At 69.3% G+C, this 111,182-nt stretch carries 112 protein-coding genes (2 of these 112 cut by a window edge); 53 read left to right on the forward strand and 59 right to left on the reverse strand.

From position 1 onward, the window contains the following. Positions 1 to 99: the 3' portion of a permease prefix domain 1-containing protein gene (locus tag AC1XX3_RS09435; RefSeq protein WP_483320831.1), read on the forward strand. Its footprint begins 852 nt before the window's first position; only the last 99 of its 951 coding nucleotides appear in the window; the start codon falls outside the window, past its left edge; the stop codon is at positions 97 to 99. A 26-nt stretch (positions 100 to 125) separates the two neighbouring features. Here AC1XX3_RS09435 and AC1XX3_RS09440 read toward each other — a convergent pair whose 3' ends face one another. From AC1XX3_RS09440 to AC1XX3_RS09450, 3 genes are all read right to left on the reverse strand, one after another. Beyond that, on the reverse strand, positions 126 to 1,532 hold the full coding sequence (locus AC1XX3_RS09440; RefSeq protein WP_483320832.1) for an HNH endonuclease signature motif containing protein: 1,407 nt from the start codon (positions 1,530 to 1,532) through the stop codon (positions 126 to 128). A gap of 130 nt (positions 1,533 to 1,662) precedes the next feature. Then, positions 1,663 to 2,319, reverse strand: a complete 657-nt coding sequence (locus tag AC1XX3_RS09445; RefSeq protein WP_483320833.1) for a histidine phosphatase family protein — start codon at positions 2,317 to 2,319, stop codon at positions 1,663 to 1,665. Further along, positions 2,226 to 4,577, reverse strand: coding sequence for a family 43 glycosylhydrolase (locus tag AC1XX3_RS09450; RefSeq protein ID WP_483320834.1), 2,352 nt, complete (start codon positions 4,575 to 4,577; stop codon positions 2,226 to 2,228). Before AC1XX3_RS09450 ends, AC1XX3_RS09445 begins: the two co-directional genes overlap by 94 nt. Before the next feature lie 169 nt (positions 4,578 to 4,746). Between AC1XX3_RS09450 and AC1XX3_RS09455 the strand changes: the two genes are divergently transcribed. Continuing rightward, positions 4,747 to 5,688 (forward strand): aminoglycoside 6-adenylyltransferase, encoded by a 942-nt coding sequence (locus AC1XX3_RS09455; RefSeq protein WP_483320835.1) that lies wholly within the window; start codon positions 4,747 to 4,749, stop codon positions 5,686 to 5,688. Between the two features lie 24 nt (positions 5,689 to 5,712). Here AC1XX3_RS09455 and AC1XX3_RS09460 read toward each other — a convergent pair whose 3' ends face one another. The 3 genes from AC1XX3_RS09460 to AC1XX3_RS09470 all read right to left on the reverse strand — a co-directional run bounded on the left by AC1XX3_RS09460 (position 5,713) and on the right by AC1XX3_RS09470 (position 8,408). Next, positions 5,713 to 6,279 (reverse strand): GNAT family N-acetyltransferase, encoded by a 567-nt coding sequence (locus AC1XX3_RS09460; RefSeq protein WP_483320836.1) that lies wholly within the window; start codon positions 6,277 to 6,279, stop codon positions 5,713 to 5,715. A gap of 95 nt (positions 6,280 to 6,374) precedes the next feature. After that, entirely contained in the window at positions 6,375 to 7,274 is a 900-nt protein-coding gene (locus AC1XX3_RS09465) for a phosphotransferase (RefSeq protein WP_483320837.1), read from the reverse strand. Beyond that, positions 7,275 to 8,408, reverse strand: coding sequence for a GTPase family protein (locus tag AC1XX3_RS09470; RefSeq protein ID WP_483320838.1), 1,134 nt, complete (start codon positions 8,406 to 8,408; stop codon positions 7,275 to 7,277). It lies immediately after the preceding gene. A 198-nt stretch (positions 8,409 to 8,606) separates the two neighbouring features. Between AC1XX3_RS09470 and AC1XX3_RS09475 the strand changes: the two genes are divergently transcribed. The 4 genes from AC1XX3_RS09475 (at position 8,607) to AC1XX3_RS09490 (ending at position 13,522) form a co-directional block, all read left to right on the forward strand. Continuing rightward, complete coding sequence (locus tag AC1XX3_RS09475) at positions 8,607 to 9,608, forward strand: SMP-30/gluconolactonase/LRE family protein (protein ID WP_483320839.1); 1,002 nt, start codon at positions 8,607 to 8,609, stop codon at positions 9,606 to 9,608. 166 nt (positions 9,609 to 9,774) lie between these two features. After that, on the forward strand, positions 9,775 to 10,263 hold the full coding sequence (locus AC1XX3_RS09480) for a hypothetical protein (RefSeq protein ID WP_483320840.1): 489 nt from the start codon (positions 9,775 to 9,777) through the stop codon (positions 10,261 to 10,263). A 194-nt stretch (positions 10,264 to 10,457) separates the two neighbouring features. Next, entirely contained in the window at positions 10,458 to 12,320 is a 1,863-nt protein-coding gene (typA, locus tag AC1XX3_RS09485; protein WP_483320841.1) for a translational GTPase TypA, read from the forward strand. 215 nt (positions 12,321 to 12,535) lie between these two features. Next, positions 12,536 to 13,522, forward strand: coding sequence for a L,D-transpeptidase family protein (locus tag AC1XX3_RS09490; protein WP_483320842.1), 987 nt, complete (start codon positions 12,536 to 12,538; stop codon positions 13,520 to 13,522). Between the two features lie 84 nt (positions 13,523 to 13,606). Here the strand turns inward: AC1XX3_RS09490 and AC1XX3_RS09495 are convergent, their stop codons facing one another. Together AC1XX3_RS09495 and AC1XX3_RS09500 are read right to left on the reverse strand one after the other, a co-directional pair. Next, complete coding sequence (locus tag AC1XX3_RS09495; RefSeq protein ID WP_483320843.1) at positions 13,607 to 14,410, reverse strand: hypothetical protein; 804 nt, start codon at positions 14,408 to 14,410, stop codon at positions 13,607 to 13,609. A gap of 10 nt (positions 14,411 to 14,420) precedes the next feature. Then, a complete protein-coding gene (locus AC1XX3_RS09500) occupies positions 14,421 to 14,972 on the reverse strand; it encodes a helix-turn-helix domain-containing protein (protein ID WP_483320844.1) in 552 nt (183 codons plus the stop codon). A gap of 157 nt (positions 14,973 to 15,129) precedes the next feature. Here AC1XX3_RS09500 and AC1XX3_RS09505 point away from each other — a divergent pair, with 157 nt between their 5' ends. Further along, positions 15,130 to 16,563 (forward strand): APC family permease, encoded by a 1,434-nt coding sequence (locus AC1XX3_RS09505; RefSeq protein WP_483320845.1) that lies wholly within the window; start codon positions 15,130 to 15,132, stop codon positions 16,561 to 16,563. An 80-nt stretch (positions 16,564 to 16,643) separates the two neighbouring features. Here the strand turns inward: AC1XX3_RS09505 and AC1XX3_RS09510 are convergent, their stop codons facing one another. The 9 genes from AC1XX3_RS09510 to AC1XX3_RS09550 form a co-directional block, all read right to left on the reverse strand. Next, positions 16,644 to 17,231 carry a GNAT family N-acetyltransferase gene (locus AC1XX3_RS09510; protein ID WP_483320846.1) on the reverse strand — a complete coding sequence of 196 codons (588 nt, stop codon included), beginning with the start codon at positions 17,229 to 17,231 and terminating at the stop codon, positions 16,644 to 16,646. Between the two features lie 55 nt (positions 17,232 to 17,286). Further along, complete coding sequence (locus tag AC1XX3_RS09515) at positions 17,287 to 17,994, reverse strand: DUF6882 domain-containing protein (protein ID WP_483320847.1); 708 nt, start codon at positions 17,992 to 17,994, stop codon at positions 17,287 to 17,289. A 103-nt stretch (positions 17,995 to 18,097) separates the two neighbouring features. Continuing rightward, a complete protein-coding gene (locus AC1XX3_RS09520) occupies positions 18,098 to 20,587 on the reverse strand; it encodes a glycoside hydrolase family 65 protein (RefSeq protein WP_483320848.1) in 2,490 nt (829 codons plus the stop codon). Further along, positions 20,587 to 21,300: an HAD family hydrolase gene (locus AC1XX3_RS09525; RefSeq protein ID WP_483320849.1), complete on the reverse strand. Its 714-nt coding sequence runs from the start codon at positions 21,298 to 21,300 to the stop codon at positions 20,587 to 20,589. The genes AC1XX3_RS09520 and AC1XX3_RS09525 overlap by 1 nt, the downstream gene beginning before the upstream one ends. 67 nt (positions 21,301 to 21,367) lie before the next feature. Continuing rightward, positions 21,368 to 22,345: an asparaginase gene (locus AC1XX3_RS09530; protein ID WP_483320850.1), complete on the reverse strand. Its 978-nt coding sequence runs from the start codon at positions 22,343 to 22,345 to the stop codon at positions 21,368 to 21,370. 22 nt (positions 22,346 to 22,367) lie between these two features. Then, a complete protein-coding gene (gene ygfZ, locus AC1XX3_RS09535) occupies positions 22,368 to 23,336 on the reverse strand; it encodes a CAF17-like 4Fe-4S cluster assembly/insertion protein YgfZ (protein ID WP_483320851.1) in 969 nt (322 codons plus the stop codon). 116 nt (positions 23,337 to 23,452) lie between these two features. After that, entirely contained in the window at positions 23,453 to 23,947 is a 495-nt protein-coding gene (locus AC1XX3_RS09540; protein WP_483320852.1) for a heme-binding beta-barrel domain-containing protein, read from the reverse strand. Positions 23,948 to 24,077: 130 nt separating this feature from the next. Continuing rightward, positions 24,078 to 24,629: a GNAT family N-acetyltransferase gene (locus AC1XX3_RS09545; protein WP_483320853.1), complete on the reverse strand. Its 552-nt coding sequence runs from the start codon at positions 24,627 to 24,629 to the stop codon at positions 24,078 to 24,080. A gap of 70 nt (positions 24,630 to 24,699) precedes the next feature. Continuing rightward, complete coding sequence (locus AC1XX3_RS09550) at positions 24,700 to 25,440, reverse strand: aldolase/citrate lyase family protein (protein WP_483320854.1); 741 nt, start codon at positions 25,438 to 25,440, stop codon at positions 24,700 to 24,702. A gap of 73 nt (positions 25,441 to 25,513) precedes the next feature. Between AC1XX3_RS09550 and AC1XX3_RS09555 the strand changes: the two genes are divergently transcribed. Beyond that, positions 25,514 to 26,542 (forward strand): ketopantoate reductase family protein, encoded by a 1,029-nt coding sequence (locus tag AC1XX3_RS09555; protein WP_483320855.1) that lies wholly within the window; start codon positions 25,514 to 25,516, stop codon positions 26,540 to 26,542. 19 nt (positions 26,543 to 26,561) lie between these two features. Here AC1XX3_RS09555 and AC1XX3_RS09560 read toward each other — a convergent pair whose 3' ends face one another. Continuing rightward, complete coding sequence (locus tag AC1XX3_RS09560; RefSeq protein WP_483320856.1) at positions 26,562 to 27,491, reverse strand: helix-turn-helix transcriptional regulator; 930 nt, start codon at positions 27,489 to 27,491, stop codon at positions 26,562 to 26,564. Positions 27,492 to 27,588: 97 nt separating this feature from the next. On the opposite strand from AC1XX3_RS09560, the gene AC1XX3_RS09565 reads away from it, so the two are divergent. Then, the gene (locus tag AC1XX3_RS09565; RefSeq protein WP_483320857.1) at positions 27,589 to 28,524 is read left to right on the forward strand and encodes a phytanoyl-CoA dioxygenase family protein; all 936 of its coding nucleotides are present in this window, start codon (positions 27,589 to 27,591) and stop codon (positions 28,522 to 28,524) included. Between the two features lie 76 nt (positions 28,525 to 28,600). On the opposite strand, the gene AC1XX3_RS09570 is transcribed toward AC1XX3_RS09565, so the two are convergent. After that, positions 28,601 to 28,963, reverse strand: coding sequence for a DsrE family protein (locus tag AC1XX3_RS09570; RefSeq protein WP_483320858.1), 363 nt, complete (start codon positions 28,961 to 28,963; stop codon positions 28,601 to 28,603). A gap of 101 nt (positions 28,964 to 29,064) precedes the next feature. Here AC1XX3_RS09570 and AC1XX3_RS09575 point away from each other — a divergent pair, with 101 nt between their 5' ends. Beyond that, positions 29,065 to 29,421 carry a VOC family protein gene (locus tag AC1XX3_RS09575; RefSeq protein ID WP_483320859.1) on the forward strand — a complete coding sequence of 119 codons (357 nt, stop codon included), beginning with the start codon at positions 29,065 to 29,067 and terminating at the stop codon, positions 29,419 to 29,421. Positions 29,422 to 29,469: 48 nt separating this feature from the next. Continuing rightward, positions 29,470 to 29,904: a D-aminoacyl-tRNA deacylase gene (dtd, locus tag AC1XX3_RS09580; RefSeq protein WP_483320860.1), complete on the forward strand. Its 435-nt coding sequence runs from the start codon at positions 29,470 to 29,472 to the stop codon at positions 29,902 to 29,904. A 20-nt stretch (positions 29,905 to 29,924) separates the two neighbouring features. On the opposite strand, the gene AC1XX3_RS09585 is transcribed toward dtd, so the two are convergent. After that, complete coding sequence (locus tag AC1XX3_RS09585; protein ID WP_483320861.1) at positions 29,925 to 30,422, reverse strand: hypothetical protein; 498 nt, start codon at positions 30,420 to 30,422, stop codon at positions 29,925 to 29,927. 223 nt (positions 30,423 to 30,645) lie between these two features. Between AC1XX3_RS09585 and AC1XX3_RS09590 the strand changes: the two genes are divergently transcribed. After that, positions 30,646 to 31,314: a PepSY domain-containing protein gene (locus AC1XX3_RS09590; protein WP_483320862.1), complete on the forward strand. Its 669-nt coding sequence runs from the start codon at positions 30,646 to 30,648 to the stop codon at positions 31,312 to 31,314. 36 nt (positions 31,315 to 31,350) lie between these two features. On the opposite strand, the gene AC1XX3_RS09595 is transcribed toward AC1XX3_RS09590, so the two are convergent. The 3 genes from AC1XX3_RS09595 to AC1XX3_RS09605 all read right to left on the reverse strand — a co-directional run bounded on the left by AC1XX3_RS09595 (position 31,351) and on the right by AC1XX3_RS09605 (position 33,133). Then, positions 31,351 to 31,653, reverse strand: a complete 303-nt coding sequence (locus AC1XX3_RS09595; RefSeq protein ID WP_483320863.1) for a DUF1416 domain-containing protein — start codon at positions 31,651 to 31,653, stop codon at positions 31,351 to 31,353. Between the two features lie 26 nt (positions 31,654 to 31,679). Next, entirely contained in the window at positions 31,680 to 32,528 is an 849-nt protein-coding gene (locus AC1XX3_RS09600; protein ID WP_483320864.1) for a sulfurtransferase, read from the reverse strand. A 350-nt stretch (positions 32,529 to 32,878) separates the two neighbouring features. Beyond that, positions 32,879 to 33,133: a MoaD/ThiS family protein gene (locus AC1XX3_RS09605; RefSeq protein ID WP_483320865.1), complete on the reverse strand. Its 255-nt coding sequence runs from the start codon at positions 33,131 to 33,133 to the stop codon at positions 32,879 to 32,881. Between the two features lie 109 nt (positions 33,134 to 33,242). Between AC1XX3_RS09605 and AC1XX3_RS09610 the strand changes: the two genes are divergently transcribed. Continuing rightward, positions 33,243 to 33,935 carry a winged helix-turn-helix transcriptional regulator gene (locus AC1XX3_RS09610; protein WP_483320866.1) on the forward strand — a complete coding sequence of 231 codons (693 nt, stop codon included), beginning with the start codon at positions 33,243 to 33,245 and terminating at the stop codon, positions 33,933 to 33,935. 21 nt (positions 33,936 to 33,956) lie between these two features. On the opposite strand, the gene AC1XX3_RS09615 is transcribed toward AC1XX3_RS09610, so the two are convergent. Further along, positions 33,957 to 34,535, reverse strand: coding sequence for a hypothetical protein (locus tag AC1XX3_RS09615; protein ID WP_483320867.1), 579 nt, complete (start codon positions 34,533 to 34,535; stop codon positions 33,957 to 33,959). Between the two features lie 110 nt (positions 34,536 to 34,645). Between AC1XX3_RS09615 and mshD the strand changes: the two genes are divergently transcribed. The 8 genes from mshD (at position 34,646) to AC1XX3_RS09655 (ending at position 43,941) form a co-directional block, all read left to right on the forward strand. Further along, positions 34,646 to 35,602, forward strand: coding sequence for a mycothiol synthase (mshD, locus tag AC1XX3_RS09620; RefSeq protein ID WP_483320868.1), 957 nt, complete (start codon positions 34,646 to 34,648; stop codon positions 35,600 to 35,602). Beyond that, the gene (locus AC1XX3_RS09625; protein ID WP_483320869.1) at positions 35,602 to 37,740 is read left to right on the forward strand and encodes an RNA degradosome polyphosphate kinase; all 2,139 of its coding nucleotides are present in this window, start codon (positions 35,602 to 35,604) and stop codon (positions 37,738 to 37,740) included. The genes mshD and AC1XX3_RS09625 overlap by 1 nt, the downstream gene beginning before the upstream one ends. A gap of 37 nt (positions 37,741 to 37,777) precedes the next feature. After that, positions 37,778 to 38,653, forward strand: coding sequence for an NUDIX hydrolase (locus tag AC1XX3_RS09630; RefSeq protein ID WP_483320870.1), 876 nt, complete (start codon positions 37,778 to 37,780; stop codon positions 38,651 to 38,653). 192 nt (positions 38,654 to 38,845) lie between these two features. After that, positions 38,846 to 39,985, forward strand: coding sequence for a phosphate ABC transporter substrate-binding protein PstS (pstS, locus tag AC1XX3_RS09635; protein WP_483320871.1), 1,140 nt, complete (start codon positions 38,846 to 38,848; stop codon positions 39,983 to 39,985). 197 nt (positions 39,986 to 40,182) lie between these two features. Continuing rightward, on the forward strand, positions 40,183 to 41,169 hold the full coding sequence (gene pstC, locus AC1XX3_RS09640; protein WP_483321176.1) for a phosphate ABC transporter permease subunit PstC: 987 nt from the start codon (positions 40,183 to 40,185) through the stop codon (positions 41,167 to 41,169). Then, positions 41,166 to 42,065: a phosphate ABC transporter permease PstA gene (gene pstA / locus AC1XX3_RS09645; protein WP_483320872.1), complete on the forward strand. Its 900-nt coding sequence runs from the start codon at positions 41,166 to 41,168 to the stop codon at positions 42,063 to 42,065. Before pstC ends, pstA begins: the two co-directional genes overlap by 4 nt. Before the next feature lie 54 nt (positions 42,066 to 42,119). Further along, positions 42,120 to 42,896, forward strand: coding sequence for a phosphate ABC transporter ATP-binding protein PstB (gene pstB / locus AC1XX3_RS09650; protein ID WP_483320873.1), 777 nt, complete (start codon positions 42,120 to 42,122; stop codon positions 42,894 to 42,896). A gap of 58 nt (positions 42,897 to 42,954) precedes the next feature. Further along, positions 42,955 to 43,941 (forward strand): DUF2510 domain-containing protein, encoded by a 987-nt coding sequence (locus tag AC1XX3_RS09655; protein WP_483320874.1) that lies wholly within the window; start codon positions 42,955 to 42,957, stop codon positions 43,939 to 43,941. Positions 43,942 to 43,980: 39 nt separating this feature from the next. Here AC1XX3_RS09655 and AC1XX3_RS09660 read toward each other — a convergent pair whose 3' ends face one another. Beyond that, entirely contained in the window at positions 43,981 to 45,261 is a 1,281-nt protein-coding gene (locus tag AC1XX3_RS09660; protein WP_483320875.1) for a glycoside hydrolase family 3 N-terminal domain-containing protein, read from the reverse strand. 139 nt (positions 45,262 to 45,400) lie between these two features. On the opposite strand from AC1XX3_RS09660, the gene AC1XX3_RS09665 reads away from it, so the two are divergent. The 8 genes from AC1XX3_RS09665 (at position 45,401) to AC1XX3_RS09700 (ending at position 56,638) form a co-directional block, all read left to right on the forward strand. Beyond that, on the forward strand, positions 45,401 to 45,979 hold the full coding sequence (locus tag AC1XX3_RS09665; RefSeq protein WP_483320876.1) for a biotin transporter BioY: 579 nt from the start codon (positions 45,401 to 45,403) through the stop codon (positions 45,977 to 45,979). A gap of 232 nt (positions 45,980 to 46,211) precedes the next feature. Next, the gene (locus AC1XX3_RS09670) at positions 46,212 to 48,011 is read left to right on the forward strand and encodes an ABC transporter substrate-binding protein (RefSeq protein ID WP_483320877.1); all 1,800 of its coding nucleotides are present in this window, start codon (positions 46,212 to 46,214) and stop codon (positions 48,009 to 48,011) included. Positions 48,012 to 48,042: 31 nt separating this feature from the next. Next, the gene (locus tag AC1XX3_RS09675) at positions 48,043 to 49,101 is read left to right on the forward strand and encodes an ABC transporter permease (RefSeq protein ID WP_483320878.1); all 1,059 of its coding nucleotides are present in this window, start codon (positions 48,043 to 48,045) and stop codon (positions 49,099 to 49,101) included. Beyond that, positions 49,098 to 49,991, forward strand: a complete 894-nt coding sequence (locus AC1XX3_RS09680; RefSeq protein ID WP_483320879.1) for an ABC transporter permease — start codon at positions 49,098 to 49,100, stop codon at positions 49,989 to 49,991. The genes AC1XX3_RS09675 and AC1XX3_RS09680 overlap by 4 nt, the downstream gene beginning before the upstream one ends. After that, a complete protein-coding gene (locus AC1XX3_RS09685) occupies positions 49,988 to 51,007 on the forward strand; it encodes an ABC transporter ATP-binding protein (RefSeq protein WP_483320880.1) in 1,020 nt (339 codons plus the stop codon). Before AC1XX3_RS09680 ends, AC1XX3_RS09685 begins: the two co-directional genes overlap by 4 nt. Continuing rightward, positions 51,004 to 52,035 (forward strand): ABC transporter ATP-binding protein, encoded by a 1,032-nt coding sequence (locus tag AC1XX3_RS09690; protein ID WP_483320881.1) that lies wholly within the window; start codon positions 51,004 to 51,006, stop codon positions 52,033 to 52,035. The genes AC1XX3_RS09685 and AC1XX3_RS09690 overlap by 4 nt, the downstream gene beginning before the upstream one ends. 84 nt (positions 52,036 to 52,119) lie before the next feature. Continuing rightward, positions 52,120 to 54,225, forward strand: a complete 2,106-nt coding sequence (locus AC1XX3_RS09695; RefSeq protein ID WP_483320882.1) for an ATP-binding protein — start codon at positions 52,120 to 52,122, stop codon at positions 54,223 to 54,225. Between the two features lie 535 nt (positions 54,226 to 54,760). Next, positions 54,761 to 56,638, forward strand: a complete 1,878-nt coding sequence (locus tag AC1XX3_RS09700; RefSeq protein ID WP_483320883.1) for a family 10 glycosylhydrolase — start codon at positions 54,761 to 54,763, stop codon at positions 56,636 to 56,638. A gap of 104 nt (positions 56,639 to 56,742) precedes the next feature. On the opposite strand, the gene AC1XX3_RS09705 is transcribed toward AC1XX3_RS09700, so the two are convergent. From AC1XX3_RS09705 to AC1XX3_RS09775, 15 genes are all read right to left on the reverse strand, one after another. Next, on the reverse strand, positions 56,743 to 58,122 hold the full coding sequence (locus tag AC1XX3_RS09705) for a mycothione reductase (RefSeq protein WP_483320884.1): 1,380 nt from the start codon (positions 58,120 to 58,122) through the stop codon (positions 56,743 to 56,745). Between the two features lie 52 nt (positions 58,123 to 58,174). Further along, positions 58,175 to 59,149 carry a c-type cytochrome biogenesis protein CcsB gene (gene ccsB / locus AC1XX3_RS09710; protein WP_483320885.1) on the reverse strand — a complete coding sequence of 325 codons (975 nt, stop codon included), beginning with the start codon at positions 59,147 to 59,149 and terminating at the stop codon, positions 58,175 to 58,177. A 55-nt stretch (positions 59,150 to 59,204) separates the two neighbouring features. After that, complete coding sequence (gene resB, locus AC1XX3_RS09715) at positions 59,205 to 60,692, reverse strand: cytochrome c biogenesis protein ResB (protein WP_483321177.1); 1,488 nt, start codon at positions 60,690 to 60,692, stop codon at positions 59,205 to 59,207. 139 nt (positions 60,693 to 60,831) lie between these two features. Then, a complete protein-coding gene (locus AC1XX3_RS09720) occupies positions 60,832 to 61,545 on the reverse strand; it encodes a cytochrome c biogenesis CcdA family protein (RefSeq protein ID WP_483321178.1) in 714 nt (237 codons plus the stop codon). 62 nt (positions 61,546 to 61,607) lie between these two features. After that, a complete protein-coding gene (locus AC1XX3_RS09725) occupies positions 61,608 to 62,219 on the reverse strand; it encodes a TlpA family protein disulfide reductase (protein WP_483320886.1) in 612 nt (203 codons plus the stop codon). Beyond that, a complete protein-coding gene (locus AC1XX3_RS09730) occupies positions 62,212 to 62,862 on the reverse strand; it encodes a histidine phosphatase family protein (RefSeq protein WP_483320887.1) in 651 nt (216 codons plus the stop codon). The genes AC1XX3_RS09725 and AC1XX3_RS09730 overlap by 8 nt, the downstream gene beginning before the upstream one ends. 1 nt (position 62,863) lies before the next feature. Then, positions 62,864 to 64,264, reverse strand: a complete 1,401-nt coding sequence (gene hemL, locus AC1XX3_RS09735) for a glutamate-1-semialdehyde 2,1-aminomutase (RefSeq protein WP_483320888.1) — start codon at positions 64,262 to 64,264, stop codon at positions 62,864 to 62,866. Then, complete coding sequence (gene hemB / locus AC1XX3_RS09740; RefSeq protein WP_483320889.1) at positions 64,261 to 65,253, reverse strand: porphobilinogen synthase; 993 nt, start codon at positions 65,251 to 65,253, stop codon at positions 64,261 to 64,263. Before hemB ends, hemL begins: the two co-directional genes overlap by 4 nt. After that, positions 65,250 to 66,908, reverse strand: a complete 1,659-nt coding sequence (locus AC1XX3_RS09745; RefSeq protein WP_483320890.1) for a bifunctional uroporphyrinogen-III C-methyltransferase/uroporphyrinogen-III synthase — start codon at positions 66,906 to 66,908, stop codon at positions 65,250 to 65,252. Before AC1XX3_RS09745 ends, hemB begins: the two co-directional genes overlap by 4 nt. Before the next feature lie 36 nt (positions 66,909 to 66,944). Next, a complete protein-coding gene (hemC, locus tag AC1XX3_RS09750) occupies positions 66,945 to 67,958 on the reverse strand; it encodes a hydroxymethylbilane synthase (protein WP_483320891.1) in 1,014 nt (337 codons plus the stop codon). 13 nt (positions 67,959 to 67,971) lie between these two features. Next, positions 67,972 to 69,246, reverse strand: a complete 1,275-nt coding sequence (locus tag AC1XX3_RS09755) for a glutamyl-tRNA reductase (protein ID WP_483320892.1) — start codon at positions 69,244 to 69,246, stop codon at positions 67,972 to 67,974. Next, entirely contained in the window at positions 69,243 to 70,001 is a 759-nt protein-coding gene (locus tag AC1XX3_RS09760; RefSeq protein ID WP_483320893.1) for a redox-sensing transcriptional repressor Rex, read from the reverse strand. The genes AC1XX3_RS09755 and AC1XX3_RS09760 overlap by 4 nt, the downstream gene beginning before the upstream one ends. 109 nt (positions 70,002 to 70,110) lie before the next feature. Next, a complete protein-coding gene (locus AC1XX3_RS09765) occupies positions 70,111 to 70,440 on the reverse strand; it encodes an L-rhamnose mutarotase (RefSeq protein WP_483320894.1) in 330 nt (109 codons plus the stop codon). Between the two features lie 153 nt (positions 70,441 to 70,593). Further along, positions 70,594 to 70,860, reverse strand: coding sequence for a glutaredoxin family protein (locus AC1XX3_RS09770; RefSeq protein ID WP_483320895.1), 267 nt, complete (start codon positions 70,858 to 70,860; stop codon positions 70,594 to 70,596). Further along, positions 70,857 to 72,410, reverse strand: coding sequence for a class I adenylate-forming enzyme family protein (locus AC1XX3_RS09775; RefSeq protein ID WP_483320896.1), 1,554 nt, complete (start codon positions 72,408 to 72,410; stop codon positions 70,857 to 70,859). Before AC1XX3_RS09775 ends, AC1XX3_RS09770 begins: the two co-directional genes overlap by 4 nt. A gap of 59 nt (positions 72,411 to 72,469) precedes the next feature. Between AC1XX3_RS09775 and AC1XX3_RS09780 the strand changes: the two genes are divergently transcribed. After that, positions 72,470 to 73,402 carry an HAD family hydrolase gene (locus tag AC1XX3_RS09780; RefSeq protein ID WP_483320897.1) on the forward strand — a complete coding sequence of 311 codons (933 nt, stop codon included), beginning with the start codon at positions 72,470 to 72,472 and terminating at the stop codon, positions 73,400 to 73,402. Here AC1XX3_RS09780 and AC1XX3_RS09785 read toward each other — a convergent pair. The 4 genes from AC1XX3_RS09785 to AC1XX3_RS09800 are packed head-to-tail and all read right to left on the reverse strand — an operon-like array spanning position 73,322 to position 76,297. Next, positions 73,322 to 73,711, reverse strand: a complete 390-nt coding sequence (locus AC1XX3_RS09785; protein ID WP_483320898.1) for a hypothetical protein — start codon at positions 73,709 to 73,711, stop codon at positions 73,322 to 73,324. The genes AC1XX3_RS09780 and AC1XX3_RS09785 overlap by 81 nt on opposite strands. 5 nt (positions 73,712 to 73,716) lie before the next feature. Continuing rightward, positions 73,717 to 75,135, reverse strand: coding sequence for a lysophospholipid acyltransferase family protein (locus tag AC1XX3_RS09790; protein WP_483320899.1), 1,419 nt, complete (start codon positions 75,133 to 75,135; stop codon positions 73,717 to 73,719). Continuing rightward, positions 75,128 to 76,156: an NAD-dependent epimerase/dehydratase family protein gene (locus AC1XX3_RS09795; RefSeq protein ID WP_483320900.1), complete on the reverse strand. Its 1,029-nt coding sequence runs from the start codon at positions 76,154 to 76,156 to the stop codon at positions 75,128 to 75,130. Before AC1XX3_RS09795 ends, AC1XX3_RS09790 begins: the two co-directional genes overlap by 8 nt. 39 nt (positions 76,157 to 76,195) lie before the next feature. Beyond that, entirely contained in the window at positions 76,196 to 76,297 is a 102-nt protein-coding gene (locus AC1XX3_RS09800) for a 30S ribosomal protein bS22 (protein ID WP_002550589.1), read from the reverse strand. Positions 76,298 to 76,510: 213 nt separating this feature from the next. On the opposite strand from AC1XX3_RS09800, the gene AC1XX3_RS09805 reads away from it, so the two are divergent. After that, on the forward strand, positions 76,511 to 76,669 hold the full coding sequence (locus AC1XX3_RS09805) for a hypothetical protein (RefSeq protein WP_483320901.1): 159 nt from the start codon (positions 76,511 to 76,513) through the stop codon (positions 76,667 to 76,669). A gap of 59 nt (positions 76,670 to 76,728) precedes the next feature. Here AC1XX3_RS09805 and AC1XX3_RS09810 read toward each other — a convergent pair whose 3' ends face one another. Beyond that, a complete protein-coding gene (locus tag AC1XX3_RS09810; protein WP_483320902.1) occupies positions 76,729 to 78,408 on the reverse strand; it encodes a long-chain-fatty-acid--CoA ligase in 1,680 nt (559 codons plus the stop codon). Positions 78,409 to 78,783: 375 nt separating this feature from the next. Here AC1XX3_RS09810 and AC1XX3_RS09815 point away from each other — a divergent pair, with 375 nt between their 5' ends. The 4 genes from AC1XX3_RS09815 to AC1XX3_RS09830 all read left to right on the forward strand — a co-directional run bounded on the left by AC1XX3_RS09815 (position 78,784) and on the right by AC1XX3_RS09830 (position 81,738). Next, a complete protein-coding gene (locus AC1XX3_RS09815) occupies positions 78,784 to 79,359 on the forward strand; it encodes a TetR/AcrR family transcriptional regulator (RefSeq protein ID WP_483320903.1) in 576 nt (191 codons plus the stop codon). Positions 79,360 to 79,467: 108 nt separating this feature from the next. Then, on the forward strand, positions 79,468 to 80,610 hold the full coding sequence (locus tag AC1XX3_RS09820; protein WP_483320904.1) for an ABC transporter permease: 1,143 nt from the start codon (positions 79,468 to 79,470) through the stop codon (positions 80,608 to 80,610). After that, on the forward strand, positions 80,607 to 81,299 hold the full coding sequence (locus tag AC1XX3_RS09825) for an ABC transporter ATP-binding protein (RefSeq protein WP_483320905.1): 693 nt from the start codon (positions 80,607 to 80,609) through the stop codon (positions 81,297 to 81,299). Before AC1XX3_RS09820 ends, AC1XX3_RS09825 begins: the two co-directional genes overlap by 4 nt. A 67-nt stretch (positions 81,300 to 81,366) precedes the next feature. Beyond that, on the forward strand, positions 81,367 to 81,738 hold the full coding sequence (locus AC1XX3_RS09830; protein WP_483320906.1) for a hypothetical protein: 372 nt from the start codon (positions 81,367 to 81,369) through the stop codon (positions 81,736 to 81,738). A 111-nt stretch (positions 81,739 to 81,849) separates the two neighbouring features. Here the strand turns inward: AC1XX3_RS09830 and AC1XX3_RS09835 are convergent, their stop codons facing one another. Then, positions 81,850 to 82,704 (reverse strand): PHP domain-containing protein, encoded by an 855-nt coding sequence (locus AC1XX3_RS09835; protein ID WP_483320907.1) that lies wholly within the window; start codon positions 82,702 to 82,704, stop codon positions 81,850 to 81,852. 181 nt (positions 82,705 to 82,885) lie between these two features. Then, a complete protein-coding gene (locus AC1XX3_RS09840; RefSeq protein ID WP_483320908.1) occupies positions 82,886 to 83,206 on the reverse strand; it encodes an NIPSNAP family protein in 321 nt (106 codons plus the stop codon). 278 nt (positions 83,207 to 83,484) lie between these two features. On the opposite strand from AC1XX3_RS09840, the gene AC1XX3_RS09845 reads away from it, so the two are divergent. Continuing rightward, positions 83,485 to 83,943, forward strand: a complete 459-nt coding sequence (locus AC1XX3_RS09845; RefSeq protein WP_483320909.1) for a hypothetical protein — start codon at positions 83,485 to 83,487, stop codon at positions 83,941 to 83,943. A gap of 98 nt (positions 83,944 to 84,041) precedes the next feature. On the opposite strand, the gene AC1XX3_RS09850 is transcribed toward AC1XX3_RS09845, so the two are convergent. Beyond that, entirely contained in the window at positions 84,042 to 84,674 is a 633-nt protein-coding gene (locus AC1XX3_RS09850) for a winged helix-turn-helix transcriptional regulator (RefSeq protein WP_483321179.1), read from the reverse strand. 73 nt (positions 84,675 to 84,747) lie between these two features. On the opposite strand from AC1XX3_RS09850, the gene AC1XX3_RS09855 reads away from it, so the two are divergent. Together AC1XX3_RS09855 and AC1XX3_RS09860 are read left to right on the forward strand one after the other, a co-directional pair. Continuing rightward, positions 84,748 to 85,134, forward strand: coding sequence for a hypothetical protein (locus tag AC1XX3_RS09855; RefSeq protein ID WP_483320910.1), 387 nt, complete (start codon positions 84,748 to 84,750; stop codon positions 85,132 to 85,134). Next, positions 85,131 to 85,475, forward strand: a complete 345-nt coding sequence (locus AC1XX3_RS09860) for a TfoX/Sxy family protein (RefSeq protein ID WP_483320911.1) — start codon at positions 85,131 to 85,133, stop codon at positions 85,473 to 85,475. Before AC1XX3_RS09855 ends, AC1XX3_RS09860 begins: the two co-directional genes overlap by 4 nt. On the opposite strand, the gene AC1XX3_RS09865 is transcribed toward AC1XX3_RS09860, so the two are convergent. Then, entirely contained in the window at positions 85,472 to 85,927 is a 456-nt protein-coding gene (locus AC1XX3_RS09865) for an SDR family NAD(P)-dependent oxidoreductase (protein ID WP_483321180.1), read from the reverse strand. The genes AC1XX3_RS09860 and AC1XX3_RS09865 overlap by 4 nt on opposite strands. Before the next feature lie 251 nt (positions 85,928 to 86,178). Between AC1XX3_RS09865 and AC1XX3_RS09870 the strand changes: the two genes are divergently transcribed. Then, positions 86,179 to 86,754, forward strand: a complete 576-nt coding sequence (locus AC1XX3_RS09870) for a hypothetical protein (RefSeq protein ID WP_483320912.1) — start codon at positions 86,179 to 86,181, stop codon at positions 86,752 to 86,754. A gap of 988 nt (positions 86,755 to 87,742) precedes the next feature. Further along, the gene (locus AC1XX3_RS09875; RefSeq protein WP_483320913.1) at positions 87,743 to 88,111 is read left to right on the forward strand and encodes a hypothetical protein; all 369 of its coding nucleotides are present in this window, start codon (positions 87,743 to 87,745) and stop codon (positions 88,109 to 88,111) included. 302 nt (positions 88,112 to 88,413) lie between these two features. Here the strand turns inward: AC1XX3_RS09875 and AC1XX3_RS09880 are convergent, their stop codons facing one another. Genes AC1XX3_RS09880 through AC1XX3_RS09890 form a run of 3 tightly spaced genes read right to left on the reverse strand, consistent with a single transcriptional unit; the run spans position 88,414 to position 91,225 of the window. Continuing rightward, on the reverse strand, positions 88,414 to 89,853 hold the full coding sequence (locus AC1XX3_RS09880; RefSeq protein ID WP_483320914.1) for a dihydrolipoyl dehydrogenase family protein: 1,440 nt from the start codon (positions 89,851 to 89,853) through the stop codon (positions 88,414 to 88,416). Then, positions 89,850 to 90,422, reverse strand: a complete 573-nt coding sequence (locus AC1XX3_RS09885) for a hypothetical protein (RefSeq protein WP_483320915.1) — start codon at positions 90,420 to 90,422, stop codon at positions 89,850 to 89,852. Before AC1XX3_RS09885 ends, AC1XX3_RS09880 begins: the two co-directional genes overlap by 4 nt. Positions 90,423 to 90,463: 41 nt before the next feature. Next, positions 90,464 to 91,225, reverse strand: a complete 762-nt coding sequence (locus AC1XX3_RS09890) for an alpha/beta fold hydrolase (RefSeq protein WP_483320916.1) — start codon at positions 91,223 to 91,225, stop codon at positions 90,464 to 90,466. 164 nt (positions 91,226 to 91,389) lie between these two features. On the opposite strand from AC1XX3_RS09890, the gene AC1XX3_RS09895 reads away from it, so the two are divergent. Both AC1XX3_RS09895 and AC1XX3_RS09900 read left to right on the forward strand, forming a co-directional pair. Then, positions 91,390 to 91,968, forward strand: coding sequence for a TetR/AcrR family transcriptional regulator (locus AC1XX3_RS09895; protein ID WP_483320917.1), 579 nt, complete (start codon positions 91,390 to 91,392; stop codon positions 91,966 to 91,968). Positions 91,969 to 92,334: 366 nt separating this feature from the next. Beyond that, positions 92,335 to 95,394, forward strand: a complete 3,060-nt coding sequence (locus AC1XX3_RS09900) for a glycoside hydrolase family 2 TIM barrel-domain containing protein (RefSeq protein WP_483320918.1) — start codon at positions 92,335 to 92,337, stop codon at positions 95,392 to 95,394. An 88-nt stretch (positions 95,395 to 95,482) separates the two neighbouring features. Here the strand turns inward: AC1XX3_RS09900 and AC1XX3_RS09905 are convergent, their stop codons facing one another. The 4 genes from AC1XX3_RS09905 to AC1XX3_RS09920 all read right to left on the reverse strand — a co-directional run bounded on the left by AC1XX3_RS09905 (position 95,483) and on the right by AC1XX3_RS09920 (position 98,977). Continuing rightward, positions 95,483 to 95,710, reverse strand: coding sequence for a helix-turn-helix domain-containing protein (locus AC1XX3_RS09905; protein WP_483320919.1), 228 nt, complete (start codon positions 95,708 to 95,710; stop codon positions 95,483 to 95,485). A 184-nt stretch (positions 95,711 to 95,894) separates the two neighbouring features. Next, on the reverse strand, positions 95,895 to 97,040 hold the full coding sequence (locus AC1XX3_RS09910) for an acetoin utilization protein AcuC (RefSeq protein WP_483320920.1): 1,146 nt from the start codon (positions 97,038 to 97,040) through the stop codon (positions 95,895 to 95,897). Continuing rightward, positions 97,037 to 97,927: a pyrroline-5-carboxylate reductase gene (gene proC, locus AC1XX3_RS09915; RefSeq protein ID WP_483320921.1), complete on the reverse strand. Its 891-nt coding sequence runs from the start codon at positions 97,925 to 97,927 to the stop codon at positions 97,037 to 97,039. Before proC ends, AC1XX3_RS09910 begins: the two co-directional genes overlap by 4 nt. A gap of 6 nt (positions 97,928 to 97,933) precedes the next feature. Continuing rightward, complete coding sequence (locus tag AC1XX3_RS09920; protein ID WP_483320922.1) at positions 97,934 to 98,977, reverse strand: aspartate-semialdehyde dehydrogenase; 1,044 nt, start codon at positions 98,975 to 98,977, stop codon at positions 97,934 to 97,936. A gap of 104 nt (positions 98,978 to 99,081) precedes the next feature. Between AC1XX3_RS09920 and AC1XX3_RS09925 the strand changes: the two genes are divergently transcribed. Then, positions 99,082 to 99,858, forward strand: coding sequence for a CPBP family intramembrane glutamic endopeptidase (locus AC1XX3_RS09925; protein ID WP_483320923.1), 777 nt, complete (start codon positions 99,082 to 99,084; stop codon positions 99,856 to 99,858). A gap of 8 nt (positions 99,859 to 99,866) precedes the next feature. Here AC1XX3_RS09925 and AC1XX3_RS09930 read toward each other — a convergent pair whose 3' ends face one another. Beyond that, positions 99,867 to 100,796, reverse strand: a complete 930-nt coding sequence (locus AC1XX3_RS09930) for a proline dehydrogenase family protein (RefSeq protein ID WP_483320924.1) — start codon at positions 100,794 to 100,796, stop codon at positions 99,867 to 99,869. A 72-nt stretch (positions 100,797 to 100,868) separates the two neighbouring features. Next, complete coding sequence (locus AC1XX3_RS09935; RefSeq protein WP_483321181.1) at positions 100,869 to 101,702, reverse strand: sugar phosphate isomerase/epimerase family protein; 834 nt, start codon at positions 101,700 to 101,702, stop codon at positions 100,869 to 100,871. 128 nt (positions 101,703 to 101,830) lie between these two features. On the opposite strand from AC1XX3_RS09935, the gene AC1XX3_RS09940 reads away from it, so the two are divergent. The 6 genes from AC1XX3_RS09940 (at position 101,831) to disA (ending at position 107,998) form a co-directional block, all read left to right on the forward strand. Continuing rightward, positions 101,831 to 102,598 (forward strand): DUF3109 family protein, encoded by a 768-nt coding sequence (locus tag AC1XX3_RS09940; protein WP_483320925.1) that lies wholly within the window; start codon positions 101,831 to 101,833, stop codon positions 102,596 to 102,598. 117 nt (positions 102,599 to 102,715) lie between these two features. Continuing rightward, entirely contained in the window at positions 102,716 to 103,351 is a 636-nt protein-coding gene (locus tag AC1XX3_RS09945; protein WP_483320926.1) for a VOC family protein, read from the forward strand. 50 nt (positions 103,352 to 103,401) lie between these two features. Next, the gene (locus tag AC1XX3_RS09950) at positions 103,402 to 104,112 is read left to right on the forward strand and encodes a class I SAM-dependent methyltransferase (RefSeq protein ID WP_483320927.1); all 711 of its coding nucleotides are present in this window, start codon (positions 103,402 to 103,404) and stop codon (positions 104,110 to 104,112) included. Between the two features lie 67 nt (positions 104,113 to 104,179). Next, on the forward strand, positions 104,180 to 105,268 hold the full coding sequence (gene hisC, locus AC1XX3_RS09955) for a histidinol-phosphate transaminase (protein ID WP_483320928.1): 1,089 nt from the start codon (positions 104,180 to 104,182) through the stop codon (positions 105,266 to 105,268). Positions 105,269 to 105,356: 88 nt separating this feature from the next. Then, positions 105,357 to 106,793, forward strand: a complete 1,437-nt coding sequence (radA, locus tag AC1XX3_RS09960; RefSeq protein ID WP_483320929.1) for a DNA repair protein RadA — start codon at positions 105,357 to 105,359, stop codon at positions 106,791 to 106,793. A 134-nt stretch (positions 106,794 to 106,927) separates the two neighbouring features. Then, entirely contained in the window at positions 106,928 to 107,998 is a 1,071-nt protein-coding gene (gene disA, locus AC1XX3_RS09965) for a DNA integrity scanning diadenylate cyclase DisA (RefSeq protein WP_483320930.1), read from the forward strand. Positions 107,999 to 108,020: 22 nt separating this feature from the next. On the opposite strand, the gene AC1XX3_RS09970 is transcribed toward disA, so the two are convergent. Further along, positions 108,021 to 108,404, reverse strand: coding sequence for a hypothetical protein (locus AC1XX3_RS09970; protein ID WP_483320931.1), 384 nt, complete (start codon positions 108,402 to 108,404; stop codon positions 108,021 to 108,023). On the opposite strand from AC1XX3_RS09970, the gene AC1XX3_RS09975 reads away from it, so the two are divergent. From AC1XX3_RS09975 to AC1XX3_RS09990, 4 genes are all read left to right on the forward strand, one after another. Next, a complete protein-coding gene (locus AC1XX3_RS09975) occupies positions 108,391 to 108,825 on the forward strand; it encodes a hypothetical protein (protein ID WP_483320932.1) in 435 nt (144 codons plus the stop codon). The genes AC1XX3_RS09970 and AC1XX3_RS09975 overlap by 14 nt on opposite strands. 120 nt (positions 108,826 to 108,945) lie before the next feature. Continuing rightward, positions 108,946 to 109,818 carry an HhH-GPD family protein gene (locus AC1XX3_RS09980; RefSeq protein WP_483320933.1) on the forward strand — a complete coding sequence of 291 codons (873 nt, stop codon included), beginning with the start codon at positions 108,946 to 108,948 and terminating at the stop codon, positions 109,816 to 109,818. A 116-nt stretch (positions 109,819 to 109,934) separates the two neighbouring features. After that, a complete protein-coding gene (locus AC1XX3_RS09985; protein WP_483320934.1) occupies positions 109,935 to 110,327 on the forward strand; it encodes a GntR family transcriptional regulator in 393 nt (130 codons plus the stop codon). Then, positions 110,324 to 111,182 carry the 5' portion of an aldo/keto reductase gene (locus tag AC1XX3_RS09990; protein ID WP_483320935.1) on the forward strand. The gene runs 2 nt beyond the window's last position, so the window shows 859 of its 861 coding nt (coding positions 1-859); the start codon lies at positions 110,324 to 110,326; only part of the stop codon is in view: it crosses the right edge, with 1 base visible at position 111,182. Before AC1XX3_RS09985 ends, AC1XX3_RS09990 begins: the two co-directional genes overlap by 4 nt.

A 111,182-nucleotide genomic window follows, 5' to 3' on the forward strand; every position in this document is an offset into this window, starting at 1 on the left:
CTGCGCGTTATGGCGATCCTGATCGGCTTCGGAGCCACCGGAATCACGGCATGGGCCATCATCGACAGCTGGCTCAAGACGCGGCGCGACGCTCGCTGACGGCTGCCAGCGTGCTGGACCTGTCCTCAGCACAGCGCCGGCTCGGCTGTTCGGACGGACAGATCTCTTGTCTGGTTGAGGTGTCGTCGTCGGATGCGGTTGTTGATCATGGGGATCTGGCTGGAGTCGGCCCACCGTGGTGGGGTCCAGGCGGGGAGCCCGTCGGGGTTGAGGGTGCAGGTCCAGCCACGTTGTTCGAAGTGGGTGTGGTGATAGCGACACAGCAACGTCAGGTTGGCCACATCAGTCGGCCCACCGTCGATCCACGGAATCAAATGGTGCCGGTCGCACCATTCCGGTGGGTGGTCACACCCGGGGAAGGAGCAGCCGCCGTCACGGGTGATCAACGCATAGGTCTGGCTGCGGGTGGCGATCCGTCGGGTCCGACCCAACGCCAACGGTTCACCGGTCGCGGACAACAGAGTGGGGATGATCTCGGCCTCCCCGGCCAACCTGAGCAGTTGGGTGGGGGTGAGGAGGGTGGTGGTGCTGGTCTCCGCGTGGCCGGTGCGGTGCAGCAGATCCTCGGCGCTGATGGTGACGATGACTGTGGCCGGGGTGCCGCCGGTGTCGGGCAGCCCACCGGCCGGCAGGGCTCGGCCGGTGAGGTCGGCCAGGGCGTCATGCAGCCGCTGCCCATTGGTGCGGCCGTCCGCCGTCGGGTTCGCTGCCCCGGTGGCGTCCACTCGTGGTTTGGCCAGTGGTGACAGGACCGCCCACAACGCTGCTCCGGTGTCGCCGGTCAACCGGCCCTCCAGCATCCAGCTGCCGTCGCGGGCGGCGACCAGGCGCAGATGCCGCCGGTCGGCCTGGAGCTGTTCGTCGGGGATGGACCCGTCGGGGTCGTAGGCCCCGACCAGCTTGGTCGCGATCAGCCGCAGATCCCGGGGGGCGAACGTGCGCGCGTACTCGGTCAGCTCCGCCTCAGCCTCCGCCACCACCGATGGGTCATAGGCGGGGTGGTCCAGCTGCTCCAACGCCCGTTCGATCACGTCGACCTGCTCCGGGCTGACTTCACCCCCGTCCTGCGCGGCGGCCAGGACCGGATGCGAAGGTTCCACCTCCAGACCCTGCATGGTGCGGTGCGTCCCCAGTGACCGGGCGGCGCGGACCCGCCGTCCCGCCTCAGCCTCGGACACCCGCAGCAGCTGCACCAGCAGTGCTTTGGTGCTGCGGGCGTTGAGATGGTCGGCGATCTGTCGGTCGTCCAGGTCGGACACCACCCGGTGGTCCACCACCGACAACCGCTTCCGCAGCCGTTCGAAGTCCACGGCGAACCGCAGCAGATCCGGATCATCCAGATGATCCAAACCGCCATCGCCGACCGCAGCGATCAGCCGGTCCAGCGCCGCGGCCAGCTCGGCCAGGGCATGGACGGCGGGAGTCGTGTCCGACTCGACAGTTGACCCCCGATCACGTCCATACTTCATCATAATCGAACACTTGTTCTATGACAATACACTGTTCGGACTTTTCGAGGAGTGCCCCGCCGTAGTTAACCGGCGATTGCCTACCGGCGCCGAGCACTGCCTACGGAGGCCGGGGCAGGCCGCAGGACAGGATTCACCCCGCCCACTCACCCCAGCCCGAGACGACGGCACGCCGGGCTGGATCGAGGGCGCAGTGATCAGGGAACCGCATGGCGCGCCACGCCTCAACGTCCACGTCCGCGCCGGTCAAAGCGGCGACCAGCAATGTCCACGCAGTCCCGTGCCCGACCAGGACCACGTCCTGCCCGCCCGCCGCGCTGACCAGCTCCACCGCACGCCCGACCACACGCGTTCGCGTGCTGGCCAACGGCTCCCAGCCGTCCGCAGCCGACTCGTTCGGGTGCTGGAACGCATCAAGGACTGCGCGGTGAAAGTCCGACGCCTCGGCGAAGAAGGTGCTCGCCCGACGGGCCTCCCCCAGGCCCGGGTCGACGTTCAGCTCGCGGTCCGTGAGGAGACGCGCCGTACTCAGCGCCTTCGGCTCTGCAGAGCTGGCCCAGCGAGCCCCGACGGGAAGCACGCCGGATTCCCTCAGTCTGGCGACCTCACGTTCGGCGTCGGGACCGAGCCTCCACTGGCCCGGCGGGCTGGCCACGGAGATGACCGGCCGCGCATGCCGGACCAGATGGAGATGACTCACCGTTCCGCCAGCGCCGCCACCTGCTCCGTCGTCAGCGCTGCGTTGTAGATCCGGACATCGTCCAGCTGACCACGGTACGGCGCGTCCCACCAGTTGACGCCGAGGCTGAAGACTCCGGTGGTCGTGGTGAACACATCAGGGAAGCCCGTACGGTTGACGACCTCACGCCCGTTGAGCCAGACGACGAGATGACCGTCGTCATTGCTCACCGCGACGTGGGTCCACTCCCCCGGCTGCATCTTCGTGCCGGTGTCTGCGTCGAACCAGCTTGTCCCCGACCACACCATCGTGTTGCCACCGACGCCGTCATGGCCGCGCGGCAGCACGCTCACCCAGTTGTTCTCGTCCCTGGCCCCGAAGAACGTCGGCGTGAACGCTGTCAGCTGCTCGGGGTTCAACCACATCGACACCGCATAGCTGCTGCCGCTGACCAGACCGTCGGGCAGCCGGACGCCGCTGTCTCCGTCGAAGGTGGCCGCCTGGCCGTGGACACCAGGGCCGAACGTGATCGTCCCACCGGACTGGCCGATCCGATTGCCCGACACCACGCCAGCTGCCGCCTCACCCTCGGACGCGAGCGACCCGTCGAAGGCGTAGTGCGCCACCAGGCCACCGAGCGCCTTAGCCGGGACGATGATCACAAAGGTCTTCGATCGTGTGACCCGACCGCTGCTGACGGTGGCGGTGAGGGTGACCCGGGCATCTTCCTCGCCCGCCGCCGGGCGGGTCACATCGCCGGTTGCGCTGATCACTGCCGGGTTGCTCGTGGTCCAGCGGATCCGGCTGCCCTGGGTGCCGACGCCCGGCAGGGTGAGATCGGCGATAGTGGTCGGCGGGACCGTCAGGTCGGCCAGCACCCGCTGGACCACGTTCCGGTCACTGACCAACCTCCGCTGCGACCCCCAGACCGCCACTCCCGACCTGGACAGCCCGCTGAACGTGACGACCCAGCGACGCTCCGTCGGCTCCCACTGGCGGGAGAACACCGTCGCGTACGCCTTGCCGCCGATGACGAGCTGAGCAGCGTCACGGCCGGTCGTACGCCACGTCCCCGTGACGGCTCCACCGAGGGTGCCGTTGCGGTTGAGCCGGATGGTGCTGGCGCGGGTGATGTCGGCCGAGATCGCCTTGCCGTGGTTGAGGTAGGCGTACGTTCCCACCATGTCGTGGCGCTTGACCGTGGTCGGCGACCCACCGGCGTAACGCGACGGTGCCGCGACCGGCCAGCCGTCGGCGTTGGTGTACATCTGGTGCACGCGGATCTCGTGCTGCTCGCCGCGTCCGGGGAATCTGGTGTGGAAGGCGAGGAACTGGCGCCCGGTGGCCTGATCGTAGACGGGGGACGTGCCGCCCGGTGAGACATATCCGGTGCCGATCCCGGAACCCGGATCACCGACCTCGCGCTGGAACAGGTGGTTGCCCATCAGCTTGGTGCCGTACGGCTCGATGGACGCATCGTCGAACAGCGGCTTCGCCGGATCGGCCTTGACGTTGGCCATGTCGTTACCGGCGGAGTCCCGGTACGGCCCGTCGGGCTGTCGTGATCGTGCCACTCGAATGTTGTAGCCGCCGTTGGCGTCGAGTCCACCGAACGTCATGAACAGGTAGTAGTACTTCGTCTTCGGGTTGTACATCACCGCCGGACCCTCGATCCGGGCATGGTTGCCGCCCATCAGGTGCTTGCCGTAGCCCTGGTTCGGGTATGGCTTGCCGGTCGTCGGGTCGAGACTGAGGATGAAGATCCCGCCGGAGAACGACCCGTAGACCATCCACAGCTTGCCGTCGGCGTCGAAGAACACGTCAGGATCCACCGTGTTGGGGTGCTTGGTGGCGTCGTAGATCGTGCCGTCCTCGCTCGGCTGATCCCACATTCCTGACTTGAGCAGGATGCCGAGATCCTGGTACGGCCCGGTGACCTTGTCGGCCACGGCGACGCCGAGCGCGGAGCGCGGGGAGTCGCCCTTGCAGGCGTCGTAGTACATGTAGAACCTGCCGTCGGCGAGCTTGATCACGTCCGGCGCCCACAGCGTGTCCGACTGGGCCCAGTCCAACGTCTCCTTGAGCTCGGTGGTGACGTCGTCGAACAACGGGTTGGCCGGGTTCACGCCGTTGGCGATCTCCGTCCAGCGCATCAGGTCGGGGCTGGACGCAGCGGCGAGGTGCGAGCCGAAGGCGTAGTAGCGACCATCAACGCGAATCAGGTCGGGGTCGTGCACCGAGGCGTCGGTGAACACCGGCGCCTTGACCGGTGGCCGGTGCGCCTCGGCCGTAGGGCTGGCCAGCAGGCCGGCGACCACCAGTGACAGGGCGGACGCCAAGATCCAAGGCTTGCGGTGGAGAAGCTTCATCGATTGCTCCAGGGGGCTGTGGAAACCATGGACCTCGCGGCTGGCCGTCCGTCGAAACGTATGCGCAGCAACACGTCGTTGTAAAGAGCCGATGACACACCCGTACGAGGCTCGCCTCGGTGCTCTCCATCGAGAAGCCGCTCCCCCGACGATCTGCCAGGATGACGCCATGGACAACGGCGACCGCGGCACGGCGACTAGCTCCGATTCACCGCGGTCAGCGGAGCCGGACCGCACCATTGCCGCGGTGGTGCGCTGGGCGGAGTCCCGTGACGACGTGGCCGCCGTGCTGGTCACCAGCACCCGGGCCATCCCCAACGGCCACCTCGATGCCTACTCCGACTACGACGTCGTCGTGGTGGTCGACGACGTCGCAACCTTGGCTCTGCACCAGGAATGGCTTGCCACCTTCGGCGACGTGCTGGTCGCCTATTGGGACGCACTTCCAGAGGTTCCCAGCAACGGCGTGATCAGCACCGGCAACGTGACCCAGTACGCGAACGGATTGAAGATCGACTTCAGTCTGTGGTCGATCCCTTACCTCCAACAGCTCATCGCCGCCCCGGTCCCCGACGACGAGCTGGACGCCGGCTATCGGGTGCTGCTGGACAAGCGAGATCTGACCGCCGGCCTGCCCGCACCGACGTACTCGGCGTACATCCCACGGCCACCGGACGAGCAGACGTACGTCCGGCTGATCACCGACTTCTTCGTCGGTCCGCCGTACGTCGCCAAGAGCCTGCTCCGCGGTGAGCTGCTACCGGCGAAATGGGTGCTCGACTTCGACATGCGGTTCAACTATTTCGTTCCGCTGCTGGAATGGCGGGTGGAATGCGACCACGACTGGTCATGGAAACCCGGCAGCCTGGGCAAAGGCTTGCGAGCCAAGCTGTCGCGCGACGTGTGGGCGGACTTCGAGGCCACCTTCTCCGGCGCAGCTGCGGACAGCAACTGGCAGGCGTTGTTCGACATGATGGCGCTGTTCGGTCAGGTTGCCCGCGAGGTCGCCGCCGCACTCGGCTTCACCTACCCCCAGAACCTTGAGGACCGCGTGGTCGAGCACGTACGTCAGATGCGAGCCGGCGTGTTCGCCGCCGGGCCGGTCGACTGAACGACAGTCGACGCGGCATCATGATCAACTGGCGCCGACCACCCGGTTCACGATCCAGGCATGCCTGCCCACCTGACGAACGCGGCTGAACCCGTACTGCTCGAACAGCTCCGCCGTGGCACTGAACAAGAACCTGCCCTGCGCCTCCCGCCCGGCGGTCACCTCCGAGATGGCCTCCACCAGACCACCCCCGGCGCCGGCGATCTGGTCAAGTGCTCCCTCCAGCGCTGCCCGCGCCACTCCCTGCCCCCGGTGTCTGCGGTCGACGTAGATGCAGGTGATCCGCCAGTCGGGCAGCGGCGGCGGATCCTTGACGTACTCCCGTCGATGCTTGATGTTGGGCAGCTCGTCTGGGCTGCCGTACTGGCACCAGCCCTGCGCGGCCCCGTCTGCGTCGAAGACCAGCGCGGCATGGGCGCGATCGGTGAACACCCGGTCCTGCTTCACCGCACGGTGGTCGATCCCGCGCTCACCGCACTCGGGGTGGAAGCCGATGCACCAACAGCCGCCGAAGATGCCGTTGTTGCGCTCAACCAGGTCGGCGAAGGCGTCCCAGGTGGTGCCATCCAAGGTTGTGCTCGTGTACGGCATCGTTCGCTCCTCCGCCAGTTCGCGGCTCAGGGATAGCCACCGTTCTTGATCGTAAGGCGCCCGATCCTCCGGCGGGCGCACTCCGACCGGGAACGTCACCGACGGAGCACCGCAAGGTCGGCAACGAGGCGACCCCGATAGACGTCGAACCAGTCGCCGCCCGCCCGGTGCTCGTACTGCAGAGCAGTGACGTTCCACAGCACGCGATAGCCGGCCAGCCGTCGGTGATCGGCGGCGTCCAGCTCGACCTGGTAGCCCTCGGACAGGACGGTCATCAACGTCGGGTCAGCCATCGAGAACCGAGCCAGGTCGAACATCGGGTCGCCCACCGAGACCCCGCCCCAGTCGATCAGCCCGGCGAACTCGCCGGTATGGGCCAAGATGTGGTCTGGCTTGAGGTCACCGTGCAGCAACACACCGGGCTGGTCGTAGGCCAGGTCGTCCGCGGCATCGATCAGCGTGACAACGACGTCGTCGGCCAGCTCGGCGCTGATCACCCGGGCGCGCACCAGCTCCGGCAGAGCCTCGACAGTTCGGCGCGGCCCGTCGGACCAGCATGGCCACGGTCCGGCCGGTTCGGCGGTCGGCCACCGGGCCTCCGGCAGCGGCCCGTACCCAGGCAGCCGGATCTGGTGCACCAGCCGCAGCTGACGACCTGCCTCGAGCAGCGCCGACCGGTCCGATCCTGCCCGGACGGCAGACCCCGGCAATCGACGCAGCAGCAGATACGCCGAGACCTCATCGTCGGGTCGACCCACCGCGACGATCTCCGGCACCCGTATCCCCGCTCGCGCTACTCGCTCCAGCGCCCAGGCCTCAGCCGCCAACTCGTCGGCCGGTCCCGACTTCAGCACCAGCGCACCGGCCGTCGTGTCGAGCGAGAAGTTGGCGTTGGCCACGGATCCCGCCACCGGGCGCGCGGCGGTCACCACCAGCCCGTTCCGTCGGCGAAGCAGCTCGGGTACTGCCTCGGAGCTCAACCGCACAGGGGTCATTCAGACGTTGGTCTTGTTTCGGCCGCGGATGGTCAGCCTCTTCTTGAACTCGGCTGTGAACATCTCGCGGAGGTCGTCGTTGTCGATCACCCGGCCCATGCTGTCGAGCTTGCCGCCGCGGACGACGCGCTGGCAGACCACGAGCCAGGCCTGGCCCATCGCGAAGGTGAAGCTGGACGCCACACCGGCACCGATCACCCCGCCGGCGATCGTGCCCGCCCCGGGCACCATCTTGAGCAACCCTGCGAAGGTGGCCCGGCCGGCCTGGGTAGCGGCCGTGGTCGAGGCGATCGCCAGCAGGGCGGCGCGGTCGAACTTGATCTTGTAGATCTGGGCGATCCGCGCCATCATCGCCAGCTGGATCGGCACCAGCATGGCCGCATCCGAGAACGGGATCGGGCTGGCGGCGGCCGCCGCCGCGCTGGACGCCGCCACTGCTATCTGTTTCTGCGCATCCTGGGCCTTGCGGGAATGATCGATCTCCTGCGCCGCGGTGAGGGCTTCGTGAACTCCGTCGGGCGCAACGCGAAAGGTGGCATCGAGGACCTCTCGCAGACCGTGGGCCGGCTGACCCGTGAACGGGTCGGGCTTGGCGTAGGTGAGGAACGGCCGGCCGCCGGCGATCGGCAAGCCACGCGCGGCGATCTGCTCGGCCAGCTGCACCGCGTCCGGGTGATACCGCCCGTCGCGCATCGGCACCTGGGTCAGCACGATCAGCACCGGCAGCCCCATCTCCGACAGCCGCCGGACGAACTCGGCCTCGGTGTCCTCGAACCGCCGGTCCATGCCGCGTACGCAGTACCAGGCGACGTGCAGCTGGTCGGACAACGGCAGCTTGCGCATGTCTTTGAGCACCGAGGCGAGGTCGGACATGATCTGCTTGTCGTCCTTGCCCACCTCGACCCCTTGGGTGTCGACGATGCCGAGATGGCCGACCTTGTCGAGGTAGAGATGGCTGCCGCGGGTGACCGGCTCGCCGATCCCCGTCCGTGCCACGTCCTCACCGAAGATGGCGTTGATCAGCGTGGACTTGCCCACCCCGGTCTTGCCGAAGATGGCCAGGTTGAACCGGCCGATCGCCGCCGACTGCTTGTCGAACTCCTGCCGGAAGGAGTCCTGGAACCAATCCGCCACTGTGCGCCTTCCACGATCGCCCGGGCGACCTGATCTCGTCGATGCCCCACCTGCCATCCACTGTACGGGGACGGCCCGGGGCCAGATCGACACCGCACCGTCGGCGCCGACAGCACCCGCGACGACGTACGTCCGGCGCGCCCGTGGTGGGGCGATGCAATCTCTGGCGGAATGCAGCTCCAGCGCGCAGAATGGCACATGGCCACCTCCTCACCGCAGCTGTCCCGCCGTACCCTGCTTGGCTCCGCCGCAGCGCTCGCCACCGTGTCCGCCGGTGCCGGTACGGCCGAAGCGGCCGGCCGCCGTCGTCCGCCGTTGCCCGAGACGGTGGCCCTGCCCGTCGGGCTGCGGCCCGAGGGCATCACCTCCGGCCCGGGCGACACCTTCTACGTCGGTTCGCTCGCGGACGGCCGCATCGTCGTCGGCAGCTTCTCCCGCTCGGGCACCCGGGTGCTGCTGCCGGGAGCAGCCGGTCGGCAGATCCGTGGTCTGCAGTACGACCGCCGCAGCGGCTTGGTGTGGGCGGTCGGCAACCTCGGCACCGAGGCACACGTGTGGGCGGTCGACTCACGCCGCGGCACGGTGGCCTTCGACGCCGTGGTGGCGGGAGGCGTGTTCCTCAACGATCTGGTGGTCGCCCGCGACACCGTGTGGGTGACCGACTCCCGGGTCGACCGGCTGACCCGGATCAGGCTGACGCGGTCTGGCCGTCCGGCGACCGCGGCGCCCGGCTTCCTCGCCCTGCGCGGCGCCTGGCCCACCGGCGACGGCGTGGCCAACAACGCCAACGGCATCCGGCAGCTGCCCGATAGCTCCCTGGTGGTCAATAACAGCCGGGTCGGCGGCCTGTGGCGGGTCGACCCGCGCAGCGGCGCGACCCAGCAGATCCCGGTCATCGGCGGACCGGGCATCACCGGCGGCGACGGTCTGGAGCTTGCCGGGACGACCCTGTTCAACGTCCGCGGCAGCGGCCAGCGCGAGGTGTCAGTCCTGCGGCTGGCCCGCGGCCACCACGGCCGCCGTCGCCCGGCCGGCACCTGGTCGGCCCGCTGGGTCACGGCGCTGACCGACGACACTCTCGACATCCCCTCGACCGCGACGCTGTCGCGCGGGTCGCTGTGGGTGGTCAACGCCCGCTTCGGGGTGGCGGACCCGGGGTCGGCGACGTACTGGATCAGCCGGTTGCCGCTGCGCCGCTGACCTGTTTGGTCCTCCTCCCGCCCGGACGATCGGAAGAATCTGCGCCGCTCGGGTATCAGCAGCCGCCGCCTCGTCTCTTTCCCGGAACGCGGCGGCCATGCCCTGGTCGCCGGATCCGAGGAGACGCTGTGCCTGCCGCCCCGCCCACCCGTCCCAGCGGCACCGCATGATGGCACCGGACGAGCAGCGGTCCGCGGCCGCTGACCGTGCACTGCCGCGGCTGGTCGCGGCGGCGTTCGACGGTATCGGTGTGGTGCCGGCGGGGCTGGTGAGGCGGCTGCAGGAAGCCATCACCGCACCGAAACTCTTAGCGGACCTGACACTGATCCAGACCCCGGACCGCGCAACCCCGCGGGTGACCAGCGGGCAGCCTTGGGCGCTCAGCTTCGCCGGACACGAGCTGGCCCTGCTCGTCACGCTGACCGCGACGAAGCCGTCGCGTCTCGGCCTGGACGGGTGGGTCTGGCCCGGACCTGGTTGGCACGTGCTGTCGATCCCCACGACCCCGGGTGTGGGGAGCACGGCGGAGGTCAGCGGTCCGGACGGCCGCTTCCGCTTCCCCGACCTGCCGGCGGAACCGTTCCGGCTGATCCTGACCGCGGCCGACCCACACCGCGGGGTGGCCACGCCGGTCATCGACCCCGAATCCCGCTAGGCCGCCTGACTGTCCGTGGGGCCGTCCACCCCCGTACGGGCATCTCCTGCTGCCTCCGCAGGAGCCAGTCCCGCGCGATCCTAGCGCGGCTGCGTTTCGCCGATTCCCGGCGGGCCGGTAGACTTGGTCTGCTGTCTTAACGGCCAGTTCCCTGCCGAGGACGGCAGCCCCCAAAAACGTACGGAGTTCCACCCATGCCCACACGCTCTGATCTGCGCAACGTCGCGATCGTCGCCCACGTCGACCACGGCAAGACCACCTTGGTGGACGCCATGCTGTGGCAGTCCGGCGCCTTCCGCGCCAACCAGGACGTGAACAACCGGGTGATGGACTCGATGGACCTGGAGCGCGAGAAGGGCATCACCATCCTCGCCAAGAACACCGCGGTGCTGCACCATGCGCCCGGCGGCGAGAACGTCATCATCAACATCATCGACACCCCCGGTCACGCGGACTTCGGCGGCGAGGTCGAGCGCGGCCTGGAGATGGTCGACGGTGTGCTGCTGCTGGTCGACGCCTCCGAGGGCCCGCTGCCCCAGACCCGGTTCGTGCTGCGCAAGGCACTGGCCAAGAACCTGCCGATCGTGGTCGTGGTGAACAAGGTCGACCGTCCCGACGCCCGGATCAAGGAGGTCGTCGAGGAGACCTACGAGCTCTTCATGGACCTCGTCGACGACAACGACGTCGACGTCCTCAACTTCCCCGTCGTCTACGCCTCGGCCAAGGCCGGCCGCGCGTCGCTGACCGCGCCGGAGAACGGCGAGATGCCGGACGCCGAGGATCTCGGTCCGCTGTTCGCCACCATCCTCAACGACATCCCCGCCCCGGAGTACGAGGAAGGTGCGGTGCTGCAGGCCCACGTCACCAACCTCGACGCCTCCCCGTACCTCGGCCGGCTGGCGCTGTGCCGCGTGATGGCCGGCGAGATGCGTCGCAACCAGGTGGTGGCCTGGTGCAAGCAGGACGGCACCATCACCAACATCAAGCTCTCCGAGATGCTCATCACCGAGGCGCTGGACCGGGTCCCGGCCGAGATCGCCCGCCCGGGTGACATCGTCGCCATCGCCGGCATCCCCGACATCACCATCGGTGAGACCCTGTCGGACCCGGAGAACCCGAAGCCGCTGCCGCTGATCACGGTGGACGAGCCGTCGATCTCCATGACCATCGGTATCAACACCTCGCCGCTGGCCGGCAAGTCCGGCAAGAACCTGACCGCACGCCTGGTCAAGAACCGGCTGGACGCCGAGCTGGTCGGCAACGTCTCCATCCGGGTGATACCGACCGAGCGTCCCGACACCTGGGAGGTCCAGGGCCGCGGCGAGCTGCAGCTGGCCATCCTGGTCGAGATGATGCGCCGCGAGGGCTTCGAGCTCACCGTGGGCAAGCCGCAGGTCGTCACCCGCGAGATCGACGGCAAGATCCACGAGCCGGTCGAGCGGCTCACCATCGATGCACCCGAGGATTTCGTCGGCGTGGTGACCCAGCTGATGGGTCTGCGGCGCGGCCGGCTCGAGCAGATGGTCAACCACGGCACCGGATGGGTCCGGATGGAATACCTGGTCCCGGCCCGTGGCCTGATCGGCTTCCGTACGGAGTTCCTGACCGAGACCCGCGGCACCGGCATGATGCACCACGTCTTCGAGTCTTACGAGCCCTGGCACGGCGAGCTGCGGACCCGCTCGAACGGCTCCCTGGTCGCCGACCGCAGTGGTGTGGTGACGGCGTACGCGTCGTTCAACCTGCAGGAGCGCGGCACGCTCTTCGTGGGTCCGACCACCGAGGTCTACGAGGGGATGATCGTCGGCGAGAACGCCAGGTCCGACGACATGGACGTCAACATCACCAAGGAGAAGAAGCTCACCAACGTGCGCTCCTCCACCGGTGACGAGCTGGAGCGGTTGATCCCGCCGCGGCTGATGAGCATGGAGCAGGCGCTGGAGTTCTGCCGCGGTGACGAGTGCATCGAGGTCACTCCCGCCGCCGTCCGGATCCGCAAGGTTGTGCTGTCCGGCAACGAGCGGTCCCGGACCCGGTCGCGCGCCAAGAACGCCTGACCTTCGGTTCCCGTAACCCAAACGTGACCTTGGCGCGGCGGGATCCGAGTCGCGGCCTGTCGGCTGCATAGGACAAGATGTCTGGTGCCCCTCGATTCGATCCGAGGGGTATCTGGGCAGCGACTTCGCCCTCTTGTGCAACCATCGGCCCTTCCCCGCCGTAGACAAAGCACGACACCACGCTGGTTCGCAGCACAACGACGGGAAATAAGCAGATGAGTAGGTTCGCTCGGGTTCTGGTCGGCCTTGTCATGGCCGTCGCCCTGATCGGCGCTGCCGGCGCCACCACCGAGATGGCTACCCCGGCCGCTGCGGCGACGTATGTCTCCTCGACGTACACCTCGCCGAAGAAGGGTGAGACGAACAAGGGCGTCACCGCCTTGCAGCAGCGCCTGGTCAAGGCCAAGGCGCTGCAGTCGAAGTACGTCACCGGCTATTTCGGCCCGGTGACCGAGGCCTCGGTGAAGAAGTTCCAGCGCAAGTACGACCTCAAGGCCACCGGCAAGGTCGACGCCAAGACCTGGAAGAAGCTCGTCGCCAAGACCGGCAAGATCAAGGTGTCGTCGTCCAACAGCAAGTCCACCAGCGCCAAGTATCCGAAGAAGGGCCAGCGCACCGACGCCGTCTATGAGTTGCAGCAGCGGCTCGTCAAGGCCAAGTCGCTGAGCAAGAAGTCGCTCACCGGCTACTTCGGCTCGGCGACCGAGAAGGGCGTCAAGCGGTTCCAGAAGAAGTACGACCTCAAGGCCACCGGCAAGGTCGACGCTAAGACCTGGAAGAAGCTGGTCGCCAAGACCGGCAAGATCAAGGCTCCCCGGATCAAGGGGATCGACAGCCGCTGCATGGTCAGCGGCCGGGCGCTGTGCGTGGACAAGACCCGCGACAAGCTCTATTACATGGAGAACCGCAAGGTCGTCCGGACGCTGGATGCCCGGTTCGGCTGTGCCGCCACCCGGACCCGCGAGGGCAAGTTCTCGGTGCTGTGGAAGAGCCGGAACCACGTGTCGTCGATCTATCACACCCCGATGCCGCTGGCCATGTTCTTCAGCGGTGGCCAGGCGGTGCACTATTCGCCCGACTTCGCCGCCCGGGGCTACAACGGCTGCAGCCACGGCTGTGTGAACATCCGCGACAAGTCCACCCTGCGCTGGATCTTCAACAAGGTCCGCACCGGCGACCGGGTCGTCGTCTACCGCAGCTGAGCGACCCAGGCCCGACCAACGCAACGGCCCCGCCACCGAGATCACTCTCGGCGGCGGGGCCGCTGGCGTTCTGACCCGCGTGGCTCAGGCCATGCTGCCGCCGGTCTTGGCGGCGGCAGTCTTGGCGCCTCGGGGCTTGGCGGCTGCAGTCTTGGTGCCTGCAGTCTTGGTGGCCGCAGTCTTGGTGGCCGCAGTTTTGGTACCTGCGGCCTTGGTGGCAGCGGTCTTGGTGCTTGAGGCCCGGGTGGCAGAGCTCTTGGCAGCCGCCGTCCGAGTGCGGGTCTTGCGGGCCGCAGCGGCTGCGCTCTTGCGGGTGGCCGAGGCCTTGGCGGCGGAGCGCGGCGTAAGCGTCTCGGTGGCGCTGCGCCCCGTGGTCGCCCGACGGACGGTGGTCACCGTCTCCTGCAGCTGCTCCAGCGCTGGGTCGACCACCTCGACGAGGTCGGCCTTGAGGTCATCCGCGCGCTGCTCGGCCAAGCCGGACAGCTTGCGCGCCGACTGCATCGCGCCGTCGACGGCACGCTTGCCGCGACCGGCCAGCTCGGCGTACGCGTTGCCGGCGTCAGCCAGGTAGGCCTCGGCCTGCTTCTGCACCTCGTCCAGCCGGGCCCGGGTCTGCTCCGGGAACGCCTTGACCTGCACCGGGAGCGTCTTGAGCTGCTCGGGCAGGGTGGTCAGGAAGCGGCCGAGCTGGTCGGCCTGCTCGGCCGGAATGGCGCGCAGGTCGGTCGCGCGCTGCGCGGCCCGCTCCTGGGTGGCGGTGACGGTGCTGCGCACGGTGCTGACGGCGACGTCGGTGAGGCCGGCGACGACGTACAGCGGGGTGAGGTCGGTCGACAGGGCTGACTTGCGTGCCTGCGCCGGGTTCTGCTTGCGGGTGGTGGCCATGATGGCTCCTCTACGGCGTGGATTCGGACGTGGATGTGGGGGTGGGGTTACGCCGGGCTCGCGGTCTGCGTGGCGGCGGGGCGTCCGCCGCTTCCGCGGCAGGGCTGGATCGTTCAGGGCTGGATGGTTCGGGGCTGAATGGTTCGGGGCTGAATGGTTCGGGGCTGGACGGTTCGGGGGTGGCCGAGCCGGGCTGGTCGCCGTTCTCCTTGACGAAGGAGAGATAGACGTCGATCAGCACTCGCTTCTGGCGTTCGGTCAGGGCGGGGTCGCCCAGCACGGCCAGCTCGACAGTCGTGGTGGGGTGGGTGTCGGGATCGAGGATCCCGGCGCGGACGTACAAGGTCTCGGCGGAGACCCGGAGCGCCTTGGATAGCTGCTGCAACACCTCGGCCGAGGGACGGCGCAGACCCCGTTCGATCTGGCTCAGATAGGGATTCGAGATCCCGGTCTGCTCGGCGAGCTGACGCAGCGACAGCTCAGCGGACCGCCGCTGGGCGGCGATGAACTCCCCGACGGTCCCGAGCTGATCGCTGAGGTGGGGGGTGATCCGCTTCGTCATGAATCCATAGTGCTTGCAATTGCAAGCAGATGCAAACTTTCTGCAAGCGCGAGCGGCGTCAGGTAGCGAGATGCGACCGGTGACAAGACTCTTGTGGGGGTCCGCCGACTAGGCCAGAGTTGACCAGACCAAGCGGAGACGACCCGAGGGGAAGCCCATGACGCAGACCGGAGCCAGCAGCGCGGCCGTGGAGCAGACCGGCGAGCCCGAGCTCAAGCGGGTGATGGGGCCGAAGCTGCTACTGCTGTTCATCGTCGGCGACATCCTGGGCACCGGCATCTACGCCGTCACCGGCGACGTCGCCGCCGAGGTCGGCGGGGTGGTCTGGCTGCCCTTTCTGGTCGCCTTCGTGGTGGCCACCCTGACCGCGTTCTCCTACCTCGAGCTGGTCACGAAGTATCCACAGGCCGCCGGCGCAGCGCTCTACGCCCACAAGGCCTTCGGACTGCACTTCGTCACGTTTCTGATCGCCTTCACGGTGATGTGCTCGGGCATCACCTCCGCCGCCACGGCGTCGCGGGCCTTCGCTGCCAACTTCGAGGCCATGGTCAACGTGGTGCGCTCCGACTGGGCCGGCGGCGCTGAGGTGGAGGTGTCGGACGGTTTGACCACCATCATCGCCGTCTTGTTCATGGCGTTGGTCGCGCTGATCAACCTGCGCGGGGTGGCGGAGAGCGTGTATGCCAACATCGTCCTCACCTGTGTGGAGATCACCGGTCTGCTGATCGTGATCTTCGTGGGGGTGCTGGCCATGACCGAGGGGCGCGCCGACTTCTCCCGCGTGGTCATTTTCGACACCCCGGAGGACAAGAGCGTGTTCTTGGCCGTCACTGCGGGAACCTCGCTGGCGTTCTTCGCCATGGTCGGCTTCGAGGACTCGGTCAACATGGCCGAGGAGGTGAAGGAGCCCGAGACCGTGTTCCCCAAGATCATGCTGACCGGCCTCACCATCACCGGCATCATCTACATCCTGGTGTCGATCTCGGCCATCGCGCTCGTTCCGGCTGGTGAGCTCGGTGAGGGTGCGCCGCTGCTGAAGGTGGTCTCGGTCGGCGCCCCCAACCTGCCGTTCGACCAGATCTTCCCGCTGATCAGCATGTTCGCCGTGGCCAACTCGGCGTTGATCAACATGCTGATGGCCAGCCGACTGCTCTACGGCATGGCCCGCCAGGGGGTGCTGCCGCCGGCGTTCGGCCGAGTGCTGGAAGGACGGCGTACGCCGTGGTTGGCCATCTTGTTCACCACCGCACTGGCGGTTGCGCTGATCACCGTCGTCGGCAAGATCAGCCAGCTGGGCGGGACGACCGCATTGCTCCTGCTGGCCGTCTTCACGGTGACCAACATCTCCTGCCTGGTGTTGCGGCGCGACCCGAAGGAGCACAAGCACTTCGTCGCTCCGACGGTGATTCCGGTCCTCGGCGCGCTCTGCTGCGCGTATCTGGTCGGTCCCTGGACCGGGCGCAACTCCGACCAGTACGCGATCGCCGGCGTGCTGCTCGGCATCGGGATCGTGCTCTGGGCGGTGACCTGGGCGATCAACCGGGCGATGTACAGCCGCAAGACCTACGTCCACGACCCCTCAGACCTCTAGTCGCCGGGCGGCACAGCGAGCTCTGCTTCGGCCTTCGCCCCCCGACTCCACCAGTTGGCCTCGGGCGCGGTCGGTGAGGATCAACCGGTCATGGTGAGCTGATAGCGCACCTCGTCCAGACCGACGTCGCCCTGCCGTTCCACCCTGCTGTGCCCGTCCGGCTGCCAGCCTTGCCTCTGATAGAACCGGCGGGCTCGTTCGTTGCTGGTCAGCACCCACAGGGTGGCCCGCGAGAAACCCAGCGCTCGCAGCTCGCTCGTCGCCGAGTCGAGAAGGGCGGCCCCCACGCCCTGCCCCCAGGCGTCGGGGTGGGCGTAGAGGGCCCAGAGCTCCCCCGTCCCCGGCGTCGCGTCGTCATCACGGCTCCGCCCCACGGTGGCGAAGCCGTGGACGAGGTCGTCGTTCTGACCGGTCGCGACGAAGGTCCTGCCTTGAGCGCCGACGTCGAGGTGGCTCGTCCACGCCGCCGTCCGCTCGGTCACCGACAGGTTCGCCAGCAGCGTGTCGGGAAGCAGACCGGCGTACGCGGCGCGCCACGAGGCGACTTGCGCGAGCGCTACGCCGTCGGCGTCGCCGGGCGTACCCCTGCGGATGCGCACACCCGGGGGCAGCGTCGTCTGGTCGCCGGAGCCCGGACCCCCGTCCGGGTGCTGCCGCCGGATCTCCATGACGCCATCATGCCGCGGTGTCCAGCCACCGTCGAGATGCGGCTCTCCGGCGAACTCAGCGCCCGCCGAGCTCCGACGACAGCTGGGTGACTCTGCCCAGGTCGTCCATCGTGACTCGGAGCCAGCCGTCCGGGCCGGTCAGCCGCAGGGCACCGTCGGGGAGCGTCTCGAGGTTCAGACCACGCAGCCGAGCGTACGAGCCGATCGCCCGGCGCCAGTCGGTGACCTCCCCGGAAGTCAACGCCGTGGTGATGGTGGTTGACGCCTGCAGCACCCCGGCCGGTGGCATCGGGAACCGGTCCGACTCGAGCAGCAGGGCCGCGATCGTGCCGCCGCCGGCCTCGAAGGTGTAATGCGGCAGCTGGCCACAGATCAGGCTCGCGGCGCAGGCGTAGCGGGCCGCCTGCCACCGGGGCTCGGTATGCAGGGGGATCTCCGCCGTGGTGAGCTCGCTCAGTGCGAACTGCTCCCCGAACTCGCGGACCCGGTTCGCGGCGCGGACCACGCTGTCAGGAAAACCGTTGACGTTGTGCCATCCCCACAGCCAGGACCCGGGGCCCGGGGCGGCCGAGCCGAGGAACTGCGCCCGTACCTCGAGCGTCTCGCTGCCGATGAACGAGAAGACGCCGGTCTGCAGGTCGAGGTCCCACCGCTCGCCGTACGGGGTGCCCTCCCCCACCAGCTCCAACACCACCCGCTGCTGTTCCAGTGTGAACAGATAGGCGTCGTTGACGACGTCGTCCAGGGAAGAGATGGCAACCATGCCGAACAGCCTAGCGGCGGGAGCGGGTCAGACCCGAGTGCGCTATTCGCGCCCATCGGCGTGACAGCGGTGGGCTCGAAGCGCGCACTCGACGCTTACGGAGTCAGAGCCCGGGTACGGTGGCGGTGATCAGGCTGCCGTCGGCCCGACGCCCCCCTCGTTGCGCCGACAGCGAGATGTCGGCGCTGATCCGCGGCCCTTGTCCGGTCAGCGGTACGGTGACCGGCGCGTCGGCGGTGACCAGAACCGCCTTGCCGCGCACCTCCACCTCGGCCGCGGTGCCGTCTTCCACCGTCAGGTCCATGGCGTCGGCGCGAAGGTCCACCCGGATCCGGGTCCCACGCAGCAGCACCCGGAAGGACAGGAAGTCCCAAGACTCCGGCAGCCGCGGATCGAAGGTGATGCGGCCGTCGTAGTCGCGCATCCCCCCGAACCCGTACGCGAGCATGTTCCACACCCCACCGGCCGAGGCGACATGCACGCCGTCGGAGGTGTTGCCGTGCAGGTTGGCGAGGTCGACGAAGAGGGCACTGTGGAAATAACGCAGCGCGATCTCGTGATAGCCGACCTCGGCCGCGATGATCGACTGCACCACCCCGGACAGCGTCGAGTCGCCGGTGGTGATGGCGTCGTAGTACTGGAAGTCGGCGCGCTTCTGCTCCTCGCTGAAGTGCTGTCCCTGCAGGAAAAGCGCCAGCACGACGTCAGCCTGCTTCAGCACCTGGAAGCGATAGATCACCAGCGGGTGGTAGTAGAGCATCAGTGGACGCTTCTCCGCCGGGGTGCGCTCCAGGTCCCAGACTTCGCGATCGAGGAACAACGAGTCCTGCGGGTGGATGCCGATCGCCTCGTCGAACGGGATGGCCATCGCGTCAGCGGCGGCGGCCCACTCGCCGACCTCCTCCTCGGTCAACCGCAGCCGGGTCACCATCCGCTCGTACGCGTCGGGGGCCTCTTCGCGCAGCTCGCGCACGACGCGGGCCGCCATCCGTAGGTTGAACCGGGCCATCACGTTGGTGAACAGGTTGTCGTTCACCACGGTGGTGTACTCGTCCGGCCCGGTGACACCGTGGATGTGAAAGATCCGGTGGCCGTCAATGCGCCAGAAGCCGAGGTCAACCCACATCCGAGCCGTCTCGACCAGGATGTCGACGCCCTCGCGGCGCAGGAACTCCTCGTCGCCGGTGGCGGCGACGTACTTGCAGAGCGCATAGCTGATGTCGGCGTCGATGTGGTACTGCGCGGTGCCGGCGGCGTAGTAGGCCGAGGCTTCCTCGCCGTTGATGGTGCGCCACGGGAACAGTGCCCCCCGCTGGGTCAGGTCCCGGGCCCGGCGGCGGGCGGCGTCGAGCATGTTGTAGCGGAACCGCAGCGCGCTACGGGCCATCCCGGGCGAGGTGTAGGTGAGGAAGGGCAGGACGTAGATCTCGGTGTCCCAGAAGTAGTGCCCGCCGTAGCCGGAGCCGGTGACGCCCTTGGCCGGGACACCTGACTGCTCGGCCCGGGCGGCCGCCTGGGCGACCTGGAACAGGTTCCATCGAATGGCCTGCTGGATGGCCGGGTCGGCGCCGACCTGCACGTCGGATCGCGCCCAGTACGCGTCCAGCCAGGCCCGCTGGTCAGCGAACTGCGCGTCGACGCCCTGCTCGCGTACTCGGTCCAGGGTGCGGTGGCAGCGGTCAGCCAGCTCACGCACCGGCACCCCGCGGGAGGTGTGGTACGCCACCACCTTGGTGATCTTGACCGGCACGCCGGGGTGCGCCTCGACCTCGAAGACCATCTTGCCGGTGTCCTCTTCGGCGTGGATGCTCGTGCTGTAAGCGTTCTCGGTCTCGATCAGGTGGTCGGCGGCCACCGCCAGGGTCATCTTCGAGTTGGCGCAGCGATAGCCGAGCATGATCCGGCCGTCGCTGACACTGTGCGACTTCGGCTCGAGAACGCGCTCGTCGAAGGAGTCTGCTTTCCGTGGGTCGGCGCCCTCCCCCATCGCCGCCGCGCGGACGTGATATTCGTCCTTGCCGTCCTGACGGTTCAGCACCTGTGACGACACCACCACCGGAGCGGTGTGGTCGAGCATGGTGATCTCGATCGACATGACGGCCAGGTGGCGCTGCGGGAACGACACCATCCGCTGTGACAACACCTTGACCCGCTTGCCGCCGGGGGTGCGCCAGATGATCTCTCGGCGCAGCAGACCGTCGCGGAAGTCCAGCGATCGCTCGTATGACTCCAGGTCGGCGACCGACAGCAGCATCGGCTCGTCGTCGACGTAGAGCTTCATCACCTTGTTGTCGGGGACGTTGACGATGGTCTGGCCCACCCGGGCGAAGCCGAACGCCTCCTCCGCGTGCCGGATCGGCCAGGTCTCGTGGAAGCCGTTGATGTAGGTCCCGTGGCTGTGGGTCTCCCGCCCCTCCTCCACGTTGCCGCGCATCCCGAGATAGCCGTTGCCGACGGCGAACAACGTCTCGGTCACCCCGAGGTCGTCGGTGCGATAGATCTGCTCGGTGAACCGCCACGGGTCCACCGGGAACCGCTCGCGGTCGAGGGGGTCGCTGACGTTGATCGGCTGGTCGCCGCTGGAGCCGCGCATCAGCCGACCAGCTCGTCCAGCTCGTGCACGACCAGCTGCGCCCCGGCAGCCCGCAGCCGGTCAGCGCCGGTGCCGCGGTCCACGCCGACGACGAGTCCGAAGCCGCCGTCGCGGCCTGCCTGCACACCCGACAACGCGTCCTCCAGCACGACCGAGCGCGACGGCGTCGCGCCGAGCTGCTCGGCGGCGTAGGTGAAGGTCTCCGGCGACGGTTTGCCGGCCAGCCCGTGGCGCGCCGCCACCTGGCCGTCGACCACCACCTCGAAGCGGTCGGCGAGACCAGCGGCGGCCAGCACGGCCGGGGCGTTGCGGGACGAGGAGACCACGGCGATCTTGGTGCCGCGGGCGGCGAGATAGTCGAGCAACGTCAACGAGCCGGCGAAGGCCTGCACACCCTCGTCGCGCAGCACAGCGGCGAACGCGTCGTTCTTACGGTTGCCGAGTCCGCACACCGTCTCCGCCGAGGGGTCGTCAGACGGATCGCCGTAGGGCAGCTCGATGCCGCGGGAGGCGAGCAGGTCGCGGACGCCGTCGTAGCGGGGCTTGCCGTCGATGTGGTCGAAGTAGTCAGCCTCGGTGTAGGGAGCCTGCCCTTCTCGGGTGGCGAGGAACGCCGAGAACATCTGTTCCCAGGCGCGCATGTGCACGTCGGCGGTCGGAGTGAGCACCCCGTCCAGATCGAACAGCGCTGCGTCGTAGTCGTTCCAGTTCACCGTCCAAGGTTACGGCGTCCGGCGCCGCCGGCGGGCCAACGCGCTGAGGTGAGCAGCGGCGAATGACTCAGCTGACGAGGCGGTCCAGGGTCGGCGCGTACGGCCGGACGGAGCCGACCGGCTGACCGTGGCCGAGCACCGGCACAGCCGCCTGCTCGGTCAACGTCGCGGAGTCGAGGCCCAGCCGCTGCAGCACGCCGGCCATGGCCACGGCACGCGCCCGACCTGAGCCGTCACTGATCTTGAGCGCGATCCCACGACCGTCGGGCAGACCGACCGCATAGACGGCCTCGGCGCCGCCCTTGGCCACCAGACCGGGCACGGCCCGGTGCAGGGCGCTCTCGTCGCGGCGGGTGCCCGAGGTCCATTGCGGATGGGCCCGGATGGCGTCGGCGACGCGGGCCAGCGGCCCATCGGTGGCGGCGGCGATCCGCCCGAAGGAGCGGGCCAGCGCCGCCAGGCTGATCGCGAACAGCGGAGCTCCACAGCCGTCCACCGCGACCCGCCCCGGCTGCTCGCCGGCGATCTCCTCGATGCTCGCCAAGATGGCTCGCTGGACCGGATGGTCAGGGTCGAGATAGTTCTGGACCGGCCACCCGTTGACGACGGCGGTGGCGATCATCCCAGCGTGTTTGCCCGAGCAGTTCATCAGGATCGGCTTCTTCTGCTCGCCGGCCCGCAGCAGCTCCTCCCGGGCGATGTCGTCCATCGGCCAGTCGGGCGGCGTCTGGAGCACGAACTCGTCCAGGCCCACGCCGGCCAGGATCCGGCGCACGCCGTCGAGATGGAAGGGCTCGCCCGAGTGCGACGCCGACACCAGGGCCAGCAGCTCGGGCTCGAGGTCCAAGCCGGCCCGCACCATCGCGATGGCCTGCATCGGCTTGCTGGCGCTGCGGGGATAGATCGGGGCCAACGGATCTCCGATCGCGTGCTGCACGGCGCCGTCGGGGTCGGTGACGACTACCCGCCCGTGGTGCACGCTCTCGCGATAACCGCTGCGGATGACCTCGACGAGGACGGGATCGGCTTCGAAGTCGCTGGACATCTCGCCAGGTTATCCGGGCAGGTCACAGACGGGCGCGGACGTGCAATCCGATCTCCGGATCCACCAGGACCTCCTGGGCTGCCGCCACCCCATCCACCACCAGCTGCTGCGCCGGGTCGACGTTGCGCTTGATCAGCCCGAGGGCGATCGGTCCCAACTCGAAGTGCCGGGCCGAGCTTCCGACGAAGCCGACACTGCGGCCGTCGGCCAGCAGCTCCGCACCGGGCGCGGGCAACGTGTTGGTCATCCCGTCCAGGTGCAGCCGAACCAGCCGGCGCGGCGGCCGGCCGAGCGTGTGCACCCGGGCGACCGTCTCCTGGCCGCGATAGCAGCCCTTGTCGAGGTGCACCCCGACGCCGAGCAGCCCGATCTCGTTGGGAATGGTGCGGTGGTCGGTGTCGATGCCGATCCGGGGGACGCCGGCGGCGATCCGGCGGGCCTCGTACGCCCAGGTGCCGGCGGGGATCTCGGCGGCCATCACGGCCGCGAGCTCGGCCCTCGGCACGAACGTCTCGTAGCCGTCCAGTGAGTCCAGGCCGGACCGCACCAGATACGCGCCGTCCGCCGCCGCTCGGCGGTCGGGATCGCCGGGCCGGTAGACCACGGCCCAGTCGGCGGTGACGTCGGCGACCTCGACGCGCATCATGAATCGCATCCGGTCCAGCCAGCCGGTCACCGCGGCCGCGGCCCCGGGCTCGGTGTGCGCCCAGAACGTGGTGCCGTCGTCCACGCCGTACAGCGCGTGCTCGATGTGACCCTGCGGCGACAGCACCAAGGTGGTGACGCCCTGACCCGGCAGCAGCCCGCTCAGATGCTGGGTGGTGAGCGAGTGCAGCCACTCCAGCCGGTCGGGGCCGGTGATGGTGACCACGCCCCGGTGGGACAGGTCGACCGCGCCCGTTCCCTGGTCCAGGGTGCGCTGCTCGCGCATCGGGTCACCGTAGTGCCAGGCGACACCCGCGTCGGGACCTTCTTCTGCCAGTACGACCATGCGTTCCTCTTCCGTCGGGTGAGACGTTCGCCCCGAAGGGACAGCAACGCCGGCGCCCGATTTCTTCCGGGCCGTAGCCGCCGGGCGGCGGGCCACTCAGCTGCGCAACTCGGCTGTCAGCTGCGCTGCAACCGGGCCCACAGGTGGGTCTGCAGCGGCTGGCCCTGGGCTGCCTTGTCGAACGTCCAGAGCAGGTCGCTCTCCACGTTTCCGTAGAGGCGCTGCCCGGCGGTGTAGTCGTCCGCGGTGGAGGTGCGGACCACGGCGTCGGTGGCCAGCTCGATCCGGGCGCCGGTGATGCTGCCGTACCAGACCTCGGCGTAGCCGGTGGGGTGGCACATCACGACCTCGATGCTGCCGTCCTCCTGCGGCCGCCAGAAGCCGGTCTCCATCGTCAGCGGCCGCACGGCCTTGCCGTCCTCGTCCACCTCGAAGGTCTGGGACAGGTAGTGCAGATAGTTCTGCCCGTTGTGGGCGAAGTCGATCTGCTGGCCGAAGTCGAAGTCAGGGGTGCCGGGGTACGTACCCTTGCCGCGACCCTCCCAGCGGCCGATCATCCAGGCCACGCCGAGCAGGTGGGGATGCAGGTCGGACGGGATCTCGAACGCCATGGCTCAGACCCCTGCCTTCGGGCTGCCATGCAGCAGCCGGACCAGCACCACAAGGGCATACACACCCATGGCGGCCACACCGACGGCCAGACACAACGCGAAAATCAAGGAGGTGGACACGTTGCGGAGTCTAGCCGTCTGCGGTGAGCGAGTGCTGGAGCACCGTGGTGACCGTGACGTACGTCCGTCCGCCGTGAGTGGGCCAGTGCTCCAGCCGCGAACCGGTCGGCCGGTAGCCCAGCCGCCGATAGAGGGCAAGGGCGCGGGGGTTGTCGTGCTCGACGCTGAGCTGCGCCAGCCGAAGCCCGCGCGCACTCACGCGTTGCTCGAGCGCCGCGATGAGCACGGTGCCGATGCCGCATGACTGCAGTGTCTCGTGCACCGACAGCATCCACAGCTCGCCGCCGTCGGGCACCTTGGTGAAGTCGACAGCCCCCAACCCGACCAGCCGGTGGTTGGGCAGGCTGACGACGAGGGCCTCCACCTGACCCTCCCAGCACCGCTGCAGGACCTCCGCCACCGCGCGCAGATGCTCGGGTCCCCCGGACCAGTCCAGGTCGACGAGATCCTCGGCCTCCAGGTCGCGCACCGTCAGCCCCAGGCTTGCTGTCGGCGAGGCGGCCGCCGAGCTCTCAACGGTGTCGTTGGAGGGCGCGGTCGAGCGGAGGTCCCGGTCGGTCATGGCGAGAAGCCTGCCGTCGCCGCTGCGGTTCGGCAACCCACCGTTCAGCCCGGCGTTCGGCTCGGTGCCGTCACGGGCCGACCGGGCGGTCCGCCGGCGCGGCCAGGCGCTGGCGGACCTGGCTCACCCCCCGCTCCAGCAGGACGACGTCGGTGACCACGGCGATCCACTCGAACCCCATCGCCGCCAGGGCGACGGCCCGCTCCTCACTGCCGGCGAACACACCGGGCAGCACCCCGGCCTCGCGGCAGACGCGCACCAGGGTGGGCAACGCAGCGTCGATGGCGACGTCGGCCACCAGCTCGTCCACGTCGCGACCCAGCGACAAAGCCAGGTCGAACGGTCCGACGAAGACCATGTCCACGCCGGGGGTCGCGGCGATGGCGGCCGCGTCCGCCAGCCCGGCGGCGGACTCGATCATCACCGCACAGAGCGGGTCGCCGGCGCTCGGCTGCTGACCCGGCAGCGGCCCCCAGCTGCGCTGCCCCCGCGGCGGATGGGCCGTCGCGGCCACCACGGCGGCGGCCGCGGCAGCGTCGTCCACCTGCGGCACGATCACCCCGTCGGCGCCGGCGTCGAGCGCCCGCCCGATCGCGACCGCGTCGTTGGCGGCGACCCTGACCAGCATCGGCACGTCCCGGCCGGAACGCAGGGCGAACACGTCGCGCAGGCCGCGGTCGTCGAAGTGGCCGTGCTGGGCGTCCAACCCGACCCAGTCGAGGCCGGAGCGCTGCAGGGCCACGGTGCTCCGTGGGTCGCCCAGCATGGCCCACACGCCGGCCTTGATCGTGGCTGCTCCAGGTTCGGTCACGTCGTCATCCTCCCCCACGCGATCGGAACCGCCCGGTACGGCCGGCTCCCGACCGCTCGCTAGAGTCACGGGCGTGACCCGTTATCTCATCGTCGGTGCCGGCGCGATCGGCGGCGCCATCGGCGGCCGCCTGGCCCACGCCGGCCACTCCACAGTCCTCGTCGCCCGGGGCGAGCACCTCACGGTGCTGCAGCGCGACGGACTGCGGCTGCGGACCCCGACCGAGGACCTGACAGTGGACGTACCCGCCGTCGGCGGACCGGCCGAGGTCGAGCTCGGCCTCGACGACGTGCTGGTGCTGGCGACCAAGACGCATCAGGCACCGGCGGCGCTGCAGGTCTGGGCCGACGCCCCGGTGGTGGCCGACGGAGCCGTGGTCGGCACGGCCGGCGAGCGACTGCCGGTGCTGACCGCCTTGAACGGGGTGGCCAGCGAGGAGATGGCACTGCGCTACTTCGACCGGGTCTACGGGGTCTGCGTCTGGATGCCGGCCGTGCACCTGGTGCCGGGCGAGGTGATCATCCGCGGCGGCCCGGCGTCCGGGATGTTCCACATCGGCCGGGTCCCGGCCCGATCCGATGATCGGGACGCGGCGCTGTTGCGTCAGGTCGAACAGGACTGGTCATCGGCCAACCTGGTGGTGCGGCTGCCCGAGGACGTGATGCCGTGGAAGTACCGCAAGCTGCTCAGCAACCTCGGCAACGTCTTGCAGGCCCTCGTCGGGGCGGGTCAGGACACCGCAGCCCTGTCCGCGGCCGCCGACCGGGAGGCCCGCACGGTGCTGGCGGCAGCCGGGATCACGGTGACCAGCGACGCCGACGAGCGGGAGGCCCGTGCCGCGGGCTTCACCATGCGCCCGGTGGCCGGCGTACCCGACGATGTCGGGGGCTCCACCTGGCAGTCGCTGACCCGCGGCACCGGAAATGTCGAGACCGACTATCTCAACGGTGAGATCGCGCTGATTGCGCGTCGGTGCGGCCTGCCGGCGCCGATCAACATCGCCCTGGCGTCACTGGCCCGCCGGGCCGCCGCCGAGGGTCGTCGTCCCGGCTGGCTCACGCCGGCGCAGCTGGCCGACGAGCTCAGCCTGCCGCAGGCCTGACGAGCAGCCGACAGGCGGCTCACTGCAGCGAGTCGACCGCACCGGGCCCGGTGAGGGCGTGGGCCAGCGCGAGCAGGTCGGCGTCCGCCGGCCCTGACCGGCGCAGTGGCCATTGCGGGTCGACGTCGGCCTGGCTGCGTCGGAAGCTCCCCGGGGGCAGGCCGTAGAGCGCGGAGAACCGCCGGGAGAAGTGGTACGGGTTGGCGTAGCCGGCGAGGTCTGCCACCTCGGCGATGGTGGCATTACTGCGTTGCAGGGCCACCGCGGCCCGGGACAGCCGCACGGTCTCCAGCACCCGCGCCGGGCTGGAGCCGAAGTGCTCGCGGAACAACCGGAAGATGTGGCCCGCCGACACGTGACCGGCACCCTCCATCTCGGCCACGGTGACGATCCGCAGGCCCTGACTCGCCCAGACCCGTCGGACGTGCTGCACCACGGCGGTCAGCGGCGGTGGCCAGCTCGGCATCGCGCCGGCGTCCGGCGTGGTCACGAAGGCGTCCAGCAGCAGGCGTACGGCGGCGTCGCTGCGCCGACGTGCCGCGGCCGAGCCGTCGCCGGCCAGGTCGAGCAGATGGCTGGTGAGGCCCGACAGCACGGCGGCCTGCAGGCTGCGGACCGCCGGCCAGCTCTGCCGCGGCGGTAGGTCGCCCAGCTCGGTCACGCTCAGGTGGACGTAGGCGTGGGTGGAGGGCCGGTGTGGGTCCCACGCGTAGGAATCGACAGTCCCGCTCCGGGCCAGAGCGAGCTGTCCCGGGCCGAGTCGGTGCTGGACCGGGCGCCCACCCGGGGTCGGCGCGTTCTCGTCCTGGACGCTCCAGACCGCCGATCCGCGCAGGATCCAGACGAACTCCTCGTCACCGAGGCGGCGCGGACCGAAGCTGCCACCAGCCGGGTAGTCGGCCAGCTGCACCGGGGTGCGGACCTCGACCTCCGGTGCATGAGATGTCACTTTTGGATAGTAACGGGCCTGCGCCAGGCATTGGCAGGACCGGTCAGGACTGGCAGATTCAGTTCTGCCGCCCCACGACGACGAGAGGCTCACTGCGATGACGTCAGTGCTTCACCCTGCTGCGACCACCGATGCCGGACTGGTGCTCTTCGACCAGGCCGGCCCGGAGCTGGCCGCCCACTTCGCCGAGCACGGCTTCGCGCTGCTCCGCGACGCGCTCAGTCCGGAGGAGGTCGCGGAGATCAACGCTGAGGCGGTCCGGCTGTGCCGCGGCGAGCTGGGCGAGATCCGCGACGGTTGGTCCGCGGACGCACCGGACACCACCACCACGGTGGCCGCCGCCGAGACCGACGAGGAGGTGCTGCGCCGATACCTGTGTGTGCACTACCCGCACAAGGTCTCCCCCGCCGCCCGGCGGGCGCTGTCCGCACCCCGGGTGGTATCGGCGTTGACCGCGGTGATCGGGCCGAACGTCAAGGCCATGCAGTCGATGCTGTTCATCAAGTCCGAGGGGAAGCCCGGCCAGGCCTGGCACCAGGACGAGTTCTTCATCCCCACCCGGGACCGCTCGCTGACCGCAGTCTGGATCGCTCTCGACGACGCGACCATCGAGAACGGCTGCCTGTGGGCACTGCCCGGCTCGCACCGCCGCGGCGTGATCTATCCGGCCCGGACCCAGGACGATCCGCGGTTCGACTGCTCCACCGAGGCGTACGACTTCCCGTACCGCGACGAGGACGCTGTGCCGATCGAGATCCCGGCCGGGACCGCGCTCATCTTCAACGGCTATCTGCTGCACCGCTCGCTGGAGAACTCCGGTCGGCACGGATACCGCCGAGCGCTGGCCAATCACTACATGAGCGCGGAGTCGCTGCTGCCCTGGCGAGCGCCGACGGCCGACGAACACATGGCCGTCGCCGACTACCGCGACATCGTCCTGGTGGCCGGCGAGGACCCGTACGCCTACAAGGGCACTGTCGACCTGGCCAGGCCGCACTCGCGACCTGACAAGGAGGGCGGCTGCGACCGCTGACCGCACTGGTGAGGACCAGCGCGTCCTCGTGCTGCCAGACATAGCGCCGGGCACGACCCGCCCTGCTGCCGCGACGTCAGTAGACGAGTGCCTGGACGCCGTCGGTCAGCGCAGCCTCGACGAAGCTCGCCGCGCCGGCGATGGTGACCCCCGCCAGCAGATCCTCGGCGGTGAGCTCGCGCCGTGCGGCGCATTGGGTGCAGACGTGGATGCTGCCCTGGGCACGGACCGCCTCCACCAGGTCGGTGGTCACGCTGGCATGTGGCAGCGATAGCTCGGGCTGCCGGCCGGCGACGGCGAACCACACCGCCTCACCGGTCAGCCAGACCGACACCTCGGCGCCCGCGGCGAGCGCGGTCGACGCCACGGTCCAGGCCTGATTGGTCCGCTCCGGCGCCTCGACCCCGCAGGTGATCTTCACCAGCAGCGCCCTGCTCACCGGAGCACTCCCGTGCTGAATGGGTGGGTCATGGCGTCATTGTGGCAGGTCACGTCACCGGCACTGTCGGACTGTCAGTGACCAGTGGCACAGTGCTGGTCATGATCGGACGACTCCACGGCATCGTGATCGACAGCGCCGACCCGCAGCGGCTGGCCACGTTCTACCAAGACCTGCTGGGCATGCAGCGGGTCCAAGACGACCCGGAGTGGGTCGTCATCGGCGACGCCCCGGACCGGCCCGGCGTGGCCTTCGCCCGCGTCTCGGGCTTCGTCCCGCCCACCTGGCCCGAGGGCGAGCGGCCGCAGTTCTATCACTTCGACGTCGCCGTCGACGACCTCGACGCGGCCGAGACCGCGGTGCTGGAGCTGGGCGCGACCAGGGTGGCCGGCGGCGGCGAGCGGTTCCGGGTTTTCGCCGACCCGGTGGGTCACCCGTTCTGCCTGGTCAGCCTCTGAGAGCAGCGGCGCCTCGCCCATCGCAGTGACACCGGTACGCTCCCGGGCATGCGGGTGGTGGTGCAGCGGGCGAGTTCTGCGCAGGTGAGCGTGGCGGGTCAGGTGGTCGGAGCGATCGACCGGCCCGGGCTGGTCTTGTTGGTCGGCGTCACCCACGACGACTCGGCCGCGGTCGCCGCCCGGCTGGCGGACAAGATCTGGACGCTCCGGATCCTGCGTGACGAGCAGTCTGCCGCCCAGACCGGGGCGCCGCTGCTGGTCGTCAGCCAGTTCACCCTCTACGCCGACACCCGCAAGGGCCGCCGGCCGTCCTGGAATGCGGCTGCACCGCGGCCGGTGAGTGAACCACTCGTGGAGGCCTTCGTCGCGTCGCTGCGCGGTCTCGGTGCGGAGGTGGCCACCGGCGTCTTCGGCGCGGACATGCAGGTGTCCCTGGTCAACGACGGACCGGTCACGCTGCTGCTCGACTCGGCGCAGACCTGAGACTCAGCCTGCGGCGCTGGTCAGAACTCGGAGATCACGACTGCGGCCGCAGCCAGCAGCAGGAAACAGAGGACAAGCACGAGAACGGTGCGGCTCGAACGGCGCGGCTTGGCCGGCTGTCGCGAGGCCGACGCGGGCTGCTCCGGCCACGGGCTCGGCGAGCGCTGGACGGGTGAGTTCTGAACCGGTGCGTCCGGAACCGGTGAGTTCTGGACCGGTGGTGGGAGCGTCTCGGGGGTCGCCGGGGACGAGGTGCGGCCACGGTAGGGCCGGGGCGGGGTGTCCTCGCTGCGATAGAGCCAGCCGTACGTGTCACCGCTGTCGCGCGGGTTGTCCGGCGGGGTCAGTGCCGGCTCGAAGTGCCGCGGCGTCGGCGATGAGCGACGTCCTGCCCCGTCGACGCGACGGTAGAGCGCCTCATAGTGCGCCTGCGGATCGGTGGTGGGCTCGTGGTCGCCGCGACCAGACCCGGTGGACCGAGGGTCACGGGGCGCGCGGTCACCGGGGAGCGAAGACATAGTCGCTCACTCTAACGCGCTCCCCACCCCGGCAGCTGCGGTGCGGCTGGTGACCGACGGCCGGCCGGGGGTGCTGACCCAGCTGCATCGCCAACCCACCGGACCCGTTTCGCGGCCCGACCTAGGCTCGAATCGAGGGTACGACGATCCGGTCCCGGCCCCGACCACGCCCCCGCGAGCCTGAGGCCACCACCATCAGTCACCGCCTAGGGAAGAGTCCACCATGTTTGCTGCGTCAGCTCGTCGACCGCTCCAGCGCAGTCTCGGCGTCCTTGTCGTCATAGCCGCCCTCGGGGCCGGCTGCGGAAGCGACGACGAGAGCGGCGGCGATGCGCCGCCCGAAGCCCCAGCGACCAGTCCGACCACGGCCGGCGGCATGCCGGCCAGCCCTTCGGCGGCTGCGTCGTCGCCGGCGGCCCCGACCTCAGCGACGACCTCGGCGACCGCCGGTGGCAACCAGCAGATCGCCGTCGCGCTCAAGGCCATCGCCACGGCCCAAAGCGAGGTTCAAGGCGGAAGGCTGTTCGCGCTCGAAGACGAGACAGAGCGGGGCCAGCGGGTGTGGTCGGCCAAGGTCGCCACCTCCGACAGCCGCCAGTTCGACCTCGCCATCACCCAGGACGGTAGCCGCGTGGTCGACAGGGACGAGGACCGGACGCCGGACGATGACATCCGCAAGCTTTCGTCGGCGAAGGTGTCCGCGGAGGACGCCGTCGGCACCGCCGTCGGCCGGGCCCAGGGCAAAGGCGACCTGACGTCGGTGGAGATCGACACCGAGAATCGGACCACCGTCTGGCAGGTCGAGTTCGGCGACGACGACGATGACGGCGTCACTGTCCTTGTCGACGCCGGGTCCGGCAAGGTCCTCAAGGTCGGACCCGACGTCGGCTAGGACGCCGGCTCCATCGACGCCGACGCCGACGCCGTCTCAGGCTGCTTCGAGCTCGACGTCGATCTCCGCCACGTTGCCGCGGCTGGCGACGACCCGACGGTCAGCCGAGGCACCCGGTGCCAGGGTCCGCAACGTCCAGCTGCCGTCACCGGCGAAGAACCGGAAGTGGCCGGTGGCCGAGGTCGGTACCTCGGCGGTGAACTCGCCGCCGGCGTCGAGCAGCCGGACGTACGCACCGGAGACGGGGCTGCCGCCGCGCAGCACGCGGCCCTGGATGACTGCTTCCTTGGTGGTGTCGATGCCGGCGACGCTCAGGCCGCCCGTGGTTGCTCCGCACATGTCTGCTCCTTGGTGGATGGGGACGTTCAGAGCGTTCCGGGCTCGTCGCCCAGGGCGATCGGGACGCCGATCAGCGAGCCGTACTCGGTCCAGGAGCCGTCGTAGTTCTTGACGTTCGGCTGGCCGAGCAGCTCCTGCAGCACGAACCAGGTGTGCGAGCTGCGCTCACCGATGCGGCAGTAGGCAATGATGTCGCCGTCGAAGTTGACGCCGGCCTCGGTGTAGATCTTGCGCAGCTCCTCGTCGGACTTGAAGGTGCCGTCGTCGTTGGCCGCCTTGCTCCACGGGACGTTGACCGCGGTGGGGATGTGCCCCCCGCGCTGCGACTGCTCCTGCGGCAGATGGGCCGGAGCCAACAGCCGGCCGGCGAACTCGTCTGGGCTGCGGACGTCGACCAGGCTCTTGGTGCCGATGGCCTGGACGACCTCGTCGCGGAACGCGCGAATGGCCAGGTTCTGCTCGGACGCGGTATAGCTGGTGGCCGGCCGGGTGACGGTCTCGTCGGTCAGCTCACGGGCGTCGAGCTCCCACTTCTTGCGGCCGCCGTCGAGCAGCCGCACGTCAGTGTGGCCGTAGAGCTTGAAGTACCAGTAGGCGTACGCGGCGAACCAGTTGTTGTTGCCGCCGTAGAGCACCACGATGTCGTCGTTGCTGACACCCTTCTCCGACAGCAGCTTCTCGAACTGGCCCTTGTCGACGAAGTCGCGGCGGACCGGGTCCTGCAGGTCGGTCTTCCAGTCGAGCTTGATCGCGCCGGCGATGTGGCCGCCGTCGTACGCCGTGGTGTCCTCGTCGACCTCGATCAGGACGACGTTGTCATCGGAGGAATGTTCGGCGACCCAGTCTGCGTCGACGAGTACTTGCTGCCTGCTCATGTCTGTGGATCTCCTGGGATTGATGGGCTCTGGGCGTGTGCGTGCGTTCTGCACATCTCGCGATGGCGAGGGCAGGGACGTCGGGGGTGGACGCGCATCGAGCGGGTCCGGTGCAGCTGTCGACGCCGCTACGGCATTCGGCTGGCGCAACACAACGACGAGCGCATCCGGCCGTGGTCCACGGCCAGGCGGCGGGTGAGCGGGGTCGCCCACGGGTTCGTCGCGGTCATGACCCCACAGTAGGGGCACCCCGTGGCAGATCCCGTCGTTCGTATCGTTAGTTGAGACGAAGGACCACTTGCTGAGACTCCGGGGCGGGAAATCCGCCCCAATCGAGCTCGAAAGCCCTCTCAGCCGCCGGCAAACGGCGGCAGGATCTCGACGCGGACGTCCTCGGCCCGGTGCCGTGTCCGCTCCTCGGACGAGATGACCACACCATCGACCATCACCGAGCTCGCCCGCAGGACGCGGTCGAAGTGCGCGTCGCCGCGGGACTGCGACGCCACGGCCAGGGCTTCGCTCACCGAGGCGGCCACGACGTCCTCCGACTGAACGCCTGCCGCCGCCTTGGCCCCGGCCCAATAGTGGATAGTTATCGTCGCCATTGGGATAGTCTCTGGCATGCAGAGAGGCTGCGGCTAGCACTACTCGGCCTCGGCGCTTTCCCCCGGGCGTGATCTGATGTTCACCTCACCGATGCCCAAGGAGACAGTGATGGCCACCTTGTTGCTGTTGACGAATGACATGCACGCGTCCGCCCAGATCCTGCCCGCGCTGGAGCTCCTCTCCCATCAGGTGAAGGTGGCCCAGGCCGAAGCCACCGCACTGCTCGACGCTCCGGCCGCAGACGTGATCCTGCTCGATGCCCGGCGTGACCTGGTCGGCGCTCGGTCGCTGTGCCGGCTGATCGAGACCACCGGCAAGGAGTCACCGCTGCTGGTCATCGTCAGCGAGGGCGGCCTGGCCGCGCTGTCGGCCGACTGGGGGTTCGACGACCTGCTGCTGACCACCGCCGGCCCGGCCGAGGTCGACGTGCGGATCCGACTGGCGATGGCGCCGGCCGCCACCTCCGGTGCCGACCCGCTGATCCAGACCGGCAGCATCGTCATCGACGAAGCCGGCTACTCCGCCAAGCTGAACGGTGAGCAGCTGGACCTCACCTACACCGAGTTCGAGCTGCTGAAGTATCTGGCGCAACACCCCGGTCGGGTCTTCAGCCGCCAGCAGCTGCTCAGCGACGTGTGGGGCTACGACTACTACGGCGGCACCCGGACTGTCGACGTGCACGTCCGGCGGCTGCGGGCCAAGCTCGGCCCCGAGCACGAGTCGGTCATCGGCACCGTCCGCAACGTCGGCTATCGGTTCGTCGCCACCGCGGACGAGACGACGGCCCGCATCACCTCCTGATCGGCCGCGATACCGGCCGGCTCAGCGACCGCGTGCTGCCCGCTGCCGCTCACGCTCGAGGATCCGGCGCAGGTGCGCCGGCACGGTCCCGGGTGGACCGCTGTCGCGTAGGTACTGCACAGCTGCGGTGACCTGGGCGCCGATCATCAGCACCAGTGACAGCGTCAGCAGCGCCGACGCGGCGGCCGAGCGCCCGGCCTCCACCACCGCTGAGGTGGTGGCCCACAGCGCCACCAGGACCACCAGATACGAGATCAGGTGCAGCACCCAGGAGATCGACGCCAGCCGGTTCAGGTTGGAATCGTGGCGACCTGACCACTCCGCCATCGCCTGACGCCAGGCGTAGTGCTGCACGCTGCAGATCGCCAGCAGGACGACGGCGCAGACCGCGGTGCCGACCGCCCAGCCGAAGCCGGCCCCGCCGGGCTCGAAGTCGGGATAGAGCAGGACGCCGATGACCGCCGCCACAACGGCGAGGACCGCTACCGCGTTGCCGATCTGGGTCATCCGCAGGTGCGGTCGCATCCGCGCCACCAGGGCGGGCTGCGCCCGAACGCCGTACTCGCCGACCTCGTCGGCCGGGTATTCCTCGTCGAGCATGGTCGGAGCCTCCAAAGTCGGGTCGCACCTGCGCGCGGCGCTCACCGAAGCAGAACTGATGATCACGAAAGCACAGCTAGGGCATCAGCATAGGCCGCTACGGTGAGTCCATGACCGACCGCCTGATCGTCCGGAGCAGTGTGCTCGAGCCCGGCCAGGCCGACCGGGTCGCAGCCCTGGTGGAGCTCGCCGCGGCCGTCGACCAGACCACGGCCCTGAACGAGGCCGGGTTGCTGGCGCTGCGGCACGGCGACGCCGGCGTCGAGCATCTGCTCGCCCTCGACCCCGACCGCGACCCGAGCGACTCCGCCGCGCTGCTCGGCTACGCGCAGCTGCACCCCGGCGCGCCGACGAGCACCGCCGAGCTGGTGGTGGCACCGGCCGTCCGCCGACAAGGTGTCGGTTCCGCACTGCTGCGGGCCGTGCTGGAGGTGGCCCCGAGCCCGGTGCAGATCTGGGCCATGGGCGACTCCGCTGCGGCCCGCGCGCTGGCCGAGCGCGCCGGCCTGACGCTGTCCCGCGCCCTGCTGATCATGCGCCGACCGCTCTCGGTGCCGGTGGCACCGGCAGCGCTGCCCGAGCGGACCGTGCTGGCCACCTTCCGGCCGGGCGTGGACGAGCAGGCCTGGCTCGAGGTCAACGCCCGCGCCTTCGCCACCCATCCGGAACAGGGCCAGATCACCCGGGCCGACCTGGACGCGCGGATGGCCGAGCCGTGGTTCGACCCGGCCGGCTTCTTCCTCGCCTGGCGCGACGACCGGCTGGTCGGGTTCCACTGGACCAAGCAGCACCCCGACCGGGTGGGCGAGGTGTACGTGCTCGGAGTCGACCCCGCAGCGGGCGGCGGCGGCCTCGGCCGCGCCCTGCTCGCCGCCGGGCTGCAGCATCTCGCCGAGGTCGGCAACACCGAGGTGCTGCTCTATGTCGAGGCCGATTCCGAGCGGGCTGTGCGGCTGTATACGTCGGCTGGCTTCCGTCCGACGACGCGTGATGTGATGTACGCCCAGCCAGCCGACCTGGACCCGCTCCACTACGATTCAACCCTTACGGCTACGCAGGAGATCTGATGGACCTTGTCGACCAGGCGCAGACCGCGGCGGAGCCGCTGGACGGGACCGTCGACCATCGTGGGCCGGTCGAGCTGCCAGCCGACCGGTTCGCCGATCGCGAGCTGTCCTGGCTCGCCTTCAACAACCGGGTGCTCGATCTGGCCAAGGACCGCAACCGCGTGCCGCTGCTGGAGCGGGCCCGCTTCCTGGCCATCTTCGCCAGCAACCTGGACGAGTTCTACATGGTCCGGGTCGCCGGGCTGAAGCGCCGGATCGCCGCCGGGGTCGCGGTCCCGACCGTGAGCGGCATGATGCCCCGCGACGTGCACTCGGCGATTCTCAAGCGCACCCGGGAACTGATGAACGAACAGGCCTCCCTGTTCCAAGATGAGATCCGGCCCGCGCTGATCGAGCAGGGCATCGAGATCCTGCGCTGGGAGGAGCTGACCACCCCGGAGAAGGACCGGATGCGGGAGCTCTTCGCCGAGCGGATCTTCCCGGTCCTGACGCCGTTGGCGGTCGACCCGTCCCACCCGTTCCCGTACATCTCCGGGCTGTCGCTGAACCTCGCGGTGCTGGTGAAGAACCCGGAGACCGGCGCCCGGCAGTTCGCCCGGGTCAAGGTGCCCACCGTGCTGCCGCGGTTCCTGCCGTTGTCCGAGGGTCGCTTCGTCGCGCTGGAGGACGTGATCGCCAGACACCTGGACCAGCTGTTCAGCGGCATGCAGGTGGTTCAGCACCACACCTTCCGGGTCACCCGCAACGAGGACGTGGAGGTGGAGGAGGACGACGCCGAGAACCTGCTGCTGGCGCTCGAGCGGGAGCTGCTGCGGCGCAAGGTGGGCCGGCCACCGGTGCGGCTGGAGGTCGAGGACGACATCGACCCCAAGATGCTCGAGCTGCTGACCACCGAGCTCGACGTCAGTGAGAAGGAGGTCTTCCTGCTGCCGGCCCCGCTGGATCTGCGGGGCTTGTTCTCACTCGCCGACCTGGACCGGGCTGAGCTGAAGTATCCGGCGTTCCTGCCCTCCACCCACCCGCACCTGGCCGAGGTGGAGACGGCCAAGCCGGCCGACATGTTCGCGGCGCTGAAGCATCGTGACGTGTTGCTGCACCACCCGTACGACTCCTTCGCGACCAGCGTTCAGCGCTTCATCGAGCAGGCTGCCGACGACCCGCAGGTCTTGGCGATCAAGCAGACGCTCTATCGCACGTCCGGCGACTCCCCCATCATCGACGCCCTGATCGAGGCCGCCGAGGCGGGCAAGCAGGTGCTCGCCCTGGTCGAGATCAAGGCCCGCTTCGACGAGCAGGCCAACATCGCCTGGGCCCGCCGACTGGAGCAGCACGGCTGCCACGTCGTCTACGGCGTGGTGGGACTGAAGACGCACTGCAAGCTGTCGATGGTGGTGCGCGACGAGCCCGACGGGTTGCGCCGCTATGCCCACGTCGGCACCGGCAACTACAACCCCAAGACGGCTCGGCTGTATGAGGACATGGGTCTGCTGACGGCGAACCCGATCATCACCGAGGACATCGGCCGCCTGTTCAACCACCTGTCCGGGATGGCACAGGAGACCCAGTACCGACGGTTGCTGGTGGCCCCGCACGGGATCCGCAACGGCCTGATCGACCGGATCATGAATGAGATCGCGAACCAGGAGGACGGCAAGCCGTCCGGGATCAAGATCAAGGTCAACTCGCTGGTCGACGAGGCCATCAGCGACGCGCTCTATCGGGCGTCGCAGGCGGGGGTGCCAGTCGATCTGTGGGTCCGCGGCATCTGCACCATCCGACCCGGCATCCCGGGGCTGAGCGAGAACATCCGGGTCCGCAGCATCCTCGGCCGGTTCCTGGAGCACAGCCGGCTGTTCTGGTTCGCCAACGGCGGGAACCCGTCGGTCGGCATCGGCTCGGCCGACCTGATGCACCGCAACCTGGACCGCCGGGTGGAGGTGCTCGCCTCCATCACCCAGCCGGCCCACATCGCCGAGATCAGCTATCTCTTCGACGTGGCCTTCGACCCGCAGACGGTGGCGTGGCTGCTTGACTCCGACGGGGTGTGGACCGCGAAGACCGTCGACGAGGAGGGCAATCCTCTGGTGGACATGCAGGAGTTCCTGATCAACGCCAAGAGCAGGCGTCGCGCCAAGTGAAGAACGTCGCACGCCGAATCCGAGCGGGACTCCCCCGGTGAAGCCGATCCTGGCCGGTGGCGCGGTGGTGACCCGAGAGCACCCCACCCGTGGCACCGAGGTGGTCATCGTGCACCGCAAGGCCTACGACGACTGGACGCTGCCCAAGGGCAAGGTGCGAGCCGGCGAGTCCATCCCGGCCGCGGCGGTGCGCGAGGTCAAGGAGGAGACGGGGGTCACCATCCGCCTCGGGTCCCCGCTCGACACCATCCGCTACCCGACCGCCAAGGGCGACAAGCGGGTCGACTATTGGTCCGCGACGGTTCTCGACGTCACCCGGCGCGCTCCCGACGACGAGGTCGACGTGGTCGCCTGGCTGCCACTGCGAGCGGCGATGAGCCGGCTGACGTACGCCCACGACCACTTCCTGCTCACCCAGTTCCGCGAGCAGCCGCGGACCACACCACTCATCCTGGTCCGCCACGGCAAGGCGATGGACCGCAAGGACTGGTCCGGCAAGGACCCGGCCCGGCCACTGGCCAGCCGTGGGCGGCGGCAGGCCAGGCTGCTGGTGCCGATGCTCGAGGCGTACGGGGTCACCGGTCTGGCCAGCTCCACGTCATCGCGCTGCGTGGCCACCTTCATGCCGTACGCCGACGCCCACGGACTCAAGATCGACCGCTACTCCCGGCTCAGCGAGGAGGACGGCAGCACCCACCCACGGGCGGTGGCCAAGGTGATCTCAGCGATCCGCGACCGCGCGCTGGGCACCGGTGAGCCGCTGGCCATCTGCGTCCACCGACCGGTGCTGCCGCACATCCTCGACACCCTCGGCCTGGCCCCGGCGACCCTGGTCACCGGAGAGCTGCTGGTCGCTCACCTCACCGACAAGGGCGAGGTCCACGCGATCGAGAGGCACCGCCCGCAAGCGTGACGGGCTCGAACGGCACCCGCCCGCAAGCGTGACGGGTCGACCGTGCGGTGCGATGCCCGCCGACGGTTCATCTGCCGTTCACCTTCGTGCGTCCGTTCAGTCACGTCCACTCCGTACCTTCGGCACCGACGGGGGCGTGGTGCTTCCGCCAGTGTCCGGGGCTGCCGCCCCTACAAGCCCTGAAGGAACCGCATGACACTCTCCCGCTCTGCGACAGTGCGGCTGGCGACCTTCGCCGCCGTGTTCGCCGTCGGCACGCTCGGCCTCGCGGCGTGCGGCTCCGACCCCGCCCCGGCCAGCACCGACGGGGCAGCCGCCCCCTCCTCCACCTCCGCCCTGGCCTGCCCCAGCGGCACGCTGAACGCCGAGGGCTCCAGCGCCCAGGCCAACGCGATCAGCGAGGTCATCGCCAACTACAACGCCGAGTGCGGCGACAAGGCGACCATCGAGTACAACCCCACCGGCTCCGGTGCGGGCATCAAGGCGTTCTACAACGGGCTGGTCGACTTCGCCGGCTCCGACTCCGCGCTGAAGAGCGAGGCGAAGGACGGCGTGGTGGAGACCGACAAGGCCGCCGAGCGGTGCCAGGGCAACCCTGCCTGGAACCTGCCGATGGTGGTCGGCCCGATCGCGTTCGCCTACAACGTCGAGGGACTCGACACGCTGGTGCTGACCCCGAAGGTGCTGTCGGAGATCTTCACCGGCAAGGTGAACACCTGGAACGACCCCGCCATCGCCGAGCTCAACTCCGGCGCCACCTTGCCGAGCGAGAAGATCACCGTCTTCTTCCGCTCCGATGAGTCGGGCACCACGGAGAACGTGACGAAGTATCTGGCCGCCGCCGGCGAGGGCGCCTGGACCGAGGAGCCGTCGAAGAGCTGGACCGGCACCGGCGAGGGCAAGAACAAGTCCTCCGGTGTGGCCGAGGGTGTCACCGGGACCAAGAACTCCATCTCCTACATGGAGTGGAGCTATGCCAAGGACAACAACCTCAAGACCGCCCAGGTCGACAACGGCGCCGGGGCTGTCGAGCTGACCGCCGAGACCGTCGGCAAGGCCGTGGCGGAGGCTGAGGTCAAGGGGACCGGCAACGACCTGAGCCTGAGCGTCAAATACACCGACACCGCGGCCGGATCGTACCCGGCACTGCTGGTGACCTACGAGGTCGTCTGCAGCAAGGGTCTGGACCCGGAGAAGACGGCGCTGGTCAAGGACTTCCTCGGCTACTTCACCGCGGCCGAGGTCCAGGCCTCGCTCGAGGAGCTCGGGTACGCCCCGCTGCCCGAGGAACTGCTGACCAAGGTCGACGCCGCGGTCAAGGCGATCGCCTAACCCGTCCGACGCCCAAACGCGAGGCGGCCCTCCCGCGAGTCTGGGAGGGCTGCTGCGCAGTCAGGAAGCAGGAAATGTCTCTCACCAGAGCAGACGGCTCGGGGGCATCGGGCGCCCGGGAAGCCGAGGCAGTTGACCCCGCTCAGTCGCCCGTAGGGGACGATAGGCACGTGCCCACCCGCAGTCTGGTACCTCAGGTGAAGCGGCGACCCACCGCCTCCGGTCCCGCCCGCGAGCCGGAGGGCCGCGGGGTGAAGCTGGCCAAGATCAGCCGCCGCGGCGACCGCGCCTTCGCCGCCATGGCCGGCAGCACCGGCGTGCTGATCGTGCTGCTGGTCGTCTTCGTCGCGGTCTTCCTGCTGGCCCTGGCGCTGCCGAGCCTGCTCAACGATCAGGCCAACTTCCTCACCTCGCGGGAGTGGCGGGTCTCCGGCGCCGAGCTGCGCTTCGGCATCGCGGGCCTGCTGTGGACCACCGTGCTGACCTCGGTGGTCGCGATGGCCATCGCGGTGCCGATCTCGATCGGTGTCGCCCTGTTCATCACCCAATACCTGCCCAGCCGGCTGGCTGGACCGTTCGCGTTCCTGGTCGACCTGCTGGCCGCGGTCCCCTCGATCATCTTCGGCCTGTGGGGCATCACCGTTCTCGCCGGCTGGCTCCGCCCGGTGGCCGACTGGCTGACCGGCAACCTCGGCTGGTTCCCGCTGTTCGCGCCCGGCGTCAGCGGTGGCAGTGTGTTCACCGTCTCGATCGTCCTGGCCATCATGATCCTGCCCATCGTGACCGCCATCTCCCGCGACATCTTCGCCCAGACTCCGCGCGACCAGATGGAAGCAGCACTCGCGCTCGGCGCCACCCGCTGGGAGGTGATCCGGATCACCGTGCTGCCGCACGGCCGTTCCGGCGTGCTCAGCGCCTCGATGCTCGGTCTGGGCCGCGCCCTGGGCGAGACCGTCGCTGTGATGATCATCTTGTCGAAGCCGAGCGACGCCGCCGCCTTCAGCGCCTCGCTGTTCGCCGGTGGTGAGACCTTCGCCAGCAAGATCGCCAACAACGCGGCCGAGTTCGACACCCCGTCCAAGACGGGCGCCTTCATCGCGGCCGGACTGGTGTTGTTCCTCGTCACCTTCGCCGTCAACGCCGTTGCACGGATCATCGCCGACCGGGGGCAGACCAAGGCATGAGCGTCACCGAGACCGACCAGGTCACCTTCACCCGCCCGAGCGGCAGCCGTACCGTCAAGAATTTCGTCGCCCTGGTGGCGGTGACCATCGCCGCCGCGCTGGCTCTGATCCCGCTGGTGTCGATCCTCTACACCGTCATCAGCAAGGGCTACCGGCTGATCTTCTCCGCCAGCTGGTGGCTGGAGAGCCAGCGCGGGATCACCCCGCGCCGCGAGGGTGGCGGTGTCTATCACGCGATCCTTGGCACCGTGGAGATCGCGCTGATCTGCGCAGCGATCGCCGTCCCGCTCGGCGTGCTCGGGGCGATCTACCTGATCGAGTACGCCCGCGGCAAGCGCGCCGCCCGGGTGGTCAGCTTCGCCGTCGACATCCTCAGCGGCATCCCTTCGATCGTGGCGGCGCTGTTCATCTACGCCCTCTTCATCACCGTCTTCGGGCTCGGTCGCTCCGCGATCGCCGCGTCCTGTGCGCTGGTGTTGCTGATGCTGCCGACCGTGCTGCGTTCCACCGAGGAGATGCTCAAGCTCGTTCCGGACAGCCTGCGCGAGGCGTCGTACGCGCTGGGGGTCTCGAAGTGGAAGACGATCGTGAAGGTGGTCATCCCGACCGCTTTCAGTGGGATCAGCACCGGCGTGGTGCTGGGCCTGGCCCGGGTGATGGGCGAGACCGCCCCGCTGCTGATCCTCGTCTCCTACGCCCAGGGCATCAATCGATCGCCGCTGTCGGGCGTGATGGCCTCGCTGCCGACGATGATCAACAGCGGCCGTGACCAGGCGGTCCAGATGCCTGGCTACGAACGGGTCTGGGGTGCGGCGCTGACCCTCATCCTGATCGTCATGGCCCTCAACCTGCTGGCCCGCGGCATCGCCCGGATGAGCCGGCTCAAGGAGAAGTGACATGAGCTTCCCCTCGCACGTACACCACCGAACACACCGAAACGGGAACTGATCATGGCCAAGCGCATCGACGTCAAGGACGTCGACATCTTCTACGGCAGCTTCCACGCCGTCGCCGAGGTCTCGATGACGGTCCAGCCACGCACCGTGACCGCGTTCATCGGTCCCTCCGGCTGTGGCAAGTCGACCTTCCTGCGGACACTGAACCGGATGCACGAAGTGATCCCTGGCGCGCACGTCAAGGGCAGTGTGCAGCTCGACGGCACCGACCTCTACGCCCCCGGGGTCGACCCGGTCGCCGTCCGCCGAGTGGTCGGCATGGTGTTCCAGCGGCCCAACCCGTTCCCATCGATGTCGATCTACGACAACGTCGCCGCCGGACTCCGGCTGAACGGGGTGAAGAACAAGGCGGTGCTCGACGAGGCGGTGGAGCGATCGCTTCAGGCCGCCAACCTCTGGAACGAGGTCAAGGACCGGCTGGGCAAGGCCGGCATCGGCCTCTCCGGCGGTCAGCAGCAGCGGCTCTGCATCGCCCGCGCCATCGCGGTCGAGCCGCAGGTGCTGCTGATGGACGAGCCGTGCTCGGCGCTGGACCCCATCTCCACGCTCGCGATCGAAGACCTGATCGGGGAGCTGAAGGAGCAGTACACCGTCGTGATCGTGACCCACAACATGCAGCAGGCCGCGCGGGTCAGCGACCAGACCGCCTTCTTCAACCTGGCCGCCCAGGGCAAGCCCGGCAAGCTGATCGAGATCGGCTCGACGGAGCACATCTTCTCCAACCCGACCCAGAAGGCGACCGAGGACTACATCACCGGACGGTTCGGGTGATCGGATCCACAGGTGCTGACGGTCTGAATGATCCTCGCGGCGGCATAAACTCGCACCCGTGAGCGCACAAGCAGGGTGGTACCCAGATCCAGGCGGCGGCCAGAACCTCTACCGGTACTGGGACGGTAACGCCTGGTCCGCCGCGACCTCGCCCAACCCGAAGGCACCGCCGCCGGCCCAGGCTCTCGGGTCCGCCCCGGCCAACCCGGGTGTGAACCCCGGCCAGCCCTACGGCGCCCAAGCAGGCTATGGGCAGAGTTACGGCCAGTCCGGCTACAGCCAGTCCGGACAGCCGGGCTACGGCCAGGCCAACCCGAACGCGTACGCCAACTACACCCAGCAGGGCCGGAAGAAGTCCACGATCGGCTGGTGGCTCGGCGCCGCTGCCCTGCTGCTCGTGATCATCGTGGTCGGGGTGGTCGCCGTCCGCGCCATCGGCGGTGGCGGCGGCAGCACCGCCGGCCAGCCCGGTTCGCAGCCGACCGGCGACATCTGCCCGAAGTCGGAGAGCGAGACGCAGGAACCGGCGCCCGACCCCTCGGACGGCCGGGTCCACGGCGGCCCGGTGTCGTATCCCCTGCTCGGTACCCCGTGGGGTCCGCCCACCGGCGACACCCGGGTGCCGTTCGGCCGCGACGTCCTCAGCCAGGTCGTCGATGTCGAGCCCAACTATCAGCCCGGGAGCAACTGGGTGGCGTCGGTGCTGGTCGGCGAGCTGCAGGCCGGTGACGGCTTCTTCACCCCCGAGCAGGGGTCGCAGATCGTGGTGAAGTGCATCCTCGGCGAGTTCTACGGCGACAACCCGGTCACCAGCAACGTGACCGTCAACAAGGCCACCACCATCGACGGGCATGACGGCTGGTTGGTGGAGTCCAAGCTCACTTTCGACATCGAAGGGCTGCAGACCAAGGGTGAGCTGCTGATCGTGGCCATCGTCAGCACCGGCTCCACCGCCGGTCTGTACTACGCCTCGATCCCCGACAGCCGGCCCGAGCTGGTCGCCCCGGCCCGTGACGCACTGAAGAACCTCAAGGTCGACGGCTGACCTCTCGCCCGGACGCCCCACCCCGCGGGGTGGGGCGGCTCAGCAGGACGCCAGCCCGTGGCGGGCCTTCATCCGCAGCACCCGTGTCGTGTGCTCGGTGATCTGCTCGGCCAGCTTCGGGTCGGCCTCGGCCTCAGCCACCACGCCGTTCGCGATGGCCGCCGCCAGGTCGGTGCTGCCCGCAATCATCAGGTCGCCATCGGCGGCCAGGAACCGCAGCGCCCGCTGGCGTGGGCTCACGAAGGTCAACGCGGCGCCGGCCAGGTCGTCGGAGATCACCACCCCGTCGAAGCCGAGGTCGGTGCGCACCATGTCGCGGATGACCACCGGGGAGAAGGCGGCTGGGCGGTCGGGGTCGATCTTGCGGTAGTACGCGGACGAGATCATCACCATGTCGACGTCGGCGGTCACCGCCGCCCGGAACCCGGCCAGGTCCTGATCGCCTCGGGTGGTGACCGTGTCGACCACGTCGGCGGTGAAGTCGGTGTTGCCCCGGACCCGGCCGAGCCCGGGGAAGTGCTTCACGCTCGTCGCCAGCTCGGCGTCCTGCATCCCGCCGACGAACGCCGTCACCTTGTCGGCGACCGTGCCCGGCCGCGGGCCGTAGCCACGGCGCAGCACCCCGACCGGCTGGTTCTTGTCCTCCAGCGCGGTGGGCACGACGTCGGCCACCGGAGCCAGGTCAGCATCGATCCCGGCCGCAGCCAGGTCCCGGCCCCAGGCCGCCGCCCGGCGGCGCAAGGTGTCATCCGACAGCGCGGCCTGCTCGCGCGCGCTGGGCATGGTCTCGAACCCGGGTCCCCGTAACCGCTGCACCTCACCGCCCTCCTGGTCGGCGGCGAGCATCGGCCGCACCCCACCTGGCCGGCCGGCGGCGTCGCGTACCTCGGCGGTCAGCTGCTGCACCGCGTCGCGGCCGGCGTCGGTGTTGCCGAGCAGCACGACACTGCCGATCCGGTGCCGCTTCAGGGCGGCGGCGTCGGCGGCGGTCAGGCCACTGGTGCTGACCCCGGCCATCACCAGCTGCCCGACCTGCTCGGTCAGGCTCAGTGACGCGGCCAGCCGGGCGCAGTCGGTGGGCTCGGCCGATGTCCTGGGCGCGTCCGGGGTCGCGCTGCGCGTCGGACTGGGCGCGCTCGCGGAGGTGCTGTGCTCCGGCTCCGGTGCCGGCGAACGACTGCCCGACGGCGTCGCCGCCGACCGCGCGGGGTTCGGCGCGCCCTGCGGCACAGAACCACAGGCCACCGCAGCGACCAGGACGAGCGCCCCGACGCCCGGCAGCAGTCGTCGGGTGCGCCGGTGCAGCCGCCAGGGGGTCACGGGTTCCTCGTCGGATCGTCGGTTCCCACGGCGTGGGCCGTGGCTGGTCGGGCCTTCGCGGCTGCCCTAGGGTAAGCGTCGGTAGGACCGCAACGAGGCGCGGGAGACCCACGCCCCACGAAGCCGGAGGACACACCTTATGTCGAGCACCGTCAGCGTCAGCCCGGGCACCCTGGCCGACGCGATCCCGGGCGGACTGGCCCGCAATATCGCCCTGGTCGTCGGAGGCGCCGGTCTCGTCGGCGTCGCCGCCCAGATCGCCATCCCGATCCCCGGCACCCCCGTGCCGCTCTCACTGCAGACGTTGGCCGTACTGCTCAGCGTGGCCGTGCTCGGCAGCCGGCGGGCGATGGCGTCGATGGCGCTCTATGCCCTCGTCGGCATGGCGGGCTTCGGCTGGTTCACCGACGGGCGCAGTGGCTTCTCCTTCGCCTCGTTCGGCTACATCGTCGGCTTCGTCCTCGCCGCCCTCGTGGTCGGCAAGCTCGCCGAGCGGGGGGCCGACCGGACCGTGCTGAAGACCGCCGGCCTGATGGTGCTCGGAAACCTGGCCATCTACGCCGTCGGCGTCCCGTGGCTGGCGCTCTATCTCGGCGTGGACCTGCCCGCGGCCCTGGTCATGGGCGTGGTGCCGTTCCTCCTCGGTGACCTCGCCAAGATCGTCGTCGCCGCCGGCCTGCTGCCCGCGGTCTGGAAGCTGGTCGACTCGCGCCGCTGAGCCCACCGGCTCGCACGCCTGCGAACACAGTCCACGACCCGTCGTTCGGACCACCTCCGGGTGGTCCGGATGACGGGTCGTCTGCGTTCCACCCCGCCCCGGGAGCATGTGTAACTTCTTCACTACGGTCGCGCTTCGTACGTATGTCAATTCCCTCTGCGGGCCGCCACGGGCCGCGATGCTGGTCTATGGTTCACCCAGACCCGCCTCCGTCATCCGAGGAGCTGTCCCCATGCCCGCTTCTGCGTCCCGACCCCGTGTCCGGCTCTTCCGGCTTCTCGTCGTCACCGCGGCCGCCGCCCTGGCGATGCTCGGTGCCGTCGCTCCGGCTTCGGCCGACGAGCCGGTCTCCCGGTTCCGGGTGGCCTCCACCCAGGCACCCGACTCCTTCAATCCGTTCCTCGGCACCTTCATCTCGGCCGCCGAGCTGTTCCGGCTGAACTACGACTCACTGATGGTCTCCTCGGCCAAGGACTACAGCCCCGAGGGCGGTCTGGCCGAGTCCTACACCAAGAACGCCGACGGCACCGAGTGGACGTTCGTCCTGCGCGAGGCCAAGTGGTCCGACGGCGAGCCCGTCACCGCCGATGATGTGGTCTGGACGTTCACCACCGTGATGACCGACCCCAGCGCAGGCGCCGGCAACGGCAGCAGCTTCAGCAACTACGAGTCGGTGACCGCCACCGACGACAAGACAGTGGTGATCAAGACGTCGGTGCCGCTGCCCACGCAGGTCATGCTCAGCAACGAGACCCCGATCGTGCCCAAGCACATCTGGGACGGCAAGAAGAAGGCCGGCGAGGACCCGAACACCGACTTCCCCATGGTCGGTTCCGGACCCTTCATCGTCAGCGAGTATCAGACCGACCAGTTCATCCGGCTGCAGCGCAACCCGAACTACTGGGGCCCGGCTCCCAAGGTCGACGAGATCGTGTACACCGTCTTCAAGGACTCCGACGCGGCGGTCCAGGCCCTGATCGCCGGCGACGTGGACCTGGTCGGGGACATGACCGCCGCCCAGTTCGGGTCGCTGAGCGACAAGCCTGACATCGCCGCCCGCGCCGCGACCGGCCGCCGGTTCGCCGAGCTGACCTTCAACCCCGGTGCGAAGAAGGACGGCAAGCCGATCGGTGACGGTCATCCCGCGCTGACCGACGTCAAGGTACGCCAGGCGCTGCACCACGCCATCGACATCCCGACCATCGTCGACAAGGTGATGGGCGGCTACGCGGCGCCCGGCGCCGGCTACATCCCGCCGGCCTTCGCCAACTGGGCCTGGACCCCCGACGACGCGACCAAGGTGAGCTTTGACCTGGCCAAGGCCAACACGATGCTCGACGAGGCAGGCTATGCCCGTGGTCCGGACGGGATCCGGCGGATGCCGGACGGGTCGCAGCCGCTGAAGTTCCGCCTGCTGGGTCACTCCACCACCGCCAGCGAGACCCCACTGAGCGAGTTCATCAAGGGCTGGTTCGCCGAGCTGGGCATCACCGTGACGCCTTCGATGGTGTCCAACGCCTCGCTCAACGACCAGATCGCCGAGGGCAACTTCGACATGGCCTTCTCCGGCTGGTCGGCGAACGCGGATCCGGACTTCATCTTGTCCATCCAGACCTGCGACTCCGACAGCTCCGACACCTTCTACTGCAACGCCGACTACGACGCCCTCTACGCCCAGCAGGGCCGAGAGGTCGACGACGCGAAGCGCAAGGCGATCGTGGGCGAGATGCAGAAGAACCTCTACGTCAACGCGCCGATCATCACCTTGTACTACCCCAAGGCGCTGGAGGCACAGCGGACCGACACCTTCGAGCCGCTGGTCCGCCAGCCGCAGCCCGACGGAGTCTCCATCCGCCAGCAGGGCCGCTGGGGCCTGATGTCCGCCACTCCGAAGGCGGCTGCCGCCGCGGAGGGCGGCGGGACCGACTGGTCCACCATTCTCGCCATCGGTATTCCGGTGGTGGTGCTCGGCGCCGCCGGTGTGCTGATCGCCCTGCGTCGCAGTCGAGCCGGTCGCGGGGACACCGAGTAGTGCCGGACCCAGAAGTGCCGGGCACCGGGCCATGATCGCCGAGACCGTCACCCCGGCCGACGGCGCATCGTCTGCGGACGATCGCGGCGCTCGCCGGGGTGGCGCAGGGGCCGTCTGGCGCACAGCCGTCGGCTCGGTGGCCGGTGGGCTGGTGTCGTTCGTCCTGGTCATCCTGGTCGGCTTCTTCCTGTTCCGGCTGCTGCCGGGCGACCCGGTCACCACGATGACCCGGGGGCGTGAGGTCTCGGCCGAACAGATCGCCCAGCTGCGGATCGACCTGGGACTGGACCGGCCGCTGCCGCTGCAGTTCCTCCAATACCTGCGCGGCGTGCTCACCGGGGACCTCGGCGAGTCGTTCCAGTATCGGGTGCCGGTGACACAGCTGATCGGCGACCGGCTCGGTGCCACCCTGCTGCTCACCGGGACGGCGATGGTGCTGGCGGTCGCGCTGGGCATCCCGCTGGGCACCCGGGCCGCCTGGCGTCGTGGCAGCCTGTTCGACAAGCTCTCCGTCGGGGTCAGCCTGACGCTGTGGTCGGTGCCGACCTTCTGGCTGGCGCTGCTGCTGCTGATGGCGCTGGGGGTCGGGATCGGACCGCTGCCGGGCCTGTTCCCGGTCAACGGCATGCGCTCCTCGGATGTGACCGGTGGCGCACTGGCCGCCGGCCTCGACATCGCCCACCACATGGTCCTGCCCACCCTCACCATCGTCGCGGTGATCTACGCGCAGTATCTGCTGGTGATGCGGTCCTCGATGTTGGACGAGCTCGGCAGCGACTATCTGGTGACCGCCCGCGCCAAGGGACTGCGCGAGGACCTGGTCCGCAACCGACATGCCGTCCCCAACGCGCTGCTGCCCACGGTGACGCTGATCATGCTGCACATCGGCGGGCTGATCACCGGCGCGATCACCACCGAGTACGTCTTCTCCTGGCCCGGACTCGGCTCGCTGACCGCCGACGCGCTGCTGGTGCCCGACCTGCCGCTGCTTCAGGGGACCTTCATCGTCTTCTCCGGCTGCGTGATCGTGGCCAACGTGGCGGCCGACCTGATCTATCTCGTCCTCGACCCGCGGGTGCGGCACCGATGAGCACCACGACCGCTCCGACCGGCTCGCGCCGTCGCCAGGACCTGGCCGTGATGGCGCGCCAGTTCGCCCGCGAGCCGTCCGGCCTGGTCGGTCTGGCTGTGCTGTTGGTGGTCATCCTGGCCGCCGTGGCGGCCCCGCTCTACACCGACCCGGCTGCGCTCAACGTGGTCAACGCCACCGGCGGCATCCTGCAGCCACCGGACCGGGAGTTCCTGCTCGGCACCGACAACAGTGGTCGTTCGGTGGCGCTGCTGACCCTCTACGGTGCCCGGATCTCCCTGCTCGTCGGACTGCTGGCCAGCATCTTGTCGATGGTGCTGGGCACCGCGGTGGGGATCGCCGCCGGACACTTCCGTGGCTGGACCGCCGCGCTGCTGCAGCGCCTGATCGACTGGTTCTTGGTGCTGCCCTCGCTGCCGCTGGCGCTCGCCCTGGCCTCGGTCCTCGACCGCTCACTGCTGGTCATCGTGATCGTCATCGGCGTCACCTCCTGGGCCGGCACGGCGCGGTTGATCCGGGCCCAGACCATGACCGTCGACACCCGCCCCTACCTGGAGCGCGCCCGGGCCCTCGGGGGCGGCCACTGGCACCAGATGAGCAAGCACATCCTGCCCAGCGTGCTACCCCTGGTGCTGGCCAACACCACGCTGACCGTGGCCAGCGCCATCCTGGCCGAGTCCACCTTGTCCTTCCTCGGCCTCGGGGACCCGACCCGGGTGTCGTGGGGCTCGGTCCTGCGAGCTGCCAAGGCGTCCGGCGCCGCCACCGCCGGGGCCTGGTGGTTCCTGCTGCCGCCGGGGCTGGCGATCGTGGTGGTTGTGCTCTCGTTCACCCTGGTCAGCCGCTCGCTGGAGTCGGTGCTGAACCCCAAGCTGCGAGGAGCCCGATGAGCGGCCTGGCCATCCGGAACCTGCAGGTCAGCTATGCCGTCGAGGGCGACGACGTACGCGCCGTCCGTGGCGTGGATCTGAGCGTGGCGCCGAGCCGCAGCCTCGGGTTGGCCGGTGAGTCCGGCTGCGGCAAGTCCACCGTCGCCATGTCGGTGCTCCGGCTGCTGCCGCGCTCTGCCACGGTGACCGGGGAGGTGCTGCTGGACGAGCGGGACGTGCTGACCATGCGGTGGGGCGAGCTGCGGGCCGTCCGCTGGGCGGGGGCGTCGATCGTCTTCCAGGGCGCCCTGCACTCGCTGAACCCGGTCCAGACGATCGGCCGCCAGATCGCCGAGCCACTGCTGCTGCACTCGGTCGGTGAGAAGCCCACCCGAGCGCAGCGGGCGCAGGCCTCGGCCGAGGCGCGTGGTTTGCTGACCCAGGTCGGGCTGCCCGGCTGGCGGCACGCGAGCTATCCGCACGAGCTGTCCGGCGGGCAGAAGCAGCGGGTCATGATCGCCATGGCCCTGGCCTGCCGGCCGCAGGTGATCATCGCCGACGAGCCGACCACCGCACTCGACGTGGTCATCCAGGCCGGCATCCTGCGTACGCTCCGGGCGCTGGTGGACGAGCATTCCGTGGCGCTGATGATCATCAGTCACGACCTGGCGGTGCTGTCGGCCACCTGCGCCGAGGTGGCTGTGATGTACGCCGGGCGGATCGTCGAGCAGGGACCCGGACCCAGCCTGTTCGGCGACGCCCAGCATCCCTACACCCAAGGGCTGGCTGCCGCCTTCCCGGTGATCGGGGACCCGGCCTCCCGCCGCGCACCGCGTGGCCTCGCCGGCGACCCGCCGGACCTGACCGCGGAGCTGCCGGGCTGCCCGTTCGCGCCCCGCTGCCCCCGGGCCACCGACCGGTGCGTCGCCGAGCAGCCACCGCTGGTGGAGCTCGCCGAGCACCCGGACCGCCGGGTCGCCTGCTGGCACCCGGGGCCCGAGCGCGCGTCAGCGCAGACCCTGGAGAGCGCCCGATGACGACGGTCCCCGGCAGCGACCGGTCCACCACCGCAGGCCTGACTGCCGAGCAGCTGCGGGTCGACTTCCGCAGCCGTGGCCGGGTGGCCAGAGCCGTGGACGAGGTGAACCTCACCATCGCGCCGGGTGAGATCGTCGCGCTGGTCGGCGAGTCCGGGTCGGGCAAGACGACCCTGGGACGGGCGCTGCTGGGGCTGGTACGTCCCACCGGCGGCCGGGTGGTGCGCGACGGTCAGCCGCTCGGAACCTCCACCGCCGCGCTGCGCCGTCACCGCCGTCAGGTCCAGCTGGTGCTGCAGGATCCCAGCGGAGCGCTCAACCCCCGGCAGACGGTCTACGACGCCGTCGCCGAAGGCGTCCGCATCCACCGCCTCGGCGACGAGCGACGCCGGGTGCATGAGGCCTTGGAGCGGGTGGGTCTGCGCCCGGTCGAGCGGTTCGCCCGCCGCTACCCACACGAGCTCTCCGGTGGCCAGCGCCAGCGGGTGGTCATCGCCGGTGCGCTGGTGCTGGAACCCGAGGTGATCATCGCCGACGAGCCCGTCGCCTCGCTGGACGCGTCGGTGCGTGGTGAGATCCTCGCGCTGCTGCTCGCCCTGCGCGACGACCTCGGGGTCGGCACCTTGATCGTCACCCACGACCTCGGGGTGGCCTGGAACATCGCCGACCGTATCGCGGTGATGTATCTGGGAAGGATCGTCGAGTCCGGACCGGTGGAGGTGGTGCTGCAGCAGCCGCGGCACCCGTACACGCAGGCGCTGCTGGCCGCGCTCCCCCACCACGGCGTACCGGCTGAGCTGCCCGGCGAGATGCCGGACCCGACCGACATCCCCGCCGGCTGCCGCTTCCACCCGCGCTGCCCGGCCAGGCTCAGCGGGGCCGCCGACGCGGTTGCGGGTCACTGCACCGGCACCGAGCTGCCGCTGCTGACCAGCGACGCGGCGCACCAGGCGGCCTGCCACTGGGCTGCTCACCTTGATCGCGTCCCAGGAGTGGACGACCTGCCGGCCGCCGCGCCCGGAGTCTGAGAGACTGACCGGCGTCCGCGGCCGATGCGGGCTCTCGGAGGACAGGATCGGGCCCGCCCACAGGGCCGGAGTCAAGGTGGTCAGGTGCAGAGAGCAAACCCGACACAGCGGTCCCAGCAGTCGGTGCGCTCCCGGATCAACCTTGTGGTCGCCAACGTCTCGATCGGTCTCGCGCTGCTGACGGGGACCGGACTGGTCGGCCTCACCCTGGTCTATGACCGGCTCCATGAGCTGGCCACCACCGTAGTGCCAGCGGGCACTGCCAACACCGTGGTGCTGCAACGGATGACTGAGGCCGAGTCGGCGATCCGCGGGTATCAGCTGACCCAGGATCCGGTTTTCCTTGAGCCGTACCGCGAGGTCACCGCGCCGCTCAGCTACGCGCTGGGTCAGCTGGACGTGCTGCTCACCGACGACCCCGCGCTGGCCCACCAGGTCGACCGCCAGCGCGCGCTGGCGCGGCGCTGGCTGGTCAGCTATGCGGCGACCGTCGCGGCCGAACGCGGTCCCCAGTCGGTTCCGCCGTCGTACGAGCGTCAGGCCAAGGCCACCTTCGACGAGTTCCGCGCCGTCAACATCGAGATCCGGGTCGACTTGACGCGGCGCCGCGGCGTGCTGCTCGACGACGCCCGGACCGTGGTCTGGCTCGCCGGGCTGGGCCTGGTCCTGTTCGGGGTGGCCGCTGCCGCGATCGGTCGGTGGGGCGGGCGGCGGACCCTGCAGTCGATCGTGCCACCGCTGGAGAACCTGCACGCGACGGTGCGGTCGTTGGAGGCCGGCGACCTCAGTACGCGGGCCGAGACCGGGGGGGCCGTGCTCGAGATCCGCGCAGTGTCTGCCGCGGTCAACGCGATGGCCGCACAGAACCAGGCGTCCCGCGAGCGCCTGGCCGCCGAGCTGGAGCTGCAGAGCCGGCTGCGGGAGGTCACCCTCACCACCCGCACCACCTTGGCCGTCGACACGGTGATCGACGCCGCTGTGCGGCCGGCGATGAGGGCCATGAACGCCAGCACCTTGTGGATCATGGCGTTCGACGGCACCGGGGAGCTGCCCGGTCCCGGTCGCGGCGCCATGTATCCCGATGAGCCGGCGGTGGCGCCGTCCGACATAGCGGTGGAGCTGGCCCGTCGCGCGGGCGAGCACTGCTGGCGTACGCAGGAGGCCATCGTGATGCGGCGCTCTGAGGACGAGCCGCCGTTCCCGATGAGTGCCGTCGAGCACGAGGACCTGATGGCCCTGGCCGACCGGGTATCGGCCGGGACGATCCTGCTGGCCGCGCTCGGCGCCGGACCGGAGTGTCTCGGCGTCATGGTGTTGAGCCGAGGTCCCGAGCAGCCGGACTGGACCAACACCGAGCGCGCGGCGGCCATGGAACTGGGCAGCGAGATCGGTCACGCGGTGCTGCACGCCCGGTTGTACGAACGCGAGACTGAGCTGGTCGAGGAGCTCCGCGCCCTGGACGGCACCAAGGACGCTTTCGTCTCGATGGTGTCCCACGAGCTGCGTACCCCGCTGACCTCGATCGTCGGCTATCTCGACCTGGTCCGCAGCGGTGAGCTGGGTGAGATCAACCCGGTGATCGACCGGTCGCTGGCCGTGGTGGAGCGCAACAGCCAGCGACTGATGAGCCTGATCGAGGATCTGTTGCTGCTCTCCCGGGTCCAGGAGTCCTCAGCGCTGACCAACGCGATGCCGTTGGACCTCGGTCAGCTGGCGGCCGAGGCAGCCCACTCGGTCCAGGACTTCGCCGATCGCCACGATGTCGCGATCGACCTCTATCCCGCCGAACAGCCGTTGCCGGTCGTCGGTGACCCCGACGAGCTGGAGCGGGTGGTCGTCAACCTGCTCACCAACGCCGCGAAGTTCACCCGCGGCGGCGGTGTGGTCGTCGTCGAGCTGTTCCGCAGCGACGGGCACGCCGGGCTGCGGGTGATCGACCACGGGCTGGGCATCTCGGTGGCGGACCAGGAGCACCTCTTCGACCGGTTCTTCCGCTCCACCAACCCCGAGGCACACGAGATCCCCGGTACCGGCCTCGGCTTGGCCATCGTGAAGATGATCATGGATCGCCATCGCGGAACGATCCTGGTCGAGTCCAGTCTGGGCGAGGGCACCACGGTGACGATCACCGTGCCGGTGTCCGATGAGGCCGACACGGCCGGCCGGGCGACCACACCAATGGGGACGTGACCGTCACCGCGGGCGCGCTGACCTGACAGCCGATCTTCGCCCGAAGAGCTACGACATGACCCCGATCGGCACCAGATCCGCCCTTGCAGTCCCAAACGGTCGTGCGGCCGCCGTTCGTCACGCGATCTTGTTCCTGTGGTGACCGAGTAGCCGACCTCACCTGCGCCCAGCGCTCCGTCAGCCCCCCACTCTGGTCGGGCTGAGGAGCACGCGGATCGTCGAGTCCTGTGTGAACTGGCCGCGCAGCTGCTGAGGGTGATCCGGACGCTGCCGCGGGTCGAGCAGATGACTGCGGCGTCGACCTTCCTGCGGGACGGGCGCGATGACCCGGATCAATGCTCGTCATGAGTATTCCAATTTTTGCACCTTATGATCATCTGATCTATTGACTTCAGTAGCGGTGGTTTCTAGATTGTCGTCAGCAGTAAATGACCTATTGGTAATACCCATCGGATCCACGACCCTCGCCTCGGCGAGAGGAGGGAACAGGCCAGTGCGAGAACTTCGACGCGCCGTCCATCTCGACTTCCACACAATGCCCGGCATCCATGACTTCGGTGCCGAGTTCAAAGCCTCCGAGTTTGCGAATACGCTCGCCGCCGCGCACGTCGACTACGTGAACGTCTTCGCCAAATGCAACCTCGGCTTCGCGTACTACCCGACCGACATCGGCCTGCCCTATCCGGGCTATGCCGATGACATGCTGGGTGGCATGGTTGACGCCTGCCATGAGGTCGGCATCGGCGTCACCGCATACTTCAACATCGGACTTGATCATGAGATGGCGCGTCGCCATCGAGAGTGGACGGTCGTCGAAGCCGACGGTCGCATCATCACCGATGATCGAACTGGGAACTTCTTCCGCAACATGTGCATTCATTCCGGGTACCGGGAATACATGCTGTCGATGATCCGCGAAGTAGTTGAACGGTATCCGGTCGACGGAGTCTTCCTCGACTGTATGGTCGTTAGGCCCTGCTACGGCGACGAGTGTCTTACAGCTATCCGAGAATCGGGCGGCGACCCCCTCGACGACGCCACGGTGCTCAAGTTCGCCGAGCGGCGCTGGGCCGAGTTCGCGGCCGAGGTGAGCGCCATTGCCGGCCCCGAGCGGTTCCTGGCACCCAACGGCTTGGCCACGAACCTCGTCGAAGGGATCCGTACCCACGCGGAGATCGAGTGCCTACCCGGTGGATCGTGGGGCTACGACTATTTCCCGGCGCATGTCGCCTACGAGCGCAACCTGTACCCGCAGGTTCTCTACATGACCGGCCGGTTCAACACGTCGTGGGGCGAGTTCGGTGGGCTGAAGACTGAGGAGTCCATCCGCAACGACTGCTGGGACGCCATCAGCAATGCCGCCCAGCCGTCGATCGGGGACCACCTCCATCCGCGCGGTCGGCTGGAGCCCGCGGTCTACGACGTCGTAGAACGGATCTATCGCGACATCGAGTCTCTGGAGCCGTGGACGCTGGGAGCCACGGCCGTGGCAGAGGTGGCAATCCTGGCTGCTCCCGACCGGAGCGTGACTGACAGCCACGCCGGCGCAACCCGTCTGCTGGGGGAACTGCACCTCACGTACGACATCGTCGACGACCGTCACGACCTAGCCAGTTACCGACTGCTCGTCCTGCCTGACGACATCACCTTGTCCGCTGAACTCGCGGCGAAGGTGGACGCCTTCGTCTCGGCGGGTGGCGCGGTGCTCAGCAGCGGCGCATCCGGCCTCGACCCCGATCGCCAGGGCTTCGCTTCGACACACTGGCCGTTCGGTTACGACGGTCCCGACACCATCACGCGACGGTATTTCCGCGCGCCTGCGGGATTGATTCCGGGGCTCCCGGACATGGCCTGCACCGTGACACGGCCGAACATCCTGCTCGGGGCTTCCGCTGGGGGCGTCGAGGAGATCGCCGCCTATCACGCAGCCTATTCCGACAGCGTCTGGGACGGCTTCCACGGCTACTTCTACACTCCGCCGGACGGGCCCAGCGGACATCCGGCCGTGGCTAGAGCTGGGCAGGTCATCCACATCAGTTTCGACGTCTTCGCCGGCTACCTCGACAACCCGGCGCAGGCCGACCGCGCGCTGGTTCAACACTGCATCGACCAGCTTCTTCCGGAGAGGGCGGTGCAGGTGACGGGCGTGCCGGCTACGGGACGGGTCACCCTGACCAGCCAGGCAGGGCGGCTGATGTGCCATGTCAAGCTCACCCACCCCGAGACGCGGGGACGCGGCAGTGCGATCGACGACTACCCGATAGCGACCGATGTTCGGCTGTCGGTGGCGGGGACTCCGCAGCTGGCCTATCTCGCTCCGGATCGAACGCCACTCTCGATCGAGCGGGACGGGGATCGGACGAACGTCGTCGTTCCCCGAATCGACGGCTATGCGCTGGTCGTCTTGGAATGAGAGTCCGCACCTGAACGACGACGCACTGCGCCGGCACCTGTTCGGCTAGGTGCTCTCCTCTGGCCCCGGTCGAGAAACCGACCGGCCGGGGCCAGACGCGGCGCTCAGACCTCCAGCGGCAGCGACAGCAGCGCGTTCTCGATCAGCTCGGCCATGGCCGGGTGGATCCAGTACTGGCCGCGGGCCATCGACTGCGCTGGCAGGCCGAAGCTCATCGCCTGGATCAGCGGCTGGATCAGCGACGATGCCTGCGGGCCGATCAGGTGCGCGCCGAGCAGCAGACCGGTCTTCGGGTCGGCCAGCAGCTTGGCGAAGTGCTCGGTGTCCTCCATCGCCCAGCCGTACGCCACGGAGCCGTAGTCTTGCACCGCTGTGACATAGCGGATCCCCTGGGCGATGGCCTGCTGCTCGGTCAGGCCGACCGAGGCCACCTGCGGCTCGGAGAACACCGCGTGCGGCACGAACCGGTGGTCGGCGGCGATCATGGCGTCCGGGTGCAGCAGGTTGTGCTGGACGACCCGCGCCTCGTGGTTGGCCACGTGCTTGAGCTGGTAGTGCGAGCTGACGTCGCCGAGGGCGAAGATGCCCTCGGCCGTCGTCTGTTGGAACTCGTCGACGACCACGTAGCCGTCGTCATCGGTCGCCACCCCGGTGCTGTCCAGATCGAGGGTGTCGCCGTTGGGCGTACGTCCCATCGCGACCAGCAGCACGTCCGCCTGCACGGTCGAGGTGGCGCCGTCGACACCGCGCAGCTCCGCCGTCACCCCGCCGTGCGGGCCGGGAGCGACCCTGGTCACCGCGGTGTTCAGCCGCAGGTCGATCCGCCGACTCATCAGCTCGGTGAACCGGGCCGAAACCTCAGCGTCCTCCTGCCGCAACATGGCGCCGGAGCGGTTCACCAGGGTGACATCGACGCCGAACGAGCTGAAGATGTGGGAGAACTCCGAGCCGATGTAGCCACCGCCGAGGATGAGGATCGAGCTGGGCAGCGACTCCAGCCGCATCACCGTGTCCGAGGTGTGCGCCGGCACGGTGTCCAGCCCGGGGATGTCGGGCATGATCGGCCGACTGCCGGCAGCGATGACGAACCGGTCGGCGGTGATCACCTCACCGGTGCCGGTGTCCAGAGTCCGAGGACCGACGAAGTGGGCCTGAGCCCGATACAGCGTGACGTTCTCGTTCGACGCCCGCCACCGCTCGCCGGCGCGGGAGATCGGATCGATCCGGCCGAAGACGCGGTCTCGGATCTCGGGCCAGCGGACCTTGTTCAGCTGCAGCTCGACCCCCAGCCGGTCGGCGCCGACCGGTGCGGCGGCCAGGTCGGCGGGATAGACGAACATCTTGGTGGGGATGCAGCCGACGTTCAGGCAGGTGCCGCCGTAGACGCCCTTCTCCACCATCGCGATGTCGAGGTCGGCGAACCGCTCGTCGGGGATCGAGTTGCCGGAGCCGCTGCCGATGATGCACAGGTCATGATGCCGCATGCCTCCATCGTGCCAGGTCAGCGCGAGGACCCCGACTGCCGTCCGATCGGCCTCACACGCCGGCGTACGAGTGCAGCCCGGAGACCAGCAGGTTGATGCCGACGAAGTTGAACCAGAACGAGACCAGACCGATGATCGCGATGACCGCCGCCCGTGAGCCCTTCCAGCCCGCCGTCGAGCGGGCGTGCAGATAGCAGGCGTAGACCACCCAGGTCACCAGCGCCCAGGTCTCCTTCGGATCCCACCCCCAGTAGCGGCCCCAGGCATATTCGGCCCAGACGGCGCCGGCGGCCACGGTGAAGGTCCACAGCGGGAACGCGAAGGCGTGGAACCGGTAGGTCAGCAGGTCGATCCGCGCGGCACTCGGCAGCCGGCCGAGATAGCCGGTGACCTGGCCACGGTCCTCGGCGCGCTTGCGGACCAGATAGAGGATCGAGGCGAGGCCGCCGATGTTGAAGGCGGCACCCGCGATCGCAGCGGCCACGATGTGGATGATGAACCAGACCGAATGCAGGGCCGGAACCAGCGGCGCGACGGCGACGTAGAACACCGTGACGGCGAGTCCGTTGCCGATCGACGCCAGCAGGGTGACCGGCAGACCGAGCCAACGGGCACCGCTCCGGGCGAGCAGCAGCAGATAGGCGCCGACGACGAACACCATCGCGCTGGTGGTGAACTCGAACATGTTGCCCCACGGCGCGCGCCCGGCGGCCACACCACGCAGCACGACCCCCGCCGTACTGAGCACGAAACCGACGACGGTCAGCGCGACACCGATCCGGCCGAACCGTTCGATCCGGTCCTCGGAGGCCGAGCCGGCGCTGGAGCTTTCGGGCGCCTCGGACGTGCCGGCGGCGGGGACCGAGCCGCTGCCGGTGGCCACGCCGACCAGCTCGCGGGTCCCGGCGGTGGCGCCGGCCCCCGTGCCGCGCGCGGCGGCCCACTCCGCGGCGTGGGCGAACATGGCCAGCATGTACACCACGACCGAGGTGACCAACGCGACGCTGGAGTAGTACTCGTAGTTCATCGTGCTCTCGTCTCCTGCTCGAAGACCCCGACACCGGCGGCCTGGGATCTGCTGATCATCTGGTGCTCTCCTGCTCGGACGCCTTGGACAGTCCAGCAGCCAGCTCGGCGACGTCCTCGTCGAGGCCGGCTCGGGCGTCGGCCCGGTCCAGACCTGCCACGTCCACCAGCGTAGGTCCATCCTCGGATCGACGAGTGCGGACCCAGACCCGGCGTGGCCGGATGAACAACGACAGACACAGACCGGTGACGGCCAGCGCGATGGCGCTGAGCGAGATGACCGCACCCGGGCTGTCGGCGACCTGGAGCTTCACCCAGCGCGACCAGCCCTCCATCTCGATCGAGCCCTGACCGTCGGGCAGTGTGTAGGACGCGCCCGGCGTGAGCACGATCCGCAGCTGGGCACCGTTCTTGCCCTCGAGCTGGGTCATCCCGGTGGTGTCGAGTGAGTAGACGTTCTCCGGCAGCCCGGTCTCCACCCGTGGCGGCCCGGACCAGACGGTGAGGAACAGCACCGGGTTGAAGGCGTCCGGGAAGCCGGAGCTCGGGGCCGCCTCCTCGCCGGTGGTCACCGCCGTGGGCAGGAACAGACCTTCGAACGCCAGCCGGTCGGGTCGGGCGTCGGGCACCTTGATCACGCCGGCCGAGGTGAAGTTGCCGTCCTGCGGAAGGAACACCACCGGACCCGAGAAGGCGACATTGCCCTTCCCGTCGCGCACGGTGACCACCGGCGCATAGCCGTGGCCGATCAGGTGCACGGTGGTGCCGTCGATGTTGAGTGGTTTGTTGACCTCGAGCACCTTCTCCTCGCTCGGCTCGCCCGGGCGAGGTGTCACGTCCACCACCGCCTTGAACAGCCGCGCCGCGCCGCGCTGCACCGGGCCCGTCTCGAAGGCCACGTCGAAGCTCTTGACGGTGACGCCGAACGGGTCGAGCGCGGTGTCGCGGAACGACGCCCCGGCGCTGAAGTCGTCGTACTGGGTCAAGGTGTTGGAGAAGCCCTGCCCGGTGATGACCACGCTGGTCCCGCGGAAACCGAACAAGGTCATCACGGCGACGCCGAGCAGCAGCACCAACAGGCTGACGTGGAAGACCAGGTTGCCCGCCTCCCGGAGATAGCCCCGCTCGGCCGAGACGGAGTCGGCCTCGCGCACCACCCGGTAGCGCTGTCGGCGCAGCTCCCGCTCCGCCCGGTCCAGCACCTCCTCAGGGCTGGAGCCCTCGGCCTCGACACTGGCGTGCACGGGCAGTCGCGACAGGTTGGCCGGGGTCCGTGGCGGGCGGCCGCGGAGCGCACGGGCGTACACCCCGACCCGGGGCACGATGCAGCCGACCAGGGAGACGAACAGCAGCAGATAGATCGCGGAGAACCAGGGAGAGGTGTAGACCTCGAACATCCCGATCTTGTCGTAGATCGGGCCCAGGCTCGGGTGCTCGGCGAGGAAGTCCGAGACCCGGATCGGCGACACGTTGCGCTGAGGCACCAGTGAGCCGGGGATGGCCGCCAGGGCCAGGGCGAACAGCAGCACCAGGGCGGTCCGCATCGAGGTGAGCTGGGTCCACAGGTAGCGCACGGTGCCCAGCGGCCCGAGGGCCGGGGCGGGGGTGGAGCTGCGTCGCCGGGAGCGGGAGTCCCGCTGGGTACGGGTCCGCTCGGCTGGGCCGGACGTGGTCTCGGTCACGTCAGATCACCGTCTCGAACCCGGGTGCCCACTGGCGCACCACTCCCATCAGCTGCTCCCAGATCCCGGTGACCAGCAGGAGGCCGACCACCACCATCAAAACGCCTCCAGCTCGCATCATCGCCACCTGGTGGCGGCGCAGCACGGCGACCGCGCGGGCCATCCGGGTGAAGGCCAGCCCGGCGACGACGAACGGCAGGCCGAGACCGAGCGCGTAGACGAAGCCGAGCAGGCCGCCACGCAACGCGCTGCCCTCGTTCAGCCCGAGCTGCAGCACCACACCGAGGGTGGGCGAGATGCACGGCGTCCAGCCCAGGGCGAAGACCACGCCGAGCAGCGGAGCCGCGGCGACTCCGACCCGCGGCACGGTCTGCAGCCGCAGGTCGGTCTGACCGACGCGGAGCACCCCGGCGAACATCAGCCCGAGGACGATGATGACGACCCCGAGCACCCGAGAGATCACCAGCCGGTGCTCCAGCAGCGCCTGACCCAGCGAACCGGCCACTACGCCGGTGGCGACGAACACCACGGCGAAGCCGAGCACGAACAAGCTGGTGCCGGCCAGCATCCGCCCGCGGCGCCGGGTGCCCTCGACCACCTCGGCCGCCCCCAGTCCGGTGGCGTAGGAGAGATAGCCCGGCAGCAGCGGCACCACGCAGGGCGAGAAGAACGACACCAAGCCGGCCAGCGCCGCGACCGGCAGCGCGAGCAGCATCGATCCGCCGACCGCTGCCTCCGCCCAACTGCCGAGATCGAGGGGTACGGCCCAGACGGGCATCACTTTCCGTCCGCGACGTCGGTGACGAGATCGACCAGCGTGACCTTGGTGATCGGGCCGAGGATCCGGACCGCGATCCGACCCTGCTGGTCCAGGATCAACGTCGACGGGATGGCGGTCGGCGGCAGCTCGCCGGCGAACTTCAGCAGCACAGCCCCGCTCGGGTCATAGATGCTCGGGTAGGTGATCCCCTGGGCGCGCTCGAAGGCCTCACCGTTGGCCGGGTTGGTATCGCGGGTGTTCAGGCCCAGGAACTGCGCGATGTCGGCCGTCTCCTCGCTGGCAGCCTGCAGCTCCGGGGCCTCCTTGCGGCACGGGTTGCACCAGGAGCCCCAGACGTTGAGGACGACGACCTTGCCCACGTACTGGCCCGACGACAAGGTGTTGGAGCCACCCAGCTCGGTGCCGACGGCCTCCGGGGCCGACGTGCGGTCGGCCGGAGCGACGCGGGTCAGCGACGAGTCGGCGCCGACGTAGCCGGTCTGGCTGTTGGCGCGGGTCTGTTCATCGGCTCCGGTCGTCGTGCAGCCGGCCGTCAGCGTGGCGATCGCGGCCAGGGATGCCGCGGCCCGGGCCACCGTACGGGCGGCCGGTCGGCGCTTCTCAAGCACCGGCGACGAACTTTCGGCTGGTTGCGCCGGGCAGCAGGTCGGCGGCCGGCTCGTGATAGCTGACCCCACTCACCCGGCCGTCCAAGAAGGTGAACGAGGTCAGGCTGGCCAGCGTGCACTGCCGACTGCGCGGGTCGTGCGCCAGCCGGCGCCCCTCCACGTCGCAGCGCGCCATCCAGATCGGCAGCTGGTGGGAGACGATCAACGCCTCGTGGCCTTCGGCGGCCTGGGCAGCGTCACGCACGGCGAGGCGCATCCGGGCGACGATGTCGCGGTACGCCTCCCCCCAGGTCGGTCGCATCGGGTTGCGGAAGTAGCGCCACTTGGCGGGGCTGCGCGACAGCACCGCCATCGACACGATCCCGCCCTCGAGGAAGTTCTCCGCCTCGATCACGCGTCCGTCGGTGATGACCGGCAGACCGTGGATCTCGGCCACCGGGGCCATGGTCTCCTGGGCGCGCTCCAACGGCGAGCAGCGCAGGTGCGCGAGGTCGGCGTCCTTGAGGTGGTGGGCCACCCGACGGGCCATGGCCTGACCACGCTCGGAGAGGTGGAAGTCGGGCAGCCGGCCGTAGAGGACACCGCCCGGATTCTCGACCTCACCGTGGCGCAGCAGGTGAACGACGGTACGGATGGGAGCCACCTCAGCTCCCCGATCCCGGGGCGGTGGAGTCGGCCGCGGCTGCCGCCCGCGCGGCCGCCGGCAGCGCCGACACGATCCGGTCCATGGCGGCGTCGTCGTGGGCCGCGGAGAGGAACCAGGCCTCGAAGGCGCTGGGCGGCAGATAGACCCCGTCGGCCAGCATCGAGTGGAAGAAGGCGGCGTAGCGAGGGGTCGACTGGGTCGCTGCGGTGGCGTAGTCGGGAACTGCGGTCACACCCTCCGGCACGAAGAAGACGCTGAACAAGTTCCCGGACCGCTGGATGAGGTGCGGCACACCGGCCTCGGACAGCGCCGCGCCGACCGCAGACCGCAACTGTGCCGACACCGCGTCCACGTGGGCGTAGACCGCCTCGGTGGCCAGCCGCAGCGTCGTCAGCCCCGCGGTGGTGGCCACCGGATTCCCGCTCAGCGTGCCGGCCTGGTAGACGCTGCCGACCGGGGACAGGTGCTGCATCAGGTCGGTCCGGCCGCCGAACGCCGCAGCCGGGAACCCGCCGCCCATCACCTTGCCGAAGGTCATCAGGTCGGGGACGACGCCGTCGATACCGAACTGGCCGGACCTGCTCACCCGGAACCCGGTCATCACCTCGTCACTGATCAGCAGCGCGCCGTGCGCGTGCGCCACCTCGGCCAGAAAGGCGTTGAAACCGACGCCGTCCTCGACACCGGGCGGCACGACCCCCATGTTGCCGGCCGCGGCCTCGGTGATCACCGCGGCGATCTGGTCGCCGTAGGCGTCGAACGCTGCCCGGACGCCGGCCCGGTCGTTGTAGGTCAGCACGATCGTGTCGCCGGTGGTTGCCGCCGTCACCCCCGGGGTGCCGGGAACGCCGCCGCCGGCCACCTGTGCGGAGGCGCCATGGGACAGGGTGGCGACGCCCGAGCCGGCGGAGGCGAGCAGGGCGTCGACGTGGCCGTGGTAGCAGCCGGCGAACTTGACGATCTTGTCGCGGCCGGTGACGCCGCGGGCCAGCCGGAGCACCGACATGGTCGCCTCGGTGCCGCTGCTGACCAGCCGCACCTGCTCGACCGGAGTCCGGTCGATGATCTCCGCGGCCAGCTCGACCTCGGCCAGGGTCGGCGCGCCGAAGGAGGTGCCGGAGGCCGCGGTGGCGGTGACCGCGGCCAGCACCTCGGGGTGCGCGTGGCCCAGCAGCATCGGTCCCCAGGAGCAGACCAGGTCCACGTAGCGGTTGCCGTCGACGTCGGTCAGGTAGGCCCCCGAGGCCGACGCGATGAACCGTGGCGTGCCCCCGACGGCGGCGAAGGCCCGGACCGGGGAGTTGACCCCACCGGGGATGACGGAACGGGCGCGGGCGAAGGCCGCGGCCGAGGCCTGATCGCCGAAACCGTGGTCCGTCTGGGACAGCGGGGCGCTCATCGGCCGCGCCCCGCCCGCTCCAGCGCCCAGTAGGTCAAAATCATGTCCGCGCCGGCCCGGCGGATGGAGAGCAGCGTCTCGTCGACGGCCGCCTCCCGGTTGATCCAGCCTTGCGCGGCTGCGGCCTCGACCATGGCGTACTCCCCTGACACGTTGTAGGCGGCGACCGGCACGTCGACCGCGGCTCGGACCGCGGCCAGCACGTCGAGATAGCCGAGCGCGGGCTTGACCATGATCACGTCGGCGCCTTCGGCGACGTCCAGAGCCACCTCCCGCAGGGCCTCGCGGACGTTCGCCGGGTCCTGTTGATAGGTCTTGCGGTCGCCCTGCAGCGAGGACGACACCGCCTCACGGAACGGTCCGTAGAAGGCGGAGGCATACTTCGCGCCGTACGCCATGATCGCGGTGTCGGTGTGGTCGGCGCGGTCCAGTGCGGCGCGCAGCGCTCGTACCTGACCGTCCATCATCCCGCTGGGGGCGACGACGTGCGCTCCGGCCTCGGCGTGCAGCACTCCCATCTGGGCGTAGATCTCCACCGTGGCGTCGTTGTCGACCACGCCGTCGGCCGTCAGCACGCCGCAGTGGCCGTGGTCGGTGAACTCGTCCAGGCAGACATCGGTCATCACCAGGCAGTCGTCACCGACCTCGGACCGGACCGCAGCGGTGGCGACGTTGAGGATGCCGTCCTCGGCCAGCGCGCCGGAGCCGCGGGCGTCCTTGTGCTCGGGGATGCCGAACAGCATCACCCCGGCCAGCCCGGCCTCGACCGCCTCGACCGACACCCTGCGCAGCGAATCCAGCGTGTGCTGGACGACGCCGGGCATGGAGCTGATCGGGCGCGGCTCGCTCAGCCCTTCGCCGACGAACACCGGCAGGATCAGCTGCCGGGGCTCGAGCGAGGTCTCGCGCACCATGGCCCGGACGGCTGCGTTGCTGCGCAGCCGCCGGGGACGTACCTGACCGACCAGGTCGGCCCGTGGGGTGCTCACGACCGGCGGCGGCTGCCGGGGCGACGCTGCGACGGCTTGGAGACGGGTTCGCCGGCCGCCACCAAGGCGTCCCGGCGCTCGGCGGCGAAGCTGGCCAGCGCGTCAGCGAGATCGACCACCGACGGCTTGGTGGCGACCACGTCGACCCGGAGCCCATGCTCCTCGCAGGTCTTCGCAGTGGCCGGGCCGATGGCGGCGATGATGGTCGACGTGTGCGGCTTGCCGGCGATGCCGACGAGGTTGCGCACCGTGGAGGAGGAGGTGAACACGACAGCGTCGAACTTGCCGGTCTTGATCGCATCGCGCACCTCGGCGGGCGGCGGCGCGGCGCGGACGGTCCGGTAGGCGGTGACGTCCTCCACCTCCCAGCCGAGCTGCACCAACCCGGCGGCGAGCGTCTCGGTCGCGATGTCGGCGCGCGGCAGGAACACCCGGTTGATCGGGTCCAGCACCTCGTCGTACGGCGGCCACTCGGCCGCCAGGCCGGCGGCGGACTGCTCATGCTCGGGCACGAGGTCGGCCCCGATCCCCCACGCCTGCAGGGCGTTCGCGGTCACCTCACCGACGGCGGCGACCTTGAGCCCGGAGAAGGCCCGGGCGTCCAGACCGTATTCCTCGAACTTCTCCCGCACCGCCTTGACGGCGTTGACCGAGGTGAAGGCGACCCACTCGTAGCGGCCCTCGACCAGGCCACGGATGGCCTTGTCCATCTGGAGCGGGCTGCGCGGCGGCTCGACCGAGATGGTCGGCACCTCCTCGCTGTGTGCGCCGTAGGTCCGCAGCCGCGCCACCATCGGGGCGGCCTGGTCCTTGGTGCGGGGCACCAGCACGCGCCAGCCGAACAGCGGCTTGGTCTCATACCAGCTGAGCTCGGTGCGCTGCTCGACCGCCTGACCCATGATCACGTGCACCGGGTCGTTCGGCAGCGCCTGGACCGCACGGACCGCGGCTGCGAGCTCGGCCAGCGTGGTGGCGGTGCTCGCCTGCTCGGTGCTGCCGCCGTGGAAGGTGACCAGAACATGATCATCACCGGGTCGCCCGGAGGTGAGCGCCGCGTCGACCAGGTCGGGGACCATGGCGACCAGCGTGCTGACCACCACCGTGGAGGCCGAGCCCCACTGGGCACAGGCGGTCTTGGTGAAGCGGCCGTCGGTGACGGAGGCGAAGTGCACGCCGCCACCGTGGTTGAGGTCGATCCCGGCATACTCGGGCACTGCGGTGAGGCTGGAGACACCGGGAACCACCTCGAAGTCGATCCCGCCCCGCACGCAGGCGGCCGCTTCGTCGGCCACCGCGTTGTCGAGGAAGGGGTCACCGGCCACCAGCCGCACCACCCGAGCACCCTCGGCGGCGTGCTTGAGCACGATCTTCGCCCGGGCGGCCGGGGTCAGCGGCTTGCCGGCCTCGGACAGTCCCAGCGTGGCGACCTCGATCGCGTCGGCCACGGTGATGGCGGGGTGAGCGAGGATCTCGCGCTGGCGTTCGTTGTCCAAGATGACGGCGTTGGCGTCGGCCAGCGCCGCGATGGCGCCCAGAGTCAGCAGGTCCGGGTCACCGGGTCCGGTGCCGACGAAGATCACGCGGCCGCGAGTCGCGGGGACTGGAGGGCTGGATACGGAGGATGGAGTGCGGGGCGGGCTGGCCGAAGTGCTCACTGGCGATTCTCGCGTTCTCTTGTTCAGCCTCGACACTCAGGGACGAGAGCGTTGTATGCCGTGCAACTCGTCCAGCGCCTGATCAGCCGCGTCGGCCCCGAACTGCAGCGGGTCCTCGGTCGATCCCTGCACCGCCACCCGAATCGGAGGGCCGCTTTTGGTCGGTTCTGACAAGTTGCTCACTAAAGTTCTCCCAATTACTGCGGCGAGAGTCAAATCGAGGCTTGTACCACGGACCGATTTGACAATTGCATGGGCACCCACCGGAGCTGTGCAGCCCGCCTCCAGCCTGGCCAGGAATCCTCGCTCTGCAAGCGATTCTGCCCGCGCCCGGGCATCGTCGAGTGCGCGGACGGCCGCGGCCGATGGATCGGACCATGCGGTGGCGACCTCCAGCGCTAGGGCTCCCTGCCCCGGAGCCGGCAGCATCACCGCGTCGCTCAGCACCTCAGCCGGCAGACCCGCCACCACTGCGGTGCCGCGACTGCGAGTGTCCACAGCCATCTCTACCCGGCTGGAGTCACTCTGAAACCGACCGAGCCGTCGGAGCCCGGCCGCGGCCAGCACGACCGCGTCGAGCTGCCCACGCCGGACCAGGTCGAGCCGGGTATCGACGTTGCCGCGGATCGGCACGATCTCGATCGATCTGCCGTTCTGCTCGGCCCAGTCCGCCAGCTGCAGCGCGCGCCGGGGTGCGCCGGTGCCGATCCGGGCGCCGTCAGCCAGCTCGTCCAACCCGCAGCCGACCAGGACGTCGCGGGTGTCCTCCCGGATCGGGACGGCGGCGACCTCGAGGCCGTCAACGGCGGCGGTCGGAAGATCCTTGAGCGAGTGCACGGCCACATCGATCCGGTCGTCCAGCAGCGCGTCGCGGACAGCAGCGGCGAACACCCCGGTGCCGCCGATCTCGGTGAGGTGGCGACGGTCGACGTCGCCGGTGGTGGTCACGCCGACGAAGGTCGACTCCACTCCCTGCGCGGCGAGCAGGGCGGCGACGTGGTCGGCCTGCGCGCGGGCCAGCGGCGAGGTGCGGGCACCGATCCTGATCATGGCCGGCACCCGGTCACGGCCGTACCTCCGGCGACATCACTGCGGCCACGGTCTGCGGATCGAGAGCGAAGAGCTCGCGCAGTGCGGCTGCGTAGTCGAGCGACTCCGAGTCAGCGGCCAGCTCCTGCACCCGCACCGTCGGCTGGTGCAGCAGCTTCTCCACCACCCGGCGGACCGTGCGGTGGAACTCGTTGCGGTCGGTCGGCGCGAGGTGCGGCAGCCGGGAGTCGAGCCGGGTGAGCTCGGCGGCCACCACGTCGGAGGCCATCGTGCGCAGCGCGACGACGGTGGGGGCCACCTGGGCAGCGCGACGCAGAGCGAGGAAGTCGTGCACCTCGCCGCGGACCAGCGCGCGGGCCGCGTCCACCTCCTGGCTGGTGGCCGCGTCGAGCTGGCCGGCGACCAGCCGGTCGAGGTTGACCAAGGTGATGCCCAGCTCGGTGACGTCTTCGGACACGTCGGCCGGCAGGGCCAGGTCCACGATTCCGGTGACCTGGCTGCCGCGGAGCTGGTCAGCCCCGATCACCAGATCCCGGGCGCCGGTGCAGGTCACGACCACCTGCGCGTCGGCAAGGGCGGAGTCGAGCAGGTCGAACGGCACGGCCCGACCATCGACGGCCTCAGCCAGTCGCACCGCTTTGGCATACGTCCGGTTGACGCACGTCACAGCGGCACCGGCGGCCGCGGCGGTCCGGGCGGCCAGGGACGCCATCGAACCGGCTCCGACCACGAGCACGCGGGAGCCGTCGAGCGGGCCGCTCTGCCGGGTCAGGACGTCGTACGCCGCGGTGACCAGGGACCGTCCCGCCGAGCCGATGGCCGTCTCGGACTGGACTCGTTTGCCGACCCGGATCGCCTGCTGGAACACGGCGTTCAGCACCGTGCCGACGGTGCCGATGCTCTGGCAGTTGGTCAGGGCGGCCTTGACCTGGCCGAGGATCTGGCTCTCCCCCACCACCATCGAGTCCAAGCCGGCGGCCACGCCGAAGGTGTGCACCACCGCACCCTCGTCGAAGTAGACCGAGCACATCGAGCGCAGCTCGTCGACCGCGAGCCCGGTGACGTCGGCCAGCGCGGTGGTGGCGTCGTCCAGTCCGCCGTGGAAGCGGGAGACCGCCACGTAGACCTCGGTGCGATTGCACGTCGACAGCACGACCGCCTCGTCGATGTGATCCGATCCGACGAGTGCGTCGGCCAGTTTGGCCGACGCGGGCGCGTCCATGGCCACCCTGGCCAGGACGTCGACGGAGGTCGTCTTGTGCGAGACGCTGACAACCAGAATGCTCACTGTGCTCCTCTGGATTCTGCTAGTTCTCGCGGCAGCACCTCGTCGGACTTCCGCTGTTCGTGGTACGCGAGGATCTGGAGCTCTTGGCCCAGGTCCACCTTGCGGACGTTCACCCCGTCGGGGACGGAGAGAACTGTCGCCGCGAAGTTCAAGATGCTGGTGACCCCCAGATACACCAGCCGGTCGGCGACCTCCTGGGCCGCCTCGGCGGGCGTGGCCAGCACGGCAATGGCCGCGCCGGTGGACGGCACGACGCTCTCCAGATCAGCCAGGTCGGTGATGGCCACGCCGTGGATCAGCTTGCCGATCAGGTCGGGCGAGGGGTCGACCAGGGCCACGACGCGAAAGCCGCGGGAGGTGAAGCCGGAGTAGTTCGCGAGTGCGGTGCCCAGGTTGCCGAGGCCGACGATGATGACCGGCCACTCGTGGGTGGAGCCGACCTCACGGCCGATCTGGAACTGGAGGTACTCCACGTCATAGCCGACCCCGCGGGTGCCGTACGAGCCGAGATAGGACAGGTCCTTGCGTAGCTGGGCCGAGTTCACCCCGGCCGCCTCGGCAAGGGCGCCGCTGCTGACGGTGTCGATGCCACGGGCGGCCAGCCCTGTCAGGGCGCGTAGATAGACCGGCAGACGGGCGATGGTGGCCTCGGGGATGCCCTTGGCCGGGACCGCCGGAACTGCGGCCTCGTCGGTCGGCGTGCTGGGCTCGCCCGGCGAGTCCGCTGAGGTTGAGCGGGGCTGCACAGGCGGCATCTCTCTCCTCGGTCTGCGTCCGGAAGCTGTTCTCCGAACATCGCTACTTTAGGAGTTTGTGAAGTGATGCACAAACGCCCCGGAGCGCTACCCCGAGCCGATCCGGTCCTCAGTCGACGTGGAACACCTCGTCCGTCGGCGCCCACCACTGGCCCTCGGTGGTGGTGTCCAGAGCGGACTGCATCGGATCGGTGAGCTGCCACCACTCCTGCGTCTTGGGGTCCTCGGCCATCTTCGCCTGGTCGGCGGCGAGGTCGGTGCCGTGGTATTCGAAATAGGCGAACAGCAGGTTCTCCGGCTCGCGCAGGAAGATCGAGTAGTTGCGGATGTTGCAGGCGGCGATGGTGGCCAGCACTTCGGGCCAGACCGCCTCATGCAGCTGCTTGTAGCGCTCGATCGCCTCGGGCTTGACGGCGATGATCTGGGCGATCCGCTGCATCGGTGCATCCTCCTGGTTGTGACGTCCTGGTTGTGACATCTGGGTACGGCCCGGCCGTATCGGTGCGTCAGCCTAGCGAGGCGGCGCGGGCCGGGTGCCGGCTGGCTGGCAGGCGCGGGTGCCGGGACGTCACCCCGGCGGCTGAGCAGTGCTTCAGCCGGCCAGGGCCGCCCGGAGCCGGACGGGGTCGACCCGCCAGTAGTCGTGCTGGGCACCGTCGACGAAGGTGACCGGCACCTCGTCGGTATAGCGCCGGGTCAGCTCCTCGTCCCCGGTGATGTCGCGGGTGGTCCAGTCATCGCCGGTCTCGGCGCAGACAGCGGCCACCACGGCGACCGCCTCCTCGCACAGATGGCAGCCGGGCCGGGTCAGCAGCAGCACCCGCGGCTGAGTGGCGTCGTGGGTCGGCTGGCTGCTCATCGCCGGGCCTCCTTGTCCTGGTCGGGCGCGTTCTGGTCGGGCTGGTCCCGACTCAGCTGAGTATCGGGCTCGTCCAGCATCGCGCGCAGTGCTCCCTTGCGGATCTTGCCGGTGGCTCCGCGCGGCAGCTGGTCCACCAGGTGGATCTCGGTGGGTCGTTTGAACGTGGCCAGCTGAGCCGCGATGTGTTGGCGTACCGACTCCTTCGTGATCGACGGCGCAACAACGATCGCCACCACCCGCTCACCGCCGGCGGGGTCCACTCGGCCGATGACGGCGGCCGCCTCGACGCCCTCCTGGGCGAGGAGCACCTCCTCCACCTCGGCCGGATAGACGTTGAAGCCGTGCACGACGATCAGCTCGCGGGCGCGGTCGACGAGGAACAGCTCACCGTCGCGGAGGTAGCCGATGTCGCCGGTGGCGAACCAGCCGTCGGCGTCCGGACCATCCCGCCCGTCCGGCCAATAGCCGGAGAACAGGTTGTCACCCCGGACCCAGATCTCCGCCGGCTCCGCGTCGTCGGAGCCGTCACCGATGCGGACCTCAACGCCGGGCAGCGGACGCCCGACGTGGCCCGGTCCGGCGATGTCACCGCCGAGCGTTGTGCTCACCCCGGGTGAGGCCTCGGTCAGACCGTAGCCCTGCTCGATCCGCAGCCCGGTGCGCTCGATGAACTCGTCCCGCAGCGCGATCGGCAGTGGCGCCGCGCCGGAGACGACGGTGCGTACGGTGGCCAGCGCGTCGCTCAGATCGCGGTGATGCAGCAGCCGGTAGATCACCGAGGGGGCCACCGGCAGGTTGGTCACCGCCTCGTCGCGCAGCAGGTCGAACAGGTTCTCGGTCGCCCCGTCCAGCAGCACCAGGCGGGCGCCGGCGATGACCCAGCCACCCAGTACGGCGTTGAGCCCGAAGACGTGGAACAACGGCAGCACCGCCGCCACCACATCGTCGGCGTCGACCACGCCGAGCTCGTGCAGGTGCTCCAGCTGGCTGAGAAGGGCACGGTGGGTGAGCATCGCGGCGCGAGCATCGCCGGAGGTGCCGGCGGTGTAGAGCAGCAGTGCGAGGCTCTCCCGGTCCTGCGGCGAGCTCACCGGTCCCCCGGCGCCACGGGCCAGCTCGTCCAGCCCGTCCTCGGACAGCGGTGCGGTCGGCACCCCGGGCACGCTGCGCGGGATGTCGGTGAGCAGCAACCGCAGGCCCGCATCTGCGCTGATCGAGACCAGGTCGGCGTCGCTGACCTGCGGGTCGACCGGCACCACCACGAAACCGGCCCGCAGCGCGGCGAAGTAGGCCACCACGAACTCGAGGGAGTTGGCGCCCAGGAGCCCCACCCGGTGGCCGGCGACCAGGCTGCGCCCGGCCAGGCCGGAGGCGACCGCGTCCACGCGGCGGTCCAGCTCAGCCCAGGTCAGCACCCGCCGCTGGTTCCCCGGTGCGGTCACCGCCACCGCGCCGGGGCGCAACGTCGCCTGGACGCTCAGCAGCTGGGCGAAGTTGGCGTAGCGGGGCGGACGGTCCGCGGGGTCGGCGTTCTGCTCCTTCTGCACGTTCCCGAGTCTCGCACGGCGTGGCCGGCGCGGTCCGCGGTCGCCGATAGTGTGGAGCCATGAGTTCACCGGAGCACCCCGGCCGGTTCGCCGAAGCCGTTCCCCCGGCCTCTGCCGACGATGCCGATGCCCCGTACGGAGACCTGACCGGACCCGGCGGCGCCCCCGTCGACGGTCCCGGTCCCGTGCTGGAGCTCAACAACCCGCTCATCCATGCCGACCCACGCGCGGCGGCGTTCTTCGATCTGGACAACACCGTGGTGCAGGGTGCGTCCCTGTTCCATCTGGCCAAGGGCCTGTACCGGCGCAACTTCTTCCCCACCCGGGTGATCTTCAAAGGACTGTGGCTGCAGGCCTACTTCCGGTTCGCCGGGCGGGAGAACCCCCAGCACATCGAGGACGCCCGCAAGGCCACCTTGTCCTTCATCGCGGGACACACCACGGCTGAGCTGGAGGAGGTCGGCAACGAGGTCTACGAGGAGTCGATCGCGAGCCGGATCTGGCCCGGTACCCGGGCGATCGCCCAGAGCCACCTGGACGTGGGCCAGCAGGTGTGGCTCGTCACTGCCGCCCCGCTCGAGGTCGCGACGATCATCGCCCAGCGGCTCGGCCTGACCGGTGCGTTGGGCACCACCGCGGAGCACGTCGACGGGGTGTACACCGGGCGGCTGGCCGGGGAGCTGCTGCACGGGGCGGCCAAGGCGGGGGCGGTCCGCTCCCTGGCCCAGACCCATGGCCTGGACCTGGCGCGCTGCTTCGCGTACTCCGACTCCTACAACGACCTGCCGATGCTGTCCCTGGTCGGATACCCGTGCGCCATCAACCCCGACCCCCGTCTCAAGGCACATGCCGCGCAGAACGACTGGCAGGTCCGCGACTACCGGACTCATCGCCGGGCGATGCGGGCGGGGCTATTCGGCGCGGCCGGCGCGGGAGCCGGGGCCGGTGCGCTCGCCGCCGGCCTCGCGGTGCGGCGTCGGTTCCAGTCCTGACCTGCGGCCGGTACGGGATTGGAGCCGGCCGACCGCCCAGGCGGCGACGAGATAGACCAGATAGGCGAAGGCGCCGAGGATGCCGAGGTTCTCGGCCAGTCCGTCGGGTTCCACCGCCAGCCCGGTGGCGACCACGACGACCGCCAGCAATCCCAGGGCTGCCGCGCCGACGTAGCCGAAGCCACGCAGCTGTTCGCGGTCCAGCTCGGCGGTCTCGCGGTCACCGGTCGGGTCGAGGGGCGTTCGGCGCACGACAGACACGGTGAAGACTGCGAGCGCGACCAGGATCAGCGCGAGGGCTCCGTACACGGTGCTCAGAAGAAGGTGCTGCGACGCCGCATCAGCAGCGCATACAGCGTCTGCTGGATGGTCTCGCGGACCTGGTCGGTCACGTTGAAGACGATCATCGGATCGTCGGCCGCACCCGCGGGCAGCTCGTCGGTGGTGATGGCCTCACCGAACTCGATGATCCACTTGCTCGGCAGCGGCACCATGCCGAGCGCTCCCAGCCACGGGAACAGCGGGGTGATCGGGAAGTACGGCACGCCCATCGCCCGCGCGAGCGTCGGCGCGGAGGCGACCAGTGGGTAGATCTCCTCCGAGCCCACCACCGACACTGGGATGATCGGCACCTGGGCCCGGACGGCGGCCGAGACGAAGCCGCCGCGGCCGAACCGCTGCAGCTTGTAGCGGTCGGCGTACGGCTTGCCCAGACCCTTGAACCCCTCGGGGAAGACAGCGACCAGCTGTCCGGAGTCCAGCAGCCGCTCGGCGTCCTCCTGGCAGGCGAGCGTGGTGCCGGTACGCCGGGCGATGTCGTGGGAGAACGGGACGGAGAAGACCAGGTCAGCGCCGAGCAGGCGGACGTGCCGCCCGAGCTCGTCATAGACCAAACTCTGCAAGACGATGCCGTCCAGCGGCAGGGTGCCGGCGTGGTTGGACACCAACAGCGCCGACCCGTTCTCCGGCAGGTTCTCCAGTCCGCGCACCTCGACCCGGAACCAGCTCTGGACCAGCGGACGCAGCAGGGGCAGGAAGACGCGGGTGGTGAACTCGGGGTCGAAGCCGAACTCGTCGACGGCATAGTCGCCGCTGAACCGCGCCCGGGCGAAGGCGATCACCTCGTCCAGCGAGCCCTGCCAGTCCACCCCGAGCGCTTCGGCGACGGACAGCAGCCCGCGCAGTGGGTCGGCGGCGAAGTCGCGGAGCTGACGCACCGGGGCGGTTCGCAGTCCGTCCACGGTGCGCGCCGCCAGTCCGGTGAGCTCGGTGACCAGAGTCGCCAGGTCCAGCGGCGACTCCGGCTCGCCGGTATCCCAGTCGTCGCCGGCCTCGCGCTCGGAGGCGCGGTCGTCGCTGGCAGGGTCGTCGAGGGCGGGTTCGCCGAGGGCGGGTTCGTCGAACTGCTCATCGCCGAGGCCGGGGTCGTCGTCACGCAGCTCATCGTCGAGAGCGGGCTCAGCCGGCTGCTCCGCGCGGCCGCGGCGCGCAGCGCGGGTGCGGCGCGCAGCGCGGGTGCGCGGCCCCGATGGCGACGCCGCGGGGTGCAGTGGCTGCGGCTCCGCGACGACCTCGGCGTCATCGCTGATGGCGTCGGCCGTCGACGGGGACGGCTGGGCCGGAGGTTTACGGGCTCGCGGTGCCAAGCCGCGGGCGGCGGCGGACGGCGTGGTGCGACTACCGCGGCCGGGTCGGCCGCGGCTGCCCAGCTGGATGATCTCCGCGTCAGCCACCGTGGGCTCCGCGCGGGGCGAGCATCCTCGCCACCGAGTCGAGCACGGTGTCCACCCGTTCCACAGCCAGCACGCCCGGCCGGGAGAGGGCGACGAACTCCTCCAGCGACTCCCGGGAGGAACGCCGCGGCACGAAGCCGGTCGCCTCGGTGAAGCGGCTGCAGTCCATCGCCCGACCATAGGTCAAGGCGTCGATCTGGTCGGTGGAGAACTCGGCCAGCCGGGCTTGGCGGGCCAGGGCCGCCAGCAGCGGCGCGCCGTGCTGTGGCACCGGCACCGCCGGCCGGCCCATCCGCCGTAGCGCTTGCGTCAGGGTGACGACATCCGCCGCACCGACGTTGTAGGTGCCGGGCACGTCGTCGCGGGTGACCAGCAGCAGCGCCTCAACGGCGTCCGCGGGGTGCAGGAACTGCAGCCGGGCGTCGAAGCCCATGACCTTGGGCACCACCGGCAACGACAGGTAGCGGGCGACCAGGCTGTCCACGCCGGCGCCCATCAGAGTGGCCAGCCGCAAGGTGGTGACGGTGACGTCAGGACGGCGACGGGCCAGTCCTCTGACGTACGTCTCGATCTCGACGGAGTCCTTGCCGAACCCGGTCCGGGGCTGCACCCGCGGGGACAGTTCCTCCGTGAACGTGGCCGGGTCCCTCGGTGAGGCGCCGTACACCGATGCCGAGCTTTGCACGACCAGCTTGGTCACCGACTCGGCCTTCTGACAGGCGGCGAGCAACTGCATCGTGCCGATGACGTTGATCTCTTTCATCGACGAACGACCCCCGGCACTGCTGGGGGTCGTCACCATGGCCATGTGTACGACGGTGTCGACGTCGGAACCCGAGATCACCTTGGCGATGACGGGGTTTCGGATGTCGGCCCGCACGAACGTGACCTGCCCCAGGTCGTGCCGGGGAGGGATGACGTCGACGCCGATGACCTGATATCCGTCCTCAGCGGCGAGCGCGCGCGCATACCGAGCACCGAGGTCCCGAGAGACCCCGGTGACCAGCACGACGCGCGTCATCCAGCCCCCTAGGACGGAGTGGGGTGTGCGGCGGCCTGACTACTTGCCGGCGCGACGACGCTGAATGCGCGTCTTCTTCAACAGCTTGCGGTGCTTCTTCTTCGCCATCCGCTTGCGACGCTTCTTGATGACCGAACCCACGATTAGCGACCTCTCCACATTCCGGGTCAGACGCCCGGGCACTCTTTGACAGCACAGAACAAGGACCGGTCCACGACCGGGCAGAACGCCGATGTTACCCGGATCTGACTGGTCGGCGCGAATCCGGGGCCCCGGTACAGCAGGGATATCCCCACCCCGGGTCGACCCGTTGCCCGGCTTACCCCGGCGTCGCCCGCTCGCGAGAGTGGACGCATGATCGCTCCGCTGCTCCACTCGCTGCTCACGGCCATCGAGCTGTTCGCCACCACCGCCCACCTGTCCACCCCCGCAACGCTGGCCGGCCTGGTCGCGACCGGCGCCGCCGCAGCTGCACTGGGGGCGCTGCGCTCGCGGCGCCGGCGGCTGAGGTGAGCCCGATGTCAGGTCGCGAGCCGGCCCTCCGCAGGTCCGTGGCCTCGACGGGAGGACTCTCAGGACTCCCGGAGCCGGATCGCCACCTCGCGGCGCAGGACCTTGCCCATCGGGTTGGTCGGCAGCTCGTCCATGAAGACGACCCGACGCGGCACCTTGTAGGGCGTCAGCCCGCGGCGCGAATGTGTCCGCAGCTCCTCCGGCTGCACCGGGACGCCCTCCACCAGCACCACCGCGGCGACCACCTCCTCGCCGCCGTCCTCGCGCGGGAGGCCGACTACCGCCGCGTCCACGACCCCGGCGTGGGTGCGGAGCACGGCCTCCACCTCCGAGGGATAGACGTTGAAGCCGCCGGTGATGATGATCTCCTTGATCCGGTCCACGACCGTCAGGAACCCGTCGGGGGACATGGTCACCACGTCCCCGGTGCGGAACCACCCGTCGTGGAAGGCGGCAGCAGTCTCCTCCGGCAGGTGTCGATAGCCGGAGAAGACCTGCGGGCCTCGCACCAGCAGCTCACCGCGCTGCCCCAGGGGAACGTCGCGGTCCAGGTCCTCGGGGTCCGCAATGCGGATCTCCACGTCGGGGAAGGGCACCCCGATCGCGCCGGGACGGCGCGCCGTGGTCATCGGGTTGCCGACGATCACCGGTGACGTCTCGGTCAGGCCGTACCCCTCGACGAGCAGCCCGCCCGTGGCGGCCTCCCAGCGCTCGACGAGCGCAGCGGGCAGCGGCATCGCGCCCGACAGGGCATAGCGGATGCCCTTGATCGAGACGTTGCGACGCTCCGCCTCGTCGACGATGCGCTGGTAGAGCGGAGGCACCGCGGGCACGAAGCTCGGCACCTGCCGCGCGATGGCCTCCATGACGAGGCCGATCTCTGGCTTGGGGAGCAGCACCAGCTTGGCGGCCAGCGCCACGCCCAGCAGCACGCTGACCGTCACGCCGTACGCGTGGAACAACGGCAGCGCCACCAGAAAGGACTCCTCCCCCTCCTGCAGGCCCGACACCCAGGCGCGACCCTGGATCACGTTGGCGACGAGGTTGCGGTGCAGCAGAGGCACTCCCTTGGGCACGCCGGATGTGCCCGAGGTGTAGAGCAGCAGCGCGACGTCGCCCTTGTCCGGGCGGGGATGCGACTCGTCCAGCGGCGGTGCGGAGGCCAGCTCGGCCCACTGCATCACCTCCGGCGCCGGGGAGGTCAGCTGGTCCCGGGCCGCGCGCGCCTTCGGGATCGGCAGGCGTAGCGCGAGTCGCTTGGTCCACGGCAGCCGGGTGGTCATGTCGACCGCGACCACGTGCTCCAGCGCCGAACCGGCCCGGAGCTCCTCGATGACGGGCACCACCTTGTCCCACACGATCGCGACCTGGGCACCGTGGTCGACGAACGGGTGACGCAGCTCCGCGGCCGTGTAGAGCGGGTTGTGCTCCACCACGGTGGCGCCGAGCCGCTGCACTGCGAAGAAGGCGATCACGTTCTGCGGACAGTTCGGCATGACCAGGGCGACGTTGTCGCCGGGACGTACGCCGAGTGCGTGCAGTCCGCCCGCCACGCGGTGTACCTCCGCGGCGACCTCGGCGTAGGTCGAGACGCGGCCCAGGAAGTCTAGCGCCGGCCGGTCGGGATATTGCTGCGCCGCGCTCTCCCACAGGTCGAGCACGGTGGTGTCGCCGTAGTCGAGGTGCAGGGGAACTCCGGGCGCGTAGGAGTCTGCCCACGGGGGCTGTTGAGCCGGCACGGCACTCCTTACGTTCCTTATCGCGGACGGGGTTACGACCCTGCCAAACGTATCGGTCCGGAGACCGGACGCCGTAAAGACCCGGAGGCACCCTCCCCAGGGTCGAGACGGCCGGGACTCCTTCTCGGTGGGCCCTCAGGACCGGGGACGGGAGGCTCGATGATCGAGCACGCTCGGTCGCAGAACGGCACGGACGCGGTCGTCCGGCCCTGCAGCGCACCGCCAAGGGGACGGCGGCGGCTGAGTTCGAGACGCCGGCAGCTGGATCCCCACGTCCGCGGTTCCTGGCCACAGACCTCGCCGTCACCGTCAAGGAGCGCGGCAAGGGCGCGGGGAGGCAGCGTCGGCTGAAACGCTGAGGACCATAATGGCCGCGTGCCGAAGATCACTGCTCCCACGGTTGCGGAGCACCGCGTTGCCCAGCGCCTGGCACTCCTTGCGGCCGCCGAGGCAATCATCGCCGAGGGTGGCGTGGCTGCCATCACCCCGCGATCGGTCTGCGAACGGGCCGGACTGGCCCGGTCAAGCTTCTATGAATACTTTCCGTCCAAGGACGATCTGCTCGCGGCGATCGCGATGCAGGCCTTTGACGAGTGGGCGGCGGAGCTGGAGGCCGCGATGGCAGCGGCCGCGCCCGGTCGGCCGCGTCTTCATGCCTACGTTGCGGCGACGATGCGGATGACCGCCGACGGCAAGCACACCCTGGCGACCGGGCTGCAGCAGACTGACCTTTCCCCGAAGAGCCTTGACGCCATCATGGCGATGCACGACGCCCTCACCACACCGCTGCGCAGGTTGCTGGAGGAGCTCGGTATAGCGAACGCGGCATCCCAGGCCGTGCTGGTGCAGGGCGTGGTGAATGCAGGGATGCAGCTGGTCGGCCATGGGATGGACGCCGGCGAGGTGACCGACTCGGTGAACGCGATCCTCGACCACGGGATCCGCGCCTGAGCGGACATTTGGATACGCTCCTAGATAGTGACACACTGTCAGTAAGTTACCGACAGGGTGTCGGTTCGATGGCGTTGCCAACGCTTTGCTTCTAGGACGAAATAAAAGATGTTTCTCGCTCTGCGCGAATTGCGATTCGCCCGCGGCCGGTTCTCACTGATGGGTGTCGTGATCGCCCTGATCGCCGTACTCGTGGTGCTGCTCTCCGGCCTCTCCTCCGGCCTGGTCAACGATGGCGTCTCCGGGCTCCGGTCAGTGCCGGCCGCTGCCTTCGCCTTCGACGAAGGCACCATCACCGACAACGCCTTCAGCCGATCTCTGGTCGACCGCGATCAGCTCGCCAACTGGCAGGAGGCCGAAGGGGTCGATCAGGCGGAACCCATGGGGGTGAGCATTGTCAACGGCGCAACGGGTTCCGACCAGCAGATCGACCTGACCCTCTTCGGCATCGAACCGAACGGATTCTTAGCGCCCCCGCTTTCCAGCGGCGAACCGATCGGTGACAACCTCGGCGGAATCGTCGTCTCGGAGACGACTCAAGGCGAGGGGGTCGAACTCGGCACGGTGATCACCCTGGACCGGATCGGCGTCGAGCTCACCGTCGTCGGGTTCACCGAAGGACAGGCCACGTTCGGTCACGTCGACGTCGCGTACGTGCCGATCGACACATGGCGACTGATCGCCTCGAACACCGCCCAGCCCGGCGCACCGACAGCAAAGGCCGTCGCTGACCTTGACTATGACTACGCGAGCGTCGTCGCCATCAAGACGGCACCCGCCGAGACGGCTCTGGACGCCATCAACACCGCGGCGCAGACGATGACGATGTCCCGCACCGAGGCGTTCAACGCCTCGCCCGGCTACGAGGCGGAAACGATGACCCTCACCATGATCCAGGTCTTCCTGTACGCCATCTGCGCTCTCGTCGTCGGCGCGTTCTTCACCGTGTGGACGATCCAGCGCAAGGGCGAGATGGCGATCCTCCGCGCCGTGGGCGCGTCCCGCAGCTACCTGCTCCGCGACAGCATGGCGCAGGCCGCGATCTTGCTGATCGGTTTCACGGTGATCGGCGTGGCCGCCGGAGTCGGACTGGGTGCGCTCATGCCCGACGCGATGCCGTTCGACCTCGAGGCAGTCCCGATCGCCGTGGCCACCACTCTCACCATCATCCTCGGACTCGTCGGCGCAGCCCTGGCCGTCGTCCGCATCTCTCGAATCGACCCTCTCACCGCCCTCGGAGGACAGCGATGACATCCCCCGCCACAACCCTGACCCCCGCTCTCGACATCCGCGACGTGACGCTCGAACTGGGCGACGGCGACGCCAGAATCCGCGCCCTCGACAACGTGTCCCTCACCGTCGCTCGCGGTGAGTTCGTCGCGATCGTGGGTCCGTCCGGATCCGGGAAGTCCTCCCTCCTCGCCGTGGCCGGCGCCCTCGCCAAGGCCGACTCCGGCACCGTCCGGGTGCACGACACCGACCTCGGCACGATCCGCAGCAGCGCCGCCGCGAAGTTCCGGCTCGAGACCATCGGCTTCGTGTTCCAGGCAGGCAACCTGATCCCCGCCCTCACCGCGGCCGACCAGCTCCGCCTCGCCGGCCGCCTGGCCGGCAACCGCTCCGTGGACCCGGCCCTGCACCTGGAATCCGTCGGCATGGCGCACCGCGCGAAGCACCGCCCAGGTCAGCTCTCTGGCGGCGAACGCCAGCGCGTCGGGATCGCTCGCGCGCTGGTCAACTCCCCGTCGCTCCTGCTGGTCGACGAGCCCACCGCAGCTCTGGACCGTGCCAGAAGCCACGAAGTGGTGCGGCTGCTCGCCGAACAGGCCCACCGCGCCAACGTCGCGGTGGTCATGGTCACCCACGACCACGACATCCTCGAGCACTGCGACCGGGTGCTGGAGATGGTGGACGGGAACCTGGCCCCGCTCGCGGCCTGACCCGTCTCCCATCGGGCGGTGGCGCCGGAACCTGCGAATTTCACGTTATTGACACGCTGTCAGTAACATGATGGGCATGGAGATTCTGAAAAACGTCGTACTCGCCTTGCACATCATCGGCGTCGCCAGCCTGCTGGGCGGCCTCCTAGTGCAGATCTCTGCGAGCAAGCTCCAGAAGGCGCGCATCATTCCGGCTGTCCTGCACGGTGCCTGGGTGATGCTGATCACCGGCATCGTCCTCGTCGGCCTCCAGTACCCGCTGGGCAACGAGGTCAACAACACGAAGATCGCCGTCAAGCTGCTCATCCTGATCGCGATCCTCGCCATCGCCTTGATCAACCGGAAGCGCGAGGCGCTCGCTCGTTGGGTCGTCCCGACGCTGGCAGCCCTCACGGTCGCCAACATCGTCATCGCGACCGTCTGGAAGTCTTACAACTAACCTCAACGCTGATAGCCGCGGTCGCATCCGATGCGATTCCGCGGCTATTCGCGTTGTCCGGGGTGATCACGCGCTGTGGGCGGGCGACGTCGACGACTGCGTTCGGACACGTCAGCGGGTCCAGAAATCCTCAGGTCGCCGTCCTGGTGCGAATCCGACGTGCTCGAGCAGGGCAGCTGCCTCAGGGAAGTTCGCGGCCAGCCCGTCGGTGGCATGGTCATCGCTGCCGAAGCTGACAGCCCGGCCGCCCTCCTCAGCCCACCATTGCGGGATCCAGGGGCGCAAGGCGTGCTTGGTGTTCATCTCGAGGACACGACCGGAGCCGGCGATAGCGCGCATGGCCTGTCGAAAACCGTCCTCGAACCTGGTGTGGTCGAACGGCCCGTAGTCCTTGGTGGGCCAGTAGCGTGCCGCGTAGTCGATGTGGGTGAAGACTTCGAAGTTGCCGCCGGTGACCATGTTCGGGATCTCTGCCAAGTAGGCCCAGACGACCTCAGCCGGGTCGGCCAGCTCGCGGAAGAGGGTCACCGGTTCACTGCGATGCCCGCGAAACGGCAACGTGTGCAGCGATCCGTTCACCCGGTCGAGGGCCGAGAAGTCGATCATGGTCTCAGCCTGCTGGCGGTCAAGATGCGGTTGGCCGAACTCGATGCCGGTGAGGATGGACAGCTCGGGGAAGTCGTGTCGACAGCGCTCGATCGACTCGAAGTAGCTGGCCACGTCCATCGGCGGCGGCTGCATCACCTGGTCCTCGTCGATCAGCCTGCGTTCATGCTGATCAAAGTCCTCTGGCGCGGCTATCCACCCAGTGACGTCGAAGTGCTCCGTGAAGATCACCACCTGCAGCCCGATCCGTACGGCCCGGGCGCAAGTCCGCCGCATAGTCCCGGCCGCCGCCGACGTCGGTCCACCGGTGTCCCACGAATATTCGCTGTGGACATGGGTGTCAGCGGGCAACGCCGTCATGACTCAACGATGGCAGCCACGCCGGCCGGCAACAAGGGTCGCAACGACGTTCGCATGATTCCGCCTCGGTGGACGATCACCTTCCCCGGACCGCCTTTCACGACGGATCCCGCGGTGCGGCGCACCATACAACTCTCCTGGCGCACACCGCTTCCGCAACCTCTGCCGCACCACCTGAGGATCACTCTGGGTCGTCGACGGCGAGAAGGGGGCGCATGAAGGTGCGGTCGTAGCGGAGGACGCAGCCGCTGTCGTCACGGATCTTGTCTGCCGCGATGAAGTCCGCATCAACCCCGAAAAGCTGACGGTATGCCTCGTAAGCGGCAAACGATGGGAAGGAGAACAAGGCGATCGCGCGATCGCTGGAACCTTCACTGGGGAGGAAGTAGCCGTGGTGGATACCGCCATGACGATCGACGAGGGTCATCCATGCGCGGGCGAAGCGCTCGAACTCGGCAATCTTCGTCGGATCGATCGTGTATTCGACAACACAGGAAATCATGACTTCACGTTAGCGGCGGCGGCATCACCTGGTGCTTGTCGATCAGCCCGCGTTCATGCTGATCAAAGTCCTCTGGCGCGGCCGCCGCTGTCGCCGGCTCACCAACAGGCGCGTCGCGTGGTGGCCGGTCTAGGTGGTGGCCGATCGGTGGGGTGGCTCGCGTACGGCATCAGCGGTCACTAGTGACAGGCTCGGCCGCACGGGGGGATGCTGAGACGGTGGTCCCGCGACGAATGCCCCTACGCAGTGCGGTCTTGTGTGCCTGCACGCTGCTGATGGTGGCTGCTGGGCTGGGACTCGTCTCGAGCCTGCCAGCAGCTGCCGGCTGCGCCGGTCCTCAACTCAGCGTGGAGCAGGACGGCGCTTCGATTGCCCCACGCCAAGAAGGACCGCAATCTGACGAACAGGTGGTCCACGACATCCGCCGCGACCGCGTGCTGACTGTCAAGGCCTCCAATCTGACTTACAGCTGCAACGACACCTATGGCGAGACCACCACTGGCTGTGGTGCACCTACGCCGACGCCGGTCGAGCCGGTGGTTCCCCTCCGAAACGCGACACTCCACCTCACGCAGCAAGACCGAAGATGGGAGCTTGGCTCACTTGCGGTCGGGCCCGACCTCACCAGCAACCTCACCGTGCGGATCCCAGCAGCCGTACGCCTCGGTGACACACGGCTGGTGATCAACGACCCAGAGAACGGTGATATCACCGTCTTGACCCTGGTCCTTGTCTGACGGGGAGTTGTCGCGGCAGAGTGTGGCTCGACGGCTCGAGCCTTCTATCGGCAGCTCTACGGCTGGAACTTGAGGACGTAACGGGAGGCGGAAAGCCGTCAGCGCGGCAAGATTCGAAGGAGTGCGCGCTCGTCTCCCGAGACCGTCACGCCCAGGGACGTCGCCCGAGCGACATCGAGGGCTCCTTGGAGCAGGCCAACGAGCGCCGGGCCGGGGCCGTCCAGCGTGACGTCGGCAGTTGTATCCGAGCGGCAGGGACCGACGGTGACCGCGCCCGCAGCGGCCGTCAGGTCGAAGCCATCGCGGTTGGTGCCGAATCGGATGGTCACCCCCGGCGCGTCCGGGTCGTTATCGCGAGCCAGGTATCGCGCCGGCATCGCGAGCCAGTGCATCTGGAAGGTGGCGTCGGGCGGAGCGTCGGCCACGGTCGGTGCTCCCCATCGCAACAGCTCCCGCACCACGCCTTCGAGCTGCGCACCACGTTCAGTGAGTGCATACAAGGTCCCTGCAGCGGGAGGTGTGGCGATCTCGCGGCGTACGACGTCATGGCTCTCGAGGTCGCGGAGTCGCTGGGTGAGGAGGTTGGGGGCGATGCCGGGCAGACCACGCTGGAGGTCGGAGAAGCGCGCCCGAGACACGATCAGCAGTTCGCGCACGACGAGCAGGTTCCAGCGATCCCCGACGACGTCGAGAGCTCGCGCTACCGCGCAGAGCTGGCCGTAGGACTTCATGGTCACCTCAGATATTGCTTGACTTAATCAAGTGGTCGCTTCATTCTATATACCACCCCCCGAGGAGCGAACCGTGACCGACACCGTCTCCACCGCAGCACCAGCAGCATTGCGCGAGTACTACCGCACCCTCACCTCAGGAGCCGACGCGTACGGGGCCGGGGAAGGCCTGCGCGCCGTTCTGTCTGAGCACCTCGACTTCACCGGCTCCCTCGCGGGTCACCGTCCCGACGCAACGGAGGGCTTCCTCCGCGGCGTCGCCGGTTTCATCTCCACCGTTGGCCGCATTGACGTGGTCCGCGAGGTCCACGACGAGCAGGGCTCTGCCGTCCTGTACGACGCTGAGATGCCGGGTGGCACCGTCCGCTTCGCGGAGTTCTTCACCTTCGACGACGGCGCCATCGCGACGCTCGACCTGCACTATGACGGCCAGGACTACCTCGCCAAGGGTGGTCGGTGACCGTGGCCGCTCCTGGCTCGCAGGACAGCCTCGCGAGCAGGGTGCGAGGCCTGCTGGCGCCATACCCGAACGTACGCGAGGTGCGGATGTTCGGCGGCCTCTCGTTCATGGTGGATGAGCGGATGGCGGTGGCCGCCGGCCGCGGCGATGACCTCCTGGTGCGTACGGATCCGGCGCGATACGACGAGCTGCTGGGACGAGGCGGTGTGCCCGCCTCGATGGGACAGGATCGGCCGATGGGCCGCGGCTGGATCACCGTGCCGGAACGACAGATCCGAGAGGATCCACAACTCTGGTTCTGGATCGAGGTCGGCCTCGACTCCCGGAACGCGTCGAGCTAAGCAGGCTCGGCGCCTTGCCGAACCATCAGCCGCACTCGTTCGGAGATCCGGCCGGCCAAGACTTCAGTGATCGTTCCCTCGATCATGTCCCCGGAGACGCCAGCCAACTCGACCTGCTGCCCCGGCACTGAGTTCACCCCTTGCCGCTGATCGGTGAAGTGCGCCTGATGGCTGGTCACAAAGACGACCCGTGCGCCGGGCAACAGCAGCGGGCGGCACTCGTCAGCAACATCACGTGTGAGTCGCGGTTGAGACGAAGCGCATAGCTGTCGTCGACGTCGGCCTCCATCCCACCCGAGGCATTGAGCGCAACGATGTCGCCGTCGCCTCTTCTCGCGGCAGGTCACGACGACCCGGAGGCCTGCGGAACCCAGCTGGAGGGCCGTTTCAGCGCCGATGCCACACGATGATCCGGTGACGTGGGCGACTGGGGCGTTCGAACTTTCGGTCAGCCGCTCACCCGGATGACCCTATCGGGACGGCCCCGATCCGAGCACCGAAAGTCGGCAAACCTCGGACAGCAGCGTTACCCCGCCGAGGTCGAGCCGCGATGTCGATGATACTCCACGAGGACGGGATACGGCGGGAACCTGGTCCTGCTGCTGACCCCGGTCGGCTGCCAGCCACGCTTCTCGTAGAAACGCCGTGCCCTGCGGTTCTCCTCGAACACCGGACCTTCCCTACCCTGAGTAGACTGATTCACATGCAAATCCATGATCTCCCCGGCAACCGACCATTCTCACCAGTCACATTTCGCCAATTGAAGCAGGTCACCAACGAACTCCAGCACGGCATCGAGCGTTACATCGATGCCGTCTCAAGAGACGACGCGAGCGTCCATATTGGCAGGATATTCGATGCTTCGGACGAGATGGTGGAAGTATTGCGCAGTTGGAATCGTGCAGCATTCAACTATACCGGTACCACCCCACTACCAATTGACGACAGCGAAGACAGCGATGACGATGACGAGGATGTCAGTGATGCCTCGACAGGTCTAGGAACAATAACGATAGTCACTCGCTGGGATATGGAGATCGTGTCCATGGAAACATTGGCGAACCAGGCAGGAGTGAGCACCGAAAGCATCTCAGACCGAGCGGTCGCCTTGGCAGTCCAGCAAGTTCTACACGACTCCCCAGACCCCGTCCTCGGCCTTCCAGGTCTAGCGGCTCGGCAGGGAATGCGTCTCTTCGTCAGGCCAGCGTCCGAACGCCCCGACCTAGAGGAGGGCATCGTCCCTGTTGGTGTGGTCCTCTTCGAAGAGACCTGGGATTGACTACTGGCGCGTAAACAAGCTCCGGAGATACTGTTGTACTCGGACGATGGTCAGTACGCCGGAAAGGGCATGTGATGGCCAAACGGGCAAAGAACCGATCAAGGGTGGGTCACAATGAGCTGTGGGACGGCACCGGCGTCCATTGATCAATCGTCGACGAGTCAAGTATCGATGAACTTGACGTCGACCGCTACGTCACCCAGCCCGATGCAGTTGTATTCGTCACCGAATACCGGCAACCAATGCAGGAGCTTCGCGGACCTGCCGCCGTCAGGTGGTGGCAAGCCAATCGGGAACCACGCGAGGTTCTAACTCCGTGGGGACAGCATCGAGCCTCGGCAACGGAAAGAGCCTGGTGGTATAGCGCTGGATCCCAGCGGGCTCTGGTGTTCAAAGCCGGCTGCGAGTGGTAACTCCTCGAAACTTGGCAGGTAATTTTTGCTAGTTTAGTCTCGGCCATCTCCTCTGGGTATGACCGAGACCATAAATGAGTCATCCTCGATTATCTTTGGCGTGCAAAGTGGCAGACGAATTCCATTCCCGGACGCGCCCGATCTCGAAACGGGGGACGAGTTAACGGTCCAGACTTCCGCAAACCTTGGGGTGCTGGTCCCCCTGGCGACGACCTAGATCTCCGCTACTCAGTCGCTGAGGTTCAATCAGGTTAGGACGGAAGTCGCAGTTCCAATCATCGCCAGCGCGAAGGCTTGTCGCTGGTCACCTATGACGTTGGCGAACGTTGTGGTGGCCCGCTTGGCGTGTAACTGTCGGCGCGGCCATCCCCTCAAGGCTATATCCGATATCAGCCTTCCTATAGCCCGAGCGCTGTGGCGGCGTTGTCTTCCCAGGCGGTTTCGACGCGGATGTAGGTGCCGACGGTGTGCATGGATCGGTGTCGGGTTTGGTGGGCGATGGCGCGGTCGGAGGCGCCGCGGGCGTGGGCGTAGGTGACGAACCCGGCACGGAGGCTGTGGGCGGAGTAGCCACCGTGCTCACTGTCATCTACCAGGCCGGCGCGGGCGACTGCTGCTTGGATCAGGTCGTTGACGGCGCTGGCGGTGAGGCGCCGGTCGAGGGCACGGTTGCCTTTGCTGACGGCCCGAAACAGTGGACCGTCGGTGATCGCGGCGGCGTGCAGCCAGGCCTGGACGGTGGTGACGGGGCAGCGGTGGGGGAGGGTGCCGCGCGCAACCTGAGGATCGTCAGCGGTTCGGCGAATGCAGCCGCCAGCAGCGCGTCATGGAAATCGGTGGCCAGACCGCTTCCCCAGGTGGCGAAGGCTGTCCCGAAGTGCAGGAGCTCCTCCCTCCGGATGGCCGCGAAATCCTGGATGGTGATGTTGTCGTCATCGGTGTAGAGGTAGACCCGCGAATCCAGGATCGGCGATCTCGTCCCGCCATCGTGCCGCGATAACCTCACGGGGAAAGGGATGCTCGGCCTGGCTGAAGATGTGGCCAAGGCCGTGAACGGCACCTTCGTGTTGGACGTCGAGCAGGGCATCGACGTCCGCGCTCGTCGCGGTACGAAGTATCACAGCTCAGTTATACGACTGCCCGCAACCAACGCCAACCGATTGATGAGCACTCAGTGGCACGGCTTTGGCGGTGCGCCCTTGCACCGCCTCGGTCATCGCGTCGGTGCGCCCTTGCACCGCCTCGGTCATCGCCCGGCGGTCTCGAGGAGGCGTAGCCAGATCTCACTCATGGTGGGATAGGCCGGAACGGCATGCCAGAGCCGATCGAGGGTGACCTCGCTGACGATGGCGATCGTCGCAGCATGGACGAGCTCGGTGACGTCAGGTCCCACCGCGGTGAACCCGACGATGGTGTTGCTGTCCTCGTTGATCACGATGCTCGCGCGCCCGACGTACCCGTCGGCGTGCAGGGACGCCCCGGCCACGGCGCCGAGGTCGTACTCAACGGTCCGGACCCGTAGTCCCGCGGCGTGCGCCGCCTTGGTGGTGACACCGACCGAGGCGATCTCCGGGTCGGTGAAGATCACCTGTGGCACAGCCCGCTCGTCGGCGGTGGCGACATGCCTTCCCCAGAGTCCGTCGTCGACGGCCGCACCGGTGGCGCGCGCAACGATGACGTCCCCCGCCGCGCGGGCCTGATACTTGCCCTGGTGCGTCAGGAGGGCGCGCCGATTGACGTCGCCGACCGCATACAACCAGCCGTCGTCGATGATCTTGCCCTCGGTGTCGAGGACGCGCAGCGTCTGGTCTACCCGCAGCCAGCTTCCCTGGGCGAGGCCGACCTGCTCGAGGCCCACATCATCGGTGTTGGGCTTGCGCCCGGTGGCGACGAGCACCTCCTCTGCGTTGACGAGCTGACCGTCGGCCAGGGTGATGTGTACCGCACCGCCGCTGTCGCGGGTGATCATCTTCGGGTCCGCGCCGATCATCACCCGAACACCGCCCTTGCGCAGGGAATCGATGACCTGCTCCGCGGCGTACGGCTCGACGTTGGGCAGGACGCCGTCACGGGCGATGAAGGTGACGGTCGCGCCGAGGGTGCTGTAGGCGGTGGCCATCTCCGTGCCGACGACGCCCCCGCCGATGATCGCGAGCCGCTTCGGGATGACGCTGGCCGAGACGGCTTCGCGGCTGGTCCACGGGTGCACGTCGGCGAGGCCGGGGATCGGCGGCAGAGCGGCACCGGTGCCGGTGGCGATGACCACGGCATGCCGTGCGGTGAGCGTCGTCGTGCTGCCGTCCGGAGCCACGACGGACACGGTGCGGGCAGCGGTGATGCGCCCATGACCGCGGACGAGGGTGATGCCGGCCCCGATCAACCAGTCGACCTGGGCGTCGTCTCGCCAGTTCGAGGCGAACCGGTCGCGGCGGGCCAGGACGGCACTGACGTCCAGCTCACCGGTGACGGCGGCGGCGGCGCCCGGAAGCTGCCGCACGGCGCGGAGCGCTGCACCGTCGCGGAGCAGGGCCTTGGTGGGCATGCAGGCCCAGTACGAGCATTCGCCGCCGACGAGCTCGGCTTCGACGATCGCCGCGGTGAGCCCACCCTGGACCACCCGGTCGGCGACGTTCTCGCCCACCGGGCCGGCGCCGATCACGATGACGTCGTAGTCATCCGCGGTCATCGGTCACTGCCCTTCGCGGCCCGTCCGAGCCGCAGCGCGGAGATCAGGAAGAACACGCCACCGAGGGTGGCGTAACCGGCCAGGTTGGTGAGCGACGCGGTCGCGCCACCGGACTGGACGATGAAGCCGATGCCGGCGAAGACGGAGATCCCGCCGCTGAGGATCATCGGCCACTGGCCACCGAGGGAGCGTCGGCTGACGCCGACGATGAGCTGCACGATTCCGGCGGTGATCGCCCACAGACCCCAGACGACGAGCACGGAGCCGAGGCCGGAGGTGACGGCGAACCCGAGGCCGACGACAGCCAGCAGGCTCAGCGCCATGTTCACGAACAGAGCGGGTGCCGGCTTCGCGGCGCGCGAGGAACGATGGTCGATGACGGCGGCGGCGAGGTCGACCAAGGGGTAGATCAGCAACAAGGTGATGCTCAGCGGGCCGAGCGTGGAGGCGGTCAGGGCCAAGAGCAGCGCCCAGACGATGGCGAATCCAAATCGAGTGAAGTAGAGCTTGCGCAGCGCGCTGGCTATGGCGCCGGTGTCGGCGTGCTGGCGGGTGTCGATCGAGGTCATGGGAGATTCCGTTCTGGTTGGTGTGGCGGTTGGTGTGGGGGTCAGCGGGAGATGGGAGCCGTCGAAGCGGCGTGGGAGATGAGCTCGGCGACGGTGTCGGCCTGGCTGAGCAGAACTGCATGGGACGCGGCGACCTCGGTGACGTCGGCCTCGATGCGGGCGGCCATCATGCGTTGCACGTCAGGGTCGATGGCGCGGTCGCGACTGGTGATGAGGACCCGGGTCGGTACCGTCCGGAACGCCTCATGACTGATGGGTTCGGCGACGGCTCGTACGTTCGCCGGCCGCTGCGCGATGGCGAGGACCCGGCTGGTCTCCTCGTCGAGGTCCCCGGCGAAGGCATCGTGGAAACCGTCGGGATCGATCAGCACCTCCGGGCCGGTCAAGGTCTGGACCGTGACGAGCGGCAGCGGTGTCGAGGACTGCGCGGCCAGCTGCCCGACGGTCTCCCCCGCGACCGGAATGAACCCGGCCACGTAGACCAGCGCCCGCACGTCAACCTGCGACGTGTCGACGTTGGTGATGATCGCCCCGCCGTAGGAGTGACCGACGAGCACGACAGGACCGTCGATGCTCTGCAGATAGCTGGTCAGATACGCCGTGTCGTGGTCGACGCCCTGCAGCGGGTTCGCGATCGCCCGCACGGTCAGGCCGGCGCGAGTCAGCCGGTCGATGACCGGGCCCCAGCTGGAGGAGTCGGCCCAGGCGCCGTGCACCAGCACGATCGTCGGTTGGGGGGCGGGTTCGCGAACGGAGTCGTCGGTGCCGGTCAGGGTCACTGTCCGGGATGAGCGATTGTTCATCGCAGGTCTTCCTTTCATCAAGCAGGTGGCTGCTACGTCGGCGGCGCGCCGTACGGCGCTGGACCTAGCAGGTAGAGTGACTAGTCATTCTACCTCTGCTGACTATAGACCCGGACGGAAGCACTGCGCAAGTACCTGCGAAGGGGGCACCTATGATCAAAGGCGTGAAGGTGTCGATGCGTTCGCGGCTGATTGACGCTGCTACCGAGTTGTTCTATGCGGACGGGCTCCGCGCGGTCAGCGTCGACAAGGTGATCGAGCGAGCCGGCACCACGAAGGTGACCTTCTATCGGCACTTCAAGAGCAAGGACGACCTCGTCGTGGCTCACCTGCAACGCCGGGCGGAGTTCGAGCGCGAGGGCATCGGTCAAGCGATGGCCCTTGCCGCTGGCGATGCCGACAAGACCTTCCAGCTCATCGCCGAGCAGCTCGGCACGATCGCGTGCGAGCCGGGTTTTCGGGGGTGCCCGTTCATCAACGCAGCGGCGGAGTATCCGGATGAGACCAGTGCGGTCCGCCAGACCGTCGCCGACCACCGAGCCTGGTGCAAGGCGACCTTCGCCGAGATGATCGAGCCGCTCGGCCTGCCGGACCCAGGCGCCGTGGCGGACGACCTGATGCTGCTCCGCGACGGTGCGATGGTGGCCGGTTATCTGGACGAACGGGAGACGCTCGCCGCCTCCTTCCTCCGCAGCTGCCGCGCCGTCACCGGCTCCGGCGAGAAGGTGTCCGCGCCGTCGTGAGCAGCCCGACGACGTTGTGACGGGCCTTCGGTTCGTCGCGCCTTCGTAGGGCGGGTCTGTTCACCAAGCCGACGTTCGACGAGATCAAGATCGCGTTCGACCCGGTCCGAACCGAAGCGGTGAAGTCGACCTTGTCCCGGTCCATCGGGTTGCTCCGTTTCCTCGTGAGGCGTACGCAATTCCGGCGATCGGTCGGTCGAGGCCGCCGAGCGGGGGCGTTCCGGTCGCGTCGCAGACCGGCCACGGCGGTCAACCAGCTGATCGGACCGGGCTGAGTCGCCGAGCGCAGGTGGCTGCCATGATGGTCCCGATCAGACCACGTGGCGATGCGGCCCTGGACGGGCCCGCGAAAGGCTGAACTTTCCCATGACCTCCCAGTCCACCGGCACCCTCCCCGACCTCACAGGCAGCCAGAGCGATCTCGGTTATCTCGAGGACTACTCCCCCGGATCGGGACGGCGCAGCCCGGCCAGGTCCTGGCTGCACTCCGATGCTCCCCGGTTGAGCCTCAACGGGGAGTGGCGGTTCCGGCTGCTGCCGGCCGCCCGGCTCGCCGACGACGCCCCGGTCGACCCGGCCTACGACGACTCCGACTGGGATGTCCTCCCGGTTCCGTCGCACTGGGTGCTCGAGGGTGACGGCCGCTACGGGCGGCCGGCGTACACCAACGTGCAGTACCCGTTCCCGATCGACCCCCCGTTCGTGCCGGACGAGAACCCCACCGGTGACCATCGGCGCACCTTCACCCTGCCGGACTGGGAGGTGGAGCGGATCCTGCTCCGCTTCGACGGGGTGGAGTCGGTCTTCCGGGTCTGGCTCAACGGCACCGAAGTCGGGGTGGGCAAGGGCTCGCGGCTTGCCAGCGAGTTCGATGTCACCGAGCTGCTACAGCCCGGGGAGAACACCGTGCTGGTCCGGGTTCACCAGTGGTCCTCGATGAGCTATCTCGAAGACCAGGACCAGTGGTGGCTGCCCGGCATCTTCCGCGACGTCACCCTGCTCGGCCGGCCGGCGGGCGCGGTCGACGACGTGTGGCTGAGCACCGAATACGACCACACCGACGGCAGCGGGCACCTCAGCCCGGAGCTGATGGCCGGCCCGGCGGCGTACCCGATCACCATCGCGGTGCCCGAACTCGGCGTCAGTCGTACGTTCGAGGGCCCAGACGACGAGGTCGCCGGTTTCTCCGTGGGCGAGGTCGAGCCGTGGAGCGCCGAGGCACCGCGCCTCTACGACGTCACCGTCACCTCCACCGGCGAGGTGGTCAACCTCCGCGTCGGCTTCCGGTCCGTGCAGATCGTCGGCGACCGCTTCCTGGTCAACGGCACTCCGGTCACCTTCCGCGGCATGAACCGGCACGAGACGCACCCGGTGCGCGGTCGGATGTTCGACGAGGAGCACGCCCGCGCCGACATGGTGATGATGAAGCGGCACAACGTCAATGCCATCCGGACCAGCCACTATCCGCCGCATCCCCGGGTGCTCGACCTGTGCGACGAGCTGGGCTTCTGGGTGATCGACGAGTGCGACCTGGAGACCCACGGGTTCGGCTATGTGGGCTGGGTGGGCAACCCGAGCGACGACCCACGCTGGCAGCAGGCATACCTGGACCGGATCGAGCGGACCGTCGAGCGGGACAAGAACCATCCGAGCGTGGTGATCTGGTCGCTCGGCAACGAGGCCGGCACCGGCGTCAACCTGGCGCAGATGGCCCAGTGGGTGCACCGCCGTGACACCGGCCGACCGGTGCACTACGAGGGCGACTACACCGGCTCCTACACCGACGTGTACTCGAGGATGTATCCGAACCTGATCGAGCTGGCCGCCATCGGCGGCGAGACCGGCGAACTGCTCGCGTGCGGCCCGGCCGAGGCGCGCCGCGTCCGGTCCAAGCCGTTCCTGATGTGCGAGTACGCCCACGCGATGGGCAACGGCCCCGGCGCCCTGACCGAGTACGACGACCTGGCCGAGCAATACCCGCGACTGCACGGGGGCTTCGTCTGGGAGTGGCGCGACCACGGCCTGCTGGCCACCTCCGACGACGGCACGCCCTACTACGGCTACGGCGGTGACTTCGGCGAGGTGGTGCACGACGGCAACTTCGTGATGGACGGCATGGTGCTGCCCGACGACAGCCCCACCCCCGGACTGGCTGAGTTCGCGGCCGTCTCGGCCCCGGTGAAGCTGGAGTTCGCCGGCGACACCCTGCTGGTTCGCAACCGCTACCACAGCCTCGACACCAGCGGCCTGCGGTTCGTCGCGGTGGCCGAGCTGGACGGCGTTCCAGTCGAGACGGTTGAGCTCGAGGTGCCGGTCACCGCCCCGGGCGGGGTCAGCTCGGTCGAGCTGCCGCCGTCACTGCTGAGTGACCGGATCACCGGCGAGACCTGGCTGACCGTACGCGTCGAGCTGGCCACCGATACGCCCTGGGCCGCGGCCGGTCATGTGGTCGCCTGGCGGCAGCGGGATCTGACTCAGCCCAACCGGACCCGGCCGCCGTTCGCCCGCCCCACGCCGAGCGAGCCGGCGAGCCCCGGACCGCTGGTTCTCGGCCCGGCCGAGTTCGACGCGCGAACCGGTGAGCTGCGCTCGATCCACGGGCTGCCGGTCGCCGGTCCACGGCTGGAGCTGTGGCGGGGACCGACCGACAACGACCGCAGCAGCAGCCGGGGCTCCTACGAGCTCGGCAGCCCGGAGTCCACCGGTGGCGACGGCGCTCCCGGACCGTCGTCGGAGTCCCGGTGGCGGGAGCGGGGACTGGACCGGCTGGTCCACCGAGTCCTCGAGGTGACCACCTCGGCGACGGCCGTGGTCAGCCGGGTACGGGTCAGCGCAGCCAACAGCGGCCGCAGCGTCGACGTGGCGTACCGCTGGAGCATCGACCCGGTGGAGCCGTCGACGGTGATGCTGGTCGTCGATGTGGTGCCCACCCCCGACTGGGACTGCACCTGGCCCCGCGTCGGGGTCCGGCTGGACCTGCCCAAGGAGCTGGCCCGGGCCGACTGGTTCGGCACCGGGCCGTTGGAGTCCTATCCCGACACCGCGGTCGCCGCCCGGGTCGGGCTGTTCTCCGCAGCCGTGGACGAGCTCAATGTGGCCTACTCACGGCCGCAGGAGACCGGTCACCGAGCGGAGCTACGTTCGCTGGACGTCTCCGACGGCGACCGCGTCCGGTTGCGGGTATCCACCCTGCCGAATTCCCAGGGGCACCGGCCAGGGTTCACCTTGACCAGGCACACGCCGCAGGAGCTGGACCAGGCAGCCCACCCGTATCAGCTGCCGGTCAGCGACCGGACCTACCTGTTCGTGGACGACGCGGTGCACGGGGTGGGCTCGCGGGCGTGCGGCATCGACGTGCTGCCGCAGCATGCGCTGTGGCCGGGGGCTCGGTCGTTCGTGTTGTTCTTCGCGGATCCCGCGAGCTGAATCGGTTCGCGGATCCCGCGAGCTAATCAGGACCTCGGACTAGCTCCGCCAACCGGCGTCGGTGCACCGCACCGGCGCCGGGCCTCGGCTAACCGGTCTCGTAGTAGGAGCCGCGCAGGTACGAGTCGACGGCGCTCTCCGGGACCCGGAAGCTGCGGCCGAAGCGGACGGCTTCCAGTTCGCCGGCATGGATCAGACGGTAGACGCTCATCTTGGACACGCGCATGATGGCCGCGACCTCGGCCACGGTCAAGAACTTGACTCCGGACAGGTTGCCCGCGATGGGGGCAACGTCCCCGGGGTTCGACTCGTTCATCTGCACACCATTTCCGTACCCGTCAGCGTTGGCTTCCCCTCCGACGTCTGCGAGCACTGCTGTGAGAGTAGTGGCAAGTGATGCCTTTGGGAAAGGGCACGGGGCAGAACGACTCGCGACACGCCGCGTGGATAGTTGACTAGTGCTTCTCCGGGCCTGGCACTTCTGCGCCGAAATCGGACCGTCAGAGGTCCGGATCGAGACCCAGGTCCGGATAGACAGCCCGTCGGGTAGCAAGGACGGCCTGGTCGAGCCGGCTGGCCGGGTCCACCCCGGCGCTGAACGGGGTGTAGTCCACGTCGCCGTGGTCGGTCATCGAGGTGGGCGCACACTGCTCGCCGACCTCGTCGCGCCACGTCTGCGGGGTGGGGGTCGCCGGGTCGAGCGGAGAACCGCCGGTGATGGCGAGCAGGTGCGTCCAGGCGCGCGGCACCACCTGCACCACGGCGTAGCCGCCCCCACCCACCGACACCCATCGGCCCTCGCACAGCTCGTCGGCGAGATCGGCCAGGGCCAGATAGGAGGCACGCTGTCCGTCGACCGTGAGGTCCAGGTTGGCGATCGGATCGTGGCGGTGTGAGTCGCAGCCGTGTTGGGTGATCAGCACCTGCGGTTGGAAGGCGCGCAGGACGTCGGGCACCACGGCGTGGAAGGCGCGCAGCCAGTCCCGGTCCGCGGTGCCGGTGGGCAGTGCCACGTTGACCGCAGACCCGCGGGCCTGGGGGCCGCCGATCTCGGTCGGGAACCCGGTGCCCGGGAACAGCGAGGCTGGGGTCTCGTGCAGGCTCACGGTCAGCACCCGCGGGTCGTCGTAGAACATGGCCTGCACGCCGTCGCCGTGGTGCACGTCCACGTCGACGTACGCCACGCGCTCGCAGCCCGCCGCCAGCAGCCACGAGATGGCCACCCCGACGTCGTTGTAGATGCAGAAGCCGCTGGCGAAGCCCGGCATGGCGTGATGCATGCCGCCGGCCACGTTGCTCGCCCGCCGCACCTCACCGGACCAGACCGACCGGGCGGCCTCGACGGTGGCCATGCAGACCCAGGCGGAGATCTCGTGCATCGATTCGAAGACGGGGTTGTCCGCTGTGCCCAGGCCGAAGCGCTGGTCGGGCAGACCGCGGGTGACCGCGTCGATGTAGGCGTCGTCGTGGACCGAGCGGATCAGCTCGGGGTCGATCGGGGCGGGCGGCACGATCTCCAGCCGGTCCAGCACCCCCAGTGAGCGGGACAGCGAGATGGTGTTGCGGACGCGCCCGGGCGCCATCGGATGGTCAGGTCCGAAGTCATATTTGGTCAGGACGTCGGAGAGCACCAGCCGCGCGGTCATGCGGTGTCCGATGACCCAGCGCGCCCCGTGCCGTCAGATCGGTCAGCGCCCCCCGCGCCCTCGGTCTCTTGGCGAGCGGCGGCGGCCAGGTCGCGGCTGCGGTTGCGCGCTGCCTCCATGGCGGTCATGAAGGCGGCCCGGACCTTGTGGTCCTCAAGCTCCCGGATGGCCGCCGCGGTCGTGCCACCGGGTGAGGTGACGCGTTCACGCAGCACCGTCGGGTGCTCGCCGGTCTCTCGCAGCAGCGTGGCGGAGCCCAGCATGGTTTGCACCACGAGCTCGGTGCTGATGTCGCGCGGCAGACCGAGGTGCACCCCGGCTTCGATCATGGCCTCGACGACGAAGAACAAGTACGCCGGGCCGGACCCGGAGATGGCCGTGACGGCGTCCAGATAGCGCTCGGGCACGGTGACCACCCGCCCGGTGGCGGACAGGATCGCCGTCACCCGGTCCAGGTGCTGCCCGGTGGCATGCGCTCCGGCCGAGATCGCGGCCATCCCCTCGGCCACCTGAGCGGGCGTGTTCGGCATCACCCGGACGACCGGGGTGCCGGCTGGCAACAGGTCCTCGATCAGGGCTGTCTCCACCCCGGCGGCCAGCGAGACCACCAACGCGCCCGGACGCAAGCCGCCGGCCACCTCGGTGAGCAGGTCGGGCATGTCCTGGGGCTTGACCACCAGCACGACGGTGTCGGCGTCGGCCGCGGCGGCGTTGCTGTCGATCATGGTGATCCCGTATCGACTGTGCAGCTCGGCCTGGCGCTCCGGTCGGCGGTCGGTGGCGACGATCCTGTCGGGCGACCAACCAGCCCGGAGCAGACCCGACAGGACGGTCTCCCCCATCACCCCGGCGCCGAGGATGGCCAGGGTGCCTGCCGTGTCAGTCACAGCGCCTCAGGCCCGTCCGCGGACGAGCTGCTCGCTGACGATCTCTGCGATCTGCACCGCGTTCAGCGCAGCGCCCTTGCGCAGGTTGTCGTTGGAGATGAACAGGACCAGTCCTTTGCCGGCCGGTGCCGACTGGTCGGCCCGGATCCGACCGACATAGCTCGGGTCGCGCCCGGCCGCATCCAGCGGGGTGGGCACGTCCATCAGTTCGACCCCTGGGGCGGCTGCCAGCAGAGCGGTGGCCTGTTCGGGGCTGAGGTCGCGTGCGAACTCGGCATGGACCGCCATCGAGTGGCCGGTGAAGACGGGCACGCGTACGCAGGTGCCGGCGACCAGCAGGTCCGGCAGGTGCAAGATCTTGCGGGACTCGTTGCGGAGCTTCTGCTCCTCGTCGGTCTCGCTCGAGCCGTCATCGACGATCGAGCCGGCCAGCGGCAGCACGTTGTAGGCGATCGTCTTGGCGTACTTGTTCGGCGCCGGGAACTCGACGGCACGGCCGTCGAACGCCAGGCCGGCGGCCTGGTCGGCGGCGGCCCGGATCTGATGGTCGAGCTCGGTGACCCCGGCACCGCCGGAGCCGGAGACCGCTTGGTAGGTGGCGATCTGCAGCCGGACCAGGCCGGCGGCCTGGTGCAGCGGGGCCAGCACCGGCATCGCGGCCATGGTGGTGCAGTTCGGGTTGGCGATGATGCCCTTGGGCGGGTTCAGGGCGTCGCCGGGGTTGACCTCGGAGACGACCAGCGGCACCTCGGGGTCCATCCGCCACGCGGAGGAGTTGTCGATCACCACGGCACCGGCCGCGGCGACCCGCGGCGCCGTCGAGAGCGAGGCCGTCTTGCCGTTGGAGAACAAGGCCAGGTCGAGCCCGGAGAAGTCGGCGGTGTCGGTGTCCTCGACCGTGATCGTGCCGTCCTGCCAGACGAGCTCCTTGCCGGCTGAACGCGCGGACGCGAAGAACCGCACCTCGGTCGCCGGGAAGTTCCGCTCCTGCAACAGGGTCCGCATTACGCCGCCCACCTGACCGGTGGCTCCGAATATCCCAACACGCATGGCGACAGCCTACGGCCGCCGCCGTGAGCGGGGGCAATCGTCTCCGTCTCCGGGAAATCGCTGACCGGCGGGCGGGCGCTGCCAGGTCGGGCCAAGATGGTCTGGTGGCAACCCCTTCCTCCCCGACTGCGACGCTCGACGATCGACGGCTGGGCTGGGAGGTGGTGGTGGTGCTGGCCCTCTCGCTCGGTCAGTCGGCGGTCTACTCGGTGCTGCGGATCGTGGAGCGGCTGACTCGCGACGTGCCGCTGAACCAGCAGACGTCGACCCTGAACCCGTCCACCACACCCGACCGGCCGTGGCTGGACCTCATCTACCAGCTAACCAACATCGCCTTCGCTCTCGTCCCGGTGGTGCTGGCGCTCTATCTGCTCGGGCGCACGTACCCCAGGCCGGGTCAGGCCATCGGTTTCGACCTGCGCCGGCCGGGCTTCGACGCCGCCTTCGGTCTCGCCATCGCCGCCGCCATCGGCATCCCGGGTCTGGCGCTCTATCTCGGTGCGCGCGAGCTGGGGCTGAACACCGAGGTGCAGGCGTCAGGGCTGGGCGGTGCCTGGTGGACAGTGCCGGTGCTGATCGCGTCCGCGGCGCAGAACGCCGTCCTGGAGGAGGTGATCATGATCGGCTATCTCTTCACCCGGTTGTCGCAGCTCGGCTGGCGACCGATAACGATCTTGCTCACCAGTGCCGTGATCCGTGGCTCGTACCACCTCTATCAGGGCTTCGGCGGGTTCGTCGGAAACCTGATCATGGGAGTGGTCTTCGGCCTGATCTATCTCCGCTGGCGGCGGGTCGGTCCGCTGGTGGTCGCGCACACGCTGCTCGACGTGGTCGCCTTCGTCGGGTATGCGCTGGTGGCTCCGCACGTCAGCTGGCTGTGACGCGCCGATCAGTCCTTGGACACCAGGCTGCGGGCGAAGAAGGTCAGGTTGGCCGGCCGCTCAGCCAACCGCCGGACGAGATAGCCGTACCAGTCGGTGCCGTAGGGGACGTAGACCCGAACCTGATGACCGAGGTTGGCCAGCCGCTGCTGCTCGGTCGGCCGGATGCCGTAGAGCATCTGGAACTCGTAGCTGTGCGGAGCTCGCTCGGCGCCGCGGGCGAGGGCTTGAGCGATCTCGACCAGCCGCGGGTCGTGGGTGGCCACCATCGGGTAGCCCTTGCCGGCCATCAGGATCTTCAGGCACCGGACATAGGACTTGTCCACCTCCGCGGGGTCGGTGAAGGCCACGCTCTCCGGCTCGGCGTACGCGCCCTTGCACAACCGGACCCGCGAGCCGGCGGTGTCGAGATCGCGGCAGTCAGCCTCGGTGCGGTGCAGGTAGGCCTGCAGCACGGCGCCGGTGCCGGGGAAGTCCTGGCGCAGCTCGGCCAGCACCGCCAAGGTGGAGTCGGTGGTGGTGTGGTCCTCCATGTCGAGGGTGACGGTGGTGCCGGCGTTGCGCGCCGCCCCACAGATCATCTGGGCGTTCTCCAACGCGATCTTCTCCCCGTCGCCGGGCAGCAGCTGACCCAGCGCCGACAGCTTGACCGAGACCTCCGCCGACCTGGTCAGACCGGCGTCGCGCAGCCTCGCCAGCAGGTCCACGTACGCGTAGGCCACCCGGTCGGCCTGGCTCTGGTCGCGGGTGTCCTCGCCGAGGTGGTCGATGGTCGCGGTCAGCCCGGCGCCGGCCAGCCGGCGGGTGGTAGCGACGGCGCCGTCGGCCGACTCTCCGGCCACGAAGCGGGCGACAACGTCGCTGGTGACCGGCATGCTCGTCACCAGCTTCTTGATCGTGTCGCTGCGGGAGACACCCAGCAGGGTTCGGCGGAGCATCGGACCTCCTCGTCGTACCGGCCGTGGGCGAAGATCCTGCAGCGCCGGTCTCAGAGTGACTCTAACGTCTCCTCAGAGCCGGTTGGCGACCCCGCCACCATCGACTGCGTAGGAGGGCACCACCGGCGCCGCCAGGTGCAGCCGGGCGAAGGCGAGCGACTCGGCCAGATCCGCCTCCCGCTGGGCCCGGGTGGCCGACTTGCGCGAGTTGAGCTCGAGCACGACGTGACCCGCATAGTCGGTCTCGGCCAGATACTCCAACACCTTGTCGGCCTGCTGGTCGCCGCGGCCGGGCACCAGGTGCTCGTCCTTGATCGAACCGGTGCCGTCGGTGAGGTGCACGTGCCGCAGCCGGTCGCCCCAGGAGCGGGCCAGGTCGAGCGACTGCTGGCCGGAGGTGGAGGCGTGCGAGAGGTCGAGGGTGAGGTCGGCGTAATCCCGCTCGGTCGGGTCCCAGCCGGGCAGGTACGCCTTGAGCTCGCCGCCCGGGGTGCGCCACGGATACATGTTCTCGACGCAGAAGGTGATGCCGGTGCTCTCGGTCAGCCGCTTGATTCCCTCGATGAACCCCCGGGCGTACTCGCGCTGCCAGCGGAACGGCGGGTGGACGACCACCACGTCGGCGCCGAGTCGCTGCGCCGCCTCCGCCGACCGGTCCAACTTGGCCCACAGGTCCGTGCCCCACACCCGTTGGGTGATCAGCAGGCACGGCGCGTGCACCGCCACCACCGGGATGCCGTGGTAGTCGCGCAGCTTCTCCACGGCGTCGATGTCGGCCGCAACGGGGTCGATGCCGACCATCAGCTCCACCCCGTCGTAGCCCAGCCGTCGGGCCAGCTCGAAGGCGCTGGAGGTCGTCTCCGGATAGACCGAGGAGGTCGACAGCGACACTTTGGCGCGCGGCACCTTGATCAGGCGCCCGTCCGCGGCGCGCACAGGGTGGTCAACAGACTGGTCAGGCACACCGTCCAGCGTAGTCCGTGGCCCACGACCGTCGCCATGATTGCCCGGCCGCCGGCCCGTACAGTGGGGCCGTGCCCGAAGTCTCGCTGCCCTTTCCCCGCGCCTTCGTGGAGTTCACCGACCCCGCCGACGCCGACCAGATCTTCCGCTGTGACCTCACCTGGCTGACCTCACGATGGTCCTGCATCTTCGGCCAGGGCTGCCAGGGCATCTACGCCGACCGGCCCGACGACGGTTGCTGCACGTTGGGAGCCCACTTCGCCGACGCCGACGACGAGAAGCGGGTCCGCAAGGCGGTCAAGCAGCTCACGTCGGCGCAATGGCAACACAAGAAGGACGCCAAGGTCGGGGGGTGGGTCGAGCTCGAAGGACCGGAGACGGTGGCCGAGGGTGAGAAGCCGGCCCGCAAGACCCGCGTCGTCGACGGCGCCTGCATCTTCCTCAACCGGCCGGGCTTCGTCGGTGGCGAAGGTTGCGCACTGCACTCGTTGGCCCTCAGCCAGGGCCGCGACTTCTTGGAGACCAAGCCGGACGTGTGTTGGCAGCTGCCCATCCGCCGTCAGTTCCGCACCGTCACCCGCACCGACGACACGACGTACACCGAGGTCAGCATCGGCGAGTACGGCCGCGACGGCTGGGGACCCGGCGGTCACGACCTCGACTGGTACTGCACCGCCAACACCGAGGCGCATCACGGCGTCCGCCCGGTCTATCAGGAGAACCGCCCCGAGCTGGTGGCTCTGATGGGTCCGGCGGCGTACGCGATCCTGGCCGAGATGTGCCGCACCTTCGAGGACCGGCCGGGCCGCGCGATGCGACACGCCGCCGACCCGGCCTGATACCCCGTGTCCAGCCCGCCCAAACAGCGAAACGACACGCCATAGCACAGCGTGATGGGGCACCCTGCCCCGTCACCCCTGACTTCTGCTGCGTTGTGCACATGCAGAATGAAAGACATGCATCTGGATCACCTCTCGTTCGCCGCTGGACCCGAAGGCCTGACCGGGACGACGGAACGCCTGGCTGAGCTGCTCGGCGCGCAGTTCCATGACGGGGGGTTCCACCCCCGATTCGGCACCCGCAACCAGATCCTGCCGCTGGCTGACGGCCAGTATCTGGAGGTGGTCGAGGTGCTCGACCACCCTGCCGCCGACAAGGCCCCCTTCGGCCAAGCCGTCCGCGCTCGCTCGGCGATGGGCGGCGGATGGCTCGGCTGGGTGGTGGCCGTCGATGACCTCGCTCCGGTCGAGGAGCGGCTCGGTCGAGAAGCCGTGCCCGGCAACCGCCATCTGCCCGGCGGCGGGATGCTCGAGTGGCGCCAGATCGGGGTGAAAGGGCTGCAGTCGGACCCACAGCTGCCGTTCTTCATCAAGTGGCTCAGCGACCCCAAGGAGCACCCCTCGGTCGGTGGCAAGGAGATCGAGCTGCGCAAGCTCGAGATCGCCGGCTATCCCGAGCGCGTCGACGACTGGCTGGGCGGCGAGGCCGACAAGATCCTGCACGATGTCGAGATCGAATGGATCGCGCCCAACGGCCAGCCCGGTCTGGTCGCCGTCAACTTCAGCACCCCGCGCGGCGAGGTTCGCATCTGAACGCGTCTCCCCCCGGTCCGCTCGGACCCACCGGTGCGAGTGAGCTGAGCGTGGGTGACCTGGGCGTGGTGGCGGGCGCCATCCCGGCGCCGAACATCTGGCAGCACACCGAGGTGTACGAGCTGGAGAACCGCAGTGTCGACCCCGAGCACCGGATCGAGGCGGCGATGGCCGCGTTGGCTCCCTGGGAGGGGCGGCGCTTCCTGGATCTCGGCTGTGGCACCGGCTTCCATCTCCCCCGCTGGTCGGCGGCCCGGTCGGTGGTCGGGGTGGAGCCGCATCGCCGGCTGGCCGCCCTGGCCCGGGAGCGGGTACGCCGACTGGCGAACGTGACGGTGATGGTGGGCACGGCCCAGCAGGTCCCGTTGCCGGATCGCAGCGTCGACGTGATGCAGGCCCGGTGGGCCTACTTCTTCGGTCCCGGCTCGGAGCCTGGGCTGCGGGAGCTGGACCGGGTGATGGCGCCCGGTGGCACTGCGTTCGTGATCGACAACGACGCCTCCCGCTCGACCTTCGGCCGGTGGTTCCGCACCGCGTACCCGGCGCTCGACCCGGAGGTGGTGGCAGCGTTCTGGTCCGCGGCAGGCTGGCACCGCGAACAGCTGGATATCAGCTGGCGGTTCGAGCGGTTCGCCGATCTCGCAGCCTGCCTGCAGATCGAGTTCAACTCCACACTGGCCACCGACTTCGCTGCCGAGGCGTGGCGGAGTGGGCGGTTGGAGATCGACTATGCGGTCGACCTGTGGTGGCGGCGATACTGAGGTCCGCTCCGGCTGGGCGGCGCGACCGGTCAGCAGCGCCCCTGCCGGCCGGTGAGAGACTGGGGCCATGCCCGTCCAGATCCGTCCCGCGATCGCCTCGTTGCCCGTCTATCGGGCCGGCAGACCCGCGCCGATAGGACCGGGGGGCGCGTCGTTCAAGCTGTCCAGCAATGAGAACCCGTACCCGCCGCTGCCCGGCGTCATGGAGGCGGCCGAGATCGCCTGCGCGCAGATGAACCGTTATCCCGACATGGGCAACGCGGCGATGACCGCGGCCGTCGCCGAGCGCTTCGGCGTCGCACCCGAGCAACTGGCCTTCGGTACCGGATCGGTCGCGGTGCTCTACCACCTGCTGCAGGCGGTGTGTGATCCCGGCGACGAGGTCGTCTACGCCTGGCGCAGCTTCGAGGCATACCCGATCGCCGTTCAGGTCTGCGGCGCGGTGCCGGTCCCGGTGCCGCTGGGACCGGGCGCCGTGCACGATCTCGATGCCATGGCGGCGGCGATCACCCCTGCGACCAAGGTGGTGCTGCTGTGCACGCCGAACAACCCGACCGGACCCGCCATCGAGCACGCGGCGCTGCTGAGCTTCCTTGATCGGGTCCCCGAGAACGTTGTTGTGGTGGTGGACGAGGCGTACGTGGAGTTCGTCGTCGACCCGGCCGCGGCACGCGGTCTCGAGCTGCTGGTCGGTCGGCCCAACGTTGCGGTGCTGCGGACCTTCTCCAAGGCGTACGGGCTGGCGGGCTTCCGGGTCGGCTTCTGCGTCGCCGAGGAGACCATCGCCTCGGCGGTGCGAGCCGTGTCGCTGCCGTTCGGGGTGTCCGCGGTGGCGCAAGCCGCGGCGGTGGCCTCGCTGGCCGCCGAGGCCGTCCTGATGGAGCGGGTCGCCGATCTGGTGGCCGAGCGGACCCGGCTGGTCGACGGGCTCCGCGGGCTCGGATTCGAGCTGCCCGACACCCAGGCCAACTTCGCCTGGCTGCCGGCCGGAGAGCTGACCGCCGCGTGGGCCGAGTCCTTCGCCGCCGCTGGGGTGATGGTGCGTCCGTATGTGGCCGGGGTGGCCGAGGACGGCATCCGGATCACTGTGGGCGAACCCGAGGCGACCAGCCTGGTGCTCGAGGTGGCCGCCACGCTGCCGCACCGCGCCGGCTGAGGGCCACCGACCCCAGTCCCGGGCGCCACGAAGCAGGGCGCGCGGCCGGATCGACACAACTGTCGGTGGTCGGCTCTAGGTTTGCTCCATGGCGAAGACGACGGCTCGACCCTCCCACCACTGCACCGAATGCGGTTGGACCAGCGTGCGGTGGGTCGGTCGCTGCGGCGAGTGCCAGACCTGGGGCAGCGTGGTCGAGGCCGGCGCCCCGAAGCTGGCGTCGGTCCGTTCGTCGGTCCCGCTCAGCAAGGCGGTGCCGATCAGCCAGGTGAGCGCGGATGCAGCCTCCCGCACCCTGACCGGGGTGGGCGAGCTGGACCGCGTCCTCGGCGACGGGCTGGTCCCCGGGGCGGTGGTGCTGCTGGCCGGCGAGCCCGGCGTGGGCAAGTCCACCCTGCTGCTCGAGGTCGCCGCCCGGTGGGCGAAGGAGGGTCGCACCACGCTGTATGTCAGCGGCGAGGAATCGGCGGCCCAGGTGCGGCTGCGAGCCGGGCGGACCGACGCGCTGGCCGACCAGCTCTATCTCGCGGCGGAGACCGACCTGGGCACCATCCTGGGCCACATCGAGGAGGTGGCGCCGTCGATGCTGGTGCTGGACTCGGTACAGACCATCGGCACCGCCGAGGCCGACGGGTCCCCCGGCGGCGTCACCCAGGTGCGCGAGGTGACCGCCGCCCTGGTCCGGGTGGCGAAACGACGCGGGATGGCGGTGATCATCGTCGGCCACGTGACCAAGGACGGCGCGATCGCCGGCCCCCGACTGCTGGAGCACCTGGTGGACGTCGTGCTGGCGTTCGAGGGCGACCGGCACTCGGGCTTCCGGATGGTGCGGGCCACCAAGAACAGGTTCGGGCCGGCCGATGAGGTCGGCTGCTTCGAGATGGGTGAGAACGGCATCGTCGAGGTGACCGACCCCTCGGGACTGTTCACCTCCCAGCACTCCGAACCGGTGCCGGGCACCTGCATCACCGTCAGCATGGAGGGCCGCCGGCCGCTGCTGGCCGAGCTGCAGGCCCTGGTCGCACCGTCGGCCCTGCAGTCGCCCCGGCGGACCATGCACGGTGTGGACCCGGGTCGGCTGGCCATGGTCCTGGCCGTGCTGGAACGACGCGCGAAGGTGCGGCTCTACAACCGCGACGTCTACGTCTCCACCGTGGGCGGCGCCAAGGTCGGCGATCCGTCAGCCGACCTGGCCGCCGCCATCGCCGTGGCCTCGGCCGCGTTGAACCGGCGGCTCACCAGCCGACTGGTGGCCATCGGCGAGGTGGGCCTGGCCGGCGAGCTGCGTCGGGTGCCGGGCACCGACCGGCGGCTTCAGGAGGCGGCCCGGCTCGGCTTCACCGACGCGATCATCCCGGCCGAGTCCAACCAGGCGGCCGACCGGTTGACCACGATGCGGTACGGCATCCGGGTGCACGCGGCGTTCACGATGGTGCAGGCGCTGCACAGCCTGGACCTCACCGGCCGGGACGAGCAGGAGGCGAAGACCATTCCGTTCCCCCGCGGAGACTCCCAGGAGGCCTGATCCCAGCAGCCGATGCTGGCCGGCGTCGCCGTGGCCGCAGTGCGGGAGCCGACAGGTCCGGGCCGAACCCGTAGGATGACGGCCAGCGGTCCGCGGAGTCAGCGGGCCGGACGCGGAGGGACGGGACAATCATCGTGGCGTTGGACTCTGCCCCGCGCTGTCGACTGCTCGATCACCTGGCGACGATGGCCCCGGGGACGCCGCTGCGCGAGGGGTTCGAGCGGATTCTGCGCGGCCGGACCGGCGCGCTGGTGGTGCTCGGGCACAGCCGCGACGTGCAGCAGATCTCGACCGGCGGCTTCGTCTTGGACGTGCCGTACAGCCCGACCGCGCTGCGCGAGCTGGCCAAGATGGACGGCGCCATCATCATCGACACGAACGGCTTCCGGATCGTCCGCGCCGGCGTGCACCTGATGCCGGACCCGAGCATCGACACGGTCGAGACCGGCACCCGGCACCGGACCGCCGACCGGGTGGCACGCCAGACCGGGCTGCCGGTGGTGTCGGTGTCGGCGTCGATGTCGACCATCTCGCTCTACATCGACCATGACCGCCACGTCATCGAGGACTCCGAGTCGATCCTGTCGCGGGCCAACCAGGCACTGCAGACGCTGGAGCGCTACAAGGCACGGCTGTGGGAAGTCACCGCCCGGCTGTCCTCACTCGAGGTCTCCGACCAGGTGACGATCAAGGACTTCGCCCTCGTCGCCCAGCGGCTGGAGATGGTGCGCCGTCTTGACGCGGAACTGAGCGGCTACGTGGTCGAGCTGGGCACGGACGGACGGCTGCTGACCTTGCAGCTGCACGAGCTGCGCGGCGGCGTCGACGAGCTGCGGGACCTGCTGGAGCAGGACTACCGACCAGACGACCCCACCCGCACCTTCGGTTTCGACGGCCTGAAAACCCTCAACACCACCGAGCTGCTCGAGCCGCTGGCCGTGGCCCGGGCGGTGGGCTTCACCCACAGCGAGCATCTCGACAGCCGCATCACCACCCGCGGCTATCGCCAGATGGCACAGATCAACCGACTCCCGCACGCGTTCGGGGTCCGACTGATCGAGCACTTCGGCAGCCTGCAGGCCCTCTTCGCCGCGAGCAGCGCCGAGCTGCAGCAGGTGGAGGGAGTCGGCGAGAGCCGGGCCCGGATCATCCGCGACGGCCTGGTCCGGCTGGCCGAGTCGGCATACACGGAGCGGATGGACTGAGCGCGCTCAGATCGGACCGGGATCAGGGGCGCAGCGTCATCGCCAGCTGAACCGGCTTGGCGCCCTTGAGCTGCGAGGTCGCGTAGTAGGTGCCGGGTCGGGGAATCTCTGGACGGTTCTTGCAGTCCTTGGCCGACCGGCGTCCGTTCCAGGTCAGCTGCCACTCGACAGCTTCTTCGCTCGGCAACACCTTGGTGACCGGCTTCACGGCCCGGCTGCAGTCGTTGGTGCTCCAGATCCGGTCGGTGCCGGAATAGATCTTGAGCTCGAAGTTCTTCGCGCTGACCTCGACCCGACAGGTGCTGGGCCCGCCGTTGATCAAGGACAGCCGGAAGGTGTTGTCTTGGCGCGGACGCAAGCTCTGTTTGCCGCGAAGCGTCGCCCGCAGCTCGGTGGCCTTGCACATCGGTGTGGCGGCGGGCTTGCTCGAGGGCTGCTTGGACTTCGACGGCTTGGACTTCGACGGGGTGCTCGACTTCGACGAGGGCGGCTTCGAGCTGGACGTCGCCGACGGATTCGGAGTCGAAGACTTCTGCGTCGGGGCGGTCGAGATGGTGGAGCTCGATGTTGACTCAGCCGACGGCGTCGGGGCCGGGCTGGTCGCGTCGACGGTCGGCCCCGCGGTCGGCGAGCCGGTCTGCTCGCTGTCGGTCGCTGACGGCGTGGGCACGGCCGGGACGGCCTTCTCATCACCCCGGGCGTTGCCGATCAGCGCCGTCACGACGGCGATCACCGCGACCACGGCGACGATCACCAGGACGCGTCGCAGCCAGTACCTCTGGGGCGGCTCCGGCCCCACCGGGTGCAGCACGGTCGTCATGGGCTGAGCCTAGGGAGCCGGCGCCCCACCGTCCTTCCGCCACGCCGCGCCGACCGCAGCCGGACCCGCCGATCGCGACTGAACCGGCGGTTCGGACTCCCCGGCCCGTCCCGGTACGGTGACGCCCATGACGAGGACGGCGGTGGTCAGCGCGATACTGCGCTGGTACGACGCATCGGCCCGCGACCTGCCCTGGCGCCGCCCCGAGGCCACACCGTGGGAGGTGATGGTCAGCGAGTTCATGTTGCAGCAGACCCCGGTCGCCCGGGTGCTCGTTCCCTGGCAGACCTGGGTCGATCGCTGGCCGACGCCCGCCGCCCTGGCCGCCGCACCGGCCGGTGAAGCGGTCCGGGCCTGGGGACGGCTGGGCTATCCGCGTCGCGCCCTGCGGCTGCACGCCGCCGCGGTGGCGATCACCGACCAGCACGGCGGTGACGTCCCGAACGAGCACGCCGCGCTGCTTGCCCTGCCGGGGGTGGGCGACTACACCGCGGCGGCGATCGCCAGTTTCGCCTTCGGCCAGCGTCACGTCGTTCTGGACACCAACGTCCGCCGGGTGCTCGCCCGGGTCACCAGCGGCGTTGAGTTCCCCGAGGCCACCCCGACCCGGGCGGAGCGCGCGGTGGCCGAGGAGTTCCTGCCGACGCGCCCTGCCCGTGCTGCCCGCTGGGCGGTTGCCTCGATGGAGCTCGGCGCGCTGATCTGCACAGCACGGTCTCCGCGCTGTGCGGCCTGCCCCGTACGACGCCATTGCGCCTGGGTGGCGGCCGGCTCGCCGCGCTGGACCGGCCCGCCGCGCACCGGCCAGACGTACGAGGGGACTGACCGCCAGTGCCGGGGCGCCCTGTTGGGCGTGCTGCGCTCCAGTGACATCCCGGTTCAACGCGCCGAGCTGACCGCGGCCTGGCCGGACCCGGCGCAGCGCGAGCGGGCGCTGGCGTCGCTGATCGCCGACGGGCTGGCCGTCATCACCGACGACGCGGTATCCCTGCCGTCCTGATCCCCCGCACCCTCCCACGCCGATCGGCGCCGCCGCGCCCCGTCCGCGGCGAGTCGCCCCTGCTAGGTTTTCCGCTCGAGCATCGACCCCAGGGCTCGACCAGGAGGCCCGACCACGTGTTTCGCATCGACCCGGCTTCGCCGGTGCCGCCGTCCGAGCAGCTGCGTAGCCAGGTTGCGGCAGCCGTCGCCGACGGCAGCCTGACCCGCGGCGCCAAGCTGCCGACCGTACGCCAGCTGGCACTCGACCTCGGGCTGGCCGCGAACACCGTGGCCAAGGCGTATCGCGGCTTGGAGTCGGACGGGGTGATCGTCACCCACGGGCGTCGCGGTACGTTCGTCACCAGCGAGACCCTGGACAGCGGCGACGCCGCGCTGGCCGAGGCCGCCGCCGGCTACGTACGGCTGGCGCGACAGCGTGGTCTGTCCGCCGCCGAGACGGTACGGCTGGTGGAGGACGCCTGGGCGGATCGCGGCCCGCACCCGACCGGCGAAGGAGCCCCCGCATGACGAGCACCGACCTGACCAGCACCGAGCACCCTGTCCCGACCGTGACGCTGCGCAACGGCGCGGCGATGCCCGTCCTCGGGCTGGGCACCTGGCCGATGAAGGGCGCGGCGGCCACCACAGCGGTGCGGACAGCGCTGGAGCTCGGCTATCGCTCGATCGACACGGCGGAGAACTATCGCAACGAGGAGGCCGTCGGTCAGGCCATCCGAGAGTCCGGCCTCGACCGGTCGGAGATCTTCGTGACCACCAAGTTCAACCGGGAGTGGCACAGCGTCCACGGCGCCCGCACCGCCTGGGAGAACAGCTGCCGGCGGCTCGGCGTCGACTATCTCGACCTGCTGCTGATCCACTGGCCCAACCCCGACCAGGACCGCTACGTCGACGCCGTGCGTGGCCTGGAGGCGCTGCGGGAGCAGGGGCTGGTCCGCGCCATCGGCACCTCGAACTTCAAGCCGGCCCATCTGCAGCGGGTGATCGACGAGACCGGCGTGATCGTCGACGTCAACCAGATCCAGCTGAGCCCCTACACCACCCGAGACAGCTCGCGGGCGTTCGCCGCCGAGCACGGCATCGTCACCGAATCCTGGAGCCCCATCGGCGGGTCCGGTGAGGACCTGCGCTCCGACCCGGTGCTGGCGGAGGTGGCCGCGCGGCACGACCGGACGGTGACCCAGATCGTGCTCCGCTGGCACCTCCAGCTCGGGCTGGTCACCGTGCCGAAGTCGGCGAACCCAGGACGCATGGCCGAGAACCTGGCGGTGTTCGACTTCACCTTGACCGATGACGAGATGGCGACCATCAGCGCGCTGGACCGGGGCGAGTCCGCCGCCACGGACTCCGACCACGCCGGTCACT

The organism is Microlunatus sp. M237 (assembly GCF_056896895.1).

Bases quoted from the DNA above. Each gene is read 5' to 3' on its own strand.
- AC1XX3_RS09440 (WP_483320832.1), bottom strand. From the start codon at position 1,532: ATGATGAAGTATGGACGTGATCGGGGGTCAACTGTCGAGTCGGACACG.
- AC1XX3_RS09450 (WP_483320834.1), bottom strand. From the start codon at position 4,577: ATGAAGCTTCTCCACCGCAAGCCTTGGATCTTGGCGTCCGCCCTGTCA.
- AC1XX3_RS09455 (WP_483320835.1), top strand. From the start codon at position 4,747: ATGGACAACGGCGACCGCGGCACGGCGACTAGCTCCGATTCACCGCGG.
- AC1XX3_RS09460 (WP_483320836.1), bottom strand. From the start codon at position 6,279: ATGCCGTACACGAGCACAACCTTGGATGGCACCACCTGGGACGCCTTC.
- AC1XX3_RS09465 (WP_483320837.1), bottom strand. From the start codon at position 7,274: ATGACCCCTGTGCGGTTGAGCTCCGAGGCAGTACCCGAGCTGCTTCGC.
- AC1XX3_RS09475 (WP_483320839.1), top strand. From the start codon at position 8,607: ATGGCCACCTCCTCACCGCAGCTGTCCCGCCGTACCCTGCTTGGCTCC.
- AC1XX3_RS09480 (WP_483320840.1), top strand. From the start codon at position 9,775: ATGATGGCACCGGACGAGCAGCGGTCCGCGGCCGCTGACCGTGCACTG.
- typA (WP_483320841.1), top strand. From the start codon at position 10,458: ATGCCCACACGCTCTGATCTGCGCAACGTCGCGATCGTCGCCCACGTC.
- AC1XX3_RS09490 (WP_483320842.1), top strand. From the start codon at position 12,536: ATGAGTAGGTTCGCTCGGGTTCTGGTCGGCCTTGTCATGGCCGTCGCC.
- AC1XX3_RS09495 (WP_483320843.1), bottom strand. From the start codon at position 14,410: ATGGCCACCACCCGCAAGCAGAACCCGGCGCAGGCACGCAAGTCAGCC.
- AC1XX3_RS09500 (WP_483320844.1), bottom strand. From the start codon at position 14,972: ATGACGAAGCGGATCACCCCCCACCTCAGCGATCAGCTCGGGACCGTC.
- AC1XX3_RS09505 (WP_483320845.1), top strand. From the start codon at position 15,130: ATGACGCAGACCGGAGCCAGCAGCGCGGCCGTGGAGCAGACCGGCGAG.
- AC1XX3_RS09510 (WP_483320846.1), bottom strand. From the start codon at position 17,231: ATGGAGATCCGGCGGCAGCACCCGGACGGGGGTCCGGGCTCCGGCGAC.
- AC1XX3_RS09515 (WP_483320847.1), bottom strand. From the start codon at position 17,994: ATGGTTGCCATCTCTTCCCTGGACGACGTCGTCAACGACGCCTATCTG.
- AC1XX3_RS09520 (WP_483320848.1), bottom strand. From the start codon at position 20,587: ATGCGCGGCTCCAGCGGCGACCAGCCGATCAACGTCAGCGACCCCCTC.
- AC1XX3_RS09530 (WP_483320850.1), bottom strand. From the start codon at position 22,345: ATGTCCAGCGACTTCGAAGCCGATCCCGTCCTCGTCGAGGTCATCCGC.
- ygfZ (WP_483320851.1), bottom strand. From the start codon at position 23,336: ATGGTCGTACTGGCAGAAGAAGGTCCCGACGCGGGTGTCGCCTGGCAC.
- AC1XX3_RS09540 (WP_483320852.1), bottom strand. From the start codon at position 23,947: ATGGCGTTCGAGATCCCGTCCGACCTGCATCCCCACCTGCTCGGCGTG.
- AC1XX3_RS09545 (WP_483320853.1), bottom strand. From the start codon at position 24,629: ATGACCGACCGGGACCTCCGCTCGACCGCGCCCTCCAACGACACCGTT.
- AC1XX3_RS09565 (WP_483320857.1), top strand. From the start codon at position 27,589: ATGACGTCAGTGCTTCACCCTGCTGCGACCACCGATGCCGGACTGGTG.
- AC1XX3_RS09575 (WP_483320859.1), top strand. From the start codon at position 29,065: ATGATCGGACGACTCCACGGCATCGTGATCGACAGCGCCGACCCGCAG.
- dtd (WP_483320860.1), top strand. From the start codon at position 29,470: ATGCGGGTGGTGGTGCAGCGGGCGAGTTCTGCGCAGGTGAGCGTGGCG.
- AC1XX3_RS09585 (WP_483320861.1), bottom strand. From the start codon at position 30,422: ATGTCTTCGCTCCCCGGTGACCGCGCGCCCCGTGACCCTCGGTCCACC.
- AC1XX3_RS09590 (WP_483320862.1), top strand. From the start codon at position 30,646: ATGTTTGCTGCGTCAGCTCGTCGACCGCTCCAGCGCAGTCTCGGCGTC.
- AC1XX3_RS09595 (WP_483320863.1), bottom strand. From the start codon at position 31,653: ATGTGCGGAGCAACCACGGGCGGCCTGAGCGTCGCCGGCATCGACACC.
- AC1XX3_RS09600 (WP_483320864.1), bottom strand. From the start codon at position 32,528: ATGAGCAGGCAGCAAGTACTCGTCGACGCAGACTGGGTCGCCGAACAT.
- AC1XX3_RS09605 (WP_483320865.1), bottom strand. From the start codon at position 33,133: ATGGCGACGATAACTATCCACTATTGGGCCGGGGCCAAGGCGGCGGCA.
- AC1XX3_RS09610 (WP_483320866.1), top strand. From the start codon at position 33,243: ATGGCCACCTTGTTGCTGTTGACGAATGACATGCACGCGTCCGCCCAG.
- AC1XX3_RS09615 (WP_483320867.1), bottom strand. From the start codon at position 34,535: ATGCTCGACGAGGAATACCCGGCCGACGAGGTCGGCGAGTACGGCGTT.
- mshD (WP_483320868.1), top strand. From the start codon at position 34,646: ATGACCGACCGCCTGATCGTCCGGAGCAGTGTGCTCGAGCCCGGCCAG.
- AC1XX3_RS09625 (WP_483320869.1), top strand. From the start codon at position 35,602: ATGGACCTTGTCGACCAGGCGCAGACCGCGGCGGAGCCGCTGGACGGG.
- pstS (WP_483320871.1), top strand. From the start codon at position 38,846: ATGACACTCTCCCGCTCTGCGACAGTGCGGCTGGCGACCTTCGCCGCC.
- pstA (WP_483320872.1), top strand. From the start codon at position 41,166: ATGAGCGTCACCGAGACCGACCAGGTCACCTTCACCCGCCCGAGCGGC.
- pstB (WP_483320873.1), top strand. From the start codon at position 42,120: ATGGCCAAGCGCATCGACGTCAAGGACGTCGACATCTTCTACGGCAGC.
- AC1XX3_RS09665 (WP_483320876.1), top strand. From the start codon at position 45,401: ATGTCGAGCACCGTCAGCGTCAGCCCGGGCACCCTGGCCGACGCGATC.
- AC1XX3_RS09670 (WP_483320877.1), top strand. From the start codon at position 46,212: ATGCCCGCTTCTGCGTCCCGACCCCGTGTCCGGCTCTTCCGGCTTCTC.
- AC1XX3_RS09675 (WP_483320878.1), top strand. From the start codon at position 48,043: ATGATCGCCGAGACCGTCACCCCGGCCGACGGCGCATCGTCTGCGGAC.
- AC1XX3_RS09680 (WP_483320879.1), top strand. From the start codon at position 49,098: ATGAGCACCACGACCGCTCCGACCGGCTCGCGCCGTCGCCAGGACCTG.
- AC1XX3_RS09685 (WP_483320880.1), top strand. From the start codon at position 49,988: ATGAGCGGCCTGGCCATCCGGAACCTGCAGGTCAGCTATGCCGTCGAG.
- AC1XX3_RS09690 (WP_483320881.1), top strand. From the start codon at position 51,004: ATGACGACGGTCCCCGGCAGCGACCGGTCCACCACCGCAGGCCTGACT.
- AC1XX3_RS09700 (WP_483320883.1), top strand. From the start codon at position 54,761: ATGCCCGGCATCCATGACTTCGGTGCCGAGTTCAAAGCCTCCGAGTTT.
- AC1XX3_RS09705 (WP_483320884.1), bottom strand. From the start codon at position 58,122: ATGCGGCATCATGACCTGTGCATCATCGGCAGCGGCTCCGGCAACTCG.
- ccsB (WP_483320885.1), bottom strand. From the start codon at position 59,149: ATGAACTACGAGTACTACTCCAGCGTCGCGTTGGTCACCTCGGTCGTG.
- resB (WP_483321177.1), bottom strand. From the start codon at position 60,692: ATGCGGACCGCCCTGGTGCTGCTGTTCGCCCTGGCCCTGGCGGCCATC.
- AC1XX3_RS09720 (WP_483321178.1), bottom strand. From the start codon at position 61,545: ATGCTGCTCGCGCTGCCGGTCGCGGCGCTGGCCGGCTTGGTGTCGTTC.
- hemL (WP_483320888.1), bottom strand. From the start codon at position 64,264: ATGAGCGCCCCGCTGTCCCAGACGGACCACGGTTTCGGCGATCAGGCC.
- hemC (WP_483320891.1), bottom strand. From the start codon at position 67,958: ATGATCAGGATCGGTGCCCGCACCTCGCCGCTGGCCCGCGCGCAGGCC.
- AC1XX3_RS09760 (WP_483320893.1), bottom strand. From the start codon at position 70,001: ATGCCGCCTGTGCAGCCCCGCTCAACCTCAGCGGACTCGCCGGGCGAG.
- AC1XX3_RS09765 (WP_483320894.1), bottom strand. From the start codon at position 70,440: ATGCAGCGGATCGCCCAGATCATCGCCGTCAAGCCCGAGGCGATCGAG.
- AC1XX3_RS09770 (WP_483320895.1), bottom strand. From the start codon at position 70,860: ATGAGCAGCCAGCCGACCCACGACGCCACTCAGCCGCGGGTGCTGCTG.
- AC1XX3_RS09780 (WP_483320897.1), top strand. From the start codon at position 72,470: ATGAGTTCACCGGAGCACCCCGGCCGGTTCGCCGAAGCCGTTCCCCCG.
- AC1XX3_RS09795 (WP_483320900.1), bottom strand. From the start codon at position 76,156: ATGACGCGCGTCGTGCTGGTCACCGGGGTCTCTCGGGACCTCGGTGCT.
- AC1XX3_RS09805 (WP_483320901.1), top strand. From the start codon at position 76,511: ATGATCGCTCCGCTGCTCCACTCGCTGCTCACGGCCATCGAGCTGTTC.
- AC1XX3_RS09820 (WP_483320904.1), top strand. From the start codon at position 79,468: ATGTTTCTCGCTCTGCGCGAATTGCGATTCGCCCGCGGCCGGTTCTCA.
- AC1XX3_RS09825 (WP_483320905.1), top strand. From the start codon at position 80,607: ATGACATCCCCCGCCACAACCCTGACCCCCGCTCTCGACATCCGCGAC.
- AC1XX3_RS09830 (WP_483320906.1), top strand. From the start codon at position 81,367: ATGATGGGCATGGAGATTCTGAAAAACGTCGTACTCGCCTTGCACATC.
- AC1XX3_RS09835 (WP_483320907.1), bottom strand. From the start codon at position 82,704: ATGACGGCGTTGCCCGCTGACACCCATGTCCACAGCGAATATTCGTGG.
- AC1XX3_RS09840 (WP_483320908.1), bottom strand. From the start codon at position 83,206: ATGATTTCCTGTGTTGTCGAATACACGATCGATCCGACGAAGATTGCC.
- AC1XX3_RS09850 (WP_483321179.1), bottom strand. From the start codon at position 84,674: ATGAAGTCCTACGGCCAGCTCTGCGCGGTAGCGCGAGCTCTCGACGTC.
- AC1XX3_RS09870 (WP_483320912.1), top strand. From the start codon at position 86,179: ATGCAAATCCATGATCTCCCCGGCAACCGACCATTCTCACCAGTCACA.
- AC1XX3_RS09880 (WP_483320914.1), bottom strand. From the start codon at position 89,853: ATGACCGCGGATGACTACGACGTCATCGTGATCGGCGCCGGCCCGGTG.
- AC1XX3_RS09885 (WP_483320915.1), bottom strand. From the start codon at position 90,422: ATGACCTCGATCGACACCCGCCAGCACGCCGACACCGGCGCCATAGCC.
- AC1XX3_RS09890 (WP_483320916.1), bottom strand. From the start codon at position 91,225: ATGAACAATCGCTCATCCCGGACAGTGACCCTGACCGGCACCGACGAC.
- AC1XX3_RS09900 (WP_483320918.1), top strand. From the start codon at position 92,335: ATGACCTCCCAGTCCACCGGCACCCTCCCCGACCTCACAGGCAGCCAG.
- AC1XX3_RS09905 (WP_483320919.1), bottom strand. From the start codon at position 95,710: ATGAACGAGTCGAACCCCGGGGACGTTGCCCCCATCGCGGGCAACCTG.
- AC1XX3_RS09910 (WP_483320920.1), bottom strand. From the start codon at position 97,040: ATGACCGCGCGGCTGGTGCTCTCCGACGTCCTGACCAAATATGACTTC.
- AC1XX3_RS09920 (WP_483320922.1), bottom strand. From the start codon at position 98,977: ATGCGTGTTGGGATATTCGGAGCCACCGGTCAGGTGGGCGGCGTAATG.
- AC1XX3_RS09930 (WP_483320924.1), bottom strand. From the start codon at position 100,796: ATGCTCCGCCGAACCCTGCTGGGTGTCTCCCGCAGCGACACGATCAAG.
- AC1XX3_RS09945 (WP_483320926.1), top strand. From the start codon at position 102,716: ATGCATCTGGATCACCTCTCGTTCGCCGCTGGACCCGAAGGCCTGACC.
- hisC (WP_483320928.1), top strand. From the start codon at position 104,180: ATGCCCGTCCAGATCCGTCCCGCGATCGCCTCGTTGCCCGTCTATCGG.
- radA (WP_483320929.1), top strand. From the start codon at position 105,357: ATGGCGAAGACGACGGCTCGACCCTCCCACCACTGCACCGAATGCGGT.
- AC1XX3_RS09970 (WP_483320931.1), bottom strand. From the start codon at position 108,404: ATGTGCAAGGCCACCGAGCTGCGGGCGACGCTTCGCGGCAAACAGAGC.
- AC1XX3_RS09980 (WP_483320933.1), top strand. From the start codon at position 108,946: ATGACGAGGACGGCGGTGGTCAGCGCGATACTGCGCTGGTACGACGCA.